The sequence below is a fragment of the Leuconostoc citreum genome, assembly GCF_004354555.1.
Lineage (GTDB): Bacteria > Bacillota > Bacilli > Lactobacillales > Lactobacillaceae > Leuconostoc > Leuconostoc citreum.
Genome location: NZ_PUFH01000005.1, coordinates 461,081 through 576,423, shown reverse-complemented (window position 1 = coordinate 576,423; position 115,343 = coordinate 461,081). Strand labels below are relative to the sequence as shown.

Genomic DNA, 115,343 nt, shown 5'->3' with positions numbered 1-115,343 from the left:
ACTTTTCAGACCATTGGCCGACAATTTTATCATTTGAGTGATTATGATATGCTTCAACAGCGCGATCGTTATGAATCGGCTAGGCATTTGCCAGTGGCTGAATTTGTAAAAGGGGCACAATTTTTACTTGTTGACCCTTATGTAACACCCATCATCCGAGCTACCTTATTTGAAGATTTACAAAAATTACAGGTTGAGGGGGATATCGCCTATCGTTGGTTAGATGATAAGACATATACGATTAATTTAAGTCAAGTGAGCTTATTAGTCGATTCACCTATTTTTGAGACAGTTGCAGATCTCTTAGATGAACGCCTTGGCCATGATGATCCCATTGCAATGGATATGTTAGCCCAGCAAGTACGATTTGAAATGACATTACTTTATCCACGTGTGACAGAAATTATTACTAATCCAGAAGCGTGGGTAACAGCAAGTATTGCCCAATATTACGATAAAAGTACGGATAATGAGCCTGCTGAACAGCGAAAATGGCATCAACATGTTCGTAGCTTGATTGCCTCATTTTTTGCAAATTAATTCGTAAAACTATTTACATTTTCTTAATAACTCGGTATAATAATTTTTGGCTTCAAGAGCCGGAAAAACGCAATTAACTGTTGTCTTTTGACGGCTTGCGTTGTAAAATATATTTATAAACATTTTTCAGAATACTGATAAATGAATTTTGGAGGAAACTACATTGGCTAAGGAAACTTACGTTCGCACTAAGCCCCACGTTAACATTGGTACTATTGGACACGTCGATCACGGAAAGACGACTTTGACAGCCGCAATCTCAAAGGTATTGGCTGAAAAGCAAGGTATCACAGCTACTGATTTTGCTGAAATCGATAACGCGCCTGAAGAAAAAGAACGTGGTATCACGATTAACACTTCACACATCGAATACGAAACAGAAACACGTCACTATGCTCATATCGATGCCCCTGGTCACGCCGATTACGTTAAGAACATGATCACTGGTGCCGCTCAAATGGACGGTGCTATCTTGGTTGTTGCTGCAACTGATGGTCCTATGCCACAGACACGTGAACACATTTTGTTGGCACGTCAAGTTGGTGTTGAATATCTTGTTGTATTCTTGAACAAGACTGATTTGGTTGATGATGAAGAATTAGTTGAATTGGTTGAAATGGAAGTTCGCGAATTGTTGTCAGAATATGACTTCCCAGGCGATGATATTCCTGTAATTAAAGGTTCAGCTTTGAAGGCCCTTGAAGGTGACCCTGAACAAGTTAAGGTTATCGAAGAATTGATGGATACTGTTGATTCATACATTCCAGAACCAAAGCGTGAAACTGACAAGCCTTTCTTGATGCCTGTCGAAGACGTATTTACAATCACTGGTCGTGGTACAGTTGCTTCTGGTCGTGTTGACCGTGGTGTATTGACTACTGGTACAGAAATTGAAATCGTTGGTTTGAAAGACGAAATCAAGAAAACGACTGTTACAGGAATTGAAATGTTCCGTAAGACACTTGACGAAGCACAAGCTGGTGATAACATCGGTGCATTGTTGCGTGGTGTTGACCGTAACGAAATCGAACGTGGCCAAGTTTTGGCAAAGCCAGGTTCAATCAAGACACACAAGAAGTTCAAGGCTGAAGTTTATGTTCTTTCTAAGGAAGAAGGCGGACGTCACACACCATTCTTTACTAACTACCGTCCACAATTCTACTTCCACACAACTGACGTTACAGGTGTTGTTGAATTGCCAGCTGGTGTAGAAATGGTTATGCCTGGTGACCAAGTAACATTCGAAATCGAATTGATTTCACCTGTTGCTATCGAACAAGGCTTGAAGTTTACTGTTCGTGAAGGTGGCCACACTGTTGGTGCCGGAACAGTTACTGAAATCGAAGACTAATTATTTTGAAAACACGCGTAAGCGTGTTTTTTTTTGTTAAAAAAACTATCACTTTAACATCTCCAAGTATGGTAAAGTAATAGTTTTCTTTATTTTTTTTGATCTTTGTTGTTCTCACGACCAAGCATCGCATCGCGAGAATAATTACTTTTTTCTTTTTGATCAGCGGGTAGCTGAAATAAATCATCAATCGACTGTGTGACAGATGTCTCATTATTCATAATTTTTGCCATCTTATATACCTCCGTGTGAGTTAAGTATACGCTACTTTTTATGCAATAATATACAATTATTCAGTTATAAAAAGTATATTTAATGCATATAAACTGCATTCATGTATACTATTACTTAGAGACCAAAGGGAGTAATTAATATGGACAATTTATTAACTATAGCCAATTTAAAGAAACAATACGGTGACAAAATTGTTTTTGATAATGTTAATGCAACAGTTAAACAAGGTGAAGTGATTGCAATTTTAGGGCCGTCAGGGGCCGGTAAATCTACCTTTTTACGTGCTGTTAATTTATTAGATTCACCAACGAGTGGTCAAATTACCTTTGAAGGGAGTGAACTCACTAATTTAGGTGAAAATGCACTAAATCAGCTGCGCGAAAAAATGGGTATGGTATTCCAAAGCTTTAATTTATTTCCAAATTTATCTGTTTTAGAAAACGTTAAATTGGCACCGATTAAAGTGAAAGGTTTGGCAGATGACGCAGCAACACAATTAGCCAAACAGTTGTTAACTCAGGTTGGATTATCTGATAAATATTATGTTTATCCAACAAGTCTTTCTGGCGGACAACAGCAACGTGTGGCCATTGCAAGAGCGTTAGCCATGTCGCCAGACGTAATGCTGTTCGATGAACCAACAAGTGCATTGGATCCTGAAATGGTTGGTGAAGTACTTAATGTTATGAAATCTTTAGCTGAGGCTGGTATGACAATGTTAGTCGTCACACATGAAATGGGCTTTGCTCGTGAAGTGGCAGACACAATTTGGTTCATGGCAGATGGCGGACTACAAGAAGTTGCCACACCCGAAAAGTTCTTTAGTCAACCACAAACTAAGCGTGCACAGGAATTTTTGAAGAAAGTCTTATAATAGTGATTGATAGTAATCGTATGTCACATACGATTACTATCAATCTTTTTTTATTTCTGTTATGATAGGCACATGGACAATATATTAGTGGCAAAAAAAAAGGCGGCGATTGCTGCTTCAAAGTTAGTCAAAGATGGTATGACAGTTGGCTTGGGCACAGGGTCGACAATTGCCTTCTTTTTAGATGCCTTAGCTGAGCGTGTACAACATGAGAAGCTAAATATTATTGGTGTAACGACCTCTTTTAAAACAGCTGATCGTGCCAAAGAATTAGGCATTCAAATACAAGATATCGACAGTGCACCCATGATTGATTTAACAATAGATGGCGCAGATGAAGTTGATACAGAACTGAATGGTATTAAAGGTGGTGGCGCGGCGTTTTTAATGGAAAAAATTGTAGCGAAGAATTCTAAACGTGTGGTTTGGATTGTTGATAGTCTTAAAGTGCATGATAAGTTAGGTCAGTTTCCGTTACCTGTTGAAGTTGTGCCATTTGGAAGTGGTAAATTGATTACTGAATTTGAACAACATCATTTGTATCCAAAATTGCGTACAGGAGCATATGGGCAACCAGTTGTGACTGATATGGGGCATTATATTGTTGACCTGGATTTACAAGTTATTGATCAGCCCTACGAGTTAAGCCGATATCTAGACGGACGGATTGGTGTTGTTGAGCATGGTTTATTTTTAGATATTGCCGATGAAGTCATTGTTGGGTCACAACAGGGTGTTAGTTACTTACGACGCACTGATTTACAGAAAAAAATGTAACAATGGACTAAAGCGCTTACATTTTTTATCCATAAGCGGTATAATGAACTTGTAAAGAAATAAACAAAGGAGCATGTCGCGTGATAGGCGCAGCATAGTAAGAGATTATGGCATACAAGAATATTTTAGTTGCAATTGATGGTTCAGATGTATCAAATGTTCTCATCAAGAAAGTGCATGAATTCGCACCCGATGCGCACATTGATATTTTAAATGTAGTAGACACATCAGGTGGTTACTTTGGTACCATTGTTATGAACGCCGATATTATTTATCAGATGGAGCAGGATGCTGAGGTAGTTATTAATAAATCTTACGAGTATGCTCACCAAATTGGACACAATGACGTTGATGTCCACGTACGTTTTGGAACACCAAAACAAGTTATTGCACGTGATTTTCCTAAAGATCATAAGAGCGATTTGATTGTCGTTGGGGAAACAGGTTTGAGCCCATTGCAACGCGTTATGGCGGGCACGGTGCCTTCCTTTGTAACCCAAGCATCGCGTACCGATGTTTTGATTATGCGCGTGAGTGAATCATAATTTTAAGCAAAGTAAAAAGCAGTGATTAATCACTGCTTTTTATTTCGTTTCTTTTAGAATAACAATATTTTTGATTTTAATGGGATCAATAGGCGTAGAGCCCTCGCCCTCGGATTTGACCTTGGCTGAAGCAATGTTGTCAACGACAGCCATGCCAGATATGACTTGGCCAAACACGGTATAGCTACCATCTAAAGAGGGATTACCACCATTTTTGTAGGCCGCTACAATTTTTTTTGGATATTGATTTGTATTAAGTTTTTGAGATTGGTCTTGTTTATTTTGGTTAATAAAGAATTGAGAACCATTAGTGTTGGGACCAGCGTTAGCCATAGATAATGCGCCACGGATATTGTATAAAGAAGAGCTGATTTCATTTTTAAAACCTTGGCCACTATCGATATTTTTATCTTTGTTATGCCAGATTGATTCACCACCTTTACCAGTTCCTTGTGGATCGCCACCCTGGATCATGAAATCTGCAAGTACGCGATGAAACGTTGTGTTGTTGTAATAACCTGCTTTAGCATGACTAATAAAATTCTCAACTGCAAGCGGCGCATAGCGATTAAATAGCTTGAGTGTGATGTCACCGGCAGTGGTAACAAGTCTCACTTCGCTCTCGTCATCAGCAATAGTCGTATTAAGTTGCGGCAATGTCATCTGATCAAGCTTGGGATCCCTTTTTACTTGAGAGGTTTGTTGCTTAGCCGTATCGTTGGATGAACCACTATTTTTTTGAGATGTTAGCAGGAAAATAGCGATGATTAGTCCCACAAGTATCGTGACCATTGCAGCAATCGTCACATATTGTTTTTCTTTATTCATGTTGCCTCCTAATGATTAAATACGTTCAATAATAAATAGGGTCTCTTTTTTAGTTCGGTAGGTTGCTTGCGCATAGTCAGCTTTGATTAGTGTATCAAGATAGGCTAGCCAGTCGGTAGGTATGTCTTGAAATTTAATGAGCATAAGGCCACCGTGTTCGAGTCGTGGCAACACACGATTGATTTGATCAGTGTAGTCATTAGGATATTGATTCTTATTTTGTGCATCATCTGAGTAGTCAAAAATACCAATACTTGCTTGACTCTGTGAGCCGATTTCTTGTAAAAAAGAACGATCTAGCGTTTTACCGAGCAAAGTGACGCGTTCAGACAAGCCACTCATAAATAGTGAGGCAGCTGTTGCATTTGCATTATCTTTTGTCGCCGTGTAACTTAATACTTTGCCAGACTTGCCGACCCTTGTCGCTAGAAAACGCGTATTAATGCCATTGGCAGTCGTCCCGTCAATCACAATATCGCCAACTTTTACAGTTTGTTCAATGAGTTGGTGTGCGAGTGTCTCAATTGATGGTATCATAGGAATCTCCTGTTAAAAATAGATATTTTGAAAGAGTGAGTAAACTATAGCCTAACGACAGTGCAGCAATAATGTCAGTCGGGTAATGTACATTGACATAGATACGACTGATTGGGATGACAAAGAGTAGCAAGGTGAAAATAGTAATTGCTGTTAGTTGCAACCAACTTTTTGACACATAACGCTTGGTTAGCACGATTAATGTACCATAGAATAAAATAGCAACCATCGTGTGTCCAGAAGGAAAACTAAAGCCGTGCTCTGGAATTAACTGTGGTATTGGACGTGGGTTGCGAATAATACGTTTGGTTATTTGTGTCGTTAACCCTGCATATAAAAAAATATTGACCAGTAAAAACTGCAATGCAGGGTAAGCTTTCTTATAACTTAAGAAAATAATCAAGATTAACGTGCTTAATCCAATAAATGTGACACTACCAAGTTGCGTAATATTGATTAGAATCATATCTGCTAATGGTGATCGCTGTTGTATTAAATGTTGACCGATACTATTGAGCTGTTCAAACCACAAAGCTTGTGATACCAAGCCAATCGTTAGACAGAGAAAAATGCTAAAAGTAATTAGCGCCAATATAATCTGTGTTTTTTGCTTTATAATCATAACATACAGTATACCTGATTTTGATTAAACGTGATATAATTAGAGCATTATATTTAACAGTAGTAGACATGGCGTGGTGTGTTAGAGAGTAAGCGGTGGTGAAAGTTTACCGAACAACATGTTGAACTCGGTTAAATCACCTTGAAAGCGAAACTTTAGTAACTTTCAACGTATCGTCGCGTTAAGACGTTTTGAGGCGTAGCAATACGTAAACATAGGTGGTACCGCGATTAATTCGCCCTATGTCATGCTTTTTAGTGTGATATAGGGTGATTTTTCGTTTTTACTTTAATTATTTTAAGGAGGATATGCAGCGATTCTAGTAAATTGCTGTATGAAAAAATATGCCATACGAACATCAACAAATTGAACAAAAGTGGCAAAAGTTTTGGGATGATAATCAAACTTTTGCTACCTCTGATACAACTGATAAGCCAAAGTATTATGCTGTTGACATGTTTCCTTATCCGTCAGGACAGGGCTTACATGTTGGCCATCCAGAAGGTTATACAGCAACAGACATTATGAGCCGTTTTAAGCGAGCTAAGGGATTTAATGTCTTACACCCTATGGGATGGGATGCTTTTGGCTTGCCAGCAGAACAGTATGCAATGAAAACAGGGCATAATCCAGCTGACTTTACGAGTCAAAATATTGATCATTTTCGTGAGCAAATAAAATCATTGGGCCTCTCATACGATTGGAATCGTGAGATAAATACGACAGATCCATCTTATTATAAGTGGACTCAGTGGATTTTTGAAAAATTATATGAAAAAGGTCTAGCATACGAGTCTAACATGATGGTCAATTGGGATCCAATTGACCGTGTTGTCTTGGCTAATGAAGAAGTGATTGATGGTAAGTCAGAACGTTCTGGAAATAAGGTTGAGCGAAAAGCCTTGCGACAATGGGTACTGAAAATCACAGCCTATGCTGACCGATTAGTTGATGACTTAGATGATTTGGATTGGCCAGAAGCGATTAAGGAACAGCAACGTAATTGGATTGGCCGTTCCAAGGGTGCTGCAGTGTTCTTTAATGTTGATCACGCAGATGCTAAAATTGAAGTTTACACAACGAGACCAGATACCTTATTTGGCGCTACGTATATGGTTTTGGCTCCTGAACATGAACTAGTTGACAGTATTGTCACAGCAGAGCAAAAACAAGCTGTCGCAGATTATCGTGCAGCAATTGCTGCTAAGTCAGATCTTGAACGTACAGATTTGAACAAGGATAAAACAGGTGTCTTTACAGGTGCTTATGGTATCAATCCAATCAATGGTGAAAAATTGCCAATTTGGATTGCCGATTATGTTTTAGCTTCGTATGGCACAGGTGCAATCATGGCCGTTCCAGCGCATGATGACCGCGATTTTGAGTTTGCAAAAAAGTTTGATTTGGCGATTAAGCCTGTGATTGCTGGTGGCGAGAATGATGATGTTGCATATACTGGCGATGGGGTACACATCAATTCTGATTTCCTAGACGGCTTGGACAAAGCAACCGCTATCGATCAAGCGATTGACTGGTTAGAAGCACATCAAGCTGGACATGCACAAACCAACTTTAGACTACGTGATTGGATTTTTTCTCGTCAGCGTTACTGGGGCGAACCGATTCCTGTCATTCATTGGGAAGATGGGACAACAAGCTTAGTACCAGAAAATGAGTTACCACTTTTGTTGCCACATGCCACAGAATTACGACCATCAGGTAGTGGGGAGTCACCACTAGCTAACTTAACCGATTGGTTAGAAGTGACACGTGACGATGGCGTTAAAGGTCGTCGTGAAACAAATACAATGCCTCAGTGGGCAGGCTCATCCTGGTACTTCTTACGTTATATTGATCCACATAATGATCACCAACTAGCAGACCCTGAAAAATTGAAGTATTGGATGAATGTTGACTTATACGTTGGTGGTGCTGAACATGCTGTGTTACACTTATTGTACGCTCGCTTCTGGCATAAATTCTTATATGATTTGGGTGTTGTACCAACTAAAGAACCATTCCAAAAGTTAGTGAACCAAGGGATGATTTTGGGTGCTAACCACGAAAAAATGTCAAAATCAAAGGGAAATGTAGTCAATCCAGATGATATTGTCCGTGAATATGGTGCTGACACGCTACGTGTTTACGAGATGTTCATGGGACCTTTGACACAAAGTAAGCCTTGGTCTGAAGAAGGCATTACCGGTTCTCGTCGCTGGTTAGATCGTGTTTGGCGATTGTTAATTGACGATGAAGGGCAATTACGCGATCATGTGACAACTGTTAATCCTGGTGATTTGGATAAAATTTATCATCAGACAGTTAAAAAAGTGACAGATGATTTAGAAAATATGCGCTTTAATACAGCAATTTCACAAATGATGGTTTTTGTTAATGACGCGTATAAGTCTGATGCCTTACCTGTGACTTATATGAATGGCTTTATCCAATTATTGGCACCATTTGCCCCTCACTTAGCAGAAGAACTTTGGGTTCGCTTAGGCAATCGTGAATCAATTTCATACGTCTCTTGGCCAACGTACGATGACACAAAGTTGGTTGATGATACAGTTGAAATTATTTTTCAGGTTAATGGTAAAGTTCGTGGTAAAGCGACCGTCGCGCGTGATATTAATCAAGATGACATGATTACTGCAGCTAAAGCTGATGATAATGTACAAAACTTCATTATGGGTAAAACCGTTCGTAAGGTTATTGCTATTCCTGGTAAGTTTGTCAATATTGTTGTTAGTTAATAAAGTTATTGTGTGATAAAAATAGGCTGACTAAGTATAGTCAGCGTACATAATAGTTTAAGAGGAGTAGACAAATGACGGATGAACAACGTCCCGAAGATCAGAATATACGCGGTCAACATGTTGATAAAATTAATGTGGATGGTCAAATATTAAGTGCTGACGAAATACTGGCACGTGCACGTCAACGGGCACAACAAAAGCAAGTTCAACCTCAATCACAACGTATACAAGCGCGTGACATACCAAGGCAATCGGTGTCTGAGATTGCAGCTATTCAAGCCCAAAATCAACAATCTCGGCAACGGATTATAGCTAAAAAACCAAACTTGAATAAAATTCAAACGCCAGATCCATTTGCTGCTGAAATTGAGACAATTGCTGCCAATCAAACACCAAAAAGAGAAGAAAGTAGCCAAGATGCAAGTCAGGCTACGCTCGTTAAAGGTTCTGCTTGGTTATCAGCAGGCAATATGTTATCACGTATTTTGGGGGCAGTATATATCGTACCTTGGATGGCCTTATTAGGATCTAATTCCAATCGTGCTAATGCCTTATTTGGGCAAGGTTATAATATTTATGCGATGTTTTTGGCAATCGCAACGTTTGGTGTTCCAGCAGCAATATCTAAGTTAGTTGCAGAATATAACGCAAGACATGATGTTTACCAATCACGTCAACTCACACGACAATCATTATTGCTTGGCGTGATACTAGGAATTGTATTTGGCGGAGCCATTTATATTTTGAGTCCCTGGTTATCTAAGGGTAATAGCAACTTTGTGCCAGTGCTACGTTCTCTAGCCCCTGCTGTCGCTATTTTTCCATTAATGTCAATGATTCGAGGTATTTTTCAAGGGTATCAGTTGATGAGTATTTCAGCACTATCACAAGTTGTTGAGCAAATTGCTCGTGTGATTTACATGCTGGTTACGGCTGTAGCAATTTTAAAAATTAACCCAGGAAACTGGAGTGGTGTGGTTGTGCAATCAACATTTGCCGCGTTTATCGGGGCTATTTTCAGTATGATGGTCTTGATATGGGGATGGTTGAGATATCATCGTATTTTATCTCAGCCACTCGATACAACCCAACCGCATGAAGCGGCTTCGACATGGGGGTTAATTTTTAGTATTTTGAAAGAATCATGGCCTTTTATTATTATTGGTTCAGCAATTACTTTATTTCAACTTGTTGATCAGTATACGTACTTTGATATTATGAATCATTTTTTTGCTTATACTAATGAACAGCTACAGGTGGAGTTTGCATTGTTTAGTGCCAATCCGAATAAGCTAATTATGATTATTGTGCCGTTTTCTACTAGCATTGCAGCCACAGCATTACCAATGTTATCTGGGAGTAAAGCCACACTTACGCGTGAAGATATTCAAATACAATTACGACAGGTGATTAAATTATTTGCATTGGTGATGCTTCCCAGTGCATTAGGTATGTTTGCTATCGCTGGCCCACTATATAAAATGTTTTATCCTATTGACGTGTCTAATCAAGAAGGCATATATCTTTTACAATATTCGACAGTTTTGGCCGTTGTCTTTAGCCTGTTTATGTTACTTTCCTTTATTTTGCAAGCACTGTCCGAAGTGTCCATTGTAATAAAAGCGTTTGTTTTTGGATTATTAGTTAAAGTTGCTTTGCAAGTACCGTTTATTCGTTATTTTGAAGGGATGGGCGCTTTGATGTCAAGCGTCGTTGGCATGGTAATTGCTATTGCGTTTATGCTTAGTTATTTGAAAACAGCCTATCAAGTGTCTCTAAGTGATATTGCGGATGAACTTTGGCAGCTATTTATTGGTGCGGTTGTGATGGCAGTTATCGCTTATCTCATTGTTGTTGTGATGCGTCAGTTCATATTCCCATTAGACAGCAAATTATCAGTAACCCTAACAGCATTAATTAGTGCAGGTGTTGGTGGTGCCGTTGTTTGTTTACTATACTTACGTATGGGGTTTGGCGATGAACTATTAGGTTCGCGCATTAATCGTATCCCAGCAATCTTACGTCCAAAACGATAATTGTGATAATTATCGTTTTTTATTTTCTCTCGACGAAGTCATAAAAAAATATTAACAGGCTATTTTTAACCATCTACTTGGTGTATGCTAAGATTAAGTTTTGTACCGAATGGAGGTATCGTGATGACAAATCAAGAAACACAAACAACCTTACAACCAGATTTGCTTAACCGTATTGATAATAAAATCTTATACTTAGGGCAATTACAATTGGCCATTACAAAGCAACATGTTGCTGAAGTTTATGAACTATTAGCAACAAATAATGATTCGCTGTCATCTGGACAACAGTTACCTTTAATTGTGTCTGATTTAACAGACGAACTATCTGATTTTCTAGCACCAGAATTAATGCACTTTTTTGCTGAAAAGTTACCCTTTTTATCGCTTACGCCTTCAAGCACTATTAGCGATACTTATGACGTTTTTTTAGGTGATTGGTGGCACCATCGGCAATTAGGCACGTTAAACATTTTGTCGATAACACTGTCTTTGGAAAAGCAAATGATAACCGAACTTCAGGCAACCGAAAAGTTGTCAGAGGGCCAAAGTATTAATGAAAGTAAAGTTCAAGAAATCAACGAAAATATTAAAGGACTAAAAGCGTTCTTAGCAGATAATACAAAACGAACGTTAGAGTTACAAGTTGTCAAAGATCAGCTTACAGAATTGTCAGCCAACAAGTCAGGCTTATTTAATCGTAATGACAAAAATACACGTGAAGCTTTAGAAAAAAAGCGCGAATTATTAGAGGCGACTCAGAAGCGCATACCAGAAGTTGAACGTAAATTAGTTGATCAAGAAAATGAATTATTAGCTTACGAAAAAGATGACGCCTTGAGACAGTTAGAGTTGCAGGCAATTTTGTCGCAATATTCAAATGTGGCAGCATTTGTGGCAGCGATATCACAATTACATGATGTTTACTTAGATAACCTCAAAAAAGGGTAATGATATGGCAGATTTTGATACACAGGTTTACAGTGAAAGACTAAAACAAGATTTGACGCTCTTTAATCGTTGGCAAATTTTAATTGCTACTTTGGGCGATGTTGATGAGACGGCAGATTTATTAGAAGTTGTTGAGAAAATATTGGCTTTTGATATCCATGAATCAACGATGTTACGAATTGCAAATGATTATTGGTTTCCAAGTACGCATTGGGTGACGGTAGCCTTTGCACGTCTGGCCGAAACTGCCTCACTATCAAATACTGAAACTGTTTTGCCAAGGGGACAAAAATCGGCTGAGTTACATTTTGATGAATGGCCAAATGCGGCTTTCAAATTCGTACCGGCGCCTTTAGCGTCAGGTGGTTTTTATTTGGAAGAAACAGCACAAGAATTGCGGGTATTATATTGGGATATTGTACATAAGCGTTTTTATTTAGACACACAACAGTTTGCTAAGTTAGTGCAAACAGAAGCTGTACAGTTAGCCGGGGTCCAAGCATTAGCGATTTTTCAAAAACGCCTCATAGCTATTGCTGAGCAGCTAGCGTCAGAAGAGTTTAGCATTGATTTACCAGGACTTGCTGCCCAACATCAACGAGATTTGGTGATGGTTGAAAGAGAGTTGCCGTCGGTTGTTTTAGATAGTTTATTTGTCACAGCAGCCAAGCAGCAATTTGTGTTAAAGCGAGCGCAAGGCCAACAAATTGGGGTGGAAATTGCTGTTGGAGAAATTGCTATCAGATTAACACAAGTATTCAATGACTCAGGGCATCAACAATGGGTTTATGCCATTGTTGATGATAATCAACAGGTCACAATTTTTACACTACTACAGCAACTACCTTTCTTTTACCAATGGTACATCGCGCATATTGACCAAGTTGGTTTGAAAGATAAGCGCGAAGTATTTGTGGAATAAGCCAATATATGAGATGATTATTATGTTATAGTATTAACAAAAAAATATTAGCAAATGCTAATTTAAAAGGGGAACGCTCATGACATTTCTGATTATCATTGCAGTAATTGCCATTGTTGCAATTATTTGGATTAGTGTATATAACGGCTTGGTTAAGTCACGGATGCACACAAAAGAGTCTTGGAGTCAAATAGATGTACAACTCAAACGTCGAAATGATTTGATTCCAAACTTAGTAAATACCGTGAAGGGTTATGCAGACTTTGAGAAGTCAACATTGCAAGCTGTCACAGATGCGCGTACAAAAGTTAACAATGCGCAAGGACCAGCTGATACTATGGTAGCGTCTGATCAGTTATCTGGTGCCTTGACGCACTTGTTTGCTGTGGCAGAAGCTTATCCAGAACTAAAAGCTAGCAACAACTTTACCAAATTGCAAGAAGAGTTGACTAACACCGAAAATAAGATTGCCTATTCTCGTCAGTTGTTTAATACAACAACAGCTAGCTATAATGCCAAGCTTCAGACCTTTCCAAGTAACGTTATTGCGGGCATTCATCACTTTGAACCAAGTGAGTTTATTGCTGTACCTGAAACAGAAAAAGAAGTACCTACGGTTAAGTTTTAATGTTATACGAGCAGATACAATCTAATAAACGTCGAACGGTTTTCTTATTAATTGGTTTTTTGGCGCTGGTTGGTATTGTAGGGGCTGCGGTCGGTTATTTACTTCTAAAATCTTTAGTGACTGGTATTATTGGTGCTCTACTTGTTGGTGTAATTTATGCAGTCATTATGATTAGTAACGCAACAGATGTTGTTATGGCAATGAACCATGGCACAGAAGTCACTTCAGCTGATCAAGCACCAGAGCTCTGGCACACAGTTGAGGATATGGCAATGGTTGCGCAAGTACCTATGCCGCGGGTTTTTATTATTGAAGATGAGAGTCCAAACGCGTTTGCAACTGGTAATAATCCCAAGAATGCTGCTGTTGCTGCAACAACAGGATTAATCGCCTTAATGAACCGAAATGAATTAGAAGGCGTTATTGGTCATGAAATCAGTCATGTCCGGAACTATGATATCCGCATATCGACAATTGCCTTGGCACTAACAGCTGCCATATCGTTTTTGATTAATTTAGGCAGTAATTGGTGGCTTTTCGGTTCGGGTAGCCGTGATCGTGATAATCGCGATAGTGGCGGTGGTGGGCAACTATTGGTTTTTATATTATCGTTAGTAGTCATGATTTTTGCACCTCTAGTAGCGGCTGTTATTCAAATGGCTATCTCACGGAATCGTGAATATTTAGCTGATGCTGGTAGTGTAGCGTTGACACGTAATCCACAAGAATTAATTGCTGCTTTACGTAAGTTGAATTCTGCACCACCAATGTCACATGTAGATGAATCATCGGCAGCATTATATATTAGCGACCCACTAAAGAAAAAGGCGCGCTTATTTGATACACACCCACCGATTGAAGAACGAATTGCAAGGTTAGAAAAAATGTAAGAACATCTAGTTAATGACTAGGTGTTTTTTATTTGTGAAGCAATTAATTGCTTTTTTCTAGGGTTGATTTTTCTCATAAAAACCTGTAAAGTGATATCAACAACTAAATCTTTTGTTTGCAGATATATCGCTGGGGAATGGCCAGCAGTTTCTACCACGCCCCAAAAGTCGTGACTATCCGCAAATGTGAACCGATATATTTTTGTCGTTGAAGCATTTGTGGATCTGTCGTGTCCCGAATGCTTTTTTACTGTCAATAAAATGTGTTTAGTTTCATTCTAAAATATACTCGGCGGATCCGTTAACAATTGTGTTAACAAAAAGGCCTAACATGATAAGTCAGAATCAGTAAATCATTGCACAATTTACTGATGACATTTAAATCTGGAGGATCTCATGCAAAAATTTTTCTTAGACGATGAAAAGCCTAAGTTCAGCTCACGCAATAAGTTTGCTAAGATGGGCTTGACGTTTGATGATATGAAGTTAGTTTATGATCAAAACGCAACAGTTAAGTCAGCTGACATAGATGTTAGCACTGTGTTGACACCGACATTGAAGCTGAAATTACCATTAATTTCAGCGGCCATGGACACTGTCACAGAAGCACGTTTTGCGACAGAATTGGCTAAATTGGGTGGTCTTGGTGTTATTCATAAGAACATGACTATTGCCGAGCAGGCTGATGAAGTGAAGCGTGTGAAAACAGCTACTTTTGACTCAGATATTTATCCTAATGCTGCAACAGATAATCAAGGACGTCTTTTAGTTGCCGGTGCGGTAGGCGTGACTTCTGATACGGTAAAACGTGTCGAAGCCATGGCTGCTGTCGGTGTTGATGCGATTGTACTTGACTCTGCTCATGGTCATTCAGAAGGTGTATTGCGTAAAGTTTCCGAGGTGCGTGACGCGTTCCCAACTTTGAACATTATTGCTGGTAATATTGCGACAACTTCAGGCGCTGCTGCTTTGTATGATGCCGGTGCAGATGTGGTTAAAATTGGTATTGGACCTGGTTCAATTTGCACAACACGTGTTGTTGCAGGGATTGGTGTGCCACAACTTTCTGCTGTGCGTGATGCAGCTGAAGAAGGGGCACGCCGTGGTAAAGCTATTATCGCTGATGGTGGTGCTAAAACTGCAAAAGACATTACAAAGGCATTAGCTGCTGGGGGAAATGCGGTTATGCTCGGTTCAATGTTCTCTGGTACAGAAGAAACACCAGGCGACGTTTTTGAAGACAATGGTAAGCGATACAAAACATACCGTGGCATGGGGTCAATTGCTGCAATGGAAGCTGGTTCTAAAGACCGCTACTTCCAAGGGGAAGTCAATGAAGCTAAAAAAATGGTACCAGAAGGTATCGAAGCCCGCGTCGCTTACAAGGGGGCTTTGGCAGATGTATTAGCCAAGATGATGACCGCTATCCGTGAAGAAATGGCTAAGATGGACGAAAGCTCAGTTGCTGACTTATCAAAAAATGGTCGTATGACACGTGATATCAGTGTGATTGACTATGAAGCGGAAGTAGCACATGTCAAAAAGTCTTATATAATGCCAACATTTTAATGTTTGTATCACGGAGAAAAAATATGTCTGAAAATAATGAAAACAAAGGCTTGGGTTATGACCAAGTATTATTAGTTCCAGGAGCTTCGAATGTGCTCCCTCACACAGTATCTTTGGCAACACGATTGGCAGATGGCTTTGTTTTGAACATGCCATTAGTTTCAGAAGCCAACGGTACAGCAACAGATAATCGTGTTGTGGCAACTGCTTTAAATGGTGGCTTAGGTGTGGTAGCCGAACAAGAAGATATTGCAGCACAAATGGCTGTGATCTCTGCTGCTAAAGCAACAGAAGTAGACAATGAGAAATATCCTAATGCGTTTGTTGACGATAAAGGTCGTGTCCGTGTAGCAGCCGAAGTTTGGTTGACTACAGGTGCACAGGCACGTGTGGATAAACTTGTGGCCGCTGGTGCTGATGCTATTTTCTTCTATTTGCAAGATGACTTAAATCAAGAAACAAATGCTATTGTCAAAGCTGTTCGTAAAGCCTTTCCAAAAACTTTCTTAGCAGTTGGTGCGGTGGAAGACCAGGGTATTGCTGGTGCTTTGTATCAAGATGGTGTTGATGCAGTGATTGCTGGGCGTTCAGTGAACTCACCATTGCCAAATAATGCATTGTACCCATTCTTAACAACAACAATGGCAATTGCAGAAGTAGCCTCAGAGTTTGATAAGACGGTTATTGCCTCAGGTGGTGTCCATTATTCAGGAGATGTAGTTAAAGCGATTTCTGCTGGTGCTGATGCTATTTTGGTTACTGATTTACTCAAGGGTGAAGTCCTTGAAGCTGATGGCACATTTGTTGGTGGTGACATGTCAATTGATGATGCAATCTTCCAAGCAGATGGTGGCTTACGTGCTGGTATGGGGTACACAGGATCATCTACTATTTTGGATTTAAAGCTGGGCGCACAATTCGTGCAAATCACAGATAATGGTTTGAGAGAATCACATCCACACGATGTCGAAATTACAAAAATTGCACCAAACTACGCTAAGTGATGATAACATTAGATCAAAAAGGGAGAGTAACCAAATGGCTGAAGTAAATGCCGATAAGGTCCTAGTTTTAGACTACGGTAGCCAATATAACCAATTAATTACCCGCCGCATTCGTGAGATGGGTGTTTTTTCAGAATTGAAGTCGCGTCATATGACTGCTGAGGAAGTTAAAGCATATAATCCTAAAGCAATTGTCTTATCTGGTGGGCCAAAGTCAGTGTATGAAACCGATGCTTTCGCGATTGATAATGGTATCTTTGAATTAGGTATTCCTGTACTGGGTGTTTGCTACGGCATGCAATTGATGGCTCAAAACCTTGGTGGTCAGGTCGAAGCTAATCCTGGTAATGGTGAATTTGGCCAAACCGCTCTAAAGAAAACAGAGTCAGCTGGTCGTTTATTTGCGCATACGCCCGAATCGCAAACTGTGTTGATGAGTCATTCAGACAATGTTGTTTCCTTACCAGAAGGGTTTGTTGTTGCTGGTGGATCAGACAAAACACCAATTGCGGCAATTGCTAATGATGAGCGACGCTTATATGGTGTCCAGTTTCACGCTGAAACGACACTATCTGAACACGGTAAGCAAATTCTCCAAAACTTTGTATTAGATATTGCACAAGCAGAAGCAAATTGGGACATGAGTGGATTCATTGATGAACAAATTGCCCGAATTCGCGAAACTGTGGGTGATAAAAAAGTTTTGTTGGGCTTATCAGGTGGTGTTGATTCATCAGTTGTTGGTGTACTATTACATAAAGCTATTGGTAATCAATTAACTTCCATCTTTGTAGATCATGGTCTGCTGCGCAAAAACGAGGCAGAACAAGTCATGACAATGATGGGCGACCAATTTGGTTTGAATATCATTAAAGTCGATGCACAAGATCGTTTCCTTTCAAAATTAGCTGGTGTCACAGATCCTGAACAAAAACGTAAAATCATTGGTAATGAATTTATTGAAGTCTTCAACGATGAAGCAACTAAGTTAAAAGATATCGATTTCTTAGCACAAGGAACACTTTATACCGATGTTATCGAGTCTGGTACGGATACGGCACAAACAATTAAGTCTCATCATAATGTTGGTGGGTTGCCAGAAGATATGCAGTTTAAGTTGATTGAACCATTGAACACACTCTTTAAAGATGAAGTTCGTGAGTTGGGTGAAGCATTGAATATGCCACACGAAATGGTTTGGCGTCAGCCATTCCCAGGTCCTGGCTTAGGTATTCGAATTTTAGGTGATATTACCGAAGATAAGCTAGAAATCGTCCGTGATTCTGATTGGATTTTGCGTGATGAAATTGCAAAAGCAGGTCTTGAAGGCGATGTTTGGCAGTATTTTACTGTCTTGACAGGTGTTCGCTCTGTTGGTGTAATGGGCGATTATCGTACGTATGATTATACAATTGCCATTCGTGCCATCACTTCTGTTGACGGTATGACAGCTGATTTTGCCCAATTACCTTGGCCATTGCTGCAAAAGATTTCAGCACGTATTGTCAATGAAGTTGGACACATTAATCGTGTCGTCTACGACATTACGGCTAAGCCACCAGCAACTGTTGAGTGGGAATAAGCAATGCTAAGGGTATAATGATCATTAGTGCATTATATCAGTTATAGTTTTTTCAGCCGATAAATAAAAAGAGCAAGCCTACTTTGTGCTTGCTCTTTTTATTTTGCCTAGCAAAATGTTAATTTCAAAAATTTAAGAGATACTTTCTATTTTAAAAATAAGTATTGTTTAATATTTATTGTAATAGTGTATGTTTAAAGTTACTGAACTTGCCAGTGGTAGCCAGCAGGCAGTGCACCACCAGGTGCAATTCGCGTTGAATGTCCTTTTCTTGTTTGCCAGTTAAAGCCATCTTGAATGGCCCACTTGTAGGCACCGGTATTATTAATGTTGCCATCTGCGGCTGAGGACGGTGATGGATCAGGCGTAACATAAGTTTGTGCTTGTTGTTGTGCTGCTGTATCGGCTGCTTCTTTTGCACGGGACTCTGAATGAGCTAATTCACGTGATAATGACTTACTTGCTTCATGTGAAACCTTTTCGGCAGAGGCGACTGCTTCTGAACTAGCTTTATCAGCGGCTTCTTTTTCTTCTTTAAGCGTTTTTTCTTTGTTTAGTGTATTACGTGCGGTGCCTGTTGAATAATCAATAATGGCATTTGGACTGTCATTATCAAGATAAACAACTGTTGTTTCATCATTGCCTTTTTCTTCACGATAAGAATGCAGGTTAATCGTTACTTTTTTACCACTTTCTTTGTAACCAACATAGGCTAAGCGAATTTGACGTGGTAAAAGTTCGTTATTTCTATACAATGGTGTAACCTGATAATCCAGGCGATAACCCTTGTTTGCCTTAAGCCAAGTAGCTAGATGGTTCTCATAGTAAAGCATGCTTTTCTTATTAGAAGCATTAGTACTTTTCAGCGCACCAGCATTTAAATAAGCAGTTTCAGGAACTAGGTTACGCGCCTCATCGTTTAAACCACTAAATTGATAACCAACAAGGTGACCGCGATTAAATAACCAAGCTTTACTAATTTTACCGTTACTTTTTTCGTACTTAAAACGATAGTTATGCCAACCAACAGGATTGTACTCGAGACGTGCTGCGCGTTTTGCCGATGGCTTTTCTGAATAAGATAGTTGAATATGCGCATCAGTAGCACGTTGATGGTTGTCTTTGTCTTTTAGTACCAGTTGTTTTGAGTGATTAAAGTTAAGGGGATGTTGATCTGGATTTGTTAAACTAGTGTCTCTGTAACTGTTATCTGCTGAAATTGTATCAGCAGATGCTAGGCCTGCGAGACTCGAGATGGCCAGTACTAACAGTGTTTTTCTGAGTATTTTAAACATAATCTTCTCCCAAACCTTTTATCGTGTTTGCTTGGCACGTTCAACGTAGTGTAAGACATCAAATACTGACTAATTGTTTTTATAGTTGTTCCGTATAGAATGTCATGTTTCTCCCCAGTGTCCTAACTATTAATTAAGTTTTATAACACTTATGAATTAAATATACACTTAATTATCGAAAAAGAACAATCAACTAGCCAGCTTTGGCCATAATATATCTGAAAACAGTGGGATAGGCATATAAAAAAGCAAGCCCAGATAAGCTTGCTTTTATGGTTATTGTGTTTTAATTGAATTGTTATAAGCATCAATTAATGTTTTGCTTTTTTCGGAATATAAATTCTTAATCTGGGTAGCGTAATCATTATAATTCTGATTATTTTTACCTTTTTCAGACCGTACTTTATCTAACTGACTTAAGCCATTCTTGGCCATATCTTGTAATTTTTGAACATGCGTTTCTGTCATTTTTTTTCGCCCTTCAATATCTTGAGGAGCGTTTTTTAACGACGCATTGAAATCATTTAACATTGTATCAGAAGTTTGTTTGAGATCAACGGAAACTTTATTTAGTATCACTTTATCGTCCTGTGCTTCAGTTGTGGTTTGTAATTTTTGACTTGCAAAAGACTGGGTACTAGAAGAGGTATCTGTTTTAGATGTCATGATTAGAACAGTGATAATTGCTACTATAACGACGACAACTAATATAATTTTTTTCATTGTTATTTTCCTTAAAAAGTTTTTTGTGCTGTTTAACGTTTAACAAAAAAATTAAACATACGACTGCTTTTATTATTATTAGTAATATTCCCATTGTATCGTATATTGAAACCAGAATAAAGTGGGCGCTGATGCTAATGACTGAGGCCAAACTACTGACGGATTATTAAATATGGCATTTAAGTACATGTTTTTTATTTAAAAAATACTATTTTAATCGAAAATATATTAATTGACGTTAATATAATAACAGACGTAATGTTTGATGAATTTATTTAAAAAATCAAAAGTTGCGTCTAGACCTGTTACTATCGCGACCCTGACGATAAAGCCATGGCTGTGGGCATATATCAAAAAGGTAGGTGGTTATTATGTCGTAAATAGAAAATATTAGTTGTCGTTGTCATTAACAGTAAGATAAGTAGTATGGAGAAGAATAATGCGTTTCAAAAAAATAATTGTTGCATCAATAGTAGTGATTGCGTTTTTTAGCTCAGTCATTGGTGTTAAAGCAGCAATTGATTGGACAGTTGGCCATCAAAACATGCAAGCCACTGCTGATAATATTGATAAATTAGTTAATCGTATTAATAGCTTAAAAGGGGAGGCTTCCCAAAATCAACAAGAGCTGGCTGATTTGAAAAATCAGTTAAAGAGCCAACAACAGCAATATCAGGACTTAGTCAACCAGAGAAACAATGAAGAAGAAGCCCTGAAAAAGGAGATTCAGCAAAAAATTGACGAAGGCAATCAAAAAGTCGCTGCAAAGCAACAAGAGGTAGATCAATTGAATAGCAAAATTAGTGATTTAAATAAACAATTAGATGATAAAAAACATTCAGAAGATAATCTCTTGCAGGCACTGCAAGATGCGCAAAATTTAAAGAATAAGTCTGATCAAGCTGTGGCGCAAACCAAGTAAATAATCTGGCATGCGTTTCGGGATATAAGTGTCATAGTCCATTTAATGTTATAAAAAGCATCGTGCTAACGCATACTTGTTAACACGATGTTTTTTTGTTATGAAACAATAATTTGTTTATAGACTGCTGTTGTAGCCCAATATATTAACATATAAATGGTGATGAGCAGGGCAATGCAAATGAAACTAACACTTATCAAAATATTAATATTATACATTGAAAAAACCGATAAAACATTTTTGAGTACAGGTAGTGCAAAAGCTAAATTGATGACAGCACCAACAATTGGTAAGAGAAAAACAGTAAGTACTTGGCTATTAATTGCTTTTCTTGTTTCCTGTTGACTAAGACCCAATTGCCGCATAATCGCATAGTTTGCCTTGTCTGAATAACCCTCAGAAACTTGTTTGTAGTAAATAATCATAGCGGTCGCGCAAATCATCACTAAACTAATGAGCACACCAATAAATAAGAAACCACCAAACAGTGAACCAAACAAATCTTTAATGACAAAGCGTGACGTGATGCTGGCAGGGTCGGCGTTGAGCAGATTAGGAAGTTTTTCACCAAATTGTTTACAAGCCGATTTAGTTCCAACAGTGTTAAAACTGGTGACGTAAAGTACAGGTGTGGGATTAATTTTTTGTGCGATTGCTTGTGATTTAGCGATAATAAAAATTGGTTTATAGGTGCTATGGTTGTATACAAAAGAAGTGTTAAATGATGTCACTGGTTTAACTTTGTATTTGTGACCATGAATTATAATCTCCTTGCCTTGATAAGTGTTGTCTGGACTGTACAAGAGAATTTCGTCATCAGCCAGATGATAATGTGTGCCTTCTATGTGATTATATTGTTGTAAGTCCAGCGACGATATCGCCACTTCAGTTTTTAAAGAATTATTGGCTTTAAAATAGTTATTTTTCAGTTCACCGTTTGTTGGCATCGTCACAGTCATTTGGCGCCGCGATTGAAGGCTTATATTTGTTTTGCTAGCAAATTGTGTTATTTGTTCATTCTGGACAAGGTTAATTGGTGACGTAGAAACAATTTGAATATCTCTTTGACTCCACAAATTGAGTAGATTATTTTGGCCTGCGACAAGTGAGACAGAGGCAATAATTGATACTAAGGTGGCGGTACACAAAAGACTGATTGTTGCTAGGCCAGCACCGTTTTGCTTCATTCGAAAAAGCATGTTGGCGACAGCAATAAAATTTTTAGGTTTATAATAGTAATTTTCATTCTGCTTTAATAGCTTTAGAAACACAATACTTCCAATGATAAAAATCAGATAGGTACCAGCCACGACAAGCATAATAGCGACCATCATCTGCAAAAATGCCGAGAGTGATGCTCGGGATGAAATAGAAATATAATAACCCATGATGAGCACGATTAAGCCAGTGATTGCTAAAAATGTATGTCCTTTCGGTACTGTTTCCGCTTTGGAAGCTTTATGCCATAGTGTAATAGGATTAATGTGGCGTAGCCCCCAAAAATCGTATAGCGTCAGTAATAAGAAAATAATGGCAAAAATGATAGCAGCGATAGCAATAGGTTTTATGGTGAGTGTTTGATGAAGATGTTCAAAATTAAGCAGCACACGTAAACTCATTACAGAAAGTTTGGAAAAGGTAATACCAATAATTAGTCCAAGACCTGTACTGATGGCATAAAAAAGTAAATTTTCAATGCCGATGACTTGCCGTAAGTTGTGCTTGTTTAAACCAAGCATACTGTACAACCCAAGTTCTTTAGTACGTTGTTTACTCAAGGTTTGTTCAGCATAAATAATGGCTAAACCTGAAACTAATATGACAAAGCCAAGGCCAAGTTGCATAAGCGCAACAGCTATCGCACCAAAAGAAATATTTTTCAGGTTGGTATCATATAACATTGCTAAAAAGATATAAACAACAGCTACCCAAATGGTATTGGAGAAAATAAAGGGTAGGCTTTGATTTTTATTCTTAACAAGATGATGATAGGCGAGCTTAAATTGAATCATTGGCTAGTCACCTCTCTACTTTGTAAAGCAGCTAGACTGTTGATGATTTGTTCGAGGTAGTGACTGCGGTTTTGATCACCACGATAGAGTTCATTGTAAATGATGCCATCTTTAATAAATAATGTGCGTTGAGCATAGCTTGCCGCCTCAGCACTGTGTGTCACCATTAGGATTGTTTGTCCACTGTGATTAATGTGATTAAATAATTGCAAGATTTTTTCGCTGTTACCGGAATCCAAAGCGCCCGTCGGTTCATCGGCTAATAATAAATCCGGCTGTGTAATTAATGCTCGGGCAATCGCAATACGCTGTTTTTGTCCACCGGAAATTTCAGATGGCTGACGATCTAATAGGTTATCAATACCTAAAGCTTTGGATAATGGTTTGATACGTTCTATCATGAATTCATGTTTGGCTTTTGATAAAACCAGAGGCAAAAAAATATTATCACGATTATTAAATGTATCCAGTAAATTAAAGCTTTGAAAGACGAAACCCAAATGTTCTCTGCGAAACTGGGACGAGTCTTTTTCTGATAGATGACTAAGGTCAGTTTGATTAAGCGTTATTGTGCCACTAGTAGGCTGATCAAGTGTAGCAATAATATTGAGTAGTGTTGACTTACCGGCACCAGACTCACCCATGATAGCTACAAACTCACCTTTCTCAACTGAAAGATCAATATCTCTGAGGGCAACAATCTGATTAGTATTTCCCTCGGTAAAAACCTTTTTAATATGTTTTAAATTTAATAAACTCATAATCAAAACTCCTTTTATTGATACCCTGAGTATAAAGAAGATTTACGATTGGTTGTAGTTACAAAAGCGAGAGAATACTTACAGTTTGTTATATTTTAATTTTTTAGGATTGAATTGGATCGCAACACTGGTTCCCTTTTGTTGATGTGATTGGATAATGACTTGAATATCTAATATAGCAGCAATTCTTTGCACGATATAAAGTCCCATACCTGTGGCTTCACTATTAAGACGGCCATTTGTCCCGGTAAAACCTTGGTCAAAAATACGAGGTAGGTCGCTTTGCGAAATGCCAACGCCAAAATCTTTAATCCATAAAGTGTGGTCGTCAAAAGTTAACACAATTCGACTATTTTGAGATGAATATTTAATTGCATTACTAATCAGTTGTGTTAGCATGACACACAACCATTTTTGGTCAGATAACACCATAACTTCTGGTAGGGTAATTATAGGTACTACTTTGTGGGATAAAAAATAAGAGGTGTTTTGTTTAACAACATCGGTAACACAAGTAGACAGAGATATATACTCGAAATAAAGGTCTTTGTTAAAATCAGCCAAACGATCAATCGTTAAGAGTTGCTCAATATGATATGTCAGTAGGTCGGCTTTTTCGCTAACCAAATCACTTGGTACAACGGTATTATTTTCAGCTGCTAAGGTTAAGGTAGTTAAAGGGGTCTTCATTTCGTGACTCCATAAAGTCAAGTAATCTTGACGTTCTTTGAACGCTTCTATGAGTTGTCGGTTATCAGCTTGTGCTTTGTTCATAAAAGTTGTTAGGGTCTTGGCGCATAAGTGACCATAGAACCCGTGCATTTTGATATTTGTGGCTTTCTGTTCAATGATTGCTTTTTGAACCTGCTTTGTATCAATGATTTTTTGATAGATTCGTGTGCTAACGATAATCAAAAGAGGAATGATAGAATAACGTATGAGGTCGATTATGATAACTAAATCAATTTTGTAAAGATAGCCTAAAAAGCTTAACAGTAGCATCAATAGGCTATAGGCTAAGATGATAGGCCATTCAGATATGCTGATTTTGGCATAAAGCTTGACAGTGCTCATGAGATAAATTTATAACCTTTCCCGTATTCAGTGGTAAGCCTATTTTTTAGCCCAACTTGCGTTAGTTTATCACGAAGACGACTGATATTAACATTTAGAATGTTTTCATCTGTAAAATCACCATTTTGCCAAATACGTTTGATGATCTTTTCTTTGGAAATAGTCTGGTTTGGATTAAGCATTAATAATCTCAAAATGATACTTTCTGTTGCAGTCAGTTTGATAAAATTTGTTGGGGTTTGCAGGATATTTGTCACAATACTTAAACTATAGTTGCCACATGTAATTGTATCAGTGAAGTCATCATATTGACCTATGCGTCGTAAAATTGCTTGAATTTTAGAAATAAAAACCGCTGTTGAAAAAGGTTTAGTTAAGTAATCGTCGGCACCAATGGCTATTGCCCTGATAGCATTAGGATCTAAGCTAGCTGCCGAAACAAAAATAATAGGTACCTGTGAAAAGGTACGAATTTTTTGCGTCCAGAAGAAGCCATCAAAGTAAGGTAGGGTAATATCCATGACGATAATGTTTGGCTGGCACTGTTTAACTTCAGTATCAATTGCCTCAAAATCGGCTACACTAGACACGGCAAAATGCCATTTTTCAAGTGCTTGCCTCATTTGTTGGGTGATGCCTTCATCATCTTCAATAATATAAACTTTTTGCATGGTTCATACTCCAATCTATTGTGCTGTTCAAATGATGTTTTCAAGATGACCAGCACGTAGTTATCAATGATTATTTTAGCATAGTTGCGCCGGCTGGAAAGTCACAGGCTGTTATTGCGTCGCATAATAAAGCGTCGAAAAAACTAGTTTGTCATTTTCCCTTTTATGGTAAAATAGAAAATATATAGTTTAATTTAACGTTGAGGGGATTAATGGCAATTAATTATCCGGCCGGCACACGACGACGAACTGCGCAAGCAAAAAATACAATGCGTACGGGCAAAACAACTAAAAAAGCGTTAACATTTGGCAAACGAGGTATGGGTCTAGAAGACGAGATTAATCTAGCTAATGATTATTATCTCGCCAATCATCTAGCGGTGATACATAAGAAACCGACACCCATTACGATTGTTAAAGTTGATTATCCAGCGCGCTCAGCAGCAAAAATTACTGAAGCTTACTTTAAGCAAGCGTCAACAACGGATTACAATGGTGTCTATCAAGGTAGATATATTGACTTTGACGCAAAAGAAACAAAAAATAAAACTTCTTTCCCACTCAAAAATTTCCACGAACATCAAATTGTGCATTTAGCCAATGTATTGTCTCAAAATGGGGTTGGCTTTGTGATTATCAAATTTACCAGTTTAGATGAATCCTATATTTACCCAGCACAAGCACTGATTAGGCAATGGGAGAAGTTACGTGGTAAACAGTCAATCGCTTACCAAGATATCATTGCTGAAGGCTATCGTGTGCCAGAAAGTCTGAATCCAAGTTTAGATTATCTAAAAGCTGTCGATCAATATTTTGAGAACCTTAACTAATTATTTAGGAGTATGTCGTCATTATGGCAAATAAGAATCAGTGGTCGCGTGTCAACCGTAACCAAAATATGTACGATAACCATCCGGCGACTGAACCGCCTACTATGCCACCCAATAATGGCAATGGTAATAGCACGGGTGGCCCCCAAAAACCAAAAAAGAAAAAGCGACGTTGGATTTTAGCCACTATTTTATGGCTCTTAGTTATTGGCTTCATTGGGGTGTTAGCAGGCGCAGCTGTTTTTGTGACTTATGCGAATGATGCACCTAACATTACAGCTTCTAATCTAGCTTCAGAACCATCTAGCGCGATATACGATAGTCAAGGTAATCCAATTTGGAAGTTATCTGCTGTTGAGAGAGATTACGCTAATTCTAATGAAATTCCTAAGTCCTTAAAACAAGCAGTTGTCTCAATCGAGGATCGTCGTTTTTATAAACATAACGGCGTCGATCCAGTTCGTATTGCTGGTGCTGCATTAGCCAACTTACGTGGCTCATCATTGGGTATGCAAGGCGGATCAACTTTAACACAGCAACTGGTTAAATTGTCTGTATTTAGTACGTCAACGGCTGACCAAACATTGAAACGAAAGGCACAAGAGGCATGGCTCGCTTTGCGCGTTGAGAAAAATTTCAGTAAAGATGAAATTTTAACGTTCTATATGAACAAAGTTTATATGGGGCATGGTGTTTCTGGTATGAAAACAGCTGCGGAGTATTTCTACGGCAAACCATTGACAGAATTGTCATTACCTCAACTAGCTTTACTAGCAGGTATGCCACAATCACCAACAAATTATGACCCGTACCTTAAAGATAATTCAGCTGCTAAAGAACGTCGTAATACAGTCTTGTTGGCAATGGTTAAGTATGGGGCAATTACCAAAAAAGAAGCAGATGATGCCATCAAGGTACCGATTAATGACGGCTTGCAAGATTTGACATCAAAAACAGCGTTAGCTAATACAAATCGTAAAGTTGTCGATGCTTATGTACAATCAACACTCGCAGAAGCCGCTTCACTCGGTTATGATACGAATAAGTCAGGTCTGAAAATTTATACGAATATGGATTCTAATTTACAACAATCCATGTATGATAATGCCAATGGAACCGCTGTGACTTTCCCATCAGCAGATACGCAAATTGGGGCAACAATGACTGATCCAAACAACGGTAACGTTGTTGCGCAAATTGGTGGTCGTAATCTTAAAACATTACAAGGCACTAACCACGCCCGATTGAAGACACGTTCGTCAGGCTCATCAATCAAGCCACTATTAGATTATGGTCCTGCTATTGAATACTTGAATTGGCCAACTTATCGAACAGTTGAAGATAAAGAATATAAGTATGCCGGCACAGATAAAAATCTGTCAAACTGGGATGGCAAATTCATGGGTAATATCACCATGCGAACAGCGCTGACGCAGTCACGTAACACACCAGCAGCACGTACGTTGGAAGATGTTGGTGGGACTGATGCTGGTAAGTTTATTAATGGTATTGGCGTGCCAATTGATCATACGCCTGGTGGTGCTGATGCGATTGGTATTACAGCCTCTACTGAACAAGAAGCTGGAGCCTTTGGCGCTATAGCAAATGGTGGCACATATTATAAGCCAACCTATATCACAAAAATTGTGACAGCGGATGGCTCTACCCATAATTATAGTGTCAATGGTCAACGTGCTATGAAGACAAGTACTGCTTTCATGTTAACTGATATGATGAAAGGTGTTATTAAGCCTAATGCGACAGCCAGTGATGCTATTATTCCTGGATTACATCAGGCAGGTAAATCTGGCTTGGTTGGTTATGGTGATGATGAAGGCATGCCTAACCAAGCTATTAAGGATGCGTGGTTTACCGGATATACTAAGTCATATGCGTTGTCAGTCTGGACAGGATATGATGTGCCACGGGAAAATTACATTCCGTGGTCTTATCAAGATTTACCGGCGCAATTCTACCAACGTGTGATGTCATATGCTATGCAAAATAAGCCAAATACAGATTGGACGATGCCTGATACAGTGACATCTAAGGTACGTGGCAACATTGTAGAATATGAAGTTAAGGGTGCTAAGTGGAGTAATGGTGGCTTACCATCTGTTAACTCAATACCACAATCAGGTGCAACGCCAGCTGAAGTTGGTAATAATAATAGTCATTAATTTTATGTTTGGAAGTCTTGCACATGCAAGGCTTTTTATTCGAGGTGGTGGGATGTCAAGACTCTGGATAACAGGATATCGCAGTTATGAGATGGGCACTTTTGGCGATAAAGATCCTAAAATATTGGTTATGAAATATGCTATAGAACAATTGGTACGTCAGCAACTTGAAAATGGGTTGGAATGGGTACTAACTGGCGGGCAACTCGGTGTTGAGCAATGGACTATTGAAGTCGTCCTAGCACTCAAAAAGGATTGGCCAATGCTTAAAGTGGCCATGATGTTGCCTTTCGAAGATTTTGGCAGTCAATGGCATCCCAATAGTCAAAGTAAATTACAGGTACTTAAACAAGGCGTTGATTTTGTTGACAGTGTCTCGCATGCAACATATCAAGGGCCAGGGCAATTACAAAATTATCAAGCTTTTATGTTAAACCATACAGACGCTGCATTGCTATTTTACGATCCTGAGTTTGAAGGCAAAGCTAAATATGACTACAAAATTATTCAACAACATCAACGTAAAACGCCATATCCTTTGACGCTAATTGACATGGATCAATTACAAGATTATGCAACGACGTATAGTGAACAGCAAGCCGAAAACGATTTCTTTGAATAAATGTGTTATAAACTTGTAATTTAATCGATTTATTGGTAATATAGGTTAAGTAAAAAAGTAAATGAGGTGTGACTTGTGGAACAAGTAAAGTACACGCAAAAAGATATTTTAGAACGCGTTTTCAAGCAAAAGCGAATGGGTGTAGGTTACGATCCCGCCGATGTTGACAGCTTTCTAGATGATATTATCAAGGACTATGGCGCTTTTGCTGGTCGTATTGAACAATTACAGGGTGAAGTCGCGAGATTACAGACGGCTTTGAAAGCATCACAGGATCAGTTAGTTGCAATTAAGCAACAACAGACTAATGTTGCTGCTGAACCAGTAGTTGAGGCACCAGTGACACCAGTAGTTGAAACACCAAAAGCTGCTCAAGTTGTGACGAACTTAGATTTGATTAAGCGCGTTGCTAATCTTGAACGTGCAGTCTTTGGACATGATTCTGATAATATCTAATTACCACGTCATTTAATAATTAAATTTTTATACACGACATGTAAGTATCGGGTAATTGCGCGTTATATTTCTAGCGTGAGGAAGGTCCATGCTCGCACAACCTGAGATGGTTGTAGTGATTGTGCTGGGATAAAAAATAAACCCAGGGGCAGTAATGCCACGGCGGTCGAAAGGGCTAAGGCTTCTAGCTATGTCTAAATAGGCTCGAAGGTGCCATAGAAACGTATGCGTTAATGAAAGTTAGCGTTTGAGACGAGGTAAACCCCACAAGCGGGCAACCCAAACTTTTGGTAGGGGCGGCTAATCTAGCGAATTGAAGCGATGGTTGGTATGGTTTGATTACAAACTTAGATAGATGATTACCGAAAGTGATATGTACCTGCATATCACTGGAACAAAACATGGCCTATAGATGCTTACAGCAGGTGACGCCACTTTGTGGCGTTTTTTTATGGCGTTTTATACATATGTACATGTAATATACAAGCTTATTTCGTATATTCGCCTGAAAATGTTGCATAAAAATTCAGAGCGGGTTATGATTAAAAACGTTAATAGTATAGATTCTAGGGAGAATACCGTATGATAAATAAAACATTGAAAAAAATATCATTATTAATGATGAGCATTATCTTGTTGTTACCATTAATGATGGTTGCAACACCAAAGGCACAAGCAGCTGAAACAGACCCTGCCTATTCTGCTATCAAAAAACGTGGTGTGTTGGTAGTCGGCTTATCAGCTGATTATGCACCGTTTGAGTTTCATGCCACGGTTCAAGGACGTGACCAGATTGTTGGCTTTGAGGTTTCAATGGCTAAGCAGATTGCTAAAGATTTGGGGGTCAAGCTTCAAATTAAAGAAATGGGTTTTGATGGTCTGATTGGTGCCGTGCAAACTGGCAAGATCGATGTGATTATTTCCGGTATTAATGCAACACCAGATCGTGAAAAGGTTGTTGATTTTTCAAAGTCTTATTTATCACCAAAGCAGACGGTACTGGTGTTAAAGAAAAATGCAGCCCAATTTACTTCAAATGTGAATTCATTTGCTGGTAAAAAGGTTGGAGCACAACGTCAGACAACACAAGAGACCTTTGTGCAAAATAATATGTCTAGTGCCACCTTAGTTAGTCTTCAAAAAGTGCCGGACCTTGTTTCACAGTTATCAGCAGGTAAAATAGCTGGTGTTGTATTAAATGATCCAATATCAGAGGCATACGCACAACAAAATAAAGCTTTAAAAGTGATTTATCCGCAACCAAACGAAGCTGAAGGCGCAGTTTCGGTTGCAATGCCTAAAAACTCACCAGTGCTAAAAGAAAAAATTAATCAGGCTATTGATGATATTGTGTCATCAGGTAAATTGAAAGCTTATAAGAAAGAAGCAAATACCTTGATGTTTGCTAAGCAGTCTTTTTGGTCGAAATATGGTAATTTGTTCATTAAAGGAACGCTAATCACGTTGGCGTTGGCTGCTGTGGCAGTTGTCATTGGCTCAATTTTAGGTACTGTATTTGCATTATTTAAGTTGTCACCCAACTTCCTATTAAAGGCCGTTGGTAATATCTATGTTGAATATGTTCGTGGTACACCGCTCTTGGTGCAAGCGTTTATGGTTTTCTTTGGAACGCAAGTTATAGGACTTAATTTATCAGCCTTTGCTGCGGGTGCTTTAGCTATGGGACTGAACTCTGCAGCCTATGTTGCAGAAATTATTCGTTCTGGTATTAACTCAGTCAACTATGGTCAAACTGAAGCTGCACGTTCACTCGGTCTTTCTAAAGGCAAGACCATGCGGTTCATTATTTTACCACAGGCTATTAAGAATATTTTGCCGGCATTGGGTAATGAATTTGTGACAGTCATCAAAGAAGGATCTGTCGTTTCGGTTATTGGTGTTGGCGAATTGATGTTCCAGACTGGGGTTGTGCAAGGGGCAAGTTTTAAACCCTTCTTCCCACTTTTGATTACATCAATGATATACTTTGTGTTAACATTTGGTATTAGCCGTGCATTAGGTTATGCTGAAAAGCGTATGGCGCGTACGGGCCGTTAACATTTCAAGGCATCAACTATTGTTGGTGCTTTTTTTGACCATAAATTTCCGAATATTAAGTTTTATCAATATTGAAAACACTTACAAAGCTAACGTTCGTATATCAATTACAAATTAGGTGAATCGTTCGGTATAAACGAACGATTTTTTTTATTGTGTGAATATTCTTATTTAAAAGCGAAGCATTTTGTTCTTTTTTCTGTTAAATTTAAATTGTAAACGAACTAATTAAGATTAAATCATGTTCTTGCTGTTAAAAAGCGAACAATGGAGGGATTTATGGCTCAGGTTGCAGTTGTCATGGGATCAACGAGTGATTGGCCAGCAATGCAAAAGACAACAGTATTGTTGGATGAATTAGGTGTGACATACGAAAAACATATTATTTCAGCGCATCGTATGCCTCAACACTTACAAGTGTTTGGGCAACAAGCACAAAACAAAGGTTTAAAAGCTATTATTGCTGGTGCTGGTGGTGCAGCACATTTACCTGGTATGTTAGCCGCTAATACGTTAGTGCCAGTTATTGGTGTTCCAATGCAATCACATGCTTTAAATGGCATTGATTCGTTACTGTCTATTGTGCAAATGCCAGCAGGCATACCAGTAGCTACAGTAGCCATTGGAGAAGCGGGCGCTAAGAATGCAGCGTTATTAGCAGCGCAAATCATTGCCTTACAAGACAATACAATTTTGAAAGCACTAACAACATTTCGTGCAAGGCAAACGCAACAGTCAGTAGATAGTGAGGATGACTTAATATGACTTCACCAATATTACCGCCAGCCACAATAGGCATTATTGGTGGGGGACAATTAGGTCAAATGATGGCTCTTTCTGCTAAAGCAATGGGTTATAAAGTTGGGGTGTTAGATCCAACGCCAGCAGCACCAGCAGGTCAGGTTGCAGACTTTCAAATTGTCGCTGCCTATAACGATATCGTTGCTTTAACGCAATTATCTGAACGTAGTGATGTGTTGACATACGAATTTGAAAACGTTGATGTAGCGGCATTGTCACAGCAAAAGGTTGCCTTGCCGCAAGGGACAAAATTACTTGAAATAACAAGTAATCGGTTGACGGAAAAGTCATTTATTCGAGATATTGCTAAGGTGCCAGTTGCTAATTTTGTGGCCGTGGATTCACCAGCAATGTTTAAAGCGGCGATTAAACAAGTTACCTTACCAGCTATTTTAAAAACGGTTAGTGGTGGTTATGACGGTCACGGCCAATGGTCAATAAATAATGATCATGATGTGGCTGACTTATTAAACAATTGGCCTAGTGGTCAGTTAATTTTAGAACAGTGTGTCCCATTTAAAAAAGAATTGAGTATCATGGTTGCCCGTGATGCAAAAGGTCAGGTGACCCATTGGCCAATTGCTGAGAACGTGCATGTCAATCATATTTTGAAAACAAGTGATGCACCTGCAGCAATTAGCAGTGAGGATACTGAAAATATCGAACGTATTGCCACCCGTATTGCTGAAGCATTAACGTTACGTGGTGTGCTTGGTATTGAGTTATTTGTTAATGGCAGTCAGGTTTGGGTTAATGAACTGGCACCACGCCCACATAATTCAGGCCACTATACGATTGAAGCAACGTCTATTTCTCAGTTTGAAGGACATATTAGAAGTATTACAGGTTTACCGTTGTCTGATGTGACATTATATGAGCCTTCGCTGATGTTAAATTTACTGGGTGATGAATTGACGCAAGCTCGTGAAGACCTGGTTAATCATCCAGAATGGCATTTTCATGATTATGGTAAAGCAACAATTAAGGCCAATCGCAAAATGGGTCATATTACTGTTTTAGGCAAAGAAAACATTAGTGCTTTACGAAAATGGGGAGAAACACATGGTCAGCATTGATTATCAAGGGCAAACAATTGAAAAGCAAGCATTGCGTTATCAGGGCAAAGCTAAACAGGTATTTCAAACAAATGATTCAGATATTCTTTGGGTACATTATATGGATCAGGCAACCGCTTTGAACGGTAAAGTTAAAGAAATGATTGCAGGTAAGGGTGAACTCAATAGTGCGATTAGTCATCTGCTGTTTGATTATCTCACTCAAAACGGTATTGAAAATCATTATTTAACAGCAGTTTCCAAAACAGATGAGTTAGTCACTACATTAGATATTCTACCAATTGAAGTTGTGACACGAAATTATGCGTCAGGACACTTTGTTAGTAAGTTTGACGTCACACCTATGCAACAATTAACGCCAACCGTCCAAGAGTTTTATTATAAATCTGATGCATTAGATGATCCATTTATCAATGACTCACAAATCTTAGCTTTGGGTTATGCTAACGCGGTTGAATTGGCACAACTACGTCAAAAATCACAAGATGTGAACCAATTATTACGCGCACGTTTTGAAAAAATTGGGATTCATCTAGTTGACTTCAAGTTAGAATTTGGTCGTACACGAGCCGGTAAAGTGATTTTAGCAGATGAATTATCACCAGATAATATGCGACTTGTCGATATGCGTACAGGTGCATCACTTGATAAAGATGTATTTCGTCAGCATTCTGGTGATGTGACCATTGGCTATCAAGATGTTTTAACACGTTTAGAACAGGAAGATTGAGGAGAAAATTCATGTATTTAGCAAAAATCTATGTTACTTATAAGCCATCGATTTTAGACCCGCAGGGTGAGGTGATTAAATCAGCCTTGCACCGTATGGACTATGCAGGCATTTCACAAGTGACACAGGGTAAATACTTCGAAGTAAAATTAAACGCTAAAGATGTTGATGCTGCTACAGCTGAAGTAGAGAGTTTTACGACTGCTTTGTTAATCAACCAAAATACAGAAACCTATCGCTTTGACTTGAGTTTGGTAGAAGATGAGGTGACGCTATGAAAGCGGCAGTTATTAGTTTTCCTGGATCAAACTGCGACTTTGATATGTTATACGCACTGCAAGATTTTGGCGTTGATGCGCAAATTATTTCCGCCAAAAAAAATGATCTTACTGGTTTTGATGCTATTTTTTTACCAGGTGGTTTTTCTTATGGTGATTATCTTAGAACAGGCGCTATTGCCCATTTTTCACCAATCATGTCGGCAGTTACACAGGCCGCTAATGCCGGTAAACTGATTGTTGGCGTTTGTAATGGCTTTCAAATTTTAACTGAAGCAGGTTTGTTACCCGGCCAATTATTGATGAACGCAACACCAGGATTTATCTGCGATGAAGTTGAGTTAGAAATTGCTAATCCTAATACGGCCTATACCAACGCTTATGACAATGACGATACGATTTTAATTCCTATTGCTCATGGTGAGGGAAATTATTTCGCTGATGAAACAACTTTGGACAAACTTGAAGAAAATCACCAAATTGTTTTTCGTTATGTTGATAACCCAAATGGTTCAGCACATGATATTGCCGGTATTATGAATGAGAAGGGGAATGTTTTTGGTATGATGCCACACCCAGAAAGAGCAGTTGATCAAGTAACGGGAAATATTGATGGGCAAAAATTCTTTAAAAGTATTTTATCAGGGATTCTCACAAAGGCTTAATTTTTCAATCAACCGATTAACGAGTTTTAAATAGCTAAGATATGAAAGGCAATAGACGTATGACAACGGTCACTAATAATGAACTTACACCTGAGCAAGTTCGTGATTCAAAAATATATACACAATGGGGATTAACTGAAGCTGAATATGAGCTGATTGTATCTGAACTAAAACGATTGCCCAATTTTACAGAAACAGGTATTTTTTCTGGTATGTGGTCGGAACATGTTTCCTATAAAAAATCAAAACCGATTTTACGAAAATTTTGGTCAACTAATGAACGGGTATTGCAAGGGCCAGGTGAGGGTGCTGGTATTTTAGATATTGGGGATGGGCAAGCAGTTGTATTCAAAGCTGAAAGCCATAATCATCCAAGTTTTGTAGAACCTTATGAGGGTGCTGCGACTGGTGTCGGTGGCATTTTACGTGATATCTTCTCAATGGGTGCACAACCAATTGCAGTGCTTGATTCGCTTCGTTTTGGGGAACTAGATGATGCACATACACGACACATTGTTGATGGGGTAATTGCCGGTATTGCCGGTTATGGCAATGCCATTGGTATCCCAACAGTTGGTGGTGAAATTAGTTTTGATCCGGTATACGCAGGCAATCCGCTAGTTAACGTGATGGCTGTTGGCCTGATGGATCAAGCAGCTATGCAAGTTGGGCAAGCGAAGGGCGTTGGTAATTCAATTATTTATGTAGGCGCTAAAACAGGGCGAGATGGTATCAATGGCGCGTCGTTTGCATCAGCTGAATTTTCAACAGCACATGAGTCAGATCGTTCGGCTGTTCAGGTTGGTGATCCATTTTTAGAGAAATTAGTCATGGATGCAACGTTGCAAGCTGTGCGTGAACATTCTGATATTATTGTCGGTATTCAAGATATGGGTGCGGCTGGCTTGTTATCTTCAAGTTCGGAAATGGCAGCAAAAGCGGGTATGGGTATCACGCTTAATCTTGATAGTGTGCCACAACGTGAAACAAACATGACACCGTATGAATTGATGTTGTCAGAATCACAAGAACGGATGCTACTCGTTGTTAAACGTGGTGAGGAACAGGCAATAATTGATTTGTTCCAAGCCGCTGATTTGGATGCAGTAATCATTGGTAATGTCACTGATAATGGTCGCTATATTTTAACCTTTGATGATGAAATAGTTGCTGATGTACCAATTGACTTTTTGACACATGCACCGAAGCAAAATTTGCCAATGGCTGAACCTAAGCGCATCGCTGGATTTTCATCAGCACAGTTTGAACCAGCCGTTAACGACGTGAAACAAACAATTTTAGACTTGATTGCGCAACCAACCATTGCTTCTAAAACCGCGTTATTCCGTCATTTTGATTCAATGGTACGTGCTGATACGGCCATTAAACCAGGTGGTGACGCCAGTTTGGTACGCGTACGTGGTACAAAAAAAGCGTTAGCTATGACTACAGACGTGAATGCACGTTATCTTTATTTGGATCCATTTGTAGGCGCCCAGATGGCTGTGGCTGAAGCTGCTCGTAATATTGTGGCAACAGGCGCTTTGCCAATTGGCATTACTGATGGTTTGAACTTTGGTTCACCAGACAATCCAGAAGTATATTATGAACTCGATCAAGCGGCAGCCGGTATTAACGCGTTAGCAAAGCAACTCAATACACCAATTATTTCAGGAAATGTGTCACTGTATAACGAAACGGATGGTCAGGCGATTTATCCAACACCAATGATTGGCATGGTTGGTCTGTTATCTGATATTACAAATGCGACAACGGTTGATTTTAAGCATGCTGGTGATAGCATTTACGTTATTGGTGAAACCAATGACAGTTTTAATGGATCAGAAATTCAAAAGATGCAGCACGGTGAGTTAACAGGTCAATTATTTGCGTTTGACGACACAGCCGAAATAGCTGCCCAAAAATTAGTTTATTCAGCTATTTCAAAGCAACTGTTATCGAGTGCGCATGATTTATCAGAGGGGGGGTTAATTGTTGGTTTGCTTGAAAGTAGTTTCGCTGGTGATTTGAGTTTTGATGTTCAGACAAAACAGGCAGATAAGTATTTATTTGCCGAAACACCAAGCCGTTTTGTTGTCAGCGTAGCGGCCGAAAAAGCCGAAGCGTTTGAACAATTAGCAGGGACACAAGCAACTAAAATTGGTATTGTGACAGATGATGACGTCCTAAAAGTAGTGACAACCAATCAAACCATTATGCTATCTCGTACAGCAACAAAAAAGGTATATCAGGAGAGTCTCGCATGTCAATTAAAAGCATAGCGCAAAAGCAAGCGATAGAACAACATGCCCGTGAAAGCGAAAAGACGCGTGTCAATGTACGTAGTTTAAATGAAGAATGTGGTATTTTTGGTGTCTGGGGATGCGAGGATGCGGCCCAGTTAACCTATTATGGGTTGCATGCCTTGCAACATCGTGGTCAAGAAGGGGCAGGAATTGTCGCCAATAACAATGGCCATTTATGGCAAGAACGAGGCTTGGGTTTACTAAGCGATGTTTTCCGCGACCCTGAACGTATCAAAGCTTTAGTGGGCAAGAGTGCGATTGGGCATGTACGTTATGCAACTGCCGGATCACACGGTGTTGAAAATATTCAACCTTTAATGGTGAACTTTCATGATATGCAACTGGCTTTAGCTCATAACGGTAATTTGACGAATGCGATGTCACTGAGAGAGCAACTGGAAGAAGACGGTTCAATTTTCCAAAGTTCATCAGATTCAGAAATTCTTCTGCATTTAATTCGCCGTTCTAAAGCGACTACATTTGTGGATAAGTTAAAAGAATCATTAAACACTGTGAAAGGTGGCTTTGCATATTTGCTGCTGACGCCTGAAGGATTATATGCCGCACTTGATCCACATGCATTCCGTCCTTTTGTTGTCGGACAAATGCCAGAAGGAAATTATATTGTTACTTCGGAAACAGCTGCTTTAGATGTTATTGGGGCACGTTTCGTGCGTGATGTACAACCAGGGGAATTACTAATCATTAATGATGATGGTTTGACTATTGACACCTATACCGATAAAACCACATTGAATATTGACGCGATGGAATATATCTATTTTGCAAGGCCAGACTCAACGATTTATGGTGTCAATGTCCACAAAGCACGTAAACGTATGGGGGCAGCTTTGGCAGCGGAGCAACCTGTACCTGAAGCAGATATTGTGGTAGGTGTACCAAATTCTAGTTTATCAGCGGCCGCTGGTTTTGCGGAAGCAACTGGCCTACCAAACGAATTAGGTTTAGTGAAAAATCAGTATATTGCGCGTACGTTTATTGAGCCAACTCAAGATAAACGTGAACGTGCTGTTCGCATGAAATTGAGTGCAGTGAAGGATGTTGTTCGCAATAAAAACGTGGTCTTAGTTGATGATTCGATTGTTCGTGGGACAACATCAATGTATATCATACGCATGTTAAAAGAAGCTGGCGCCAAGTCGGTGCATGTCCGCATTGCTAGTCCAGTATTCAAGTTTCCATCTTTTTATGGTATTGATATGCAAACAACCGATGAATTAATGGGTGCCAATAACACGTTAGACGAAATGCGTACAAAAATTGAAGCAGATTCGCTTGGTTTCTTATCGGTTAAGGCACTTGTTAAAGCAATTGATTTACCTTATGACGGGAAAGGCACAGGCTTAACAACGGCTTATTTTGACGGTCATTATCCCAGTCCAATTTATGATTATGAAGCAAGTTTATCTCAGTTTATTGCAGCGGGTAGTGTTGATTTTACTGAAGAACCAACGACAACATACCATCCGAGACAAGTTGCTTCATTGCGAAATGAAGCCTTACAGGATGATGGGACAATTCATTTAGATTCACAAACAATTCAGGGAGTAGAAGCATGAGTGAACAAAATGCTTATCAACAAGCTGGTGTTGACATTAAGGCAGGCGAACGTGCTGTTGAGTTAATGAAAGATGCAGTGGCTGATACATACACACCAAATGTTTTGGATGGTATAGGTGGTTTTGGGGCAGCCTTTGCTTTGGGACAAAACTATAAAAATCCGGTATTGGTTTCTGGGGCTGATGGTGTTGGCACAAAATTATTATTAGCTATTGCAGCCAATCAACATCAAACAATTGGCCAAGATTTGGTAGCCATGGTGGCTAATGATATTTTGGCGCAAGGGGCTAAGCCAGCTTTTATGTTGGATTACTTAGCTGTAGATAAGATGCGACCAGAAATCGTCGCTGAAATTGTCACAGGTATTGCAAAAGCAGCAAAAGCATCAGGTATGGCGTTAATTGGTGGTGAGAGTGCGGAACTACCCGGTTTATATGCACCAAATCATTATGATCTTGCAGCCTTTGCAGTTGGCATTGCTGAAAAGGCACAATTGTTGAGGCCTGACAATGCTAGTGTTGGTGATGTTTTAATTGGCCTACCATCTTCTGGCATTCACTCAAATGGTTATTCACTAGTGCGCCACGTATTAGGTATACAAACAGCAGATGACTTTAATGCATTACCTGACGAACAAAAGACAGCACTAATGACACCTACTGCATTGTATGCGGCAGCAGTTTGGCCACTGGTATCCGCTGGTTTAGTTCAATCGATGGCACATATTACTGGTGGTGGCATCACTGAAAATCTACCACGAGCGTTTTCATCACAGCTATCAGCAGAAATTGCTTGGGGTAGTTGGCCAATTTTATCAATTTTCAATACTTTACAGTCGGCAGGTCAGTTGTCAATCGAAGATATGTTATTGACTTTTAACAATGGCTTAGGCATGGTATTAATTATCAAACCAGCAGATAAACAACGTGTTTTGACAATGCTGTCAGAAAGTGGTCAATCTGCATTTGTCATTGGGCAAATGACGTCACGTCAAGATAACCCTGTTGTGTGGACTGGGGATGCCCCATGGTAAGAAAAGTCAAGTTAGCAATATTTGCTTCCGGTACTGGGACAAATTTTCAAGCGTTACATGATGCCATTTTACAACGTCAGTTAAATGCTGAAGTCGTGCGCTTGATTGTTGACAAATCAAGTGCAGGGGCATTAAATTTGGCCAAATTATTTGGTGTACCAGCAACTTTTATTAAATATTCAGATTATGATACAAAAATCGATGCTGAACAGGTAATCTTGGATCAACTCACCCAAGATGAAGTGGATGGTATTTTACTAGCAGGTTATATGCGTATTTTAACACCAAAACTCATTGATGCTTATGCTGGCAAAATTGTCAACTTACATCCAGCACTGTTACCTCAGTTTCCTGGACGACATAGTATCTTGGATGCTTATGAATCCGGTGTTGATGAGACTGGTGTTACAGTGCACTTTGTCGATAATGGCATTGACACAGGTGAAATTATTGCGCAACAATCTGTGCCACGTTTTTCTAGTGATACCTTGCTTGATTTAGAGACACGTATTCATCATGTTGAACATGTTTTATACCCTAATACCTTAGAAAAGTTACTTAACGAAGGAGTATTTTTAAAATGACCCGTGCATTATTGAGTGTTTCAGATAAAACAGGACTTGTCCCATTTGCCGAAAAATTGGTGGCTTTGGGTTATGAATTGGTGTCAACAGGTGGGACACATCGTGTACTGGCAGCAGCCGGTTTGGATGTGATCGCCATTGACGATGTGACTGATTTTCCGGAAATGTTGGATGGGCGTGTTAAGACATTGCATCCCCGTGTTCATGCAGGCTTGTTAGCGCGTCGCGATTTACCAGAACATATGGCAAAACTGGCGGAATTCGACATTACACCAATTGATATGGTAGTTGTTAATTTGTATCCTTTCAAGTCAACAATTCAAAAAGACGGTGTGACAGAAGCTGAGGCCATTGAAAATATTGATATTGGTGGTCCTTCAATGTTACGATCAGCCGCAAAAAATTTTGCTGGTGTTTTGCCGATTGTTGATCCCGCCGATTATGATGTCGTCGTAGATAAGTTACAGTCTGGTTCAGTAGATGCTGATTACCGTAAATCATTGGCAGCCAAAGTGTTTCAACATACGGCAGCTTACGATGCATTAATTGCTGACTATTTGACTGTATCAGAATTTCCAAATAACTTGACGCTACCTTATGAAAAGTTTGATGATATGCGTTATGGCGAAAACCCACATCAAAAAGCAGCAGCTTACAAAACAGCTTTGCCTGAAGATTATTCTGTTTTGAATGCCAATATTTTGCACGGTAAACAATTGTCTTATAATAACATTCGCGATGCGGATGCTGCGTTACGTATTATTGCTGAATTCGAAGAAACAACGGTTGTGACTGTTAAGCATATGAATCCTGCAGGTATCGGCCAGGGATCAACAATTGAAACAGCTTGGGATAAGGCTTTTGCTGCAGATGATGTTTCTATCTTTGGCGGTATTGTGGCTTTGAATCGTGAAGTGGATGCTGCTACTGCTGAAAAAATGCACGCTATTTTCTTGGAAATTATTATTGCACCAAGCTTTACACCGGAAGCGTTTGACATTCTGTCAGCTAAAAAGAATTTGCGTTTGTTGACGGTACCATTTACGACAACCGTACCGCAAAAGTTAGAAGTGTCATCTGTATTAGGCGGTGTTGTTGTGCAAGAACGTGATTTGTATACTGAATCAAAAGCTAACTTTGAAGTTGTGTCAAAAGTACAGCCGACTGAGGCACAGTTACGTGCCATGATTTTTGCGCAAAAAGTTGTTAAACATGTGAAATCAAATGCAATTATTGTTGCCCGTGATGGGCAGACTTTAGGTATGGGTGCAGGTCAGCCTAACCGTATTGACTCCGTAGTTTATGCAATCCAAAAAGCGGCAGTTAAGTCTGGCTTTGATGAAGCTGTTTTGGCGTCTGATGCATTCTTCCCAATGGATGATTCAGTACAGTATGCGGCAGAAAATGGTATTAGAGCCGTTGTTGAACCAGGAGGCTCTATTAAAGACAAAGATTCAATTGCCAAAGCAGATGAATTAGGCATTGCCTTAGTCTTTTCAGGTACACGTCATTTTAAGCACTAAAATTAGCTAAAACACCCAGCCACTAATGGGTGTTTTTTTTATGCTATACTTTTGATAAGGAGTTATTATGGACCGTACAATACCGATTGAATTAACGAATATGATTATGATTGAAAATCCAAAAACAAAAGAAATTTTGGTTGAAGATCGCAAAAATCCTGCTTGGCCTGGGGTGACATTTCCTGGTGGTCATATTGAAAATGGTGAGACAATTGTTGCCAGTGTGATTCGTGAGGCTTTTGAAGAGACAGGCTTACATGTTAATCATTTGAGATTTGTAGGTATTAAAGAGTGGCCTTTGACAGCAAATGGTCGATATATTGTGATGTTGTTCAAAACGAACCACTATCATGGCGATATCAAGACTAGTCGTGAGGGGCATATTTTTTGGACGACGCGTGAGGCATTAAAAGACATGGTAACCCCACCAACTTTTATGGCCATGCTACCGGTTTTTGACCAACCAACAATTAGTGAACTGTCACTTGATCAAACGAGTACCGGAGAAACCACGCTCAATTGGTTGTAGATGGTTAAAATACAAACGTTCGTTTAGTAACTAAAAAAACGTCTGATTGTTCGTTATTTACGAATGATTTTTTGTTTTGTTAGAAAAAGATAATTTATATACGAACACAAAGGCTTTTTTTTTTGGTAAACTAGGAATGTATAAGGTCATAAAACGAACATTCAGAGGATAAGATGAAAAAAATATTAATCATTGGTTCAGGGGCAAGAGAGCATGCTTTAGCACAGGCATTTTTACGTAGTGAACAAGTAACAACGGTTATTGTTGCACCAGGAAATGATGGGATGCGTGATACGGGAATCCAACTGGCTGAGGTTGCCGTAACTGATTTAATTGGCTTACGTGAGTTAGCAATTCAACAGGCTGTTGATTTGACATTTGTTGGTAACGAGGAACCATTAACACTTGGCGTAGTCGATGTTTTTCAAGCATCGGGATTAACTATTTTTGGACCTAGTAAAGTCGCAGCACAACTAGAAGGGTCAAAGTCATTTACGAAACACATCTTAGAAAAGTATCACATCCCAACAGCCCAATCTTGCACAGTATCTTCAATGGCTGACGCTATAGCTGCTGTAGAAAAACTCGGGTTGCCAATTGTTTTTAAATTAGATGGTTTAGCTTTGGGTAAAGGTGTGTCTATTATTACAAGTGAAGCCGATGCAAAAGCTTATTTATCTAAAGTATATAAGCATCAACCCAAAGCTAAATTAGTTATTGAAGAATATTTAGAAGGTGTCGAATTTTCTATTTTTTCATTGGTGGGGCAAAACGGGATTGTGACACACGCACCGCTGGCTCAAGATCATAAGCGACGCTTTGATCACGATAAAGGACCTAATACTGGTGGAATGGGCGCATATAGTCCCGTACGCTGGATTAATAGCGTAACGCGTCAACGTGCAATTGCTGAACTTGTGATGCCAACGATTGCAGCAATGACAACGGAGGGCACACCGTTTTCTGGTGTGTTATACACAGGGGTCATGCTGACTGCCGATGGGCCAAAGGTCATTGAATTTAATGTGCGCTTTGGGGATCCAGAAGCACAAGTAGTTTTGCCACAATACACTGGTGATTTTTATAATTTAATCAACCAATTATGTCATGGTGAGCAAATCACATCTGACTGGCAAACCTCTGATGTTTATGTTGGTGTTGTTCTAGCGGCTGAGGGCTATCCGGAAGCGCCTATAAAAGGCGCACAAGTGCCAACAGATAAAGATGTTGCACCGTTAGTAATTAATTTTGCTGGTGTGAAAAACGGCATTGCCAGTGGTGGGCGCGTTGCAACAGTGGTAGCCCATGATGTGAACACCACGTTGGCACAACAAAAAGTTTATAATAAAATTGATCAATTAGATACATCACTTCAATACAGACATGATATTGCTTATCAGGCAATAGCACACGAAGCGAAAGAATGAGCTAGTTAATACTTACTATGACGGAACGAGGAGTTAAAACGATGCAGACCGATATCGCCATTGCGCAATCAGCTGAAATATTACCAATCACACAAATTGCCGAAAAAGCCGGTTTGAAACCAAATGAAATTTTACCTTATGGTTATGATAAAGCTAAAATTAAATTAGATCCTACAATTTCCCGCAAAAAGGACTTAGGGAAGTTGATTTTGGTAACATCTATCAATCCAACGCCAGCAGGTGAAGGAAAATCAACCGTGACAGTTGGTCTAGCTGATGCACTGGCGTTAGCTGGTAAAAAAACAATGATTGCTTTGCGTGAACCGTCCCTTGGACCTGTGATGGGAATGAAAGGTGGTGCAACGGGTGGTGGTATGTCACAAGTGATACCGATGGCTGATATTAACCTCCATTTTACAGGTGATTTTCATGCCTTAACTGCCGCACATGACACCTTGGCTGCTGTTGTAGATAATAGCCTACAACAAGGCAACCCATTAAATATTGACCCACGTCGCATCATTTGGAAACGTGTCTTGGACATCAATGATCGCGCTTTGCGCCATATCACAATTGGTATGGGAGGCCCAACATCGGGCGTGCCAAGAGAAGACGGCTTCGATATTACGGTAGCTTCTGAGTTGATGGCTATTTTAACATTATCTACGGATTTAATGGATTTAAAAGCGCGTGTTGCACGTATTGTGGTTGGTTATACTTATGAGAAAGTACCTGTAACAGTCGCTGATTTAGGTGTCTCAGGTGCTTTAGCTGTGCTATTAAAAGACGCAATTATGCCTAATTTAGTTCAGACGCTGGCACATACACCAGCGATTGTTCATGGTGGCCCATTCGCTAATATTGCACAGGGAACAAACTCAATTTTGGCGACTAAAACAGCGCTGCAATTAGCTGACTATACAGTCACTGAGGGTGGCTTTGGTGCTGATTTGGGTGGTGAAAAGTTTTTGGATGTTAAAGTCCCAATACTAGGCAAGACACCTGATACAATTGTGGTAGTTGCCACAGTGCGTGCTTTAAAGCATCATGGGGGTGTGGCTTTAGCTGACTTGAATAATGAAAATTTAACAGCACTAGCAGCTGGTTTAGAAAACTTAGGTCAGCATCTTAAGGCAATGGGCCGATACGGTGTACCTGTTGTTGTTGCTATTAATCGTTTTTCTGCTGATACTGATTCGGAAATTCAAGCGATTAAGGACTATGCACAGGCCTTTGGTGCAGCAGCTTATACGACAACAGTTTGGGCAGAAGGTGGCGCCGGAGCACAAGATTTGGCAGCAGCGGTTATTGAAGCAGCTGATCAAGAAGCAGACTACACACCACTCTATCAACCAGAAGATGAAGCAATTGATAAGCTTAATGCGATTGTCACCACAATTTATGGTGGGTTAGGCGTTGAATTATCGGCAACAGCGCAAAAACAACTCATGGCTTTTAAGGCGCAAGGGTGGGACAAATTGCCGATTATTATGGCTAAAACGCAATATTCGTTTTCTGATGATCCTAAACGATTGGGCGCACCCAAAGACTTTGTGATACATGTTCGTGAGTTTGTGCCCAAATTAGGCGCAGGTTTTCTCGTGGCGATGACTGGGTCTATTTTAACGATGCCAGGGTTACCAAAACATCCAGCGGCACTTGATATTGACATTGATGAGACAGGGAAAATTACAGGTCTGTTTTAAGAATATGTTGGTCTGCTAGCTGGTAACGCTTGTTTGCGTTGTATAAATTAAGGAAAGGATAATTTGAATGGCGTATTTACAAATTAATTATTACTCCCAAATTTTGGGTATAGATCGTATCATGCATGTGATTTTACCTGAATTGTCTGATCATAATCCACAATGGAGAAACGCGGACTTGCAAGATATTCCAGTCCTTTATCTTTTGCATGGTATGTCAGGTGATCAGGCAGTTTGGTCACGTCGGACAAGCATTGAAAGACTGGTTCGGCAAACACCAGTGGCTATTGTTATGCCATCCACAGATTTGGCTTGGTATACCAATACGCAATACGGTATGGCGTATTTTGATGCACTATTACAAGAATTACCTGAAAAAGTGGCTACTTTATTACCACAACTATCTCGTAGGCGGGAGAAAAATTTTGTTGCAGGTTTGTCAATGGGCGGTTATGGGGCCTTTAAAATGGCTTTTAGCAGCCAACAATTTAGTTATGCAGCTTCATTATCTGGTGCTTTAATGGGCAATCCAAATTTTCCTGAGCGTAGTACATGGCAAAATGATGCTTACTGGCGTGGTATTTTTGGTGATTTGTCAAAATTTGAGGGGTCAGAAAATGATTTGCTGGCGCTTGCACAGCAACAAACGCAACAACAGACGAACCTACCAAAATTATATGCATGGATTGGTGAAGAAGATTATTTGTTTGAAAATAATCAGCAATCGATAGCGCAAATTAAAGCGTTGGGATATGATGTTGTTTTTGAAACAAGTCACGGTGAACATGAATGGTATTACTGGGATAAACAAATTGAGCGTGTGCTTGAGTGGCTACCGATTAATTATCAACAAGAAAAACGACTGTCGTAAAACACGAACTGAAAAAAGTTCGTGTTTTTAATTATATTAATCTCATTTTATTATTAAATATACGTATTTTGTTTACACCGTTTAAAAAATATGATTAAATGATAAGATAAATTATTAGGAGAATCAGTCACATGGAAAATAAGTGGTTACGAGCAGCATTGCCAGCGCTACTCATTCACGGCAGTATTGGAACAGTGTATGCTTGGAGTGTTTTTAAACAAGCAATTGCTGATAGCATTGGGCAATCGGTACCAAGCGTTGAATGGGCATTTTCGATAGCTATTTTGTTTTTAGGTTTATCAGCTGCAGTTTTGGGACCTTTTGTTGAGCGGGATATTAAAAAATCAGCTATGTTATCTACTGCTTTCTTTGTTGTGGGTATGGTTGGTACAGGCATCAGTATTCAGCAGAAATCGCTGGTGGGTATTTATATTTTTTATGGGGTAATCATGGGCATTGGTCTTGGTATCGGTTATCTGACACCGGTCAAAAATTTGATGTTATGGTTTAAAGACAATAAAGGCCTAGGGACTGGATTAGCGGTTGCTGGATTTGGTTTGTCAAAAATGATTTTTTCACCAATTATGATGTCACTGCAAAAAAGTGCTGGTCTGTGGCAAATGTTTGTGATTTTGAGTGTCATTTTTGCGTTGATGATGTTAAGTGGGGCGTTATTGATTAGAAAACCAGCTAATTGGCATGAAAAACCTTTGAAAAATCGTTTTAGCCCAATGATTTTGATTAAAAACACGAATTTTATTGGTATTTGGTTGATGTTTTATTTAAATATTACTGCTGGGCTAGCCATTATTTCACAAGAAAAAGATATTTTGTCAGGTCTTCATAATGATTCTGGTTCAGCCGTCTTCTCAGTAGCCGCTATTGCTACGATTGTTAGTATTGATGCGTTTTTTAACGCCGCAGGTCGTATTGGCTTTGCTACTTTTTCAGATAGATTGCGTGACCGCAACACGATTTATCGTATTATTTTTGCCATGTCATTAATGATGTCATTGGCCGCATTTTTCTTACCAGATGCTAGTCGCCTCATGCCTATTGTACTAGTTATGACTTTCTTTTTAATTAATGCTGGTTATGGTGGCGGTTTCTCAGCTTTACCACCATTGCTCGCGGATCGCTTTGGTATGCAAGCAATTTCAAAAATTCATGGCGTGGCTTTAACTGCCTGGGCGGCAGCTGGTTTATCAGGTAATCAATTAGCCAGTTTTATTGTACATGGTTTGAAGATGCCCTACCAAAACGTGTTTATTGCAATCGCTGTACTGTACGCTATTGCTTATATCATCGCAACTTGGGTAGTTAAACCCCAGCAAACATTAATTCAATAAAACGTTTACAATCCTAACGTTCGTCTTGATATCATCAAACAGCTCCATTGTTCGCTTTTAGGTGATGAAAAACGGAGTTTGTGAGATAAAACTAATAAAATAACGAACGCAAGGGCACATTTAACTGGTACAATTGAATTGCAAGATAGAACACTAATTAAGCAGAGGAAATCTTAAAATGATAGAACGTTACTCTCGTCAAGCACTTCGTGATATTTGGTCATTACATAATCAATATCAGACTTGGCTTGATGTTGAAATTGCTGTTGATGCTGGTTGGGTTGCCGCAGGGCATATTCCGGCAGCTGACTTAGTCAAAATTCGCAAGCATGCAACATTTGATGTTGATCGTATCGCCGAAATTGAATTATCGACGCGTCATGATGTCGTTGCTTTTACGCGTAACGTTTCTGAATCGTTGGGCGAGGAACGTAAATGGATTCATTATGGCTTAACGTCAACAGATGTTGTTGACACCGCGCAGGCCTTGCGTTTGCGACAGGCCAATGACATTATCAAGAAAGATTTAAAAGCATGGCAGGCAGCCATAAAAGCTTTAGCTTTAAAGTATAAGGACACAGTGATGATGGGACGGACACACGGTGTTCATGCTGAACCAACTACATTTGGTTTGAAGATGGCACGTTTTTACGCGTCAGCATCACGTGCCATTGAACGATTCGACCGTGTATCGGCAGAAGTGGAAACCGGTAAATTATCTGGTGCCGTAGGCACATTTGCCAACGTGCCCCCTTATGTTGAGGCTGTGGCTATGAAAGAACTTGGCTTAACACCACAACCAATTGGATCACAAGTGTTGCCACGTGATTTGCATGCGGATTACATTCAAACCATTGCCTTGATTGGAACACAAATGGAAGAATTAGCAACAGAAATTCGTTCTTTACAACGCTCGGAAATTCATGAAGTTGAAGAAGGCTTTGCCAAAGGCCAAAAAGGGTCTTCCGCTATGCCGCATAAGCGTAATCCAATTGGTGATGAAAATATTACTGGTTTGGCACGTGTGTTGCGCGGCTATGCTGTGACAGCACTTGAAAATGTGACTTTATGGCACGAACGTGATATTTCTCATTCTTCTGCGGAACGCATTATTTTAGCTGATGCAACAGCAATATTAGACTATATATTGGACCGCCAAACAGGTATTTTGAATAATTTGGGTGTTTTCCCTGATACAATGCGTCAAAATATGGATCGTACGTACGGTTTAATTTATTCTCAGCGTTTACTTTTGAGTCTTATTGATGCCGGATTATCACGCGAACAGGCATATGATACTGTGCAACCTTTAACAGCACGTTCTTGGGATGAACGCTTAATGTTCCGTGAGTTGGTTGATGCAGATCCCACAATTACAGACAAGTTGAGCAAGGCACAAATTGATGATGCATTTGATTATCATTATCATTTGCGTCATGTTGATGATATTTTCAAGAGAGTGGGTTTGGCATGAAATCATTAATTAACCATCCAGCGATTAAAACAGTTTTAGCAACCGAAACAGATATTCAAGCCCAGGTGCAACGGGTGGCTAACGAATTAACATTGCAATTTGCTGAGCACGAGCAACGGCCAGTTTTTATTGCTGTGTTAAAGGGTGGGGTGATTTTTGCAACCGACTTACTACGCAAAATGGCATTGGATGTTGATTTTGATTTTATTGATGTAAAAAGTTATACTGGCGCATCATCAACAGGTCAAGTTAAAGTGGTTCATGATGTCAGCATGGACTTAACTGGTCGAGATGTTGTGATTGTTGATGAAATTATCGATTCAGGACGTACGATGCAGTGGTTGCATAACTACTTTGAGCTAAAAGGAGCCGCTAGTGTGACGACTGTGGCTTTAGCTGATAAAAAAGCAGCACGTGTTGTTGACTTTGAAGTTGATTATTTTGGTTTAGATGTGCCTGACGAATTTTTAGTGGGCTACGGTATGGACTATAACAATTTTTTCCGAAATCTACCAGTTATTGCTGTTGTTGACTTTGACAAGGTTGATTTAATTAAATAAACTAACAAAAAGCATCACCTATTTTCAGGTGACGCTTTTTGTTGTGTGATGAAATTTTGTAAAGAGGGTGAGTACAGACGTTGTTTTTCGGCGAGCTCTTGGTTGGATTGCGCACCCAGTAGGGTAAGTAATCGTGGTAAAGCAGATTGCCAACCCTCAATTTGTTGTACTAAAGCACTTTGCCCATCATCCATTAATGTTTTTAACATAAAGCCAGCACTAGAGACTAATGTTGCACCCAACATCAAGCTCGTAATCACATCATTGGCTGATTGAATACCACCAGTTGCAATAATAGGGTATTGATTTTGCATGATTTGAGCAGAAATAAGGCTTTCAACTGTTGATAAACCAAATTGATCAATGTTCAATGTTTCAGCTTGGCGATTCCGACGACGTTCAATTACTGCAAAGTTGGTACCGTTAGCGCCACCGATATTGATTGCAGCTGGATTCAATTGTTGAATTGTTTTTATAGCTGATTGGCTCATACCAAAGCCGACCTCTTTAATGATAACGGGGACAGGCGATTTGGCAATAACGTTAGCCAAGTTATCTAGCCAAAAAAATTCTCGATCGCCTTCGGCCATGACTAATTCTTGGGCAACGTTGACATGCATTTCAATGGCATTGGCATCAATCATATCAACAGCTGCGCGAACATTTTCAATTGGATGGTCGGCACCTAAATTAGCAATTAAAAAGCCATCCGGATGCTGTTTGCGAGCAACTTTAAAAGTGCTCGCAAGATCGGGTTCTTTGAGTGCAATAGATTGTGAGCCAACCGCCATGGCTAAGTTGGTTGTTCTAGCCACTTCGGCTAGCTGACTATTGATTCGTCCGGTGAGTTCAGAGCCTCCTGTCATAGCCTCGATATAAAAAGGCCAGTCAAAATGATGATTAAACAAATCAACACTTACATCGGTGTCGGATACGGCCATCTCTGGGAACACTACAGGCAACCATCTCACATCTTCGTAACTTGCACCAGGTGTGAGAAAATTTTGCTGACGCCAAAGATTGACGCCGAGTGACAAATGCTCATCTTTGCGATGAGCTTGAGCTGATTCACGCATAGACTAACCTCGCTTTTGTGGTGAAATGATAATAGGTTGTGCAACAATTTGATATCGTTGCCAAACTGACTCTAGTTGTTCAGCATTGTTTTGCAGTACCGCAAAGCCATTATCGCCAAAGCCAGCACCGCTAATTTTACCAGCTATATTGGTCAAGCTTTCGAGTAAATGGGCAAGTTTAGGCGTAATATAGCCTGTGGGTAAGCTGTTTTGCAGTAGCTCTTGATTGCGACGCAAACCTAGTGCTAATTGTGGATAATCTTCTTGAGCAATGGTGTGGATAAGGTTTTGGACTATTTGTTGACTTTCTGTAATAAATTGTTTTGATAAAATAAAATGTTCTAGCGCTGATTTTGTATCAGCCGACTCCAAAGTGGCGCCTAAAAGTAACTGCCACTTTGGCGGCCAAGGCAACTGCGCAATATGCAATTTTGGCCAAATTTTGTTAGCCAATGATGGTCTAAGCCAATTTTCATCATTTTGTCTAAAACTGGATAAATCAGGACTTTGATAGGCAATCACACCACCATACATAATAGCTGCAATATCACCCAGGGACCCGTTTTTTTGAACATGTAGATGGGCAAGACTAGCCAATTTAAAGCGTGTTAAAATTGGTAGTTTCAGATTAAATTGTGCATTAATAGCTTCAACTATGCCCACAACGACAGCTGCAGAAGAGCCAAGACCGATTTTACCAAAGGGACTGTTAAGATTACTAGTGATGTTGACGTTAATATTGCTTAATGGTTTGAATTGATTTGTTGTGGTATAAGCTTGCATAATATTGACGGCTGCTCTGACATAACGCCAGTCGTCAGTGCTAACTATTGCGGTTTCTGTAATGTTGAAATGCCAATCGGTAGTAATTGTATTGGAATGTATGACCGATGTTTGGGCGGCTGATTCTATTTCAACAGATAAACCAGTCTTTGTTGTCGCAATTAATGCGGTATTTCCTGGATGTGTAATTGCATATTCACCGGCTAAAAATAGTTTGCCGGGGATGAGTATTTTAGTCATAAATAATACCTGAACCGCTTGTAGCGGTTTGAACATGAAGTGCCGGTAATTCAGATAACAAAGCCGCTTCGACTAGCTTAGCGGAATCCAAAGTTGTAATTATTTTAACATTAGGGCCTGCATCTAAGGTAGCAAAAGCTAATATGCCTTGATGACGCAAATCAGAGACAATAGATAAAATACGTTGCGTGTCACAAGTAAAGTATGTAAAAGGCTTTTGACGTGCGGTTAAATTCAAAGCATGCATACTGAGGGCATTTTTTTCGGCGATGGCACCAATTTTTTCAATATCACTGTGCTGAATGGCTTGCTTCATATCAACTAATTGTTTAGCACTTTCACGTAACCATTCTTGATAGTCCGGAGAAGTGATGGCGCGCCGCATCCCTTCTGTGGAACCAACTTTTTTGGCGGCATCAGATACTTCAGCAACGACTAATGCGATTGGCATAGCTGGCGCATTCAAACTTTCGGCAAAAGACGACGTATCATCAATACCTTCATGCCAAATGGCAAAATGGCCATAGAATGAACGTGATGCTGACCCAGAGCCACGGCGAGCGAGCCGGGAGAGTGTCGTTAAGGGTAAATTGAAGTTCAGTTCACGTGCTGTGGCTGCGGTTAAGGCCGCAAAAGCGGATGCCGATGAAGCCAGTCCGGCACTTGTGGGGACATGATTATTGGAAGTGACAGTTAAAGGTTCAAAATCACCTAAATATTGGCGCAAATTATTTAAGAAGTTGTGTACACGCGTTGCGTCGGTGGCGTTGCCATTAATAAATAATTGATCAGCCTGACTATTTGGTGTGACTGTTGTCTTCGTATAAAATTGGTCGAGTGTTAATGAAATTGACGACGTTGTTGGTAAATTCAAACGCGTATTTTTTTTGCCCCAATACTTGATTAGGGCTATATTTGTATGGGCTGTTGCAGTTGAAGGCATATTGTTCTTCCTAAAATTAAGCTAACTTAATAATATCATATATTTTAATGGAGAGACACTAACGCAATTTAATTGTGAAACAACCAATCAACGATTACATTTAGAGTATGATATGATGGTATTACAAGCTAAAATTATAAACTAATAAACTAAAAATAGAGGGCTTCTGACAATGAAAAACAACGAAAAGCCATCATGGTATAGGCGCTGGTTTTCCGGCAATAATCTTTTAAACGGGCTGTTAGTTATTTTGCTTATCTTATTAATTATTTTTTTAAGTTGGCAAATTCGATTTATTTTTGAGCCAGTGCGTGCATTATTTACTGCAGTAGGCGCACCAATATTGATTGCCGGTGTGTTATATTATCTGCTGAGTCCGTTGATCAATTTGATGAGTAGATACACGCGCATGCCACGTCGACTTTCTATTGCGATTATTTTGATTTTACTGTTGGCTATCATTGCTGGTATTTTAGCGGTGGTCGTCATTGTCTTGCGTGACCAAATCATTGCCTTTATTAATAACTGGCCTGACTATTGGCGTACGAGTCAAAATTTCATTAATGAAACTTTCAAATCCGCGCAGTTTAGGCCAGTACGCGAGTTTTTGAATAATACAAATACCAACATCAATCAGAGCATGATCGACTGGAGTCGTAAATATTTGACGAGTGGTGTAGCTGGCATAGGTACGTTTGCTTCTACTTTGACAAGTGTAGGGGTTACCGCCGTCTCAACACCTTTTATTCTTTACTATATGCTGTTAGATGGGCACAAATTTTCAGCTTTTATATCTGAAAAATTTCCTAGAAAAGCACAGCGCTCTATTGGGCAATTATTAACAGATATTAGTAAACAAATTGCGCAGTATATTCGAGGCCAATTGGGTGTGGCTTTCGCTGTAATGGTGATGTTTGGTATCGGGTATACGGTCATTGGTTTACCGTATGGTATTTTGCTAGCACTTATGGCAGGTATCTTTAATATGATACCTTACGTTGGATCTATTTTGGCACAAGTGCCGGTCTTTGCGGTCGCCTTGATTGCTGGTGGACCAAAACTATTAATTTTAGCGATTATTGTATTAGCTATTGAGCAACCTATAGAAGGGCATGTGATTGCGCCAAAAATTCTTGGTGAAGCATTATCAATTCATCCGGTAACTGTGATTGTTGTACTGCTAAGCAGTGGTCACATATTTGGCGTGTTAGGTGTCGTGTTGGCTGTTCCAGCTTATGCTGTGATTAAAGTTATTGTCACGCGTATCTATACTTGGTGGCGTAGTAACTCAGAATTTTTTAAAGAAGAATTGGAAGATGGATTAAAATGACAAATCATATCGTATTATTTGAACCCTTGATGCCAGCTAATACTGGTAATATTGCGCGTACCACAGCAGGGACTGATGCTGTTTTACATCTCATTGAACCGCTTGGTTTTGAATTAGATGATAAGCATGTTAAACGTGCAGGCCTTGATTATTGGGATCATGTGCAGTTGGTCAAGCATGCTAGCTTACCTGATTTTCTAGAGACGTTGACTGAAAAAGATCATTTATATCTGGTATCGAAGTTTGCTAATATGGATTATACACAGCCTGATTATGCTGAATCTCAGGGTGACCATTACTTCTTGTTTGGTAAAGAAACGACTGGTTTACCAGAGGTATTTATGCGACAGAATCCTGAAAAAGCCATTCGTATACCCCAAGATGATACACACATTAGGTCATTGAACTTATCTAACACGGTTGCGATTGTCTTATATGAAGCATTACGTCAACAAAGTTTTCAAAACTTGGAAACAACGCATACGTATGAACAAGATAAGTTGAAGTAGGCGCTTGACAGCTAGATGTTTTCTTGGTATTATATTATAGTTGTCTAACACAGTTAGACTGCACTGACCATGGCTCGTTGGTCAAGTGGCTAAGACGCTGCCCTTTCACGGCGGAATCGAGAGTTCGATTCTCTCACGAGCTATATCAAGTCGCAACTTCGGTTGCGGCTTTTTATATAGCATGAGGTTAAGCAAAACAAAAACGAACATGTGTTTGTTTTTGTTTCATGCTAAAATAAAAGATGATATATTAATTTAATTTTAAAGGATAAAACCATTGGCAACTCGAAAAACACCACAAAAGAGGCGAACAACTACATCGCGCAAAAAAACAAGCACTCGTGTTGTTGTTGGTAAAAATATCACTATTTTACTCGCAACATTACTAGGAATTTTAGGTCTTTTTAAACTTGGCTTATTAGGTGTCTATGTGGCTGATGCCGGTCGTTTTCTATTTGGAAATTTGTATTGGGTGGCCTTACTACCATTAACCGTATCTTTAGGTTATTATTTTATCTTTAAAAAATGGATCAAAGTGGCACATCATTTTGTTATCGGTTTGGTTATGGCTTTCGTAGCACTTTTGACTTTATCATCACTATTATTTTTCACGTACGACATAAAAAATAGTAATGGTTTTGCTAGTGAAATTCTGCGGTTGATTGCACAAGATGTCGCCAACAAATCAGCTAACACGCCCGTAGGAGGTGGTGTAGTTGGCGCACTACTCTATCAAGTATCATTTACGCTACTCTCTAACATAGGGACTTGGATTATTTCATTGATACTTTTTTTTGGTGGGGTAGTGATTTTCTTCAGGATTCCAGCACGTGATTTAACCCAAAAAGGCTTCGAAAAAGCTCAAGAAGGGGTTGCCTATGTTCAGTCTCAACGTGAAAATAGACCAGAAAAACGACAGTCTTTATTTAGAAAAAAGCCCAAGAAAGATATTACAGATTATGGTGAAGACCCATTAGGTCTTCACCATAAAAAGCAAGCAGAAATTGTGCAATCGGAAATGCCCGCGGTACATCAAGAGCCTGCACAACCTTTTGTTGAGCCGGAAATCAAGTGGCAAGGACCAGTGACTGATGATGTAAATAATGAATCGGACGCACCTAAAAAAGCACCAACAGCCGAAACAACAAACAGCCTTGACAAAACAGCACGCGATGATGATATCGTGATGACGACAGATCAACCAGAAATCGACAATCCAGATTATCAATTACCATCATCCGATTTATTGACACAAGTATCGCCAACTGACCAAACCAACGAGTTTCAGAGTTTAACTGAAAAATCACGTTTGGTACATGATACACTGTCGAGTTTTGGCGTGGAGGCAGAAGTCACGAGTGTGTCTTTGGGGCCGACAGTTACACAATATGAATTGAAGCCAGGACAAGGTGTAAAAGTCAACCGTATTGCTAATTTAGCTGATGATCTCGCGCTCGCACTTGCGGCGAAATCGATTCGTATTGAAGCACCAATTCCTGGTAAACCATATGTTGGTGTCGAAGTTCCAAATGATACGCAAGCAGTTGTTGGTTTTAGAGATATGATAGAACATGCACCGAAGGATGATAAGCATTTGCTTAGTGTGCCATTAGGGCGCGATGTTACTGGCAATATCATTACAGCTAATCTAGCCGATATGCCGCATTTGCTGATTGCTGGCTCAACTGGTTCGGGAAAATCTGTTGGTTTGAATGGCATTATTGTGTCGCTTTTGTTGAAAGCAAAACCGAGTGAATTAAAATTGATGATGGTTGATCCTAAAGTTGTTGAATTATCAATTTATAATGGTATTCCGCATTTATTAACACCGGTGGTATCCGATCCCCGTAAAGCTGCTAAGTCCTTGCAAAAAGTCGTTGACGAAATGGAAAATCGCTATAAGCTTTTGGCACAATTTGGCAAAAGAAATATTGGTGAGTATAACGCAGCTGTTGCCAAACAGAACGATGAAGCAGCCACTACTGGGGCAGCCATCATGCAAAAAATGCCCTACATTGTTGCTATAGTTGATGAATTTGCTGATTTAATGAGTACAGTAGGATCAGAAATCGAAGTGTCTATTGCACGTTTAGGCGCCAAAGCACGTGCCGCAGGCATTCACATGATTTTAGCCACACAGCGGCCGGATGTTAAAGTAATTAATGGCACAATCAAAAGTAATATTCCAGGACGTATCGCATTCCGAACCGCGTCAGGTACTGATTCTCGGACAATTTTAGACACTAACGGTGCTGAAAAGTTACTTGGTAAAGGGGATATGATTTTTGCCCCACCTGGCAAGCCGAGCCAAAGAATACAAGGTGCTTTTATTAGTAATACAGATGTTACGAATGTTGTTGACTTTGTTAAATCTCAACAGACTGTTCAATATTCTGAAGCGATGACCGTTACCGACGAAGATATTGCACAAGAATCGACTGATGGTACAAATCAAGGAAACAGTGAAGACGAGCTATTCCAAGAAGCGCTACAATTTGTGATTGAACAGCAGAAAGCTTCAACATCTTTGTTGCAGCGTCGTTTTAGGATTGGTTATAATCGCGCAGCACGTTTAATTGATGACTTAGAATCTGGCGGTTATATTGGTCCGTCAGATGGCTCGCGTCCAAGACGTGTGAATATCAGTGATGGTAGTTCTGGGACAGAACATCAGCAAGATATTAATTAATAAAAAGCCTAACGATAAAAGTTAGGCTTTTTTATATTAACTATTTTGATTGTGCTTAAATAATGGTTGTACTTGTTGCGCAAATGAACCAGTCGGGTCGTTTACAAATGGTAAATAGCTATTCCAGTATTCGTCTGATAATAGTGCTGGTTGCGCAATGTTATCCGGAATGTAATTGCGAGGAATGGCACCGTCCTCAGTCAAAGGACCATCATATGTTTTAGAAAAATCATTTAACTTTTTTTCAATCACTAGAGCTTGCGGTCCAAACCAATTATAAGGTTCCCGATGAATGAGTCTGTCATCAGTGTCGAAAATACTGTCGTGCTGCGCAACATGAAAAGGGTGAACCAATGCAACTAGTGTTGCCTGTGATTGATCATCAATGTATACAATACAACCAGCCATCTCAGATGGTAAATTTAGTTGTGCATGTTTATGAGTTGCCAGTAAAAATTGACCACTAGGCGCATGAGGGAGAATCGTTTGTTGCCCGATAAGAATTGTTAGGAGGTTTTGTGGGGAAATACTTAATGTTTGCATAATTAGTCCTGAATGTTGATAAATGAAAATGTATTGAAATCAAATAGCCCTTGATCAGTTATTTTTAGGCTAGGGATGACGGGTAAAGCCATGAAAGACAAAGTTAAGAACGGATCAAAATTAAGATGACTTATCTTTGAAAAAGCAGCTTGCAGGGTGTTGTTTTCTTGAATAACAGTTGTATACGATTGTTCAGACATCAAACCACCAATTGCTAAGGGCAATGTGGTTATTTGTCCGTTGTTGACAACAACTTCACCACCACCAATTTCACGTAATTTGTTTGCTGCCAAAAGCATATCTTCATCATTTGTACCAGCGATAATAATGTTATGCGAATCATGGGCTATTGTCGAAGCAATAGCGCCATCTGTCATTTGGAATCCCTTAATGATACCAACACCATGACCGAGATTATGATAACGTTCAGCAACCACGATTTTAGCATAAGTTTTATCGGCGACAAACAAGCCTTCTTGGCTTGGTACATCTTCAACTAAATGGGTAGTTGTAATATGGTGTGGCATAATTTCGATAACATGGGCAGGCTTTTTATCGTTGATTGGCAGCTTGAGGTCATCTACAGTGAGTGTGAAATTGAGCGATTGATTGGCTAGCGGTAAGACTGTGGTTTCCGGTTCAACATACCATTGGCCACTAATCATCACTTTTTTGATATTGAAATCGTCTAATGAATCAATAATAACAAGATCAGCAACATAACCATCTGTGAGTGCCCCAACGTTGTCTAGCCGATGAGCAGTAGCGGCGTTATAACTTGCAATTGTAAAAGCCATAGCCGGGCTCATGCCAGATCGGATGGCGAGTTTTACATTAAAATCAATGGCACCTTCATGTTGAATATCATTAGCGGTTTTGTCATCTGTTGCGAAGGAAAAGTGCGCTTGGTTTGCTACGCTAATTGCCGGTAAAATGGCGGATTCATCGCGTTCTACCGTTCCTTCACGAACAAATACTGAAAAGCCAGCATTTAAGCGATCGCGTGCTTGTTGCGTATTTTCGCTTTCATGGTCAGTATCAATGCCATACTTACGATAAATGGCTAGTTGTTCTCGTGAAAGTCCGGAAGCATGTCCGTCAACATGTTTCCCAGCTGCTTGTGCATCGCTGATTTTTTGGTGCATATCTTCATCTTCATTGAAAACTGCCGGAAAATCCATGACTTCTGCAAGACCATTTACTTCTGGAACACTGTAAAAAGGCTTTAATGCATCCGCATGAAGTGTTGCGCCAGCGTGTTCAAAAGGTGTTGCTGGCACAGATGAAGGTAACATATAATGGATATGGAGTTGTGATTGTCTAGCTTCTTCAAGCATATATTGTATACCTGATACGCCAGCAACACTAGCTATTTCATGTGGATCAGCAATGACGCGTGTAATACCATGTGGCACAACTAATTTGCTGAATTCACTTGGGGCCAGCAAAGAACTTTCGATGTGCATATGGGCATCAATTAACCCGGGAACAATATACTGTCCTTGCGCATCAAACGTATGCTGAGCTTGTAAATCTGAACGACGACCGCGATAGACAATTTTATCATGATCAATCCATAGTTCGCTGGTTTCAAAAGTTAAATTAAATACATCTAAAATTTTAGCATTAATAATATGCCATGATACTGTTTTTGCCACAATAAGTCCCTCTTTCAGTTTCTAACAGTTTACCATAAATTGCGTGCCGAATACGCTGTTATCTACTTATTTTAGAGGTATACCAATTATTTGATTTCGTTGACAAAACCTTTTTATTGCTTTAGAATAGTGGGTGTTAGTTTGATATTTAATCTTAACCAATTTGAAAAAGAGGAATTTATTTATGTGTGGAATTGTTGGATATACTGGTATCAATCAAGTTTTGCCTAGCCTATTAAAGGGATTAGAAAAGCTTGAATATCGCGGTTATGATTCAGCTGGTGTTTATGTTAGTAACGGTGCAGCGGGGGACTTTTTAATTCGTGAAAAAGGCCGCGTGTCAAAATTAGAAGCTGCAACAAAAGGTAAAGGTATTGCTGGGACAGCAGGTATTGCACATACGCGCTGGGCGACACACGGTGGTGTATCAGTTGAAAATGCGCATCCTCACATGTCAGAAGATGGCCGTTTTTATCTGGTACACAATGGTGTTATTGAAAATTATGATGAATTACGTGACACTTATTTGCAAGGGGTGACACTGCATTCAGAAACAGATACCGAAATCGCGGTACAATTGATTGATAAGTTTTCAAAGGAAGACCAATTGTCAACGTTGGATGCTTTCCGTAAGATGATTGCTTTGTTGGATGACAATTCAGCTTATGGCTTTTTGTTAATGGATCGTGAAACACCCAACTTAATGTATGCTGCTAAGAAAAAGTCACCATTGCTAATTGGGGTATCCGACTCAGGTAATGTTGTGACTTCAGATGCAGCAGCAATGTTGGATGTGACACAAAATTTCATCGAATTGATGGACGGTGAAGTTGCTATTATTGATAAAGCCAAAGTAACTTTATTTGATGCAGCCGGCCAAGAGATTACGCGCGAAGCTTTCCATATTGATATCGATGCTTCAGAAACAGATAAGGGTGTTTACCCATATTACATGTTGAAAGAGGTTGATGAACAAGCCATTGTCGCCAGAACATTATCACAACATTATTTTGATGATGATAATCAGATTCAAAACATTGATCCGGCCATTATTGAAGCAATACAGTCAGCTGATCGATTATATATCGTTGCAGCAGGCACATCTTATCATGCTGGTTTGGTGGGCAAGCGTTACTTTGAGCAATGGACTGGTAAGCCAACTGAGGTTCATATCTCATCAGAATTTGCTTATGATCAGCCATTGTTGAGCGACAAGCCTTTCTTTATTTTCTTAAGTCAATCTGGAGAAACAGCAGATTCCCGTGAAGTATTAGATAATGTCATTAAGCAAGGCTTTGGTTCATTGACTATCGCTAATGTGATGAATTCAACTTTGACGCGTGAAGCTGATTTCGCCCTACCATTGCTTGCTGGACCAGAAATCGCTGTGGCATCAACAAAAGCATATACGGCTCAAATTATTGTGGAAGCTATTTTGGCACATGCCGCTGGAAATAGCACCTTAGATTTGAAGCATGAGTTGGCAAAGGTTGCTGTTGAAATGCAAGTCATTATCGATCAAAAAGAGGCCTTTAAGACGATTGCGGAATCAGCATTGCGTGACCGTCGTTCTGCTTTCTATATTGGCCGTGGCTTAGATGCAGCTGTTGCCGTTGAAGCGGCATTAAAGCTAAAAGAAATATCATATGTTCAAACAGAAGGTTTTGCCGCCGGAGAATTAAAGCATGGCACCATCTCATTAATTGAAGAAGGAACACCCGTCTTTGCTTTATTGACACAGACAAAAACAGCTGGCCTTGTGCGTGGTGAAATTGCGCAAGTGACCGCTCGCGGTGCCAATGCTGTCATTATTTCAAGTAAAGCGCTGGCTAAAGCTGGTGATGCTTATGTTTTGCCAGAAGTTAATGAACTATTAATGCCATTGTTAACGGTTATTCCAGCACAGCTCATTGCTTATTACGCAACGCTTGATCGTGGTTTAGATGTTGATCGACCAAGAAACCTCGCAAAATCTGTTACGGTTCAGTAATTTTTTAATGCACGTGATAAGAAAATTCTTATCACGTTTTTTTTGTAGGTTGGCAAGACATCTGGTAAAATTAAGTAGATACCATTGCGTAAAAACGCATATGAAGGAGGGGCCAATCTTGGCGCTTTTTAAAAGTAAAAATAATACGGTGGTTGTCGATGGACAACTCAAAATCCCAAACCATATTGCCATTATAATGGATGGTAATGGCAGGTGGGCCAAAAAACGCTTAATGCCACGTGTTGCAGGCCATAAAATTGGCATGAATACTGTCAAAAAAATCGCTACAGCTGCGAGTGACTTAGGCGTTAAGGTTCTGACATTATATGCATTTTCAACAGAGAATTGGTCTCGTCCTAATGACGAGGTCAGTTTTTTGATGAAGTTACCGATTGATTTTTTTAACGAATTCGTACCGGATTTGATTAAAAATAACATCCGTGTCAATGTTATGGGGAATATTGCACAACTACCCGCGGAAACACAACGCGCAGTAAATCGTGCTATTGCCCAAACGGCTGGTGGCACTGGTATGATTTTAAATTTTGCCTTGAATTACGGTGGGCAAATTGAAATTGTGTCAACAGCTAAGAAAATTGCGACCATGGTGGCTGAAGGCCTTATCAAGCCTGAAGATATTGACGCCAAATTATTTGCAGATTCATTACAAACAGGAACTCTGGGTGAATTGGCAGCGCCGGATTTGATGATTCGTACCTCAGGTGAGTTACGTTTAAGCAATTTTATGCCTTATCAATCAGCTTATGCCGAACTGTATTTTACCAATGTGTTATGGCCTGATTATACTGCTGATGACTTAGTAGAAGCGATTGCTTCTTTTACGGCACGTGATCGTCGCTTTGGCGGCTTAAATGTAACTGAAAAGTATGAAAGTGAGTCTTAATAAATGAGAACACGCGTTATAACAGCCGTAGTGGCTTTGATTATTTTTGTACCGCTACTGATTATCGGTAGTTGGCCTTTGTTAATATTGACAATTGCTATGGGTGTCGTTGGTGTTAGTGAAATTTTACGTATGAAGCACCGATTTTTAGTATCTGCAGAAGCAATCATTAGTTTTATTGGTGTGGTTGCAATTATTTTACCGAATAGTTTTTGGCAGACAGTGCCGCTGATTAGAAGTTCGCACATTGTTTTCTACATTTTGGCATTTTTGATGGTCTTAAATACGATATTTGTCAAAAATCGCTTTAATTTCGATGATGCTGGAGCACTTGTACTCACAATGCTGTATGTTGGGATAGGGTTTCACTACTTCTATCAAGCCGACACGGTAGGATTATCAACAGTGATGTTTGGTATGTTGATCGTTTGGATTACTGATTCTGGGGCATATATGGTGGGTCGTGCGATTGGGAAAAATAAATTAGCACCCAAGATTAGCCCTAACAAAACCTGGGAAGGCTCGATTGGTGGGAGTGTAGTAGCTGTTATTGTTGTGCCAACACTTTTTGCATTGTGTCATTGGCTTCCTGAATACCATTATTTAGAGTTATTATTCTTTACAATTATGCTTTCTATTGCAGGACAACTTGGTGATTTGATTGAATCAGGGTTTAAAAGACATTATGGTGTTAAAGATTCGGGAAATATCTTACCAGGTCATGGTGGTATACTAGACCGCTTTGATTCAATGCTAGTTGTTATGCCACTGATGTCTATTTTAGGCATGTTAGGATAATCATATGAGTTTAACCGCAGTTATTGCATTCATTTTTATTTTTGGTGTTTTAGTCACTGTGCACGAATTTGGGCATTTTATAGTGGCTAAGAAATCTGGGGTCCTTGTGCGTGAATTTGCCATTGGTATGGGACCAAAATTGTTAAATTGGCGACGCAATCATACAACGTATACCATACGTATTTTGCCAGTCGGTGGCTATGTACGTATGGCAGGTATGGATGAAGAAGCTGATTTGGAGGCTGGACAAAGGATTCGTCTGCAATTTAATGACAATCAAGTTGTCATTAAAATTGATACACGTGCTGATGAGGCGGTTGCCGGAGTACCTTTTCAAGTCGATAGTTTTGATTTAACCAATCAATTAACAGTAACCGGATTTTTGCAGGATAGCACTGAAAAACGGACATTTAATGTTGCGCACGATGCTATTATTTTTGAAAAAAGTGGGGTGGCTGTGCAAATTGCCCCACAAGACACATGGGTTCAGAGCGCAGCTGTTTATAAACGTGCGTTAATTAATATTGCTGGACCAGTCATGAACTTTTTACTAGCGTTGGGAATTTTCATTAGTTTGGGATTTATACAGCAAAGTGTCACTTTAAATGACACAGTTGTTGGCAATGTTCAGTCAAATATGCCAGCTGATCGAGCTGGTATGCGAGCAAATGATGATATTGTCAGTATTGACAAGCACAAAGTGAAGACATGGTTTCAAATGTCTACAATCATTGGTTCAGCTACTAAGCAGCAGAATTTGACAGTTGTGGTCAAACGGCACGGTGAATTAAAGACGCTACATATGATACCCATTGATTTAAAATCTTCAGATGCTCAGCAAAAAGTCATTGGGATAACTGCGAAAACATATACCGATTTTGGAGCACGAGTTAAGTACGGTATAGTATCAACTATTGCAGTTGTACAACGTGTATGGTACGCTTTATCACATTTGTTTACGGGTGGTTTTAGCTTAAATAAGCTTGGTGGGCCAGTGTCAATTGCGAAACAGACATCAACGGTTGCCAAAACAGGCTTCTTAAATATTTTGATTTTTATGGCCATGTTATCAGTTAATTTAGGTATAATGAATTTGATTCCAATCCCAGCACTAGATGGTGGCAAACTGGTTTTAAACGCAATTGAAGCGATTATCCGTCGGCCATTACCAGCATCATTTGAGAATGGCGTAACCATTGCTGGTGCAGTATTTATGATTGCTTTAATGGTAGCCGTAACAATTAACGATTTACTGCGGTAAATTAGTAATTATTATTTTATAACAAAAAAACAGGCGCATTTCGCGTCGTACATAATTAAAAAAGAAAATCGAGGATACCCATGAAACAGTCGAAACTATTAATGCCAACTTTACGAGAAGTGCCGGCAGATGCCGAAGTTAAGAGTCATCAATTATTATTAAAGGCTGGATTTATCCGACCAGTATCAGCAGGCACGTTTTCATACCTACCTATGGCTAAGCGCGTCCTTAATAAAATCGAGCAGATTATTCGTGAAGAAATGGATCGTATTGATGCTAATGAGATGTTAGTACCAGAAATTTTACCAGCTGAGTTATGGCAAAAATCCGGTCGTTATACAACTTATGGCCCTAATCTTTATAAATTTAAGAATCGTCAAGATCGTGACTTTATTTTAGGACCAACTCACGAAGAAACTTTTACACAATTAATGGCTGACGATATCAAGTCATATAAAAAGTTACCTTTGGTGGTTTATCAAATTCAACCAAAATTCCGTGATGAAAATAGACCTCGTTTTGGTTTGTTACGTACACGTGAATTTATTATGAAAGACGCTTATTCTTTTAGTGCTGACCAAGCAGGATTAGACACAGCCTTTCGTAATATGGAATCTGCTTATACCAATGTTTTTGATCGTATTGGTTTAAATTATCGTGCCATTGTTGGTGATGCAGGAGCAATGGGTGGTTCAGATTCTAAAGAATTTTCTGCACCCGCTGCAGCCGGAGAAGATATTATTGCTTACTCCGATACAACTGATTATGCAGCTAATTTAGAAATGGCAAAAGATTTTTATGAGCGTCAAAAGCCAACTTTTTCAGCAGAGCCACTTGAAAAAATTGATACGCCCAATGAAAAAACGATTGAAGAGTTGTCACAATTACTTGATGTACCGGCTGAAAAGCTAGCCAAAACCATTATGTTTATGGCAGATGGTGAATTGGTCGCAGTGGTAACAACTGGCGATTTTGAAGTTAATGACGTGAAGGTTCAAAATTTCTTGCAGGCTGATACGTTAGAACTAGCAGAAGAAGGACAAGTCAAAGCGTTGATTGGTGCCAGTTTTGGCTCATTGGGACCAGTTAAATTGCCTGAGAATGTTCGATTATTGGTTGACGAACGGGCAGCTGATTTAGTGAATTTTGCAGCTGGTGCTAATGAAGATGGTAAGCATTATCTTAATATTAATTGGCAACGTGACGTTCAACTAACCGAAGAAAATATCGGTGATTTCAGAACGGCACGAGAAGGTGATGTCGCTGTTGACGGTCATGGTCATTTAGTGTTTACTAAGGGAATTGAAATAGGGCATATATTTAAGCTTGGAACACGATATTCTAAGGCCATGGGCGCACAAGTGCTTGACGAAAATGGCCGACAGGTGGATATGATTATGGGATCATATGGAATTGGTGTGTCACGACTATTGAGCGCCATTGTTGAGCAAAAAGCTGATGATGACGGTTTGGTTTGGCCAGCCAGTGTCGCACCTTTTGATGTTCATATCGTACCAGTTAATACAAAAGATGACGAACAAGCACGCGTTGCCAGTCAGCTTGAAGAATTGCTGACAAAGCAAGGGCTTGAAGTACTTATTGATGATCGTAAAGAACGTGCAGGGGTTAAATTTGCTGATGCCGATTTGATTGGATTGCCTATTCGTATTACAGTTGGTAAAAAAGCTAGTGAAGATGTTGTTGAAGTTAAGGTGCGTGCAAGCAACACGAATATTGAAATGCGTGTCAGTGAAGTGGTTGATTCTGTTTCAGTATTATTGAATGGTGACAAGTAAGTAAAACTAGCCGATATAATCGGCTTTTTTACTCGAGAATAGTGAGGGGATTTATGGCATTAACCCAACAAGAACAATTAACGCATTTGATGACACAGATTGGTTTGTCAGATGAATTACAATCCTACTTTATAAATGGTCGTTTAACGCAAGTGATTGTGTCTAAGCAAGACAAACTATGGACGTTTAAAATAGCATTAACAGCTATTTTGCCAGCCAATGTGTTTGTCCAATTTAGACAACAGTTACATACGGCATTTACAAACATTGCTCAGATTAAGTTAGATATTACAACAACTGACCGCAGTATTAATGAAATACAGATGAATCAGTACTGGCATCTGGCTTTATCAGATTCAAAATTAAATCATACGACAGCGCAACAATTGGCTAGTAATACAAGCTTGGCATTACTAGATGAGACGCAGTATACCGTTGCAGTTGGTGCCGAATCACTCTTTAAAGCGCTCAATCAAGATGTTATCGATTCAATCGTTGCAGCATATCAAACTTTTGGATTTCCTGAAATTACTTTAACACCTCAGCAAGATGAAGCACTAGCACAACAAATTGAAGATAGTGTTGCCCAACATCATGCGAAAGCACAAGAAGACTTACAAAAGGCAATTCGTGCTAGCGAACAAGCGAAGCCGAAAACGACAGCTGAAGGTGTTGCACTCACGCTTGGCCGTAAAATTGCCACTGACGCGGATATTACGCGACTAGAAACAATCGATTCTGAAGAAAATCGCGTGGTTGTTGAAGGATTTATTTTTGCTAATGAAGTGCGTGAATTACGTTCCGGACGCAAATTAATGACGATTAAAATAACTGATTATTCAAGTTCGATTTCAGCAAAAAAATTCTCAAATAATGAGAATGACGAAGCTGTTTTTGATCAAATTAAGCCAGGTATGTGGGTTCGTTTATCTGGTAATGTGCAAGAGGATACATACGCTCGTGAATTAGTTCTTAATATTTATGATCTACAGGTGATAGACCATGCTAATCGTGCAGAGTCGTATCAAGGTGAAACTAAACACATTGAGTTACATGTCCACACGGCAATGTCTGCTATGGATGCAGTGACCGATTATGGTGCGCTGGCAAAGTTAGCAAAAAATTGGGGGCAAGAGGCCTTAGGTGTGGTTGATACGGCAAACGTTCAAGGCTTTCCAGAAGCTGTTGCGGCCGGTAAAAAAAATGATTTGAAAATGATTTATGGCATGGAAGCTAATCTTGTCGAAGATGGCGAGCCAATTGCCTTTAACCTTGCGCCAGTTCCTCTTTTAGGAAAAGAAACAATTTATGTCGCATTTGATTTAGAAACCACCGGATTATCTGCTGTTACGGACAAAATTATTGAATTATCAGCTGTCAAAATGCAGATGGGCAATGTGATTGACAAGTTTTCAGAATATATCAATCCGGGATTTCCGTTGTCTGATTTTACAACTGAGTTGACCTCCATTACTGATGCGATGGTGGCTAATGCAGACACCGAAGAAAGTATAGTATCGCGCTTTAGAGCGTGGGTTGGGGATGCTATTTTAGTCGGCCATAATGTTACATTTGATATTGGATTTATGAATGCGGCTTATAGTCGCTACAATCAGCCCGATATCAGTAACCCGATTATTGATACTTTACCATTTACACGCTGGCTTTACCCAGATTATAAGTCGTACCGTTTAGGAACGATTGCAAAACGTTTTAATATCAACTTAGAGCAGGCGCATCGAGCAATTTTTGATTCGGAAACAACGGGACACATTGCTTGGCGACTAATTAAGGAAGCTAATACGACCTATGCTTTAACAGACCATGAACAACTCAATGATCATATGACAGAGGGAGACGCCTGGAAACATGGCCGCCCAGTCCATGCCACATTATTAGTTCAGAATACAGTTGGTCTAAAAAATCTTTATAAATTAGTGTCACGATCAAACATTGAGTTTTTTGCTCGTGTACCACGTATTCCAAGATCCGTGCTTAATCAGTTGCGTGAAGGTTTATTGATTGGTACGGGTGACACCAGTGGCGATGTGATTATGACACTGATTGAAAAGGGCCGTGTAGCTGCTTTACAAAAAGCAAAGTATTATGATTTTATTGAAATTCAACCCACCGCAAATTATGCACCAATGATAGAATCAGGTTTGATTGCTAATGAGTCACAATTGCAATCAATATTAAAAGATATGGTCAGTATTGGTGATGAGCTGGATAAAACGGTTGTTGTGACTGGTGATATTAAGTACACAAATCCTGAAGACCGGATTTATCGTCAAATTTTAATTGGCACGCAGCCCGGTAATCCGCAAAATCGTACGGCACTACCAGAGAATTATTTTCGAACAACACAACAACTTTTGGACGATTTTGCTTTTATGGGTGATACTTTAGCCCGCCAGTTGGTAATTGATAACACGCATAAAATTGCTAATTGCTTGGAAACAATTACACCATTGAAAAGTGGTTCATATCCGCCAAACATTCCGACAGCTGGGGACGAATTAACTAGACGCACATTTGAAAATGCGAAACGATGGTACGGTGATCCTTTGCCAGAAGTGATACAGGCTCGAATTGATCAAGAATTAGAGGCGATTATTGGAAATGGCTTTGCGCCACACTACATGATTGCACAAAAATTAGTTGAAAAATCGAACAAGGATGGCTACTTAGTAGGCTCGCGTGGGTCAGTTGGTTCTTCTTTTGTCGCTACAATGTCAGGAATAACTGAAGTTAATCCTTTTGCACCGCACTACCGTAGTGCACATGGTGATTATTTTGAGTTAGCTGATCCCAAAATATATGAATCTGGTTATGATTTACCTGATAAGCCTGACCCGAATCACCCTGGGGAGATGCTAATTGGTGACGGTCAAAACATTCCATTTGAAACTTTTATGGGGTTCAAGGGTGATAAAGTGCCCGATATTGATTTGAATTTTTCTGGTGATTATCAACCTATTGCACATAATTACATGAAAGTATTGTTTGGTGAACATAATGTTTACCGTGCAGGAACGATTGCTACCGTAGCAGAAAAAACTGCTTTTGGGTATGTTAAAGGCTTTGAACGTGATCATGATAAAAATTATCGTGGTACTGAGGTAGAACGATTAGCACAAGGTATTACAGGGGTAAAACGGACCACAGGACAACATCCAGGCGGTATTTTAATTGTGCCGCGTGAATATGATGTGTATGATTTTACGCCAGTACAATACCCAGCTGATGATCAAAAGTCATTGTGGCAGACCACACACATGGATTATCATGCTATTCATGATAACCTGTTGAAAATGGATATTTTGGGTCATGATGATCCTACCATGGTTCGTACGTTAAAAGATATGTCTGGTATTGATCCACAATCCATACCAGTTAATGACCCTGGCGTTTTGAGCTTGTTTACGTCGACTGATGCGCTTGGGGTTAACCCTGAACAAATATTTTCTAAAACGGGTACATTAGGATTACCAGAGTTCGGCACAAATTTCGTCCGTGGTATGTTGGAAGAAACGCAGCCGCATACTTATTCCGAGCTACTACAGATTTCTGGACTATCGCACGGCACAGATGTTTGGTTAGGCAACGCCAACGAATTAATTGAAAATGGCACTGCAACGATCGGTACCGTTATTGGAACACGTGACAAAATCATGACCGATTTGATTAACTGGGGCTTTCCAGCGGCGGATGCTTTTAACGTTATGGAAAAAGTCCGTAAAGGTAAAGGCATTACTGATGAATATCAGGCGCAATTAAGAGCGGCTAAAATTCCAGAGTGGTATATCCAATCAATGCTTAAAATTAAGTATATGTTCCCACGTGCACACGCGGCGGCATATGTCTTGATGGCGCTTCGTATTGCTTATTTTAAGGTTTATTTCCCGACAATATATTATGCTACGTATTTTTCTGTGCGGGCCGACCAATTTGATATTGTGGCGATGAGCCGTGGAAAAAATGCAACTAAAGAGGCTTTAAAGCGGTTGCGTGCTTTGGGCAATGATGCGACGGTCGGCGATAAAAATTTGCTAACCGTGTTAGAAATGGCTAATGAAGCTTTAGAACGTGGCATTCAATTCTCCATGGTTGATTTGTATCGGTCGGAAGCAAGTGAGTGGGTGATTGACGGTGATACGTTGATTCCACCATTCTCAGCTGTCCCCAGTTTAGGTGAAAACGTAGCAAAGCAGATTATTGTGGCACGACAAGAAAAGCCGTTTTTAAGTAAAGAGGATTTGAAAAAGCGAGGCAAAGTTTCGCAAACTATTATTGATTATTTATCACAGAATTCGGTCCTTGATGGTATGCCTGATGAAAATCAGCTTAGTTTGTTTGATTTTTAATCAGTCGCACACTTAATATGACCTATAAAACAACGATAGGATATGATTGTTATGAAACATGAATGGCATCAGAAGGTTGCAAATTATTTTGAATATGTTTTAAATGTTGTGATTATTGTTATTGGTGTTGTAATATTTGGCTTTTTGTTGCGGTCAATCTATCATTTATTACACTTACTGCTAACCGTGAACGATATGCGCGCTGACTTTAATGAAATCACTGAGTCAACTTTGGCTGTATTTTTGTTTTTTGAGTTTATGAGTTTAATACGAGAATACTTTATTAAAGATGCGCATATTAGTATGGAAAGTTTTCTATATATTGGGGTCACAGCATTAATTCGAGCTATTTTGGTCTATCACGATCAAACAATGCGAACGCTATTATTAGCATTATCGATATTTTTACTCGTGATTGCTTTAACATTTTATCGCTTTTTTCGAGAAAAAACGAAAAGATTACAAAAAAGCAAATGAAGACTACTTATTATCAATAAGTAATAATCATTTGCTTTTTTTTTTAATAATTACAGGCATAGCTATAGGCTCTTTGTTTAAGAAAAAGCGCCTGATTACGCGTTTTTTACTAGGGTCAATATGTTATGATTAAATGGTAATAATCTTTCGGAGGAATGTGTTGTAGGACACAACATACTGAGATCATGACTAAAAAAATTGTAGTTCTCGGCAGCTTAAATGTCGATAATATTATGAAAATGCCACGTATGCCGTTAGAAGGGGAAACAATGGCGTTGACAGATGTCACTACTGCACCTGGTGGTAAAGGCGCTAATCAGGCAGTTGCTGCTGCGCGTCAAGGCGCAGAAGTATCGTTTATAGGTGCAGTCGGCAACGATGCTAATGGCCAGTTTATGCGTGCAACGCTATTAACCAACGGTGTGAATGTTGATGCTGTCACCACCAATGGGGATGTCCCTACTGGCTCTGCTTATATTATGTTACAAGATAGTGGGGCTAACACAATATTAATCCACGGTGGCGCCAATCAAGCGCTTACTGTAGCTGATTTAGACAAAACAATGATTGCTGATGCTGACACACTCATTGCACAGTTCGAAGTGCCGTTGGATGTCATCATTGCAGCTTTTAAAGTTGCTAAGGCTAATGGTGTTCAGACAATTCTCAACCCAGCGCCTGCTGTCTATGATTTGACGCCAGAACTCATGGCGGTGACAGATATTATTTTGCCAAATGAAACAGAAGCCCAACTATTATCAGGGTTGACTGTTGAAAATGATGAAGCAGTATTGAATCGCGTGAGTGATGACCTATTGTCTCAGGGTGTGTCGCGCAGTGTCATCACCTTAGGTGATGCTGGGTCTTTTGTGGCAGATGGTCAGAAACGCTGGTGGGCAAAACCAAATAAAGTTAAGGCGGTAGATACAACAGCTGCTGGAGATACTTTTATTGGCACATTGGCAACGGTTATTGCACCTGATTTTTCTAATTTAGATGATGCCATACATCGTGCAAGTGTTGCTAGTGCAATAGCTGTTACTCGGGCAGGAGCTATTCCTTCTATTCCAACAAGTGATGAGGTAGAGGCTTTTAAATGACCAATTTACCACAAGATTTTATTGATAAATACACGCGATTACTCGGGCAATCAGCGCCTGATTTTTTTGCGTCCTTTAATGCACCTGTGGCAAAAGGCTATCGTATTAATCCATTAAAAGCGAACAGTAAAACATTTGACACACCAAATGATGGCCGCGTGCCATATGGGGAATGGGGTTATTTTGGTACGGTGTCAGGACATGCAGTGGATCATGTTACAGGTGTAGTTTATTCGCAAGAACCATCTGCTCAATTTGTCGGCGAAGTGCTTCATCCAAAACCTGGTGAACGCGTATTAGATTTAGCTGCTGCCCCAGGTGGTAAGTCAACACATTTGGCAGCTTTTATGCAGCAACAAGGTTTACTATGGTCGAATGAAATTTTTTTGAACCGAGCCAAAATATTGAGTGAAAATATTGAACGAATGGGCGTCCAAAACAGTATTGTCAGTTCGCAAACACCTGCCGAACTCAGTGCCAAATTACCCCAATATTTCGATAAAATATTATTAGATGCGCCTTGTTCGGGCGAGGGAATGTTTCACAAAAATGAGGCAGCTATTCAGCAGTGGCATAAAGATTTCCCTCAAGAATTAGCGGATTTACAGCGAGATATTTTAAGTGAAGCTGTTAAAATGTTAAAGCCGGGTGGTCAAATTGTTTATTCAACGTGCACATTTGCTCCGGAAGAAGATGAGCAAATGATTGCCTGGTTGTTATCAACATACCCTGAGTTTAGCCTAGAAGTCATTAATAAACCTGTATCGGCACGAATTGATGATGGCGAGCCTGCATGGGCTGATAAAGCTTATACTGATGGCACAAATCATCAAAGCCAAACACAATCACAACAGATACTTAAACAGACAGCTAGACTTTGGCCCAATCACTTGCAAGGCGAAGGGCATTTTGTAGCTAAGCTCTCAAAACAGGCTAACCCAGAAGCGCAACAAGACAATGTTAAGCGCATGAAGTCAGTGACTTTAAATGCCACACAACAAGAAATACTAATTACTTTCCTTCATGACACGATGATTGACTTTAATTTGCAAGGACGCCAATGGCAATTATTTGGGGATCGTTTGTACTTAGCGCCAATCGATTCGCCTGATATTAGCAATCTGAAAATTTTACGCTTGGGACTTGAGGTAGGGACATTCAAAAAGAATCGTTTTGAACCTGCACATGCTTTGGCCTTGGCCTTGCCGGCGAAAGACTTCGTCCAGCACTATGAGATGACTACATTAGAATGGGCAAAATATGTTCACGGCGATGTTATTCGCCCTAGTAAGCAGCTTCAGAAAGGCTGGGTTTTAATGACAGCCAATGGTAATGGTGCTGGGTGGGGTCGCTACGTTGACGGCCAAATTAAAAATTTCTTTCCTAAAGGGTTACGTTTCGTCGTTCAACAAGATAAGGTAAGTGATAATCAATAGGTCATTGTCAATGACTTTATTTGGGCTTGTGTAAGAGTTAAAAAGACCTATAATATTAATTTGTACTTATTAACAAGAGGTTGGTGCTATACAATGTTATACCTCGATAAAGGAGAAAATCACCATGAATCAATCAACTAAAATTATTATTGGTGCTGCTGCAGTTGTGATTGTTGGTGGCGGTATTTATGCTGCTACGACGGGTCAAAAAAAATCCGATGCAGAAACACACAAAGGCGCAAAGCTTGGTCTTGTATTAGATACAGGTGGTGTTGACGACCATTCATTTAATCAGTCAGCTTGGGAAGGCGCTAAAGCTTACGCCAAGGCGAATAATATGAAGTCAGGGCAGAATGCACCGGTAACTTATTTTACAACGGCAGATCATTCGGATTTGGATCAAAACTTCAATTTAGCGACAAAAAACAAAAAGTATAATATTGTTTATGGTATCGGTTATTCGTTGAATCAAGCGATTACAAAATCAGCTCAGCTTAATCCAAAACAGAATTTTGTGTTAGTTGATGATATCGTGACTAATCGGCCAAATGTCGCTTCAGTGATGTTTCGTTCTGAGCAATCATCGTATCTAGCCGGTGTGGCTGCTGCAACAAAAGCCAAGGAGAATGGCGAAAAGACGCTTGGCTTTATTGGTGGCATTCATGGAAACATTATTGATGCCTTTGATGCTGGATTTGAGGCGGGTGTTAAAGCAACTGACCCCACATTAAAAGTTGAAAAACAATATGCTAACTCATTTACAGATTCAGCAAAGGGTAAGACCATCGCTGCAACAATGTATGCATCTGGTATCAAGACAATTTTTGCTGCTGCTGGATTTGTTGGTAATGGTGCATTTTCAGAAGCTAAAGCTGAAAACACTAAATTGACCGCCGATTCAAAGGACCGTCTCTATATTATTGGTGTCGATCGCGATCAAAAATCTGACGGGGCATACACTTCGAAAGATGGTAAGTCAGCAACCTCAACATTAGCTTCATCAATTACTTCTGTTGGCGATGGTGTTAAAAATATAGCAACTGATTACAATAAAACTAAAAAATTCCCTGGTGGCAAGACGATTGCCTATGGCTTAAAAGAACATGGTGTCTATTTAACTGATTCAGAGTTATCAACTTCAGAAAAAGCAGCAGTAGAAAAAGCTCAAAAAGCAATCATCAACGGTACAATTAAAGTACCCAATCACCCTGAGGGGTCACAATTTAACCAAAAATTCTAAATAGTTATCGTAAAAAGCGTCCGAGTAGGGGTGCTTTTTTGTTATAATGGAATTAGTATTTTTAAGTAGAAAGGCGAGACAAATGGCTTTTAAGCAACAAGTATCGATACCGGGAGATGCAACTTATCAAATAAGTCAAGATATTAAAAAATATACATTGGGTGATTTGGGCTTTATAACTAATAACGCCGGTGCTTATGTGTTACATCGCTCCTTAGAGCCGGAAAAAGCATTGGCAAATGCCATACAATTAAAAGTAACTGTCAATAAAGAGTTAACTGGCTTTAAATTAAGCACTGTTTCTGCTGGTGATTTGGCACGTATTGATATTTTTAAGCATGCACAGGCGACTAACATGGTACAACTGTATCAATTTTTTATGACGGAATTAGTAGCACGTGGTGTGCTGGAAAAGATTTAATATGACGAAATTTTACTTTGTACGACATGGTCAAACTGAATGGAATCTTGAACGGCGCTTTCAGGGTGGCAATGGCGATTCTGAATTATTGCCCTCAAGCTATGACGACATGATTAAGGTCGGCGAATACTTAAAAGATGTTTCTTTTGCGCATGTCTTTGCCTCACCATTACGACGGGCACGAATAACTGCAAAAAACATTTTGCGAACAATGAAATATCGTGGGCATGTCTCATTACGATCTAATATTGCTGAAGTTGGGTTGGGTCAATGGGAAGGCGAATTAGTTGCAAACGTGAAACAAAAATATGCAACAGCATACTATAATTACCGTGAAAATTTAGATGAATTTGAAGGACAAGAATTTGACGGTGAAGGCTACACTAAAGCAGAGAAACGATTTGTTCGATTTATCAAAAATTTAGCAGAAAAGTATCCGGATGATAATATTTTAATTATCTCTCATGGTATGGCATTATCATTTGGTATCAATGGGCTACTTCAGACACCACGAATGGCTATTCGTGAAAGAGGTGGGTTAAGTAATACATCGACTACAATACTGTCAACCGAAGACGGACAAACATTTAAAGTTGTTGACTGGAATAATACGTCTTATCTTAATAAAGCACAGAACGATACAACGACAATATAGTGATAATGGAGACCTGAAGTAAGACGACGCATGGTTTATCAGGAAGAACAACAATTAGATAAGGTATCTGGTACGTTACAACATGTGATTTTTGCGTCTAATGACTCTTATTTCAAGATTTTGTCTATTCAAATAGATGATGCAACGTTAAACCAATGGGATGAACCAGAAATTATTGCTACTGGGACATTTGCTGATGTTCAGGAAGGCAGTATGTATGCTTTTTATGGCACAATCGTGCGGCACCCAAAGTATGGTAAACAACTCAAGGTGGTGAGGTATGAGCATGAAATGCCGCCAGACGAAAATGGATTAATTAAATACTTTGCTAGTGGGCAATTTTCTGGTATTGGTCAAAAAACAGCTGAAAAAATTGTCGAACATCTAGGCTTAAATGCTGTAGATTTAATCTTAAAGGACGCCACTGTGTTAGATGGCTTAGTAAAGCCTGCGACAGCACAAAAGTTAGTACGTAATTTACAATTAAATCTAGGGTTAGAACGACTATTTCAAATTGGTAATCAATTTGGTATTGGAGCAGATATTACTGGCCGTTTATATGATCAATACGGTCAAGAGGCACAAGATATTTTGTTGCACGACCCTTATCGTCTCGTGTTTGAATTTGATGATATATCATTTAAAGTAGCTGATGTAGTCGGTCAACAATTGGGCATCGACAGATTAGATACCAAACGTTTACAGGCTGCAGTATATGCGGCCATCATGAATGTGAGTTTTCAGTATGGCCATACATACGTCACGCGTGAACAACTCCGGCAAATAAGTTATCAATTATTACGTGAAAATCGGATTGACTCAGCTATTGATTCAGCGATAACGATGTTGATTGAACAGCATGTTTTAACAGTTGACGACGATAAAATTTACGCAACGACCCTTTATGTCGCTGAAAATAAGGTTGCACAGCATTTGACACGCTTGGTCCATGCACCAGCACCGATTGACCTAACAGCAGCTGATGTTGATTCAGGGTTTGACACACCAAGCCAATTAATATTAGATGACACACAGATTGCGGCCGTCAAAGCAGGGCTTAATGCGCAGGTGTTTTTATTAACTGGTGGCCCGGGAACTGGTAAAACCACTATTGTTAAATCAATTGTTGCGACGTGGCAAAAAATACTACAGCACCATGCCAAATTTGCCGATAATGCTCAGGATTTTTTAAAGTTATATGCCGTTAAAATGGCCTCCCCAACTGGTCGAGCAGCTAAACGGATGACTGAAGTGACTGGACATGATGCGACAACTATTCATCGTTTACTTGGAATTACTGATTTGGGGGAGCCGGAATTTGATAACGAAAATCCAATTTCCGGTGGACTCTTAATCATCGATGAAGCCTCAATGCTGGATATTGAGTTAACGGCTAAGTTGTTGGCAGCCATTCCTAGTGGTATGAAATTGATTATCGTTGGTGATTCAGATCAACTACCTTCCGTTGGGCCGGGCAATGTCTTAGCTGATTTGGTTAACAGTGGTATTCTGCCACACATTGAGCTTGAAACGATTTATCGACAAGGCCGTGGTAGTAGTATTACCGCATTAGCACAAAATATTAAAAGTGGCCGATTACCTGAGGATTTCTTAGAGAATAAACATGATCGTTCCACGTTCATGGTATCACCAGAGCAAGCAGAAACAGCGATTAAACAAGTTGTACAAGCTGCAATTAAGAAAAACTATACACAAGATGACCTACAAATATTAACACCCATTTATAAAACATCAGCTGGTGTGCTGACATTAAATACGATGGCACAAGCACTATTTAATCCAGAAAAGGCAACGAAAAAGTCACTGCAATTTGGGCACACCTATTTTCGTAAGGGTGATAAAGTTTTACAGTTGGAAAACGATAGCGAGCGGGATGTTTACAATGGTGACATGGGCACAATTATTGCTGTTCAATCTAAACAAGATAAGGGCAATGAAGATCATGAAGACCGTTTGGTCGTTGATTTTGATGGCAAAGAGTTAGCATATACTAAAAAAGATCTCAGTCAACTTACTTTGGCATACGCGACAACAGTTCACAAAGCGCAAGGGAATGAATTTAAATTGGTCATTATGGTCCTGACCTCTCAATTCGGTCTTATGCTGAATAGGAACCTATTGTACACAGGAATCACACGAGCTAAAGAAGCATTAATTTTGGTTGGTGATTATCAAGCTTTCAATCGGGCAGCCAAAACACCGGTGCCACAACGTGCGACTACTTTAAAGCAGCGCTTACAAGCATCAATTGTCGACAATAAAACCTCTGAAAAAACAATTATCAAGCAAGATGAGCCCGAGAAAACCGTTCTAACTTACCAACTGACAGCTGGTATTATTTCGGCGCAAACCATTGATCCAATGATTGGTATGAACGAGGTTACCCCAGATGATTTCATGTTAAATTAAAAAATGCTGTTATAATAAAATTAGAAAGAAAAATGGAGAGCATGATATGACGCCCCCTGAATATCAAATATTTAGTCTTGGAAGTAATCCACAATTAGCAACAGAGATTGCCCAAATTTTAGACATTGAGTTGTCCACTATTGATGTCAAACAGTTTGCAGATAATGAAATTTATGAACGTATTCACCAAACGGTTCGCGGACGTGATGTTTATGTGATTCAGGGTATTACAGAGCCTGTAAATGATAACTTCATGAAATTGATGATTTTTATTGACGCCGCAAGACGCGCCTCTGCTCGAACAATCAATGTGGTTATTCCGTACTTTGGTTACGCACGTTCAGACCGTAAAGCGCGCTCTCGCGAACCGATTGTTGCACGGCTAATTGCTAATATGTTAGAATCGCAGGGTGTTAAGCGGGTTATCACACTTGATTTACACGCTGATCAAGTTCAAGGATTTTTTGATATCCCTGTTGACCACCTAATTTCAATGCCGGCACTCGGGCACTATTTTTATGCTAATCAGTTATTAGGTGATGACCTCGTCGTTGTTGCACCAGATCATGCTAGTGTTAGCCGTGCTCGCAAATTTGCGAAATTATTGCATGCCGAATGGGCTGTAGTGGATCATCGTACTGAAGAAAAGGTTACCAATAAGCCTGACAGTGTTACTGGTAACGTCAAAGGAAAAAGAGCAATTCTCTTAGATGATATTATTGATACTGGCTCAAGTATGATGGTTGCCAGTCAGGCATTAGTGGCTGCGGGTGTTACGGAACTATATGCTGTCGCGCCGCATGCTGTTTTATCTGATCATGCTGTTTCTAAATTAGAAAATTCTGCTATTAAGCGGGTGTTGGTAACCAATAGTATTGAAGTACCTGAGACAAAGCAGTTTAACAAATTAACGCAAATTTCTGTTGCTGAACCATTTGCTGAAGCGATAAAGCGAGTGGCGGCTTGCGAAAGCATTGAAGATATTTTAAAAAGTCCGGATAATTTGGATGTGAAATTATGAAATCAGTTGATATAAAGCCACTATTATCACCAGAATGGGGGATGGTAGACCAACATGCTGTAACCACGCAATTTGGTGCCACTATTCAATTTAACGCGCATCATGTCAAAAAGGTACAATGTACGTTCCAAAGGTCTTATCCCGGTCTGTCTTTTGCTGTTAAAATGGGTGCCACAGTTTGGCAAGATGTCACTGTTGATGGTGAAACTTTATCTTTTGCTGTACCAGATAATATGACAGATGTTGCGATTACCGTCATGCTACGCACTATTGCCTGTGATAGCCTCACACTGTGGTCAGAGCAAGTGATACTGCTAGGTATGAGCGTGGATCAAGGTGATATAACACCAATTGAAATAAATAAACCCTTTATAACATTTGTTGGTGATTCCATTTCTGCTGGCGAAGATATGGCAATTGATGGGCATCATCCGGAATTAAGTTATCCCTATTTAGTTGCTACTGCACTAAACAAGCCAATGAGTCGTATTGCTTATGGTGGCACAGGGCTTACCGCACATGCGCCTTTTCAGCAGCCAACAGCTATTGAAGCGTTATGGCACGTAGCAGAAAATGTTGCGCGACGACGCGTTATAACAGATTTAGTTATTGTGAACTATGGTACAAATGATTTTAATTACCATGCAACGGCCGACAGTTTTGCTTTTGGGTTACGTATCTATTTGCTTGAGCTGATCAAACGTTTTCATACAGCTAGAATTATTTTACTTGTCCCTTTAAATGGGGCATTTAAAACGGTATTCCAAGAAGAAATCAAGCGTTTTTCGCAGTTTACGTTATTTGACGCTTCACAATGGCTCGCAACAGATGAACGTGTCCACCCAAATATTTTAGAACATCAACAAATTGCAGAATATATTTTGAAAGGAATTTAATTATGGTATATGCAGCAGATGAACAGCGTTATGAAAAATTACCTTACCGTCGAGTGAGTGATTCGGGTTTGATTTTACCAGCCGTGTCATTTGGTTTATGGCGGAATTTAGGTGACCAAATGCCACTTGAAAACTCTAAGAAAGTAATTCTTAAGGCATTTGATAGCGGTATATTTAGTTTTGATAATGCCTCTAATTATGGACCAAGTAATGGTACGGCAGAAGAAACTTTTGGACAAGTTTATCGTAGTGATTTGAAGCCATATCGCGATGAATTGGTCATTACGACAAAGGCAGGATATCACATGTGGCCTGGTCCGCTAGGCGAATTTTCTGGCAAAAAAACACTCACTGCAGCACTCGACTTAAGTCTAAAACGTATGGGGTTGGATTATGTGGATATCTTTTACGCGCATCGTTGGGATCCCAACACAAGGTTGGAAGAAACAGCACGCGCACTTGATTTAATCGTACGACAAGGTAAAGCACTTTATGTTGGTGTATCAAATTATACAGCTGAACAAACAGAGGCAATTGCAAAAATATTCGATGATTTGGGCACACCATTTATTGGTAATCAAGTATCTTATAATATGTTAAATCGCACGGCAGAAGAAGATGGCTTATTGTCAGTCCTTGATAAGCATCACGCGGGCTTGATTGCATATGGTCCGTTAGCTGAAGGGCTTTTAACTGATCGATATCTGAAAGCTATTCCGGATGATTATCCTATCCATCGTACAAATGAGTTCTTATTTGAGAATGGTAAGGATAAATTGATTGAGAAACTAAATGCACTAAACTTAGTTGCACAAGCCCGTGGGCAAAAGCTGTCGCAAATGGCGTTAGCTTGGTTACTCAAAGATCAACGTGTTGCCAGCGTCGTGATCGGCGCCAGTAATATTGAACATTTGGTTGATAATTTATCATTCAGTGATCACATGGCGTTTAGTACAGATGAAATAGCAAAAATCAATAAAATTTTAAATTAACAAAATTAAGTGTGACTATCACATAAAAAACAGCCAATATGCTAATACATATTGGCTGTTTTTTGATCAGCACCTGCATCATTGAGAAATTTTAGAGGTGCAGGTGCTGATCAAAAAAATGTTCACGAAAATATTGAGGCGTGGTACCAGTTAAGTCTTTAAATGTTTTAATAAAATAACTTTGTGACGAAAATGGTAACAACTCAGAAATTTCGATGGTACTTGATTCACAGGCGATGAGTAACTCCTTTGCTACCGCCACTTTTCGTTGTCTGATAAACTGGGTAATTGTCAGTTTATATTCTTTTTTAAATGCAGGGTTGAGTGTTTTTTTTGATGCATGTAACGCACTTGCAATATCGTTTAAAGTAATATTTTCGCCAATGTGCTCATTAATGTATGATTTTATACGTAAGTGCAGCGGTAGAAAGTTTGTTGTACGGTATTCCTTGATTGTTTGAAAATAATACCAAGTAATACCTTGAAGTACTTGCGAAAAAGTTGGAATTTTCTTGATAGATTCAAGCTCTTTCATTAATTCGTGATGCACTTTAAAAGCTAAAGAAACGGGATAACCCCATTGAATAACCGCACGGTTCAAAATAGCAATATACGAAATTAAATAGTTTTTTTCTAAACGAGAAGTTGTGTAACTATCATTTTGGACGTTAAACAAATTAATTTGGGATATTCTTTCCAGTGCATTAATGAGGTCATTTTGATGAGAATAGATAATGGCTTGGATGATATCTTTTTCTACTTTGTAATAAGCCGCTGAACCAAACTTTATGATCATACCATTCTGGTCTACTTTGCTTATATGTTGGAGATGTAGCGTTTCATCTGGTGCGCTTCGTGACGTTTTCAACGTATAAATGATCTGTGCAATAGATTTTAAATTTGTTAATGTACTCACAAGCAACAGCTCATTAAATCGCGTAAAAGAATCACTATAGTCAAACCAAAAAAGAACAGCTATATTAATATCTGTTCTAACTAATAAAAAGTGACCTAAGTGATAGCTAAACGATTGGTAGGTACTATCATTTTCTATGTCGCTTTTTTTGATTAATTGTTGTAAGGTGTGTTTTTTTGAATCCGATATAGGTGTTAAAGCGATAATTTTTTGTGTGTCAATGGTTAATTGAAATGCTTTTGCATGAAGGATGTCCGCTAATTTTTCTAACTCTGTCATCTATTAAAAACCCCCAGTAATTAGTCTGCACCATTATTTATCTATTAAATTATAAATAGTGCCAACATACCCTTACATTATAGAGCATTCATTATTGCATATTTTCTGTTTTGCGATAGAAGGTTCTTTTTTTGATATTAAAGAACTTTATTTAACATGATTAATATATTTTAGTAGATGATAATAAGTTTAATTAGAAAAAACAATCATTGTGATATAAATGGCCCGATATCAAGATGGTTAGAGCTAAAAATTAGTGTCGCAACATCAACTTATCGTTAAAAAGTATCAATTAGCAAGTATGAATTTAAAAAGTCTATCATTTACTAGTGAATTTAATATCGGTGTGTTTTTCCAAAATCATATGCAGCCTCTCATTATCATAGGGTGTTGGTTTTTGTTAGTTTTGCTCATGCTATGGGCCAAACACTATCAGAAAAAATATAGGTGGCTTTATAAGACGAGCTTAACTATTGTCGTGCTGCTTAGCTTATTTAGTTTAGGCATTTGGGTCTATCAAGAAAATCTTTTCAATATTAGTGATAAAACGCGTCACATTAGTATGGTACGTGAACAAGTCCGTTTTAACAAAAAAATAAGAGCAGATAATACCTCTGTGGTTACAATACAAAAAATGGTTATGCGCGAAGCGCAAACTGAGCAGCGATTAAAAAAACAAGGATTTGTGTCAATACCGAGTCAGGGGATTTTATTACCGATTTATAATGATGCTTATTCAACCGTTGGATTAAATGCTGGGGCTAATTATGCTAATTGTTCGCAAAATGATCCTGAGGGTGATAAGATTCCAATAATGGGGCAAGGAAATTATGGCCTGGCAGCACATAATTTCAATGATGGTCGTACTGGGTTTAGTAGTTTACAGGAATCAACAAATCACAACGCACCTTATTATGTAAAGGGACAATTGAACAAATCATCTTGGTTAAATGGTAAATACATTTTGCTAGCTAACAATAAAGGTATATATCGTTATAGTATTGTTGGGCAAACGACGGTTAGCGAAGACGATACAGCTATATTAAACGATAGTCAGACACCAAAACTAACTATTGTCAGTTGCCTTTTTCCATCAGTTCAGTATCGTATTGTGACACATGCAAAATTAGTTCAGGTAGACACTTGGAATCATGCATCACGGCATGATGTTAATCAATTTAATTTAAAGATTAGAGTAACTAATGCGCATGCTAGCTGGTATAATCCAGGTATCGAAGAGGGTGCTAATGGTGATGCAGGGGGCACCAAACCATAAAAAAGCACGACCTTTTGGTCGTGCTTTTTTATGGTTTAAAGGGGTTGAATCCATGTATTTTGCGCCCCAGATTTAGTAAGTGCATTGGCAATTGTGATTGCTTCATCATTATTTTTAGCCAGAGCAAACATTGCGCCACCAATGCCTGCACCCGTCAGTTTTGCGCCTAATGCACCAGCATGAATTGCTGCATTAACTAAATTATCTAGCTTTGGATGGGATATACCTAATGACTGTAACTCATGATGGGCAGCCGTAAATAGTAAACCAGCATGCTCTGGCTGATTCTGAGCTAAGTCGATACGCACTTTTTCAGCGATCTTGCCGAGATGGGCAATTTTTTGCCAGGTTAAGTCATAATCGCTGTCTAGATTACCTTTTACAATATTGACAGCATGCATGGTTTGACCATGAATACCAGTATCGGCAACCACGAGGGTGCCTGTTAATGACATTTTGAAGGGGGTTGGTAAATCATTTTTAACAAACCAGATGGGATCTGTTGAATTAACAGTGGCTGCATCAAGTCCGGAAGCTGAACCATGAGAAATGCTTTCTTCAAGGTCCGTAAAATATTTTAATTGCTCGGGAGATAAGGGTGTATTAGCAAAGTCAAAAAAAGCCTTTGTAATAGACGTTGCAAAAGCAGCCGAAGCACCAAAGCCTCGTTCTTGTGGGATATTTGTATCGATTTCAATCGTGAATGGTGCTTTTTGTAGTTGAAAGTGTGTAATTAAGCGTAAAATTAATTGCCGTAAGCCTTCGACGTTAGCGCCGAGTTCATCAAGGCCACCATGAAACGTATTGCTTTCAATTGTTTGCCCAACAAAAGCGGGTTGAATGGTTGTTGTGACGGTAAGATTTGTTAACGGGATGGCGATTGCGGGCTGGTTATATACAACAGCATGCTCACCAACTAAAATTATTTTGGCATGGGCTTTACCAACACCAATCATTTGACTGATCATGTTTTTTCTCCAATTTGTCCTATACTATTGTACCGCAAGATAGTAAATAGTGTAAAATGATAGAAGAATAGCGTTGTTAAGTTTAATCTAGGTGATTTGTTTAGGTGAAAGTTAACAGCGCTATTCGAAAATAACATAAAAGAAAGGTGTTTTTATGAACGCCAACAAAACATTTGTGGTTGTTGATTTAGAAACAACAGGGCAAAGCGTCGCGAAGGGTGGTAGAATCATCCAAATTGGGATGACCTTTATTAAAAACCGTCGAATCATTGATCATTTTGAATCATTTGTTAACCCAGCACAACCAATTGATCGTAATATCCAACAGTTAACGCATATTTCTCAAAAAGAAGTCAAAAATGCGCCTTATTTTGAAGAAATCGCGCCTGTGATTCAAAATCTATTGACAGATACGGTAATTATTGCCCATAACGTGAATTTTGATTATCCTTATCTCAATGATGAGTTTGCACGTACCGGTTTTCCTGAGTTAACAAATGCTGCAATTGATACGGTGCAATTAGCACAGATTTTATTGCCAACTGCACCGGGATATCGTTTACTGGATTTGACAACCTATCTCAATATTACTTTAAATAATGCTCACCGTGCCAATGCAGATGCGCATGCTACTGCGTTACTATTTCTAAGTCTGTGGCAACGTGCAGAGCAACTACCGACATTAGTATTACAGCAGCTACAAAATGGTAATTGGCCATTACTGCGTCAAACACAGGCATTTTTGCAACTTATTAAAGCAAAGTCAAAAAGATCAGATATCGAAGTGGTTTCACAATTGGCAGTTAAAAAGCCAACGCCAGTTATTGAGAGTGGCCCACAAAAATTGCCGGTATACCCAACGACTGCCCAAGACAAAGCTGCGCAGTTTGGGCATTGGCTCACACCAAAGGAAGCTCAAAATGAGCTAATGAATCGGGTAAATGTTTTTATATCGAAACGAGCGGACGGCATTTTAACCATGTTAACGGCGCCTAAAATCGGTAAAACATTGGGTTATTTAGTCCCCTTATTGTTAAATGCTGCATCAAAGCCTTTAATGCTGTTGACTAATGATGAAAGTTTACAAATACAGCAACGCGAGTTAGTACAAAAAATTGCTAAGCTACTTGATATTCGTGTCCAAGTTGCTACGCTATATGATGCCTCAGACTACATTGATGTTGCTATCTTTAATCAATTATGCCAACGTACTGAAGATACGGCACAAGTACAATTTTTTAAAGCACGAGTATTAGTTTGGCTGACGCAAACCAATACTGGCTTATTACATGAAATTCAAGTTGGAGCCAGTAACATACCCTTGATTGATGAAATACGCAGTGACGCGTCAGGTCTGTTTTTTAAGCGTGCGCAAGCGACTGTTGATGCCTCGGACGTGTTAATCATGAATTTTGAGACATACTTTAACCAAGCCAATACATTATTAACAGCACGTCATCTAAAAAAATGGCCCGTGGTCACGATGGAGACGCCGAACCAATTTGTTAGTGATTTAGAAGCGTTTTATCATGTTAGCATTGATCTTAAAGCCTTGCAAAATAGCTTAAAAAGTATTGTTAATCAGGAAATTGTTGGTTTAACACACAAGCAACGATTGTTTATCAAACAAAGTGTTGGTGAGGCTTTAAAGCTTATTCGTCAGATTTATCAATCGCAACACACAGTGACAAATTTAAAACGAATAGAACGCCTATTGATTATTATCTCGCGCTTATCGGAAGTCTTGCAAATTAGTGGACACAGTTCATTACCGCGTGAATGGCAAAGTGTGAAGCAACAGTTAGCTAAGGTAAGAAGATTACAACAGCAAACAGTAATTGAAAATCAAATCGATGAAACGTTAGTAAACGATCAAAAAGCCATTATTTATCACTATCGTGTACCAATTACGTATGCCTATCACAATATGTTTATCAACCACATTCATAAACTATTGGTCATCAGTGAGTATTTGGATACTAAAATTAGCGAATTTTTACGTGATACACCTGAAAATATGACGGTAGAGCGTGACTTTATTCATAATGATACGCAAGCCATCAGTTTAGTTCAACTTGGTAAAACATCACCGATACTTCATTTACAGGCGATGACACAAAAAAACATTGGTGAAATTGTGGTCATTGTACCTGATATAGAACGTGTGAATCATTGGTATCAAAAGTTAAGACATGTGATTACAACAGAGTATAATCTGGTAGCTGAAGGCATTACAGGATCATTAGAAAAAATCCAGAGACAAAGTCACAGTGAACAACCTAATATCGTTATTTTGACGCCAAAAGTTTTAACCACAATGTGGCTCCGTGATCAAGAGTTGCCACGTATTGTCGTGGTACCAGAACGCTCTGTTTGGCAGCCGGTTTCCCGTTTGGCATTGGTCTTGACGGAAATGCAGCGTCATCCTGCCGCGTTATTGGTTACACAATTGAACGCCATGCAGCGTCATCGATTCAAATCACAACTGAAAATTATATCTAATTTGAATCATAAACAAAATTTGATAACACAGCATGACCATATTTTGAATGATTTTTGATATAATTAATCTAGTTATGCGTTGGAGGAAAAGATAAGATGATGCAATTTAGAGACGATATTCGAATTCGCCAACGTCAACGCCGGCGACATGTGCACTGGGCGCGTGTTTGGTTTATTATCGCTGGTATCGGTATCGTCATCGCTGCATTAGTTTTGGGCTATTTTTATATCGCTTTGTCACCTATAAGGCAGGATGAAGACCGTTTACAGAAGTTGGTAAAAGCACATTCTGATATTGCTACCGTGCAGCAGGTCAGCGTTGATTATCGTAAAGGAACAACTTACGCAGTTATAGGGACAACAACTTCTGGTCATGAAAAAGTAGCCATTGTCCATGGTCAGTCGTCACAAGTTAAAACTTATGATAGGGCGGCTGGCTTATCCAATGACCAATTACGTCGTTTAATTTTAAAAACGTATCAGCCTAAAAAAGTGTATTCAGCTAATATTAGCGATTACAAAGGTGCATTGGTTTGGGAAGTGAGCTATCGTTCACAAAATAATAGTTTGAATTTTGTGACACTAGATTTTAAGACCGGTCAATCTTATCGTACAATTAATGGTTTGTAAGGGAGATAAAATGATTTCAAAGCGTATACAAGCAGTACAACCTGCAGCAACTTTGGCAATGAGCCGTATGGCAAAGGATATGCAAGCTCAAGGTATTGATGTCATTAATTTAGGTGTGGGGGAATCTGATTTTCAAACACCTGATAATATCACGCAAGCGGCTATTAAAGCCATTGAGAATCATCAAACGAGTTTTTATACACCAACCAGTGGTTTGAACGCTTTAAAGTCTGCCATTGTTAGTCAGGTAAAAACGCGATATGCTGCTGATATTTTGATAGATAACGTCACAGTAACCACTGGTGCAAAATTATCGCTATTTGCTTTGATGCAAGTGTTACTAAATCCAGGAGACAATGTTGTTTCAGCGGCGCCGCTATGGGTGAGTTACGTAGAACAAATCAAGCTGGCTTCAGGGAAGCTTCATGCGATTATTCCAAACAATCCAGAATTGAAATTAACTCGCGAAGACTTAGACGCTTTTCCTGAGCAAATTAAGTTAATCATTGTTAATTCCCCTAATAATCCGACAGGACAAGTGTATTCTAAAGCCGAAATAATGGCGATTTTAGAATGGGCAGAAGCGCATGAGACTTATGTCATTTTGGATGAAATTTATGGACAATTAGTATATAATGGCACAACTTTCATATCTGGTCTGCAAATTCAGTCCCTTGAAAATAGCCGTATGATTATTGTCGATGGTGTGTCAAAGGCTTATGCTATGACTGGTTGGCGGATTGGTTGGACCTTAGCATCATCGGAAATCATTAAGGGAATGAATAAGTTGTTGGATCACATGACATCCAATCCAACAGCTGTGGCACAGTATGCAGCGATTGAAGCTTTACTTGGTGACCAATCAACTGTGGAAACGATGCGTTTAGCATTTGAACAGCGCTTGAACAAAACATTCGATGCACTCAATAGTGTGCCAGGGCTTCAAGTTGCTGTTAAACCGCAAGGCGCTTTTTATCTCTTTCCGAAAGTCGATAACAGCATAATGTTGGCTGCTGGTGTGAATAATACAAATGATCTTTCAATGAAATTGTTACAAGAGGCTCATGTTGCACTGCCTGCAGGCGAAGGCTTCAGTATGCCGGGTTATTTACGTATGGGTTACGCAAAAGATCAGGCAGTCTTAAACGAAGCGGTTCAAAGATTGACAAATTTTTTTCAACAATATAAATAATTTTAAAATAGGAGTAGTATATTGATTTCGCATTTAGCGGGCGATATACAGAAACAAAATGTCACAAGAAATACCTACCATTCAAATCATTGATGCTAAGAAATATGTCGGACAAACCGTAAAAATCGGCGCATGGCTCCGTCAAAAGCGTGGTTCTGGGAAAATAGCTTTCCTACAATTGCGCGACGGTACAGCTTTCTTTCAAGGCGTCGTAGCCAAAGCAGATGTTCCCGAATCAGTATTTGACGTTGTCAAGAGTTTGAAACAAGAAACAAGCCTTTATGTTGTCGGCGAAATTCACGAAGATGAACGGTCATCTTTTGGTTATGAAATTGCTATTTCTGATGTGGAAATTATCGGCGAGAGTCATGATTACCCAATCACACCAAAAGAGCATGGGACAGAGTTTTTGTTCGATGAACGTCACCTTTATCTGAGACATTTAAAACCATTTGCGACCTTGAAAATTCGTAATACATTGATTGCTGCGACCTACGAATTTTTCAATGAACGTGGCTTTACTAAACTTGATTCACCATTGCTTACTGGCTCTGCCCCAGAAGGTACGACAGAGCTTTTTGAAACAGACTATTTTGGGGAACCAGCCTTTTTGTCACAAACAGGACAATTGTACGCTGAAGCAGGGGCTATGGCCTTTGGAAAGGTCTTTACTTTCGGCCCTACTTTTAGAGCTGAAAAATCAAAAACACGACGCCATCTTACTGAATTTTGGATGGTTGAACCCGAAATGGCATTTATGCATCAAGAAGAAAGTTTGGAGATACAAGAGGCTTATATTGCCTTCTTGATTGCCAAGGTATTAGAACGTAACGAGCAGGAGCTTGATATATTAGAACGAGATAAGGATTTGTTACGGTCATATACTGAGTTGCCTTATCCACGCGTGAGTTATGATGATGCTATTAAGTTACTCCAAGATAATGGTTTTGATGTTGCGTGGGGTGTTGATTTTGGGTCACCTGAAGAAACTTTCTTAGCTAATCACTTTGCTAAACCAGTATTTATTGTGAACTTCCCGAAGGCCATCAAAGCTTTTTATATGAAGCGCCATGCAACGCGTGATGATGTGGTTATATCTGCTGATTTGTTGGCACCTGAAGGTTATGGTGAAATTATTGGTGGTTCTGAGCGTGATACGGATTATGACTACCTCAAGGAACGTATTGCGGCCGAAGGGTTGAATCAGGATGAATACGAATGGTATCTTGATTTACGTAAATATGGTTCTGTACCACATTCTGGTTTTGGATTAGGACTAGAGCGTATGGTGACTTTCGTAACAGGGGAAGAACACATTAGAGAAGCGATTCCATTCCCACGTATGACAAACCGTCTGAGACCTTAAGTGGCAGTATCAATTTTTATCCTTTACCACTGGGTAAAAAATGTTAAAATTGACTATAGTAAAAAACGTCCAAGTTAGACTTGGACGTTTTTATCAAGTGTTTTAGATAGAATATGATGGTAGGATATGGCGTTAGAAAAAAGATTACAACAATATATTCAGGCAGGACAAACGAATATTAATAATGATTTGCTGCTACATTATCAAGATATAGGGATGGATAATGATGACCTCGCGTTATATCTTCAGGTGATGCGTATTCAAGCGCAAGGCAATCAAGCAACGCCTAAAATTTTAGCACAAGTGCTACATATTACAGAGACCGTTGTGATTGCGCGGTTGAAAAGCCTGATAGCGCGAGACCTAATGGTTATTTCAACAGCGACCAAGCAAGTTGAAACGTATGATTTTCTGCCTATGATTGAAAAATTAGTACAAGGTCAAAAGATTAGTACCACACCAGTTATGTCAGATGGTAAGTCGACACGACGTGAAATCTTTCAAACAATTGAATCAGAATTCGGTCGACCATTAACACCTATGGAAATGCAAACAATTGGGCAATGGTTTGATCAAGATCATTTTGAGCCTGATTTGATGTTGCTTGCGATACAGGAGGCTGTGGCGAATAATGCTCGGAGTTTAAGATATATTGAAACAATTCTGATTAACTGGCAACGAGACCAAATTAAAACGCCAGCGCAAGCACAGATTGCTAAACAAAAAAGGCGAGGGGTCACTTATACATATGATAATTTATTTTAAAATAATTTTGGGTACAGCTTTTTCTAAGTCCAAATGAAAGCCATAAATTGGTTTTAAGTTAGGCGAATAAAGTTGTGTTTCACGTCCCATGTCTTGTAACCTAGCGGTTAATTGAGACAATGTCATGGCCTTTTTGCTAGTTTCTAAGCAAATATTTGGGGAATCTGGTAAATATTGTAGCTCGCCTATCGCTAATATTTGATCGTTATTTTGCCAAAAAATAAGACTTTTATTAGACATAAATTGTGTTAAGTCTTGAAAATCACTAAGTTTCATCATGCATCTCCTGCCTGACTAGCATATTTTTATTAATCACATCACTACATAGTAGTATAAAGGAAAAATAATGGAAAAAAAATATCAAATTATGGCTACTGCTGCAGCGGGGCTTGAGTCTTTAGTTGGAAAAGAATTAGATCGATTAGGTTATGATAACCAAGTTGAAAATTATCGTGTGCGTTTTACGGGCACTGCACGTGATATTTTGACGGCAAATGTCTGGTTACGCACGGCGGATAGAATTAAAATCATTGTCGGAGAGTTTGATGCCAGAACCTTTGACGACTTGTTTGAAGGTGTTAAAGCATTACCTTGGGAAGATTTTTTGAATTATGATTCTGAATTTCCGGTCGCTGGTCGTTCAAAAAAATCAGAATTATTTAGTGTCCCTGATGTGCAAGCCATTACTAAAAAAGCGATTGTCAACCGATTACAAGAGGCCTATCATATTCGTACGCGGTTACCAGAAAATGGTTATTTTGCGCAATTAGAGGTCATGATTGATAAAGATCATGTTATGGTGACATTAGATACCACTGGACCATCTTTGTTCAAACGTGGTTATCGTGTGAACAAGGGCGGTGCACCATTAAAGGAAAACTTTGCGGCTGCACTCGTCTTACTTACTAATTGGCATCCTGATCGGCCTTTTGTTGATCCGACAACTGGATCAGGCACGATTGCAATTGAAGCAGCACTAATCGGTCGCAATATTGCCCCTGGCTTGATTCGTGATTTTGACATTGAACAAATGGATTGGTTTGATAAGTCATTATCTGACATTGTACGCGATGAGGCTGAAGCACAGGCAGATTACGATCGACAGTTGGATATTGAAGCTTTTGATATCGATGAAAATATGGTTAATATTGCCATCGAAAATGCTAAACATGCTGGTCTAGGAAAAGATATCACCTTTAAACAATTAGCTGCTAAGGACTGGACTACGGACAAAGTGAATGGTGTTCTCGTGTCAAATCCACCTTATGGTGAAAGATTAGGTGAGTTAGAGGCCGCTCGTGAACTTTATACAGAAATGGGTGACGTCTATCGTCAATTACCGAGCTGGAGTAAATACATTCTTACAAGTGATTTGGATTTTGAAACTTCATTCGGGGAAAAAGCAACTAAACGTCGTAAATTATATAATGGCGCTATGCGAGTTGATTATTTCCAATATTGGGGTAAGCGTGCAAAATAAAAAACAAGTTTTATGCATCATGCATAAAGTTTGTTTTTTATTTTGTCTATTACTGAGCATTATGTACGATTATTTGTTGTTAGAATGGTGAGCAGATTAATGATTTTTAGAAAGAGAGTGTCATTATGTCAAAAGAAGCCAAGATGATGGATATTTTTTCTGCCCAATTAAAGACAGTCACACCTAGTCCTATTCATACATTTAGTGAAGCGGTCGATCATGTCCCAAACATTCTAAAATTAACAATTGGCGAACCGGATTTTAATGTTCCGGAACACATAAAACAAGCCGCCGTTGCAGCGATTAGTTCAGATGATTCACATTATTCAGTATCCGCTGGTACCTTGGCATTGAGACAGGCAGCTAGTCAATTTTTAAAAAGACACTATGATTTGAACTATCGAGCAACGACAGATATATTAATTACGATTGGTGCGACTGAAGCACTGTATGTTGTCTTAGCCAGTATTTTAGATGAAAATGATGAGATACTGATACCTACGCCGGCTTACCCGGTTTATGCACAAATGACGCGCATCAATGGTGGTCAACCAGTGCTCATAGATGTTTCTGATGACGACTTTGTGTTAACGCCAGAAAAGCTAAAGCAGACAATAGCAACGCATCACCATATTAAAGCAATTATTATCAATAATCCATCCAATCCCACAGGAATCACTTACTCTGAAACACAAATTAAGGCACTAGTTAGTGTATTAAAAGATACTAATATTTTGATTATTTCAGATGAAATATATTCTGAATTAACATATAATGGACAGCATGAATCTATTGCTCGCTATCTACCTGAACAAACTGTTGTCATTAATGGGGTTTCTAAAGCGTATGCCATGACAGGTTATCGCATTGGCGTATTGGCAGGGCCAACACTATTAATAAATGAATTCAATAAGGTCCACAGTTTTATTATTATGACACCTTCTAATCCCGCGATGGCTGCAGCCAAAGTGGCTTTTAGTAGCCAAGAAAGCCTAGTATCAACTGCTAAAATGAAACAAGATTATCAGCATCGACGTGACTATTTAGTCAAGGCACTAAAGCAATTAGAGTTCGAATGCATAGTACCCAATGGCGCTTTTTATGTTTTTGCTAAAGTACCAGATGATTTTATACAAGATGACGTGGCGTTTGCTAACGATTTGGTAGACAAAGTACAATTAGCAGTTGTTGCGGGTGCGGGATTTGGCCCCGGTGGTGCGGGATATATTAGAGTCAGTTATGCTGCTGCGATGTCTAAGTTAGAAGAGGCTGTAGCGCGATTGACTTGTTACGCAGGAATTATTAGGAAATAGTCTGTATTTTTATCAGGCACATGGTAAAATGTGACTACTCAACTTACTTTAGTTGTTAGTTTTTATCTATGAATCATGAAAAAAGGAGATATATTTGGTTAACTTGATATGCTATCAAAAATTAATCGAGTATTTTAATAATAATGCCAGCAGTATACATGCGAGAAGCGCAGCAGTCTGATTGCACAGTGATTGAGCAAATCATCAATCAAGGTCGCGCTTTTTTAAAAGCTCAAGGTTTAAATCAATGGCAAGGGACATATCCCAACAAAGACACGATTAGTGATGATATAGCGCGTCAACAAGGTTATGTTTTGCTATTAGATAATTCAGTTGTTGGTTATGCAGCGGTGATCGAAGGGCAAGACCCAATTTATGATGCGATTGAAAATGGCGAATGGTTAAATTCAACCACTAACTATGCTGCGATTCATCGTTTTGTTATTTCTAATCGTTATCATGGTCAAAAACTAGCCCAACGTTTGATGTCATGTATTTTTACTTATTTCATAGCATTAAATTGTCGTGATTTCAGAATAGATACCCATCCAAATAATGTCCCTATGCAGGCTGTTATCACTGGTAATGGCTTTCATTTAAAGGGGCATGTTTACATTAATGATGGACAATCGCGTGAGTTGAGATGGGCATATCAAATTGTGATTTAGTGTTTATTTACTTATTATTAGTAAGCTGATATGATAATAAGGTATCTATTTGCAAAAGGAGGAAATACACGCTCTTAAAAAAAGCACGTGTATTCAATGATATGTTATTTAAACAACTACAACAGCAACGGCGCTCTATTTACTCACTCGGAAAAAATATTGCGCAGACACCAGAAACAATATCTGATATTGTAACCACAGCGGTTAAGGCCTCTCCAACAGCTTTTAACAATCAATCCGTCAGAGTAGTGGTACTGACTGGAAATTCACATGACAAACTATGGCAAATTGTAATCGACAGTTTAAAAACGCAAGTATCTGATCAAGCGGCTTATACTAAGTCAATAGAAAAAATTAAGAATAGCTTTTTATCTGCCTATGGTACTGTGCTTTTTTACACAGATATGAGCGTGGTTAAGTCTTTTGAACAGAATGTGCCATTGTATGCTGAAAATTTTTATGATTGGTCAGAGCAGGGTCACGCCATTGCAGAGTATGCTACATGGCTAGCATTGACGGAGAATGGTATGGGTGCTTCGTTACAACATTACAATCCATTAATTGATGATCAAGTTGCTGCAGCATTTAATATCCCTGACGCGTGGCGTTTACGTGCGCAAATGCCTTTTGGGGAAATTTTGGCAGTACCATCAAATAAAGATACTATTGCTGATGATGAGCGTTTTAAGTATTTTAACTAATTAAGCATTGTCTTGTCACCCATGATAATCATGGGTGGCTTTTTAAATTGTGACAACCTAGACATTTAAGTGTAATACATATTTAGTATAATCGTAATGAATATAAATATTGGAGAATGGCATTGTGAAGAAGACTAAATGGATTGTGTTAGTTTTATCGACGACATTTTTTATTGGCATAGAGCGCGTCTCTGCCTCAAGTGCAGTGAATGACTATATTTTAAAAAATAATATTACACCTGCAAGAGAACAAGTGAATTATCGTATTACGATGCAAAATCCTGCTAATAATGGTGGGATTAATATGAACTTTAAATTTGGCAAGCCACAGATGGTGATTATTCATGATGTCGGGGTCGAATTTAGTACCATAGATAATGAAATTACTTATATGGTCAACCATCAGGACAGTGCATTTGTGCATAGTTTTGTTGATGGCAGTCAATTAAAAACAATTGCGGATACTTCTAAAATTGCCTGGGGTGCTGGCCCTTTTGGTAATCGCTATGCTGACCAAATTGAGCAAATTCGAGTGAACAGTAAAGGCGAATTTGCGCAACAGATTGCCTCACTGGCAAATTGGACAGCTAACCAAATGATTAGGTATGGTATGGGAGCGCCAAAGTTAGTGTCAATTGCCAATAAAGACTTAGATGGTAATTTGGCTAGTCATGAAAATATTTCGTATAAATGGGGCGGGACAGATCACGTTGACCCTGTGGCTTACTGGAATGGTCGTGGGCAAAAGTATTTTTATCAAAAATATGATATGAGTCAATTCCGTGATTTGGTTGCTTATTATTACAACAAAAGTTCATTTGATACGATGAGCAATCAAAAAACAGTGAACTATTCAGCACAAATTAATGAAAATGGTCGTAATGACGGCTTGTTTATTGGTGGGCCATGGCGTGCTACAAACAGCAGTATGCGTGCAGCAGGTATGGCGCCACAGTATGACCAACAGCGCGTAACAGTCACACAAACTGCTGATACAACGAATGGCAGCTGGGCTGAAATCGTATTAACCAATGGTCAAAAGTACTGGGTTGACATAAAAGCATTACAAGCTGTCGACACGATACGTAATCAAAAAATAGTGAACTACACAGCACAAGTTAACGAGAACGGTCGTAACGATGGCTTGTTTATTGACGGGCCATGGCGTGCAACTATCAACAGTATGCGTGCAGCAGGTATGGCGCCACAATACGATCAGCAGCATGTGACAGTGACTCAGACTGCTGACACAAAGAATGGTAGCTGGTCTGAAATTATGTTATCAACTGGTCAAAAGTACTGGATTGATAGCAGAGCGCTACAAGCTGTGGACGCCATGAGCAATCAGAAAGTAGTCAATTACGCAGCGGAAATTAATGAAAATGGTCGAAATGATGGCTTGTTTGTCGGCGGGCCATGGCGCGCAACCATTAGTAGTTTGCGTGCAGCAAGTATGGCACCGCAATATGATCACCAGACAGTGACAGTGACTCAGACTGCTGATACAAAGAACGGTAGTTGGGCTGAAATTCTATTAACAAGTGGTCAGAAATATTGGATTGACATTAAAGCGCTAAAGTCCATAAATGCTTTTGATGCCATGAGTAACCAAAAAACAGTTAACTATTCAGCACAAATCAATGAAAACGGTCGAAATGATGGTTTGTTCATCGGCGGACCATGGCGTGCAACTGTTAGCAGCATGCGTGCAGCAGGTATGGCACCACAATACCATCAACAACGTGTCACTGTCACACAAACAGCTGACACAAAGAATGGTAGTTGGGCTGAAATGACCTTAACAAGCGGCCAAAGGTATTGGATTGATATCAGGGCACTGAAGACACTAGAATCATTTGATGCTATGAGTAATCAAAAGGCTGTTAATTATCAGGCACGCATTAATGAGAATGGCCGTAATGATGGTTTGTTTATCGGTGGACCATGGCGTGCGACATTAAATAGCATGCATGCGGCTGGTATGGCACCACAGTATGATCAACAGACCGTTACTGTCACACAAACGGCCGATACAAAGAATGGTAGTTGGGCCGAGATTACAATGCGGAGCGGTCAAAAGTATTGGATTGATTTGCGGGCGTTATCAGCTAGTCAAACACCTACTGGACAAAAAGATATCAATATTAATCAGTTATCATTAACAGGGGTTTCTGTAACACAGAAACAATGGCTCAGCAACTTGTTGCCAGATGCTGTAACGGTTGCAAGGAATAATAATTTGTGGCCATCAGTTGTGTTGTCACAAGCAATTACTGAAAGTGCTTGGGGCCAAAGTGAACTTGCAACGCAGGCGAATAATTTGTTTGGTGTCAAAGCCACATCAGATTGGCATGGTGCTGTATATAATGTGAAGACACGCGAAGTCGCTCATCAGGAGATGTCGGTTGTCGATTTTACCAATAAAACCATACATGTTAAAAAAGGTGATAGCTATTATGTGATGGCAGCATTTAAAAAATATACGACACAAGCGGATGGTTTAAATGATTATGTCGATAAAATGGCTACCAATTATCGTCAAGCATTAAGATCAAATTCAACAAATTATCGTGATGCCGCAACACATTTGCAACAAGCAGGTTATGCAACTGATCCGAATTATGCAAGTAGTATGATTACGCGTATAGCAAGGTATGTACTCAATGCGTTTGATTAATAATTAATAGTAGGGGGCAAAGAATGTTAAAAAAAATAATTAGTGGTGTGATTGTTTTGATTGTTATCGTTGGTGGATTAGTCGTGTGGGGACATAGTAACAAAAAAACGCCGACAACTGTCACAGAGAAGGCGACATCACAATCGCAATCTAAAACCACCATGTCGAGTGAACCGTCAGATAAAAGTATCGCAACGTCTCAGACGGAACAAACGTCACAAGCAACGACAACTGATGCACAACCTAGTGCAAGCAGTAGTGTTGTTGCTAATGGTGCCGGACATGAGTCGGAAGAAAAGCAAATTGCGCAACAATCAAGTCAAGCTGGCCAAATCATGACAGTTGCGGCTGCAAGACAGGCTATGAGGCAAGCAGGGATTGACGATGGTGCATTTTCTAATAACGATATTAATGGCTATATCATCAAGTCAAATGCCGCCAAGCAAGACTTTATTAGTTATCTTAAGTCACAAGGATTTTAATTAAAAAGCAAGTAATCCGTATTAACGGGTTACTTGCTTTTTGTTTTCAAAAATTTTTCTTTCATCTCAGCTAGTTTTTCAGCTTTTGTCAGTTGTGTTTGTTGTGTTGATTTGTATTTAGCGTTAGCTTGTTTTTGTTTAAAATCAATTTGATAACGGCCCATTGTCAATCCTCCTGTTTATTTACTTTATCTAGTATACGTTATTTGCTGAGTTACTGCCATTAAATTGATGTGAACATGATAAAATAACACTAATAACAACGAATCAGTAGGAGTATAAAATGGTTAATTTAGCTGATGTTGCGCGACAAGCGCATGTTTCCAAAATGACAGTTAGTCGCGTCATTAATCACCCAAATCAGGTGTCTGACGAAGTACGTGACTTGGTTAACCAAGCCATTAAGGCGGTAGGCTATCAACCAAATCGAATAGCTAAAGCATTAGTTAATCAGCAAAACTATGTTATTCAATTTATTGTATTAGAAGATATTGCTACCGTTGAACCGAATTATGCCATATTATTATTAGAAATTGCTGAAGTGTTGAATCAAAAAGGCTATACTCTAGAAATTAGTACCATACTGGAACCAAATAGTCACGTTGATGGACTGATTGTTAGTGGCTGGCGTGATTCAGATCTTGAACGTCTATCAGCAATTAATGTGCCAATGGTGCTCTATGGGCAAGCGCCTACATGGTATGATTTACCTTACGTTGATGTGAATAATCGTATGGGAACAAGCTTAGCTACAACACATCTCATTGAAGCAGGATACAAAAAGGTGATTTATATTGGTATGACAATGGCACTCCCTTTTGTATGGGAGCGAGAACAAGGGTATTTGGAAACAATGGCTAAACATCATCTTGTCTCCAGAACTTATGACGTGTCTAATCATTCGCACGATGCAGAAAAGTTAATCCAGAATATTATAGCGCACCTACCAAAAAATACAGGCATTGTTTGCGCTACGGACCGCATTGCGTTAGGAGTTGTCAGAGCATTGAAAGCACAAAGCCAGATACCTGAAAACTATGGTGTTGTCGGATTTGATGGTGTCTTTATTGATCAAATCACATCACCTAAGTTAACCACGATTAAGCAACCATTTCGGCAGTTGGCTAATACTTTAGTGTCTAATTTGCTGAACCAGTTGCATCATAGTGAATTAAAAATGGAGTTAATTCAGCCACGGTTAGTAAAAAGAGATTCAACGCGTCAAGTATAAAAACATGTTATCGTTAACATGTAAAACACTATATCATTTTTTGCAAGACGACTTTATACTAAATTTTGTAAGCGTTTACAAAATTTAGTATAAAGGAGTTTATCATGCGTAATCAACAACGCGGCAAGGGTTTACCAAATTTGCCACTGCGTACAATTTGGATGTTGAGTTTTGGTTTTCTTGGCGTCCAAATGGCCTTTTCACTGCAAAGTTCGCAGATGGGTCGTATTTTTCAGACCCTCGGTGCAGATCCAACAAAACTTGGATTTTTCTTTATTTTGCCACCTTTAGCTGGTCTTTTTGTCCAACCTATTGTGGGTTATTTTTCAGATAGAACTTGGACCAAACGTTTTGGCCGACGAATGCCTTATTTATTGGTGGGTGCATTGGTGTCAGTCATTGTCATGTTTTTATTGCCCAACTCAGGTAGTTTTGGTTTTTCAACTACTGCAGGTCTCTGGTTTGGTGCCATTACAATTTTGTTTATGGACTTGAGTTCGAATGTTGCCATGCAACCATTTAAAATGGTTGTTGGAGATATGGTCAATGAAGAACAAAAATCATATGCTTATGCAATACAAAGCTTTTTATCTAATACGGGGTCTGTATTGGCTACAATTTTCCCTTTTTTACTCACGATAATCGGTGTTGCTAACACGGCAGCAAAAGGTGAAGTACCACCGTCTGTGGTGATTTCATTTTATGCTGGGGCGGTTGTCTTAGTTATCTTTTCGTTAATTGCAGTGTTTAATGTGAAAGAGTACGATGACAAAACTTATGAATTGTATCATGGTTATGCATTAAATGAACCAGAAGACGGGCAATCTGACTTCTTGACTTTGTTAAAACGTGCACCCAAAACATTCTGGCTGGTCACTGTGACACAATTTTTTAGTTGGATGGCTTTTCAATATTTATGGACTTATGGCACAGGAGCTGTCGCTGACAATGTGTTTAACGCTATTAATCCAACAAGTTCCGGCTATCAAAATGGGGGTAACTGGTTCGGTATTTTATCGGCTGTCTATGCTATCTCAGCGGTATTGTGGTCATTAGTGTTGTCTAAGATACCTGCAGGTAAAAATAAATTGGGCTACGCACTATCATTATTTTTAGGTGCTATCGGCTTTGTTTCGGTTTTCTTTATTCACTCGCAGTACGCCCTCATTGGTTCGTTTGTATTAATTGGTGTATCATGGGCGGGTATGATGGCGTATCCATTCATTATGGTCACTAATGCATTACCTGGAGACCATATGGGCACTTATTTGGGTCTGTTTAATGGATCGATTTGTTTACCACAAATCGTTGCCTCAGTTGCCAGTTTCGCAATTTTCCCAGCATTAGGGTCACATTTTCCAACCATGATTTTGGTGTCAGGTTGTTTAATGCTACTTGGCGCACTAAGTGTTGGCTTTATTAAAGAAGCCCAGCATAACATTAATTAGTTTGATATTTATTAGTAAGAAATAAAAGGGGTAGAAATAATGAAACGTATATTTGATATTGATCCTTGGTTAATTACAACGCATGAGCTTAACTCGGAAAATAAACGGTTACAAGAATCAATGACGAGTTTAGGAAATGAATATATGGGTATGCGCGGTATGTTTGAAGAAACCTACTCGGGCGACACGCATCAAGGCATTTATATTGGTGGTGTTTGGTTTCCGGATAAGACACGCGTTGGCTGGTGGAAAAATGGTTATCCAGAATATTTTGGTAAAGCCATCAACGCTTTGAATTTTGTTAAGGCTGATATTTATATTGACGACCAGAAAATTGATTTAGCGCGTAATCCTTTTTCTGATTTTGAGCTTTCTCTCGATATGAAAACAGGGGTCTTGAATCGCACATTTACCGTATTTGGCGTCCAAGTGAAAATTACACGATTGGTTTCAGCTGCGATGAAGGAACTCATGGTCAGTCATTATGAATTTATGTCGCTAGACGGTGTAGCGCATCGTGTGAGGTTTGATGCAACAATTGATGCGGATGTTACTAACGAAGATGCCAATTATGATGAGCAGTTTTGGCAAGTTTTAGCTGCTGGTCATGAACAGCAGACAGCATTTATGGCAACACAAACAATGCCCAATCCTTTCAAGGTACCGCAATTTACGGTGGTGGCACGTCAAAGTTTTCAAGGTGGCACACAACAAGCAGCACACGAAACAGAAAAAGCAGTCACAGATACTTTCAATATTGAGGTGCCAGCTAAAGGACAAGCAAGCTTTGAAAAACGCGTGATTGTGACCACTTCACGCGATTATGATGATTTAACAGCCACGATTGCAGCAAGCCAGCACTTAACTGAAACTATTCAGTCCACCACTTATCAAGAATTGTATCAAGCACACCAAGATGAATGGGCTCAAAGGTGGGCTAAAGCTGATATTCAAATTGTTGGTGACGATGCGGCTCAACAAGGCATTCGTTTTAACTTGTTCCAGCTATTCTCAACTTATTATGGTAATGACCCACGTCTTAACATTGGGCCCAAAGGTTTTACTGGTGAAAAATATGGTGGGGCAACTTATTGGGATACGGAAGCCTTTGCTATTCCGGTTTATTTAGGTGTTGCTGATCCTGCTGTAACGCGGGCGCTATTGCAATATCGATTCAATCAATTAGAAGGGGCGTTCCATAACGCAAAGATGCAGGGACTTAAGGGCGCTTTGTATCCAATGGTGACGTTTGATGGGATTGAATCACATAACGAATGGGAAATTACTTTTGAAGAAATTCACCGTAACGCAACGATTGCTTATGGCATTTACAATTATACTAATATCACTGGAGATCACTCGTGGTTTAACGGTTATGGCGCACAAGTCTTTTATAATATTGCGCGATTTTGGGCTGACCGTGTACATTACGTAACACGTCGAGATTGCTATATGATTCATGGTGTAACTGGACCTAATGAATATGAAAATAATGTCAATAATAATTTTTATACAAACTGGATGGCAAAATGGGTTTTGGGCTATGCAGTATCACACTATGATGAGATTGATAAAGCACAACAGGCAGTATTAAACATTGAATCAAAAGAGCTTGCGCACTGGCAAGACATTGTCGATAAAATGTATTTACCTGAAGCAGATATTGATTTACATGGTAAGAAGACGCACATTTTTGTCCAACATGATACCTTCCTAGACAAAGATTTAACGCCTATTGCCGACATGCCACAAACTATTCGCCCGATTAATCAACATTGGTCTTGGGATCGTATTTTACGATCACCGTACATCAAACAGTCAGATACATTGCACGCGATGTTTTATTTTCCTGATGCTTTTACGACTGAAGAAAAACAGCAGAATTTTGATTTTTATGAACCTTTGACTGTACATGAATCGTCATTGTCGCCTTCGGTTCACTCAGTTCTTGCAGCTGACTTACAAATGGCTGACAAAGCTGTTGAAATGTACGAACGTGCAGCTAGACTTGATTTAGATAATTATAATAATGACACAGCTGATGGTCTACATATTACCTCAATGACAGGCTCTTGGTTAGCTATTGTGCAAGGTTTTGCGGGTATGAGAGTGCGAGAAAATAAATTATATTTGAAACCATTTTTACCAGAAAAATGGCAACAGTATAGTTTTCGTCTAGTATTTAGAGGTCGCGTACTAGAAGTCACTGTTAATCAAAAAGAAACAACAGTGGCATTAATATCAGGCAAAAATTTAACAATTAATTTATTAGGGGCGGATGTTTTTTTGACATCTAAATAGGCCCTACCATGTAGCCATAGCAATTGAAATGCAAACATGACTTGCTAACGTCACAAAGACTTATCACGTGACATATGCAATTAAAGGAGAGCGTATATGAAGTTTGAAAATATTAAGGGTTTCGCATTTGATTTAGATGGGGTCATTGCTGACACTGCTAAATTTCATGCATTGGCTTGGCAAAAAATAGCTGAGGAAGTCGGAACAACTTGGACAACATCTTTGGCAGAGTCATTAAAAGGGGTTAGTCGCATGGCATCGTTGCAGATAATTCTTGATGCTAGTACTCGTTTACTAGCGTTATCAACGGCCGCCAAAAAAGAGCTCGCTGACAAAAAAAATCAACATTACCAGCAACTAATTGTGACACTAACACCAAAAGATATTTTGCCTGGTATGTTGAAATTTATTGATTCTGCCTATGACAATGGCTATAAAATGGCTATTGCTTCGGCATCGAAAAATGCACCACTCATTTTGTCACAACTACAGCTAACTGATTATTTTGATGGGATTGTTGATCCAACGGCCCTAAAAAATGGTAAACCAAACCCAGAAATATTTTTACGTTCAGCAGACATCATGTCATTAGATAATACACAAGTCATAGGTTTAGAAGATGCCACTGCTGGTATTACAGCGATTAACGCTGCTGGACAAACCTCACTTGGTATTGGTAACGCAACAGTTTTATCGGCAGCAAATTTAATTTATCCGTCGACGGAAAGTGTGACACTTGCCAATATTGCACATGATATGAAAAATATATGATATCAAATAAAAAGCACAGTAATATTTGTTAATTCTGTGCTTTTTATGATGCTATGATTTTTTCAACCGTGCCACCAGCTATTAATTTGGTTTCAGTAAAAAGGACAGCGCTTGGCGCTAAAGTTTGTTCGACAAGTGCGGTAATTGCTAGACTACCCATTAAATGAAAATTTTGTTGCACAGTATTAAGTGGTGGTCGTGTCAGCTGGGTTAATTCAGTTCCATCAACGCTAATAATAGAAAAATCAGTTGGGACAACAATCCCAGCATCTTTGGCACCGTTCAGTAAGCCGACACTGATAATATCTGCAGAACCGATAGCAGCAGTAAATGGTAGTGGTGTTTTAAAATGTTTGATTGCTGCTAAACCAGTCTCGTAGTTGTTTTTATCACCCCAAATAAATTCGGGATGATACGGCAGGTTATGTTTGGCCAAAGCTTCAATGAAACCTTGCCGACGCAAGCGCGCTACGATAGGATCCGGCTCGGAAGAACCAATAAGAGCGATGTCACGGTGACCCTTCTGATATAGAAAATCGACAACTTGATGCATCATAGCATAGTTATCCGACGAGATTGATGGAATTTTTGTATTTAATTGGTTAGAAATACTGATTAACTGCACATCGCTACGCGTTAACATCTCCAGCAAGGCATCTGAAGGATCAATAGCTAACATAAAAATTGCCAACACTTGTCGGGATAGCAATGACTGAACTGTCTGTAGTTGACGTACTTCATCACTTTCAATAAAGGTGACCAATAGTTCATAATTTAACTCGTGCGCTTTGGCTTGCATACCCTTAATAATTTCATCGGCAAAGTTCGTATGTTCGGTTGGTACTAAGACACCAACCACGTGGCTCTGCTTTTGTGCTAAATCAGCAGCAGACTGATTTTTTAAATATCCCATAGCTGTTGCAATGGCACGAACGCGCACTGCCGTATCAGCATTAAAACGCCCGCGATTAGTTAAAATACGCGAGACAGAAGCAGGCGAAATACCGGCTTTATTAGCAATGTCTTTTATGGTTACTTTCATATTTTATATTATAAACTAAAAAGGTTGACAGGAATAATGAAAGCGGTTACAATTTAATGCGTAAACGTTTACGCAAATTATTGTTAGTGTTCGATATAAGGCTAAAGGAAGTTAATATGACAGGTGAACAGTGGTGGCAACAAGCAGTTGTCTACCAGATTTATCCAAGAAGTTTTCAAGATAGTAATCATGACGGTATCGGTGATATACCAGGCATTATCGCACGTCTGCCTTATCTGAAGTCATTAGGCGTTCAGGTGATTTGGTTAAGTCCAATCTATGAATCCCCTAATGACGATAATGGCTATGATATTAGCGACTACTGTCGTATTTTACCAGAATTTGGCACCATGGCAGACGTCCAAGAAATGTTTTCAGTTGCACATCGTCTAGGTTTAAAAATCATGATGGACCTAGTTATTAATCATACATCTGATGAACATGCTTGGTTTAAGGCTAGTCGCCAAAGTAAAGATAATCCTTATCGACAATATTATATATGGCGTGATCCGGTCGATGGTCACGAACCGAACAATTGGCAATCAGATTTTGGTGGTTCAGCGTGGGCATTTGATGACACGACGCAACAGTACTATCTTCACCTATTTTCAAAAAAGCAGCCCGACCTAAACTGGGAAAACCCAACATTACGTCACGAAATTTATAGCATGATGACATGGTGGTTAAATCAAGGGGTTGATGGTTTTAGGATGGATGTCATTAACTTGCTATCGAAGCCAGTGCATTTCGTTGATGATCCAAATGTTACAACAGAAAATCATAGCTCATCGATGAATTTTATAGCTAATGGGCCAAAAATTCATGCGTATTTGCAGGAAATGAATCATGAAGTTTTATCAAAATATGACATTATAACAGTTGGTGAAACACCTGGTGTCACAACAAAAGATGCAATTAAATATGCTGGCACGACTGCTAATGAATTACAGATGACTTTTCAATTTGAGCATACCGAAGTCGATAATAGTCGTGAAGGTTTTGGGAAGTGGAGTGATGAGCGATTTAATTTAGTGATGCTTAAGCGCATTTTGTCAAAATGGCAAAATGATTTATATGGCAAAGCTTGGAATAGTCTGTACTGGAACAATCATGATCGCCCTAGAGTTGTTTCGCGATTTGGCAATGACTCTGACCAATATCGTGTGATATCAGCCAAAATGTTAGCGACAACGCTACATTTTATGCAAGGAACCCCTTATATTTACCAAGGTGAAGAAATTGGTATGACGAATGTCAAATGGCCAAGTATTACGCAATACAAAGATATTGATACGCGAAATGCTTACGATGATTTGGTGTTAAAACAAAAGCGCATGACACCTGACAAAATGATGTCCTATATTTACCATTCATCACGTGACAATGCGCGAACACCGATGCAATGGGATAAGACGTTAAACGCTGGTTTTACCGACGATAAGCCCTGGTTACCAGTAAATAACAATTATTCAGAAATCAATGTGTCAGCTGCATTGTCAGATAAACAATCACTTTTCTATTATTACCAAAAATTAATTCACTTAAGGCAAACAATGCCACTTATAACAACTGGCAAATATGTTGTGTTAGATATAGCGGATGACTCAGTTTATGCTTACCGTCGAATAAGCGACGATGCACAGCTCTTAGTTATTAGTAATTTTACAGAAAAGATGCAAAAGCGTCACTATGAGCGACCTGATTCTGCAACTGTGTTGATAAGTAATTATGATGATGATTTGGGCGATACTTTGCGCCCTTACGAAGCCAAGGTATATTTATTTTAAAATCTGAAGTAGTGGCCTGAATAATTGATTCAAGCGAATAAAGTCACTTCAAGAAGGAGAAGAGAATATGTTGCGTAGTACGGTTCAAAAAAGAGGCCAACTACCCATGTTGAGCAGCATGCAGCTGTTTTTGATGACATTTGGGTATGCGGGTGTGCAAGTTGCTTTCTCAGTTCAAACAGGAAACATGGGACGTATTTTCCAAACGTTGGGTTCTGACCCGACAAAGCTAGGTTTTTTCTTTATATTGCCGCCATTAGCAGGAATGATTACTCAACCAGTGATTGGTTTGTTGTCCGATAAAACATGGATTCCAAAGCTAGGAAGACGAATGCCCTATTTGATTGGGGGATGCTTAGTTTCGTTGATTGTGTTATTGTTGTTACCAAATACGGGGTCCTTTGGTTTTGGTTATGGGTCAATGACCGCCTTGTGGTTTGGGGCAGTGACAGTATTGTTCATGGACTTATCAGCTAATGTATCAATGCAACCTTTTAAAATGATTATTCCGGATATGGTTAACGCTGCGCAGACAGATCGCGCTTGGAGCTTACAAAATATTTGGGGAAGTTTAGGCGGCGTCATTGCGTTTGTGTTTCCCTTTATTCTAACTTCGATGGGTGTTGCTAACACGGCAGCACGAGGTGTTGTGCCTGATTCAGTTAAAATATCATTTTATGTTGCTGCAGCGATATTGCTATTATCAACTATTTTTACAATTATGAATGTTAAAGAGTATGATCCAGAAACATTAGCTTATTGTCATGGCTATCAAGCCAACGATAAAGTACGAGAATCATTCGGGGATATTTTAAGACATGCACCAAAAGTTTTTTGGACGTTAGGATTGGTTGAATTTTTCGTTTGGTTCGGTATTCCTTATATGTGGACTTACTCAACGGGTGCCTTGTCAGAGAATATCTGGGGGGTTAGCGATCCAGCATCAGCAGGTTATCAGGCCGCTGGTAATTGGTTTGGTATACTGCAGGCAGTTTATTCAATTGTTGCCATTATCGTTGGTATTGCATTCCAAAGGTTGAACAATCGTACGCGAAAGATGGCATACTTTTTGAGCCTCATTGCTGGTGGTATTGGCTTCATGGTGGTGGCTTATGGTCATACACATGCGTCATCACTTATCGGTTTCGTATTAATTGGTATTGGCTGGATTGCTCTAATTTCAATTCCGTTCACAATCTTAACCAATGCTTTAGATGGCAAGCATGATGGCGTATATCTCGGTTTGTTTAACTGCTTTATTTGTATTCCGCAAATTGTTGCCTCTGTGGCTAGTTTTGTTATTTTCCCAGCAGTTGGAAAATCTATGGCTCATATGTTAGCGATTGCTGGCATCTTTCTGATTATTGGTGGTTGTTTGATTTGGATTGTGAAAGAAGAAAAAACACAAGTGTATACGACAAAAAAGGAGAAATAACATGACAGAAAATATTAAGTGGTGGCAAAAAGCCGTTGTTTACCAAGTTTATCCACGCTCTTTTCAGGATGCAAACGGGGATGGTATTGGTGATTTGAAAGGGGTTGAGCAACATCTGGATTACATCGCAAAACTTGGTGCAGATGTTATCTGGCTGAATCCGGTTTATACTTCACCTGATGAGGATAACGGTTATGATATTTCAGATTATGAAGATATTAATGCAAAATTTGGCAATATGGCAGATTTTGACCGTCTACTGCAAAAAGCACACGATAAGCATATTAAAATATTGATGGATCTAGTTGTTAATCATACTTCTAATCAGCATCAATGGTTCATCGAAAGTCGCAAGTCAAAGGATAACCCTAAACGTGACTTTTACATCTGGCGCGATCCAGTTGCGGGGCATGAACCGAATAACTGGGGATCATTTTTCTCAGGGCCAGCTTGGCAATACGATGACGCAACTGGTCAATACTACTTACACTTATTTGCGGAAGGACAACCCGATTTGAATTGGGTTAATCCGGAAGTACGACAAGCGGTATTTGATATGATGAATTTTTGGGTTGATAAGGGTATTGATGGCTTCAGAATGGATGTTATTTCATTGATTTCAAAGCCAGACGGTTTACCGGATGGTCAAGTGCCGACAGGTGGGGTGTATGGTAATGCCGATAAGGCTGTTGCTAATGGGCCACATGTTCATGACTATTTGAAAGAGATGCGTGACAAGGTGTTAAACCGTGCAGACATGATGACGGTGGGTGAAGCGTCTGGTGTTGACATACAAAATGCTATTCAATATGCCAACCAAGATACATCAGAATTAAATATGGTCTTTCAGTTTGAACATATGGGACTTGATAACAATCCTAACCCTGCTTTAGGAAAGTGGTATGATCAAAAAGTGTCACTAACGGCATTGAAAGAAAATCTCTCTAAATGGCAAAATAAACTTGCTGGTAAAGCATGGAATTCACTTTACTGGGATAACCATGACCAACCACGTGCTGTTAGTCGCTATGGAAATGACACACCAGCTTATCGTGTCATTTCAGCTAAAATGGTTGCGACACTATTGCACTTCATGCAAGGCACACCGTACATTTACCAAGGTGAAGAAATTGGGATGACGAATGCCTATAACTTAAAACGGGAAGATTTTGATGATATTGAAATTAAAAATGCCTTTAAATATTTGATTGACAAAGACAATTTGTTAGACGAAGAAACGATGCTACGTTATGTTCATGCTAAAGGTCGCGACAATGCTCGTACACCAATGCAATGGAATAATAGCGATAATGCGGGCTTTACAACGGGACAACCTTGGCTTAAATTGAACGATAATTATCAAACAATTAATGTGGCAGATGCGCTCGCAGATCCAAAATCAGTCTTTTACTATTATCAGAAATTAATTCAGTTACGGCATGATTTACCAATCATGACAACAGGCAAATACCAGTTATTAGATCCTGAAGACAACGACGTTTATGCTTATCGTCGGATTGGTCAGGGTGAGCAATTATTAGTGATTAACAATTTTACTGATCAAGTATTGACAAGAAACTATAGTGTGCCTGATGATGCTAGGTTGTTAATTGGTAACTATGATGACGATGAAGGTCAAACGTTACGACCTTATGAAGCAAAGGTATACCAATTCTAAGCATAATTTGTGATAAAATCTTGACTTTCTAATAGGGAACATATATGATTAAAATATATATTGAAGCCGATGAATTGGAAAAATCATAGTTTGGACAGATAGAAATTTTGCGGACGATGGAAGCAAAACAACAACTTGGTTTGTGACACCTTGGAGGTCGCTGTTGTATAAGACAGTGCGTGGTTGCGCGATAAGCAGTCTAAGTAATGCGTAAGCATTAACATACAAGGTGGTACCGTGCAAAAGCGCCCTTAGTAACAGATGTTACTAAGGGCGCTTTTTAGGCTTGTAATGATAATAAAGGAGAATCTGTTGTCATTGAAACAGGTGTTTCAATGACAGTAGTTAAATAAAAATGGCAAAACCAACTTTTCAAAAACCAAAAGGAACGGCTGACTTGTTACCCGAACAAACGGCACAATGGCAACATATTGAAAGCATCGCGCGGTTGTTATTTGGTGATTATAACTTTAGAGAAATTAGAACGCCATTATTTGAAAATTTTGACGTCTTTTCCCGGTCAGCCGGAGATACATCCGATGTTGTAACTAAAGAAATGTATGATTTTCATGATAAAGGCAATCGTCACATTGCTTTACGCCCTGAAGGCACGGCAGGGGTAGTGCGCGCCTATGTTGAAAATAAACTGTATGGTCCAGAGTTTGATAAGCCCTACAAGGCCTTTTACATTGGGCCAATGTTTCGTTATGAACGACCACAAGCCGGTCGTTTTCGTCAATTCCATCAAATTGGTGTCGAGGCATTTGGTGCGACGGCACCTGCTCTAGATGTTGAAATTATTGCCATGGCGGTCGACTTCTTTCAAACATTAGGCTTAAAAAATTTAAAGGTAGCAATTAACACACTAGGTGACCAAGCTTCTCGAGAAGCTTACCGAAAAGCACTTATTGCTTACTTGAAACCACACTTTGATGAATTATCGCCAGACTCACAAGCACGATTAGAAAAGAATCCATTACGTGTTTTGGACTCAAAAGACCCGCGTGATCAAGTATTTGTTGAAGATGCGCCTTCTATTCTAGATTTTCTTTCTGATGATTCGAGTCAACATTGGCAAACGGTTCAAGAACTACTGACAGCACTTGATATTACTTTTGAAGTTGACTCGACTATGGTGCGCGGGCTAGATTACTATAATGATACGATTTTTGAGATTATGACAGTTGATGATAGCTTGAAAGGCGCAGCCACAATTGCTGGCGGTGGTCGTTATTCAGGTTTGGTAGCTGAATTTGGTGGGCCAGAAACACCTGGTGTTGGCTTTGGTATTGGCGTTGAGCGCTTAATTAGTTTGCTTGCAGCACAGGGCGTTGCACCTGTAAAAGATGATGGTTTAGATTTTTATGTTGTCAATATTGGGACATCAACAAATGTCGTTGCAACGCAGATTGTACAAGCCATTCGTTCATTTGGCTATGTTGCTGAACGTGATTATCTCGGACGATCTGCCAAGTCACAATTCAAATCGGCCGATCGCCACCATAGTCGTTATGTGGTGACTGTAGGAGAGACTGAGTTAGCAAATCACGTTGCTAATATTAAAAATATGGCAACAGGCATGCAGCAGACTGTGAAATTAGCCGATTTATATACCGATTTACCAACAATTATTGATTCACAAGGAGATGAAGCACAATGAAAAGAACAACATATGCTGGATTAGTTGACGAAAAATATCTTAACCAAACGGTTACCCTGTCGGGTTGGGTTCAGAAACGTCGTGATTTTGGCGATTTGATTTTCGTTGACTTACGTGATCGTGAAGGTATTGTACAATTGACGTTTAATGCGACACATGCTGAGGCGCTTGCAGTCGCTGAGAATATGCGTAATGAGTATGTTATATCGGTTACAGGTCAAGTGGTGCGGCGTGAAGTAAGTCAAATTAATAACAAAATTCATTCAGGTCAAATTGAAATTGATGTCATTGAGGCAGAAATTTTAGCAACGTCAAAAACACCACCATTTTATATTGAAGATAATGTCAATGCTAATGAAGAGCTGAAGTTACAGTATCGTTATTTAGATTTGCGTCGTCCGGAAATGCAAAAGAATTTGCGTATTCGTTCAAAAATCATGTCTAGTGCCATGAACTTCATGGATCAAAATGACTTCATTAATATTGAAACGCCTATTTTAGCCAAATCAACCCCGGAAGGGGCACGTGATTATTTAGTGCCATCACGTATTTTCCCTGGTTCATTTTACGCTTTGCCACAATCACCGCAGCTGTTCAAGCAATTGTTGATGGGTTCTGGCTTCGATCGTTACTTCCAAATTGCCCGTGCTTTCCGTGATGAAGATTTACGTGGCGATCGTCAACCAGAATTTACGCAAATGGATGTCGAGACATCATTTATGTCAGCAGAAGAAATTCGTGAATTAGTCAATGCATGGGTTAAGGCTATGATGTCTGATGTCGTTAATTTTGATTTAGATACAACAAAGATTCCAACATTAACTTGGCAAGAATCAATGGATCGTTTTGGAACAGATAAACCAGATTTGCGTATTGCTTATGAATTAAAAGACGTTTCAGAAACTGTCAAATCATCTGAATTTGGTGTGTTTGCTAAAGCTGTCGAAGCCGGTGGTGTTGTGAAAGCGATTGCTGTACCGGGTGGCGCAGAAAACTATTCTCGCAAAGACATCGACAAAATGGCGCAATACATTGAACGCTTCGGCGCTAAAGGCCTGGCCTGGCTTAAAGTAACCGATGAAGGTATTTCAGGACCTATTGCAAAGTTTTTCCCTAATCATGCAGCATTATTACAGGTTACCGGTGCAAAGCCAGGCGACTTACTGCTATTTGGTGCTGGTCGAAACGATATTGTTGCGGCAACCTTAGATTACTTACGTCGTCAAACCGCTAAAGATTTGAATTTGATTGATATGACAAATCCATGGGCATTTGCTTGGATTGTAGATTGGCCATTATTTGAATATTCTGAAGATTTTGATCGTTGGATTGCTGCGCATCATCCATTTACAATGCCAAATGAAGAAGATTTGCATTATCTTGACGATGGTGAGGATCCACATCAAGCTCATGCACAAAGTTATGATTTAGTATTAAATGGTTACGAACTTGGTTCTGGTTCAATCCGTATTCATCGCATGGATATACAAGAAAAAATGCTCAAAGCACTTGGATTTACACCGGAAGCTGCTCATGAAGCATTTGGGTTCTTGCTTGAAGGTATGACGTTTGGGTTCCCACCAATGGGCGGTATTGCACTTGGTTTGGACCGATTAGCCATGTTATTGGCAGGCCAAGAAAATATTCGTGAAGTGATTGCCTTCCCAAAGAATTCTCGTGCCACAGAACCAATGACGCAAGCACCAACCCGTGTTGACCACAAACAATTAAATGATTTGGGATTGTTTGTATCAGACGTTGAATAGTTTCTAATAATTGTGGTAGGACTTTAGTTCTGCCTGTGATATAGTGAGTATATAGACAAGAGGGATGTACGTGAACGTACGAAAATAATGCAAAAATTTTTTCACAACTTTATGAAAAACCAATATGCGGGTCGACTTGGCGGCGCAATCTTTTATGGCGTGATTGTCGCCTTCGCTATGAATTATTTTTGGCGACCGGGTCATATTTATTCATCTGGATTTACAGGATTTGCCCAGTTAGTGTCGACCTTATCAGGGGGCAGAGTACCTGTTGCGTTAGCACTGGCACTTGTCAATCTACCGATGTTGGTAATTGCATGGGTGAAGCTTTCTTGGCGATTTGCGACATTTACAACGTTAGCCGTGTTGCTTAGTGCGGCGTTGATGCCAGTATTTGATACAACGCGTATACTAACGCCTGACCCGTTAATTAACGCGATGTTTGGTGGCGCCTTAAACGGTATGGCCGTTGGTACCGCATTACGTTATGGTGTGGGAACTGGCGGATTAGATGTGATTGGCATTTTGGTTAAGAAAAAGTTTGGCTTCAAGATGGGACCTGTTAATCTTGGTGTGAACGCGCTAATCATGATAGGTGCTGGTTTGACTTATGGTTGGAAGTACGCTTTGTATTCCATTGTTGGTGTGATTATCAGTTCACGTATGATTGATGCTTTTTATACTAGACAACAGCAAATGCAGGTTATG

Annotated in this window: 98 protein-coding genes, 1 tRNA gene, 1 other RNA gene, 1 riboswitch and 1 other annotated feature (2 of these 102 running past the window's edge); of the genes, 80 read left to right on the top strand and 20 right to left on the bottom strand. The window is 39.3% G+C overall.

Features of this window, described 5'->3' with window-relative positions; translation table 11 throughout:
• On the top strand, window positions 1-540 hold the 3' portion of the coding sequence (locus C5L21_RS07175; RefSeq protein ID WP_040176722.1) for a type I site-specific restriction-modification system, R (Restriction) subunit. 390 nt of this gene lie to the left of the window's left edge; 540 of the gene's 930 nt are visible here — the last part of the coding sequence; its start codon lies beyond the left edge, outside the window; it ends in the stop codon at window positions 538-540.
• 163 nt (window positions 541-703) lie between these two features.
• Entirely contained in the window at window positions 704-1,891 is a 1,188-nt protein-coding gene (gene tuf, locus C5L21_RS07170; protein ID WP_004900335.1) for an elongation factor Tu, read from the top strand.
• Window positions 1,892-1,980: 89 nt separating this feature from the next.
• Here tuf and C5L21_RS09445 read toward each other — a convergent pair whose 3' ends face one another.
• Window positions 1,981-2,124 (bottom strand): hypothetical protein, encoded by a 144-nt coding sequence (locus C5L21_RS09445; RefSeq protein WP_004900334.1) that lies wholly within the window; start codon window positions 2,122-2,124, stop codon window positions 1,981-1,983.
• 140 nt (window positions 2,125-2,264) lie between these two features.
• Here C5L21_RS09445 and C5L21_RS07165 point away from each other — a divergent pair, with 140 nt between their 5' ends.
• The 3 genes from C5L21_RS07165 (at window position 2,265) to C5L21_RS07155 (ending at window position 4,321) form a co-directional block, all read left to right on the top strand.
• Complete coding sequence (locus C5L21_RS07165; protein ID WP_133286226.1) at window positions 2,265-2,999, top strand: amino acid ABC transporter ATP-binding protein; 735 nt, start codon at window positions 2,265-2,267, stop codon at window positions 2,997-2,999.
• 72 nt (window positions 3,000-3,071) lie between these two features.
• Window positions 3,072-3,776: a ribose-5-phosphate isomerase RpiA gene (rpiA, locus tag C5L21_RS07160; protein ID WP_170167816.1), complete on the top strand. Its 705-nt coding sequence runs from the start codon at window positions 3,072-3,074 to the stop codon at window positions 3,774-3,776.
• 107 nt (window positions 3,777-3,883) lie between these two features.
• Window positions 3,884-4,321 carry a universal stress protein gene (locus C5L21_RS07155; RefSeq protein WP_004900325.1) on the top strand — a complete coding sequence of 146 codons (438 nt, stop codon included), beginning with the start codon at window positions 3,884-3,886 and terminating at the stop codon, window positions 4,319-4,321.
• A 39-nt stretch (window positions 4,322-4,360) separates the two neighbouring features.
• Here the strand turns inward: C5L21_RS07155 and C5L21_RS07150 are convergent, their stop codons facing one another.
• The 3 genes from C5L21_RS07150 to C5L21_RS07140 are packed head-to-tail and all read right to left on the bottom strand — an operon-like array spanning window position 4,361 to window position 6,308.
• Window positions 4,361-5,149, bottom strand: a complete 789-nt coding sequence (locus C5L21_RS07150) for a peptidylprolyl isomerase (protein ID WP_085698867.1) — start codon at window positions 5,147-5,149, stop codon at window positions 4,361-4,363.
• Between the two features lie 15 nt (window positions 5,150-5,164).
• Window positions 5,165-5,686 carry an SAM-dependent methyltransferase gene (locus C5L21_RS07145; protein ID WP_085698869.1) on the bottom strand — a complete coding sequence of 174 codons (522 nt, stop codon included), beginning with the start codon at window positions 5,684-5,686 and terminating at the stop codon, window positions 5,165-5,167.
• On the bottom strand, window positions 5,670-6,308 hold the full coding sequence (locus C5L21_RS07140; RefSeq protein ID WP_085698871.1) for a phosphatase PAP2 family protein: 639 nt from the start codon (window positions 6,306-6,308) through the stop codon (window positions 5,670-5,672). Before C5L21_RS07140 ends, C5L21_RS07145 begins: the two co-directional genes overlap by 17 nt.
• A 46-nt stretch (window positions 6,309-6,354) precedes the next feature.
• Window positions 6,355-6,554, top strand: a binding site (T-box leader).
• Window positions 6,555-6,652: 98 nt separating this feature from the next.
• Between C5L21_RS07140 and leuS the strand changes: the two genes are divergently transcribed.
• The 9 genes from leuS (at window position 6,653) to guaA (ending at window position 18,649) form a co-directional block, all read left to right on the top strand.
• Window positions 6,653-9,064 (top strand): leucine--tRNA ligase, encoded by a 2,412-nt coding sequence (leuS, locus tag C5L21_RS07135; protein WP_133286225.1) that lies wholly within the window; start codon window positions 6,653-6,655, stop codon window positions 9,062-9,064.
• Window positions 9,065-9,138: 74 nt separating this feature from the next.
• A complete protein-coding gene (locus C5L21_RS07130) occupies window positions 9,139-11,103 on the top strand; it encodes a putative polysaccharide biosynthesis protein (protein ID WP_085698873.1) in 1,965 nt (654 codons plus the stop codon).
• Between the two features lie 123 nt (window positions 11,104-11,226).
• On the top strand, window positions 11,227-12,054 hold the full coding sequence (locus C5L21_RS07125; protein WP_085698875.1) for a hydrolase: 828 nt from the start codon (window positions 11,227-11,229) through the stop codon (window positions 12,052-12,054).
• A gap of 4 nt (window positions 12,055-12,058) precedes the next feature.
• The gene (locus C5L21_RS07120; protein ID WP_085698877.1) at window positions 12,059-12,976 is read left to right on the top strand and encodes a hypothetical protein; all 918 of its coding nucleotides are present in this window, start codon (window positions 12,059-12,061) and stop codon (window positions 12,974-12,976) included.
• A 79-nt stretch (window positions 12,977-13,055) separates the two neighbouring features.
• Window positions 13,056-13,604, top strand: a complete 549-nt coding sequence (locus tag C5L21_RS07115) for a LemA family protein (protein WP_004900299.1) — start codon at window positions 13,056-13,058, stop codon at window positions 13,602-13,604.
• Window positions 13,604-14,494: a zinc metalloprotease HtpX gene (gene htpX / locus C5L21_RS07110; protein WP_004900296.1), complete on the top strand. Its 891-nt coding sequence runs from the start codon at window positions 13,604-13,606 to the stop codon at window positions 14,492-14,494. Before C5L21_RS07115 ends, htpX begins: the two co-directional genes overlap by 1 nt.
• 100 nt (window positions 14,495-14,594) lie before the next feature.
• A riboswitch (purine riboswitch) is annotated at window positions 14,595-14,691 on the top strand.
• A gap of 199 nt (window positions 14,692-14,890) precedes the next feature.
• Window positions 14,891-16,063: an IMP dehydrogenase gene (guaB, locus tag C5L21_RS07105; protein WP_085698879.1), complete on the top strand. Its 1,173-nt coding sequence runs from the start codon at window positions 14,891-14,893 to the stop codon at window positions 16,061-16,063.
• A gap of 23 nt (window positions 16,064-16,086) precedes the next feature.
• The gene (locus C5L21_RS07100) at window positions 16,087-17,067 is read left to right on the top strand and encodes an IMP dehydrogenase (RefSeq protein ID WP_004904205.1); all 981 of its coding nucleotides are present in this window, start codon (window positions 16,087-16,089) and stop codon (window positions 17,065-17,067) included.
• A gap of 34 nt (window positions 17,068-17,101) precedes the next feature.
• Window positions 17,102-18,649, top strand: a complete 1,548-nt coding sequence (guaA, locus tag C5L21_RS07095) for a glutamine-hydrolyzing GMP synthase (RefSeq protein WP_004908136.1) — start codon at window positions 17,102-17,104, stop codon at window positions 18,647-18,649.
• Window positions 18,650-18,849: 200 nt separating this feature from the next.
• Here the strand turns inward: guaA and C5L21_RS07090 are convergent, their stop codons facing one another.
• Both C5L21_RS07090 and C5L21_RS07085 read right to left on the bottom strand, forming a co-directional pair.
• Window positions 18,850-19,944 (bottom strand): DNA/RNA non-specific endonuclease, encoded by a 1,095-nt coding sequence (locus tag C5L21_RS07090; RefSeq protein ID WP_085698881.1) that lies wholly within the window; start codon window positions 19,942-19,944, stop codon window positions 18,850-18,852.
• Between the two features lie 276 nt (window positions 19,945-20,220).
• Window positions 20,221-20,667, bottom strand: coding sequence for a hypothetical protein (locus C5L21_RS07085; RefSeq protein ID WP_004904202.1), 447 nt, complete (start codon window positions 20,665-20,667; stop codon window positions 20,221-20,223).
• Window positions 20,668-21,106: 439 nt separating this feature from the next.
• Here C5L21_RS07085 and C5L21_RS07080 point away from each other — a divergent pair, with 439 nt between their 5' ends.
• Complete coding sequence (locus C5L21_RS07080; protein WP_085698883.1) at window positions 21,107-21,589, top strand: kinetochore Spc7 family protein; 483 nt, start codon at window positions 21,107-21,109, stop codon at window positions 21,587-21,589.
• Between the two features lie 98 nt (window positions 21,590-21,687).
• Here the strand turns inward: C5L21_RS07080 and C5L21_RS07075 are convergent, their stop codons facing one another.
• The 4 genes from C5L21_RS07075 to C5L21_RS07060 all read right to left on the bottom strand — a co-directional run bounded on the left by C5L21_RS07075 (window position 21,688) and on the right by C5L21_RS07060 (window position 26,107).
• Entirely contained in the window at window positions 21,688-23,601 is a 1,914-nt protein-coding gene (locus C5L21_RS07075) for an FtsX-like permease family protein (RefSeq protein WP_085698885.1), read from the bottom strand.
• Complete coding sequence (locus C5L21_RS07070; RefSeq protein ID WP_004904194.1) at window positions 23,598-24,362, bottom strand: ABC transporter ATP-binding protein; 765 nt, start codon at window positions 24,360-24,362, stop codon at window positions 23,598-23,600. Before C5L21_RS07070 ends, C5L21_RS07075 begins: the two co-directional genes overlap by 4 nt.
• A 78-nt stretch (window positions 24,363-24,440) precedes the next feature.
• Window positions 24,441-25,436, bottom strand: coding sequence for a sensor histidine kinase (locus C5L21_RS07065; RefSeq protein WP_040190044.1), 996 nt, complete (start codon window positions 25,434-25,436; stop codon window positions 24,441-24,443).
• Window positions 25,433-26,107, bottom strand: coding sequence for a response regulator transcription factor (locus C5L21_RS07060; protein WP_004904190.1), 675 nt, complete (start codon window positions 26,105-26,107; stop codon window positions 25,433-25,435). The genes C5L21_RS07065 and C5L21_RS07060 overlap by 4 nt, the downstream gene beginning before the upstream one ends.
• A gap of 212 nt (window positions 26,108-26,319) precedes the next feature.
• Between C5L21_RS07060 and recU the strand changes: the two genes are divergently transcribed.
• The 23 genes from recU (at window position 26,320) to hpt (ending at window position 50,746) form a co-directional block, all read left to right on the top strand.
• Window positions 26,320-26,937, top strand: coding sequence for a Holliday junction resolvase RecU (gene recU / locus C5L21_RS07055; protein WP_004903542.1), 618 nt, complete (start codon window positions 26,320-26,322; stop codon window positions 26,935-26,937).
• Window positions 26,938-26,960: 23 nt separating this feature from the next.
• On the top strand, window positions 26,961-29,117 hold the full coding sequence (locus C5L21_RS07050; RefSeq protein ID WP_004904187.1) for a transglycosylase domain-containing protein: 2,157 nt from the start codon (window positions 26,961-26,963) through the stop codon (window positions 29,115-29,117).
• A 52-nt stretch (window positions 29,118-29,169) separates the two neighbouring features.
• Window positions 29,170-29,739 (top strand): SLOG family protein, encoded by a 570-nt coding sequence (locus tag C5L21_RS07045; RefSeq protein WP_170167815.1) that lies wholly within the window; start codon window positions 29,170-29,172, stop codon window positions 29,737-29,739.
• A gap of 75 nt (window positions 29,740-29,814) precedes the next feature.
• Window positions 29,815-30,195, top strand: a complete 381-nt coding sequence (gene gpsB, locus C5L21_RS07040) for a cell division regulator GpsB (protein WP_004904184.1) — start codon at window positions 29,815-29,817, stop codon at window positions 30,193-30,195.
• Window positions 30,196-30,238: 43 nt separating this feature from the next.
• An RNA gene (rnpB, locus tag C5L21_RS07035) (RNase P RNA component class B) lies at window positions 30,239-30,609 on the top strand.
• A 168-nt stretch (window positions 30,610-30,777) separates the two neighbouring features.
• Window positions 30,778-32,253 carry an ABC transporter substrate-binding protein/permease gene (locus C5L21_RS07030; RefSeq protein WP_004903532.1) on the top strand — a complete coding sequence of 492 codons (1,476 nt, stop codon included), beginning with the start codon at window positions 30,778-30,780 and terminating at the stop codon, window positions 32,251-32,253.
• A gap of 279 nt (window positions 32,254-32,532) precedes the next feature.
• Window positions 32,533-33,018 (top strand): 5-(carboxyamino)imidazole ribonucleotide mutase, encoded by a 486-nt coding sequence (gene purE, locus C5L21_RS07025; protein ID WP_004904181.1) that lies wholly within the window; start codon window positions 32,533-32,535, stop codon window positions 33,016-33,018.
• On the top strand, window positions 33,015-34,130 hold the full coding sequence (gene purK / locus C5L21_RS07020) for a 5-(carboxyamino)imidazole ribonucleotide synthase (RefSeq protein WP_040190051.1): 1,116 nt from the start codon (window positions 33,015-33,017) through the stop codon (window positions 34,128-34,130). The genes purE and purK overlap by 4 nt, the downstream gene beginning before the upstream one ends.
• Window positions 34,117-34,860: a phosphoribosylaminoimidazolesuccinocarboxamide synthase gene (locus tag C5L21_RS07015; protein ID WP_133286223.1), complete on the top strand. Its 744-nt coding sequence runs from the start codon at window positions 34,117-34,119 to the stop codon at window positions 34,858-34,860. Before purK ends, C5L21_RS07015 begins: the two co-directional genes overlap by 14 nt.
• 11 nt (window positions 34,861-34,871) lie before the next feature.
• Complete coding sequence (gene purS, locus C5L21_RS07010; protein ID WP_004903526.1) at window positions 34,872-35,138, top strand: phosphoribosylformylglycinamidine synthase subunit PurS; 267 nt, start codon at window positions 34,872-34,874, stop codon at window positions 35,136-35,138.
• Window positions 35,135-35,803, top strand: coding sequence for a phosphoribosylformylglycinamidine synthase subunit PurQ (gene purQ / locus C5L21_RS07005; protein ID WP_085698893.1), 669 nt, complete (start codon window positions 35,135-35,137; stop codon window positions 35,801-35,803). The genes purS and purQ overlap by 4 nt, the downstream gene beginning before the upstream one ends.
• Window positions 35,804-35,862: 59 nt before the next feature.
• A complete protein-coding gene (gene purL / locus C5L21_RS07000) occupies window positions 35,863-38,085 on the top strand; it encodes a phosphoribosylformylglycinamidine synthase subunit PurL (protein ID WP_085698895.1) in 2,223 nt (740 codons plus the stop codon).
• Window positions 38,067-39,689 carry an amidophosphoribosyltransferase gene (purF, locus tag C5L21_RS06995; protein WP_004904170.1) on the top strand — a complete coding sequence of 541 codons (1,623 nt, stop codon included), beginning with the start codon at window positions 38,067-38,069 and terminating at the stop codon, window positions 39,687-39,689. The genes purL and purF overlap by 19 nt, the downstream gene beginning before the upstream one ends.
• Window positions 39,686-40,723: a phosphoribosylformylglycinamidine cyclo-ligase gene (purM, locus tag C5L21_RS06990; RefSeq protein ID WP_085698897.1), complete on the top strand. Its 1,038-nt coding sequence runs from the start codon at window positions 39,686-39,688 to the stop codon at window positions 40,721-40,723. The genes purF and purM overlap by 4 nt, the downstream gene beginning before the upstream one ends.
• Window positions 40,717-41,307, top strand: a complete 591-nt coding sequence (gene purN, locus C5L21_RS06985; RefSeq protein ID WP_085698899.1) for a phosphoribosylglycinamide formyltransferase — start codon at window positions 40,717-40,719, stop codon at window positions 41,305-41,307. The genes purM and purN overlap by 7 nt, the downstream gene beginning before the upstream one ends.
• On the top strand, window positions 41,304-42,830 hold the full coding sequence (gene purH, locus C5L21_RS06980; protein ID WP_133286222.1) for a bifunctional phosphoribosylaminoimidazolecarboxamide formyltransferase/IMP cyclohydrolase: 1,527 nt from the start codon (window positions 41,304-41,306) through the stop codon (window positions 42,828-42,830). Before purN ends, purH begins: the two co-directional genes overlap by 4 nt.
• Window positions 42,831-42,897: 67 nt before the next feature.
• Window positions 42,898-43,359 carry an 8-oxo-dGTP diphosphatase gene (locus C5L21_RS06975; RefSeq protein ID WP_085698903.1) on the top strand — a complete coding sequence of 154 codons (462 nt, stop codon included), beginning with the start codon at window positions 42,898-42,900 and terminating at the stop codon, window positions 43,357-43,359.
• A 173-nt stretch (window positions 43,360-43,532) separates the two neighbouring features.
• Window positions 43,533-44,786, top strand: coding sequence for a phosphoribosylamine--glycine ligase (gene purD / locus C5L21_RS06970; protein WP_085698905.1), 1,254 nt, complete (start codon window positions 43,533-43,535; stop codon window positions 44,784-44,786).
• Window positions 44,787-44,827: 41 nt separating this feature from the next.
• Window positions 44,828-46,492: a formate--tetrahydrofolate ligase gene (locus tag C5L21_RS06965; protein WP_085698907.1), complete on the top strand. Its 1,665-nt coding sequence runs from the start codon at window positions 44,828-44,830 to the stop codon at window positions 46,490-46,492.
• Window positions 46,493-46,559: 67 nt separating this feature from the next.
• Complete coding sequence (locus C5L21_RS06960; RefSeq protein WP_085698909.1) at window positions 46,560-47,363, top strand: alpha/beta hydrolase; 804 nt, start codon at window positions 46,560-46,562, stop codon at window positions 47,361-47,363.
• A gap of 131 nt (window positions 47,364-47,494) precedes the next feature.
• The gene (locus tag C5L21_RS06955; RefSeq protein WP_085698911.1) at window positions 47,495-48,712 is read left to right on the top strand and encodes an OFA family MFS transporter; all 1,218 of its coding nucleotides are present in this window, start codon (window positions 47,495-47,497) and stop codon (window positions 48,710-48,712) included.
• A 178-nt stretch (window positions 48,713-48,890) separates the two neighbouring features.
• Window positions 48,891-50,186, top strand: a complete 1,296-nt coding sequence (gene purB, locus C5L21_RS06950; RefSeq protein ID WP_004908177.1) for an adenylosuccinate lyase — start codon at window positions 48,891-48,893, stop codon at window positions 50,184-50,186.
• Window positions 50,183-50,746, top strand: a complete 564-nt coding sequence (hpt, locus tag C5L21_RS06945; protein ID WP_085698913.1) for a hypoxanthine phosphoribosyltransferase — start codon at window positions 50,183-50,185, stop codon at window positions 50,744-50,746. The genes purB and hpt overlap by 4 nt, the downstream gene beginning before the upstream one ends.
• Before the next feature lie 14 nt (window positions 50,747-50,760).
• On the opposite strand, the gene fni is transcribed toward hpt, so the two are convergent.
• From fni to mvaD, 3 genes are read right to left on the bottom strand one after another with little or no spacing between them, the layout of a single operon-like run.
• Entirely contained in the window at window positions 50,761-51,822 is a 1,062-nt protein-coding gene (gene fni / locus C5L21_RS06940; RefSeq protein WP_040190060.1) for a type 2 isopentenyl-diphosphate Delta-isomerase, read from the bottom strand.
• Between the two features lie 3 nt (window positions 51,823-51,825).
• On the bottom strand, window positions 51,826-52,845 hold the full coding sequence (locus C5L21_RS06935; protein ID WP_004904148.1) for a phosphomevalonate kinase: 1,020 nt from the start codon (window positions 52,843-52,845) through the stop codon (window positions 51,826-51,828).
• Window positions 52,838-53,788: a diphosphomevalonate decarboxylase gene (mvaD, locus tag C5L21_RS06930; RefSeq protein ID WP_085698915.1), complete on the bottom strand. Its 951-nt coding sequence runs from the start codon at window positions 53,786-53,788 to the stop codon at window positions 52,838-52,840. Before mvaD ends, C5L21_RS06935 begins: the two co-directional genes overlap by 8 nt.
• 172 nt (window positions 53,789-53,960) lie before the next feature.
• Here mvaD and C5L21_RS06925 point away from each other — a divergent pair, with 172 nt between their 5' ends.
• The 4 genes from C5L21_RS06925 (at window position 53,961) to C5L21_RS06910 (ending at window position 58,316) form a co-directional block, all read left to right on the top strand.
• Complete coding sequence (locus C5L21_RS06925) at window positions 53,961-55,118, top strand: AI-2E family transporter (RefSeq protein WP_004904145.1); 1,158 nt, start codon at window positions 53,961-53,963, stop codon at window positions 55,116-55,118.
• Entirely contained in the window at window positions 55,115-55,627 is a 513-nt protein-coding gene (locus C5L21_RS06920; RefSeq protein WP_004903484.1) for a tRNA (cytidine(34)-2'-O)-methyltransferase, read from the top strand. Before C5L21_RS06925 ends, C5L21_RS06920 begins: the two co-directional genes overlap by 4 nt.
• 71 nt (window positions 55,628-55,698) lie before the next feature.
• Window positions 55,699-55,770: transfer RNA gene (locus C5L21_RS06915), tRNA-Glu, on the top strand.
• A gap of 134 nt (window positions 55,771-55,904) precedes the next feature.
• A complete protein-coding gene (locus C5L21_RS06910) occupies window positions 55,905-58,316 on the top strand; it encodes an FtsK/SpoIIIE family DNA translocase (protein WP_048801372.1) in 2,412 nt (803 codons plus the stop codon).
• A gap of 36 nt (window positions 58,317-58,352) precedes the next feature.
• Here C5L21_RS06910 and C5L21_RS06905 read toward each other — a convergent pair whose 3' ends face one another.
• A complete protein-coding gene (locus C5L21_RS06905; RefSeq protein ID WP_004903480.1) occupies window positions 58,353-58,859 on the bottom strand; it encodes a hypothetical protein in 507 nt (168 codons plus the stop codon).
• A gap of 2 nt (window positions 58,860-58,861) precedes the next feature.
• Window positions 58,862-60,517, bottom strand: coding sequence for an adenine deaminase (ade, locus tag C5L21_RS06900; protein WP_133286221.1), 1,656 nt, complete (start codon window positions 60,515-60,517; stop codon window positions 58,862-58,864).
• Between the two features lie 184 nt (window positions 60,518-60,701).
• Here ade and glmS point away from each other — a divergent pair, with 184 nt between their 5' ends.
• The 16 genes from glmS (at window position 60,702) to C5L21_RS06820 (ending at window position 82,301) form a co-directional block, all read left to right on the top strand.
• Window positions 60,702-62,507 carry a glutamine--fructose-6-phosphate transaminase (isomerizing) gene (gene glmS, locus C5L21_RS06895; protein ID WP_040190069.1) on the top strand — a complete coding sequence of 602 codons (1,806 nt, stop codon included), beginning with the start codon at window positions 60,702-60,704 and terminating at the stop codon, window positions 62,505-62,507.
• 118 nt (window positions 62,508-62,625) lie between these two features.
• Window positions 62,626-63,411 (top strand): isoprenyl transferase, encoded by a 786-nt coding sequence (locus tag C5L21_RS06890; RefSeq protein WP_004903475.1) that lies wholly within the window; start codon window positions 62,626-62,628, stop codon window positions 63,409-63,411.
• A 3-nt stretch (window positions 63,412-63,414) separates the two neighbouring features.
• A complete protein-coding gene (locus tag C5L21_RS06885) occupies window positions 63,415-64,209 on the top strand; it encodes a phosphatidate cytidylyltransferase (RefSeq protein ID WP_004903473.1) in 795 nt (264 codons plus the stop codon).
• 4 nt (window positions 64,210-64,213) lie between these two features.
• Window positions 64,214-65,470, top strand: a complete 1,257-nt coding sequence (rseP, locus tag C5L21_RS06880; protein ID WP_085698916.1) for an RIP metalloprotease RseP — start codon at window positions 64,214-64,216, stop codon at window positions 65,468-65,470.
• A gap of 80 nt (window positions 65,471-65,550) precedes the next feature.
• Window positions 65,551-67,266 (top strand): proline--tRNA ligase, encoded by a 1,716-nt coding sequence (locus tag C5L21_RS06875; RefSeq protein ID WP_004907278.1) that lies wholly within the window; start codon window positions 65,551-65,553, stop codon window positions 67,264-67,266.
• 53 nt (window positions 67,267-67,319) lie between these two features.
• Window positions 67,320-71,633 carry a PolC-type DNA polymerase III gene (locus tag C5L21_RS06870; protein ID WP_085698918.1) on the top strand — a complete coding sequence of 1,438 codons (4,314 nt, stop codon included), beginning with the start codon at window positions 67,320-67,322 and terminating at the stop codon, window positions 71,631-71,633.
• Between the two features lie 51 nt (window positions 71,634-71,684).
• Window positions 71,685-72,110 carry a phosphate-starvation-inducible protein PsiE gene (locus C5L21_RS06865; protein ID WP_004907269.1) on the top strand — a complete coding sequence of 142 codons (426 nt, stop codon included), beginning with the start codon at window positions 71,685-71,687 and terminating at the stop codon, window positions 72,108-72,110.
• 185 nt (window positions 72,111-72,295) lie between these two features.
• Window positions 72,296-73,210, top strand: a complete 915-nt coding sequence (gene rbsK / locus C5L21_RS06860; protein ID WP_004903462.1) for a ribokinase — start codon at window positions 72,296-72,298, stop codon at window positions 73,208-73,210.
• Window positions 73,207-74,646, top strand: coding sequence for an RsmB/NOP family class I SAM-dependent RNA methyltransferase (locus C5L21_RS06855; protein WP_004904127.1), 1,440 nt, complete (start codon window positions 73,207-73,209; stop codon window positions 74,644-74,646). The genes rbsK and C5L21_RS06855 overlap by 4 nt, the downstream gene beginning before the upstream one ends.
• A 124-nt stretch (window positions 74,647-74,770) precedes the next feature.
• Complete coding sequence (locus C5L21_RS06850) at window positions 74,771-75,886, top strand: BMP family lipoprotein (RefSeq protein ID WP_040190075.1); 1,116 nt, start codon at window positions 74,771-74,773, stop codon at window positions 75,884-75,886.
• 82 nt (window positions 75,887-75,968) lie between these two features.
• Complete coding sequence (locus C5L21_RS06845; protein ID WP_004903455.1) at window positions 75,969-76,307, top strand: DUF1831 domain-containing protein; 339 nt, start codon at window positions 75,969-75,971, stop codon at window positions 76,305-76,307.
• 1 nt (window position 76,308) lies between these two features.
• Window positions 76,309-76,962 carry a histidine phosphatase family protein gene (locus C5L21_RS06840; RefSeq protein ID WP_004903453.1) on the top strand — a complete coding sequence of 218 codons (654 nt, stop codon included), beginning with the start codon at window positions 76,309-76,311 and terminating at the stop codon, window positions 76,960-76,962.
• Between the two features lie 30 nt (window positions 76,963-76,992).
• Window positions 76,993-79,392, top strand: a complete 2,400-nt coding sequence (gene recD2 / locus C5L21_RS06835; RefSeq protein WP_133286220.1) for an SF1B family DNA helicase RecD2 — start codon at window positions 76,993-76,995, stop codon at window positions 79,390-79,392.
• A 46-nt stretch (window positions 79,393-79,438) separates the two neighbouring features.
• Window positions 79,439-80,413, top strand: a complete 975-nt coding sequence (locus C5L21_RS06830) for a ribose-phosphate diphosphokinase (RefSeq protein ID WP_085698922.1) — start codon at window positions 79,439-79,441, stop codon at window positions 80,411-80,413.
• Window positions 80,410-81,309, top strand: a complete 900-nt coding sequence (locus tag C5L21_RS06825) for an SGNH/GDSL hydrolase family protein (RefSeq protein ID WP_085698924.1) — start codon at window positions 80,410-80,412, stop codon at window positions 81,307-81,309. The genes C5L21_RS06830 and C5L21_RS06825 overlap by 4 nt, the downstream gene beginning before the upstream one ends.
• Before the next feature lie 2 nt (window positions 81,310-81,311).
• On the top strand, window positions 81,312-82,301 hold the full coding sequence (locus C5L21_RS06820; RefSeq protein WP_004903445.1) for an aldo/keto reductase: 990 nt from the start codon (window positions 81,312-81,314) through the stop codon (window positions 82,299-82,301).
• A gap of 91 nt (window positions 82,302-82,392) precedes the next feature.
• Here C5L21_RS06820 and C5L21_RS06815 read toward each other — a convergent pair whose 3' ends face one another.
• Window positions 82,393-83,496, bottom strand: a complete 1,104-nt coding sequence (locus tag C5L21_RS06815) for a helix-turn-helix domain-containing protein (RefSeq protein ID WP_133286219.1) — start codon at window positions 83,494-83,496, stop codon at window positions 82,393-82,395.
• A gap of 301 nt (window positions 83,497-83,797) precedes the next feature.
• On the opposite strand from C5L21_RS06815, the gene C5L21_RS06810 reads away from it, so the two are divergent.
• Entirely contained in the window at window positions 83,798-84,772 is a 975-nt protein-coding gene (locus C5L21_RS06810) for a class A sortase (RefSeq protein ID WP_241652888.1), read from the top strand.
• Window positions 84,773-84,807: 35 nt separating this feature from the next.
• Here C5L21_RS06810 and mvk read toward each other — a convergent pair whose 3' ends face one another.
• Window positions 84,808-85,740, bottom strand: coding sequence for a mevalonate kinase (gene mvk / locus C5L21_RS06805; RefSeq protein ID WP_004907247.1), 933 nt, complete (start codon window positions 85,738-85,740; stop codon window positions 84,808-84,810).
• A 154-nt stretch (window positions 85,741-85,894) separates the two neighbouring features.
• Between mvk and C5L21_RS06800 the strand changes: the two genes are divergently transcribed.
• The 5 genes from C5L21_RS06800 (at window position 85,895) to C5L21_RS06780 (ending at window position 92,195) form a co-directional block, all read left to right on the top strand.
• Window positions 85,895-88,300, top strand: a complete 2,406-nt coding sequence (locus C5L21_RS06800) for an exonuclease domain-containing protein (RefSeq protein ID WP_133286218.1) — start codon at window positions 85,895-85,897, stop codon at window positions 88,298-88,300.
• A 38-nt stretch (window positions 88,301-88,338) separates the two neighbouring features.
• The gene (locus C5L21_RS06795; protein WP_004904109.1) at window positions 88,339-88,872 is read left to right on the top strand and encodes a cell wall elongation regulator TseB-like domain-containing protein; all 534 of its coding nucleotides are present in this window, start codon (window positions 88,339-88,341) and stop codon (window positions 88,870-88,872) included.
• A 10-nt stretch (window positions 88,873-88,882) separates the two neighbouring features.
• Window positions 88,883-90,064, top strand: coding sequence for a pyridoxal phosphate-dependent aminotransferase (locus tag C5L21_RS06790; protein WP_133286217.1), 1,182 nt, complete (start codon window positions 88,883-88,885; stop codon window positions 90,062-90,064).
• A gap of 58 nt (window positions 90,065-90,122) precedes the next feature.
• Window positions 90,123-91,430, top strand: a complete 1,308-nt coding sequence (gene asnS / locus C5L21_RS06785) for an asparagine--tRNA ligase (RefSeq protein WP_004899955.1) — start codon at window positions 90,123-90,125, stop codon at window positions 91,428-91,430.
• Window positions 91,431-91,556: 126 nt separating this feature from the next.
• Window positions 91,557-92,195 carry a DnaD domain-containing protein gene (locus tag C5L21_RS06780; protein ID WP_004899952.1) on the top strand — a complete coding sequence of 213 codons (639 nt, stop codon included), beginning with the start codon at window positions 91,557-91,559 and terminating at the stop codon, window positions 92,193-92,195.
• On the opposite strand, the gene C5L21_RS06775 is transcribed toward C5L21_RS06780, so the two are convergent.
• On the bottom strand, window positions 92,187-92,474 hold the full coding sequence (locus C5L21_RS06775) for a hypothetical protein (protein ID WP_012305111.1): 288 nt from the start codon (window positions 92,472-92,474) through the stop codon (window positions 92,187-92,189). The two genes, C5L21_RS06780 and C5L21_RS06775, sit on opposite strands and share 9 nt — an antisense overlap.
• A 67-nt stretch (window positions 92,475-92,541) precedes the next feature.
• Here C5L21_RS06775 and C5L21_RS06770 point away from each other — a divergent pair, with 67 nt between their 5' ends.
• The 6 genes from C5L21_RS06770 (at window position 92,542) to C5L21_RS06745 (ending at window position 99,516) form a co-directional block, all read left to right on the top strand.
• Entirely contained in the window at window positions 92,542-93,675 is a 1,134-nt protein-coding gene (locus C5L21_RS06770) for a THUMP domain-containing class I SAM-dependent RNA methyltransferase (protein WP_004899951.1), read from the top strand.
• A gap of 125 nt (window positions 93,676-93,800) precedes the next feature.
• Window positions 93,801-94,988 (top strand): aminotransferase class I/II-fold pyridoxal phosphate-dependent enzyme, encoded by a 1,188-nt coding sequence (locus C5L21_RS06765; protein ID WP_004904099.1) that lies wholly within the window; start codon window positions 93,801-93,803, stop codon window positions 94,986-94,988.
• Window positions 94,989-95,131: 143 nt separating this feature from the next.
• On the top strand, window positions 95,132-95,656 hold the full coding sequence (locus tag C5L21_RS06760; RefSeq protein WP_004899947.1) for a GNAT family N-acetyltransferase: 525 nt from the start codon (window positions 95,132-95,134) through the stop codon (window positions 95,654-95,656).
• A 101-nt stretch (window positions 95,657-95,757) separates the two neighbouring features.
• Window positions 95,758-96,357: a nitroreductase family protein gene (locus C5L21_RS06755; RefSeq protein ID WP_004899946.1), complete on the top strand. Its 600-nt coding sequence runs from the start codon at window positions 95,758-95,760 to the stop codon at window positions 96,355-96,357.
• A gap of 124 nt (window positions 96,358-96,481) precedes the next feature.
• A complete protein-coding gene (locus C5L21_RS06750; RefSeq protein WP_085698934.1) occupies window positions 96,482-99,034 on the top strand; it encodes a GW dipeptide domain-containing protein in 2,553 nt (850 codons plus the stop codon).
• A 23-nt stretch (window positions 99,035-99,057) separates the two neighbouring features.
• The gene (locus C5L21_RS06745) at window positions 99,058-99,516 is read left to right on the top strand and encodes a hypothetical protein (protein WP_004904090.1); all 459 of its coding nucleotides are present in this window, start codon (window positions 99,058-99,060) and stop codon (window positions 99,514-99,516) included.
• 29 nt (window positions 99,517-99,545) lie between these two features.
• On the opposite strand, the gene C5L21_RS09580 is transcribed toward C5L21_RS06745, so the two are convergent.
• Window positions 99,546-99,680, bottom strand: coding sequence for a hypothetical protein (locus C5L21_RS09580; RefSeq protein WP_004899940.1), 135 nt, complete (start codon window positions 99,678-99,680; stop codon window positions 99,546-99,548).
• Between the two features lie 119 nt (window positions 99,681-99,799).
• On the opposite strand from C5L21_RS09580, the gene C5L21_RS06740 reads away from it, so the two are divergent.
• From C5L21_RS06740 to pgmB, 4 genes are all read left to right on the top strand, one after another.
• Window positions 99,800-100,747, top strand: coding sequence for a LacI family DNA-binding transcriptional regulator (locus tag C5L21_RS06740; RefSeq protein WP_085698935.1), 948 nt, complete (start codon window positions 99,800-99,802; stop codon window positions 100,745-100,747).
• A 104-nt stretch (window positions 100,748-100,851) separates the two neighbouring features.
• Complete coding sequence (locus C5L21_RS06735) at window positions 100,852-102,195, top strand: SLC45 family MFS transporter (RefSeq protein ID WP_085698937.1); 1,344 nt, start codon at window positions 100,852-100,854, stop codon at window positions 102,193-102,195.
• A 39-nt stretch (window positions 102,196-102,234) separates the two neighbouring features.
• Window positions 102,235-104,496 (top strand): glycoside hydrolase family 65 protein, encoded by a 2,262-nt coding sequence (locus C5L21_RS06730; protein ID WP_004907225.1) that lies wholly within the window; start codon window positions 102,235-102,237, stop codon window positions 104,494-104,496.
• 96 nt (window positions 104,497-104,592) lie between these two features.
• Window positions 104,593-105,267, top strand: coding sequence for a beta-phosphoglucomutase (pgmB, locus tag C5L21_RS06725; protein ID WP_004907223.1), 675 nt, complete (start codon window positions 104,593-104,595; stop codon window positions 105,265-105,267).
• A gap of 43 nt (window positions 105,268-105,310) precedes the next feature.
• Here the strand turns inward: pgmB and C5L21_RS06720 are convergent, their stop codons facing one another.
• Window positions 105,311-106,309 (bottom strand): LacI family DNA-binding transcriptional regulator, encoded by a 999-nt coding sequence (locus C5L21_RS06720; RefSeq protein ID WP_004907221.1) that lies wholly within the window; start codon window positions 106,307-106,309, stop codon window positions 105,311-105,313.
• A 116-nt stretch (window positions 106,310-106,425) separates the two neighbouring features.
• Here C5L21_RS06720 and C5L21_RS06715 point away from each other — a divergent pair, with 116 nt between their 5' ends.
• From C5L21_RS06715 to C5L21_RS06690, 6 genes are all read left to right on the top strand, one after another.
• Window positions 106,426-108,096, top strand: coding sequence for a glycoside hydrolase family 13 protein (locus tag C5L21_RS06715; protein WP_085698938.1), 1,671 nt, complete (start codon window positions 106,426-106,428; stop codon window positions 108,094-108,096).
• Between the two features lie 67 nt (window positions 108,097-108,163).
• Entirely contained in the window at window positions 108,164-109,531 is a 1,368-nt protein-coding gene (locus tag C5L21_RS06710; protein WP_004907216.1) for an MFS transporter, read from the top strand.
• A 1-nt stretch (window position 109,532) separates the two neighbouring features.
• Window positions 109,533-111,209, top strand: a complete 1,677-nt coding sequence (locus tag C5L21_RS06705; RefSeq protein ID WP_004907215.1) for a glycoside hydrolase family 13 protein — start codon at window positions 109,533-109,535, stop codon at window positions 111,207-111,209.
• Between the two features lie 355 nt (window positions 111,210-111,564).
• Window positions 111,565-112,869, top strand: a complete 1,305-nt coding sequence (gene hisS, locus C5L21_RS06700; protein ID WP_004904074.1) for a histidine--tRNA ligase — start codon at window positions 111,565-111,567, stop codon at window positions 112,867-112,869.
• Complete coding sequence (aspS, locus tag C5L21_RS06695; RefSeq protein ID WP_085698940.1) at window positions 112,866-114,635, top strand: aspartate--tRNA ligase; 1,770 nt, start codon at window positions 112,866-112,868, stop codon at window positions 114,633-114,635. The genes hisS and aspS overlap by 4 nt, the downstream gene beginning before the upstream one ends.
• Before the next feature lie 87 nt (window positions 114,636-114,722).
• Window positions 114,723-115,343: the 5' portion of a YitT family protein gene (locus tag C5L21_RS06690; protein ID WP_004904072.1), read on the top strand. 246 nt of this gene lie beyond the right edge of the window; only the first 621 of its 867 coding nucleotides appear in the window; the start codon lies at window positions 114,723-114,725; the stop codon falls past the right edge of the window.

Bases quoted from the DNA above. Each gene is read 5' to 3' on its own strand.
- C5L21_RS09445 (WP_004900334.1), bottom strand. From the start codon at position 2,124: ATGGCAAAAATTATGAATAATGAGACATCTGTCACACAGTCGATTGAT.
- C5L21_RS07165 (WP_133286226.1), top strand. From the start codon at position 2,265: ATGGACAATTTATTAACTATAGCCAATTTAAAGAAACAATACGGTGAC.
- rpiA (WP_170167816.1), top strand. From the start codon at position 3,072: ATGGACAATATATTAGTGGCAAAAAAAAAGGCGGCGATTGCTGCTTCA.
- C5L21_RS07155 (WP_004900325.1), top strand. From the start codon at position 3,884: ATGGCATACAAGAATATTTTAGTTGCAATTGATGGTTCAGATGTATCA.
- C5L21_RS07150 (WP_085698867.1), bottom strand. From the start codon at position 5,149: ATGAATAAAGAAAAACAATATGTGACGATTGCTGCAATGGTCACGATA.
- C5L21_RS07145 (WP_085698869.1), bottom strand. From the start codon at position 5,686: ATGATACCATCAATTGAGACACTCGCACACCAACTCATTGAACAAACT.
- C5L21_RS07140 (WP_085698871.1), bottom strand. From the start codon at position 6,308: ATGATTATAAAGCAAAAAACACAGATTATATTGGCGCTAATTACTTTT.
- leuS (WP_133286225.1), top strand. From the start codon at position 6,653: ATGCCATACGAACATCAACAAATTGAACAAAAGTGGCAAAAGTTTTGG.
- C5L21_RS07130 (WP_085698873.1), top strand. From the start codon at position 9,139: ATGACGGATGAACAACGTCCCGAAGATCAGAATATACGCGGTCAACAT.
- C5L21_RS07125 (WP_085698875.1), top strand. From the start codon at position 11,227: ATGACAAATCAAGAAACACAAACAACCTTACAACCAGATTTGCTTAAC.
- C5L21_RS07120 (WP_085698877.1), top strand. From the start codon at position 12,059: ATGGCAGATTTTGATACACAGGTTTACAGTGAAAGACTAAAACAAGAT.
- C5L21_RS07115 (WP_004900299.1), top strand. From the start codon at position 13,056: ATGACATTTCTGATTATCATTGCAGTAATTGCCATTGTTGCAATTATT.
- htpX (WP_004900296.1), top strand. From the start codon at position 13,604: ATGTTATACGAGCAGATACAATCTAATAAACGTCGAACGGTTTTCTTA.
- guaB (WP_085698879.1), top strand. From the start codon at position 14,891: ATGCAAAAATTTTTCTTAGACGATGAAAAGCCTAAGTTCAGCTCACGC.
- C5L21_RS07100 (WP_004904205.1), top strand. From the start codon at position 16,087: ATGTCTGAAAATAATGAAAACAAAGGCTTGGGTTATGACCAAGTATTA.
- guaA (WP_004908136.1), top strand. From the start codon at position 17,102: ATGGCTGAAGTAAATGCCGATAAGGTCCTAGTTTTAGACTACGGTAGC.
- C5L21_RS07090 (WP_085698881.1), bottom strand. From the start codon at position 19,944: ATGTTTAAAATACTCAGAAAAACACTGTTAGTACTGGCCATCTCGAGT.
- C5L21_RS07085 (WP_004904202.1), bottom strand. From the start codon at position 20,667: ATGAAAAAAATTATATTAGTTGTCGTCGTTATAGTAGCAATTATCACT.
- C5L21_RS07080 (WP_085698883.1), top strand. From the start codon at position 21,107: ATGCGTTTCAAAAAAATAATTGTTGCATCAATAGTAGTGATTGCGTTT.
- C5L21_RS07075 (WP_085698885.1), bottom strand. From the start codon at position 23,601: ATGATTCAATTTAAGCTCGCCTATCATCATCTTGTTAAGAATAAAAAT.
- C5L21_RS07070 (WP_004904194.1), bottom strand. From the start codon at position 24,362: ATGAGTTTATTAAATTTAAAACATATTAAAAAGGTTTTTACCGAGGGA.
- C5L21_RS07065 (WP_040190044.1), bottom strand. From the start codon at position 25,436: ATGAGCACTGTCAAGCTTTATGCCAAAATCAGCATATCTGAATGGCCT.
- C5L21_RS07060 (WP_004904190.1), bottom strand. From the start codon at position 26,107: ATGCAAAAAGTTTATATTATTGAAGATGATGAAGGCATCACCCAACAA.
- recU (WP_004903542.1), top strand. From the start codon at position 26,320: ATGGCAATTAATTATCCGGCCGGCACACGACGACGAACTGCGCAAGCA.
- C5L21_RS07050 (WP_004904187.1), top strand. From the start codon at position 26,961: ATGGCAAATAAGAATCAGTGGTCGCGTGTCAACCGTAACCAAAATATG.
- C5L21_RS07045 (WP_170167815.1), top strand. From the start codon at position 29,170: ATGTCAAGACTCTGGATAACAGGATATCGCAGTTATGAGATGGGCACT.
- C5L21_RS07030 (WP_004903532.1), top strand. From the start codon at position 30,778: ATGATAAATAAAACATTGAAAAAAATATCATTATTAATGATGAGCATT.
- purE (WP_004904181.1), top strand. From the start codon at position 32,533: ATGGCTCAGGTTGCAGTTGTCATGGGATCAACGAGTGATTGGCCAGCA.
- purK (WP_040190051.1), top strand. From the start codon at position 33,015: ATGACTTCACCAATATTACCGCCAGCCACAATAGGCATTATTGGTGGG.
- C5L21_RS07015 (WP_133286223.1), top strand. From the start codon at position 34,117: ATGGTCAGCATTGATTATCAAGGGCAAACAATTGAAAAGCAAGCATTG.
- purS (WP_004903526.1), top strand. From the start codon at position 34,872: ATGTATTTAGCAAAAATCTATGTTACTTATAAGCCATCGATTTTAGAC.
- purQ (WP_085698893.1), top strand. From the start codon at position 35,135: ATGAAAGCGGCAGTTATTAGTTTTCCTGGATCAAACTGCGACTTTGAT.
- purL (WP_085698895.1), top strand. From the start codon at position 35,863: ATGACAACGGTCACTAATAATGAACTTACACCTGAGCAAGTTCGTGAT.
- purF (WP_004904170.1), top strand. From the start codon at position 38,067: ATGTCAATTAAAAGCATAGCGCAAAAGCAAGCGATAGAACAACATGCC.
- purM (WP_085698897.1), top strand. From the start codon at position 39,686: ATGAGTGAACAAAATGCTTATCAACAAGCTGGTGTTGACATTAAGGCA.
- purN (WP_085698899.1), top strand. From the start codon at position 40,717: ATGGTAAGAAAAGTCAAGTTAGCAATATTTGCTTCCGGTACTGGGACA.
- purH (WP_133286222.1), top strand. From the start codon at position 41,304: ATGACCCGTGCATTATTGAGTGTTTCAGATAAAACAGGACTTGTCCCA.
- C5L21_RS06975 (WP_085698903.1), top strand. From the start codon at position 42,898: ATGGACCGTACAATACCGATTGAATTAACGAATATGATTATGATTGAA.
- purD (WP_085698905.1), top strand. From the start codon at position 43,533: ATGAAAAAAATATTAATCATTGGTTCAGGGGCAAGAGAGCATGCTTTA.
- C5L21_RS06965 (WP_085698907.1), top strand. From the start codon at position 44,828: ATGCAGACCGATATCGCCATTGCGCAATCAGCTGAAATATTACCAATC.
- C5L21_RS06960 (WP_085698909.1), top strand. From the start codon at position 46,560: ATGGCGTATTTACAAATTAATTATTACTCCCAAATTTTGGGTATAGAT.
- C5L21_RS06955 (WP_085698911.1), top strand. From the start codon at position 47,495: ATGGAAAATAAGTGGTTACGAGCAGCATTGCCAGCGCTACTCATTCAC.
- purB (WP_004908177.1), top strand. From the start codon at position 48,891: ATGATAGAACGTTACTCTCGTCAAGCACTTCGTGATATTTGGTCATTA.
- hpt (WP_085698913.1), top strand. From the start codon at position 50,183: ATGAAATCATTAATTAACCATCCAGCGATTAAAACAGTTTTAGCAACC.
- fni (WP_040190060.1), bottom strand. From the start codon at position 51,822: ATGCGTGAATCAGCTCAAGCTCATCGCAAAGATGAGCATTTGTCACTC.
- C5L21_RS06935 (WP_004904148.1), bottom strand. From the start codon at position 52,845: ATGACTAAAATACTCATCCCCGGCAAACTATTTTTAGCCGGTGAATAT.
- mvaD (WP_085698915.1), bottom strand. From the start codon at position 53,788: ATGCCTTCAACTGCAACAGCCCATACAAATATAGCCCTAATCAAGTAT.
- C5L21_RS06925 (WP_004904145.1), top strand. From the start codon at position 53,961: ATGAAAAACAACGAAAAGCCATCATGGTATAGGCGCTGGTTTTCCGGC.
- C5L21_RS06920 (WP_004903484.1), top strand. From the start codon at position 55,115: ATGACAAATCATATCGTATTATTTGAACCCTTGATGCCAGCTAATACT.
- C5L21_RS06905 (WP_004903480.1), bottom strand. From the start codon at position 58,859: ATGCAAACATTAAGTATTTCCCCACAAAACCTCCTAACAATTCTTATC.
- glmS (WP_040190069.1), top strand. From the start codon at position 60,702: ATGTGTGGAATTGTTGGATATACTGGTATCAATCAAGTTTTGCCTAGC.
- C5L21_RS06885 (WP_004903473.1), top strand. From the start codon at position 63,415: ATGAGAACACGCGTTATAACAGCCGTAGTGGCTTTGATTATTTTTGTA.
- rseP (WP_085698916.1), top strand. From the start codon at position 64,214: ATGAGTTTAACCGCAGTTATTGCATTCATTTTTATTTTTGGTGTTTTA.
- C5L21_RS06875 (WP_004907278.1), top strand. From the start codon at position 65,551: ATGAAACAGTCGAAACTATTAATGCCAACTTTACGAGAAGTGCCGGCA.
- C5L21_RS06870 (WP_085698918.1), top strand. From the start codon at position 67,320: ATGGCATTAACCCAACAAGAACAATTAACGCATTTGATGACACAGATT.
- C5L21_RS06865 (WP_004907269.1), top strand. From the start codon at position 71,685: ATGAAACATGAATGGCATCAGAAGGTTGCAAATTATTTTGAATATGTT.
- rbsK (WP_004903462.1), top strand. From the start codon at position 72,296: ATGACTAAAAAAATTGTAGTTCTCGGCAGCTTAAATGTCGATAATATT.
- C5L21_RS06855 (WP_004904127.1), top strand. From the start codon at position 73,207: ATGACCAATTTACCACAAGATTTTATTGATAAATACACGCGATTACTC.
- C5L21_RS06850 (WP_040190075.1), top strand. From the start codon at position 74,771: ATGAATCAATCAACTAAAATTATTATTGGTGCTGCTGCAGTTGTGATT.
- C5L21_RS06845 (WP_004903455.1), top strand. From the start codon at position 75,969: ATGGCTTTTAAGCAACAAGTATCGATACCGGGAGATGCAACTTATCAA.
- C5L21_RS06840 (WP_004903453.1), top strand. From the start codon at position 76,309: ATGACGAAATTTTACTTTGTACGACATGGTCAAACTGAATGGAATCTT.
- recD2 (WP_133286220.1), top strand. From the start codon at position 76,993: ATGGTTTATCAGGAAGAACAACAATTAGATAAGGTATCTGGTACGTTA.
- C5L21_RS06830 (WP_085698922.1), top strand. From the start codon at position 79,439: ATGACGCCCCCTGAATATCAAATATTTAGTCTTGGAAGTAATCCACAA.
- C5L21_RS06825 (WP_085698924.1), top strand. From the start codon at position 80,410: ATGAAATCAGTTGATATAAAGCCACTATTATCACCAGAATGGGGGATG.
- C5L21_RS06820 (WP_004903445.1), top strand. From the start codon at position 81,312: ATGGTATATGCAGCAGATGAACAGCGTTATGAAAAATTACCTTACCGT.
- C5L21_RS06815 (WP_133286219.1), bottom strand. From the start codon at position 83,496: ATGACAGAGTTAGAAAAATTAGCGGACATCCTTCATGCAAAAGCATTT.
- C5L21_RS06810 (WP_241652888.1), top strand. From the start codon at position 83,798: ATGAATTTAAAAAGTCTATCATTTACTAGTGAATTTAATATCGGTGTG.
- mvk (WP_004907247.1), bottom strand. From the start codon at position 85,740: ATGATCAGTCAAATGATTGGTGTTGGTAAAGCCCATGCCAAAATAATT.
- C5L21_RS06800 (WP_133286218.1), top strand. From the start codon at position 85,895: ATGAACGCCAACAAAACATTTGTGGTTGTTGATTTAGAAACAACAGGG.
- C5L21_RS06795 (WP_004904109.1), top strand. From the start codon at position 88,339: ATGATGCAATTTAGAGACGATATTCGAATTCGCCAACGTCAACGCCGG.
- C5L21_RS06790 (WP_133286217.1), top strand. From the start codon at position 88,883: ATGATTTCAAAGCGTATACAAGCAGTACAACCTGCAGCAACTTTGGCA.
- asnS (WP_004899955.1), top strand. From the start codon at position 90,123: ATGTCACAAGAAATACCTACCATTCAAATCATTGATGCTAAGAAATAT.
- C5L21_RS06780 (WP_004899952.1), top strand. From the start codon at position 91,557: ATGGCGTTAGAAAAAAGATTACAACAATATATTCAGGCAGGACAAACG.
- C5L21_RS06775 (WP_012305111.1), bottom strand. From the start codon at position 92,474: ATGATGAAACTTAGTGATTTTCAAGACTTAACACAATTTATGTCTAAT.
- C5L21_RS06770 (WP_004899951.1), top strand. From the start codon at position 92,542: ATGGAAAAAAAATATCAAATTATGGCTACTGCTGCAGCGGGGCTTGAG.
- C5L21_RS06765 (WP_004904099.1), top strand. From the start codon at position 93,801: ATGTCAAAAGAAGCCAAGATGATGGATATTTTTTCTGCCCAATTAAAG.
- C5L21_RS06760 (WP_004899947.1), top strand. From the start codon at position 95,132: ATGCCAGCAGTATACATGCGAGAAGCGCAGCAGTCTGATTGCACAGTG.
- C5L21_RS06755 (WP_004899946.1), top strand. From the start codon at position 95,758: ATGTTATTTAAACAACTACAACAGCAACGGCGCTCTATTTACTCACTC.
- C5L21_RS06745 (WP_004904090.1), top strand. From the start codon at position 99,058: ATGTTAAAAAAAATAATTAGTGGTGTGATTGTTTTGATTGTTATCGTT.
- C5L21_RS09580 (WP_004899940.1), bottom strand. From the start codon at position 99,680: ATGGGCCGTTATCAAATTGATTTTAAACAAAAACAAGCTAACGCTAAA.
- C5L21_RS06740 (WP_085698935.1), top strand. From the start codon at position 99,800: ATGGTTAATTTAGCTGATGTTGCGCGACAAGCGCATGTTTCCAAAATG.
- C5L21_RS06735 (WP_085698937.1), top strand. From the start codon at position 100,852: ATGCGTAATCAACAACGCGGCAAGGGTTTACCAAATTTGCCACTGCGT.
- C5L21_RS06730 (WP_004907225.1), top strand. From the start codon at position 102,235: ATGAAACGTATATTTGATATTGATCCTTGGTTAATTACAACGCATGAG.
- pgmB (WP_004907223.1), top strand. From the start codon at position 104,593: ATGAAGTTTGAAAATATTAAGGGTTTCGCATTTGATTTAGATGGGGTC.
- C5L21_RS06720 (WP_004907221.1), bottom strand. From the start codon at position 106,309: ATGAAAGTAACCATAAAAGACATTGCTAATAAAGCCGGTATTTCGCCT.
- C5L21_RS06715 (WP_085698938.1), top strand. From the start codon at position 106,426: ATGACAGGTGAACAGTGGTGGCAACAAGCAGTTGTCTACCAGATTTAT.
- C5L21_RS06710 (WP_004907216.1), top strand. From the start codon at position 108,164: ATGTTGCGTAGTACGGTTCAAAAAAGAGGCCAACTACCCATGTTGAGC.
- C5L21_RS06705 (WP_004907215.1), top strand. From the start codon at position 109,533: ATGACAGAAAATATTAAGTGGTGGCAAAAAGCCGTTGTTTACCAAGTT.
- hisS (WP_004904074.1), top strand. From the start codon at position 111,565: ATGGCAAAACCAACTTTTCAAAAACCAAAAGGAACGGCTGACTTGTTA.
- aspS (WP_085698940.1), top strand. From the start codon at position 112,866: ATGAAAAGAACAACATATGCTGGATTAGTTGACGAAAAATATCTTAAC.